The organism is Algoriphagus litoralis (assembly GCF_003259255.1).
GTDB classification, from domain to species: domain Bacteria; phylum Bacteroidota; class Bacteroidia; order Cytophagales; family Cyclobacteriaceae; genus Algoriphagus; species Algoriphagus litoralis.
On the sequence record NZ_QGOL01000011.1, the window covers coordinates 113253 to 228595 of the forward strand.

Below are 115343 nucleotides of genomic sequence, written 5' to 3' on the forward strand. Positions count from 1 at the left end.
GTCTGTGTCTGCACGCCGAGCGGGATGCATTTGGAGCCTGCATTAGCTGCCGCAAAAGCGGGAAAACACCTCATGATTGAAAAACCGATCGAAATCAATCTCAAACGTACTGACGAATTAATTGCTGCTTGCGCTGAGAACAAAGTAAAACTTGCCGTGATTTTCCAAAACCGATTTACTGAAGATTATCAAAAGCTGAAAAGAGCGGTATCGGAAGGAGTTTTTGGTCGACTCCTCATGGGCAATGCCTACGTGAATTGGTTCAGGGATTCTGCCTATTATTCTACCAGCAATTGGAAAGGGACTCTGGAAGCGGACGGTGGAGGTGCATTGATCAATCAGGGGATTCATACGGTTGATTTGCTCTTGGATTTGATGGGTGATGTCAAAAGCGTCTTTGGGCAAGTACAGACAACTTTATATCCCATCGAAGGGGAAGATTTGGGAGCGGCCATCGTGAATTTCAAAAATGGAGCTTTGGGAAATATCACTTCAGCCACAGCATTATATCCTGGATATCCGGAGCGGATCGAAATTTTCGGGACGGAGGGGAGTGCCATTCTGGAAGCCGGCAAGCTAACCCAATGGAATATCAAAGAAAGTTCAGAAATTGTCAAGCCAAGCCAAAATTCCGGAGGTTCTGGCGCTTCCGACCCAACAGCGATCGGGCATCAGTTACATTTGGCCCAGTGGAAACTTTTCCTCAGAGCAATTCAGGAAGATCAAACTCCAGTGGTCGATGGCGAAACTGCCAGAAAATCAGTGGAACTAATCCGGGCGATCTATTTTTCTTCTAAAAAAGGGAAAATAGTAGCGTTTCCTTTTGAGGATGAGGATTGAAAGAATAGGCTGAAATCTATTTTTGATTTAATCGCTTTTTGTCTCCTTTTAAATCGCATTTAAATCGATTTCGTAATTTCTGGGGATTCTAAGCTAAGAAAATCCAATATTGGTACTACTTAGTCAGTAAACCCAATCCCATGCAAAAGACCCTCACCGTATTTCTATTCTTGATTTTTGCGGGAGCTTTATCCTATTCCTGTAACAGTCCACTCGACGTCAAAATCATCAAACTGGGCCATGCCCAAGTCGTCAATCATCCAGTCCATGAAGCCATGCTATTTATGGCAGAGCAAGTCGAAAAGAAATCCAATGGCAAGATCATCATGAAAGTCTATCCCAATCAGCAATTGGGCTCTGAGCGGGAATTGATAGAGCTTTTGCAGATCGGGAGTTTGGGGATGACAAAAGTATCTGCAGCAGCTTTGGAAGGTTTTGCTCCGACGATGCAGGTTTTTGGCATGCCGTATCTTTTCAGGGATGATGCGCATCAGCGGAAAGTTTTGGAAGGAGAAATCGGGAAACAGCTTTTGCTCGATGGGGAAGAATTTTGGCTTCGTGGACTGACCTATTATGACGCGGGGAAACGGAGCTTTTACACCAAAGACAAACCCGTAGAAACTCCTGCCGATCTCGCCGGCCTCAAAGTGCGCGTGATGGAAAGTCCCACAGCCTCCAATATGGTCAAAAGCCTGGGAAGTTCGCCGACTCCGGTTTCCTACGGAGAACTTTATACAGCATTGCAGCAGGGAATTGTGGATGCTGCAGAAAATAATCCTCCAAGTTTGTACACTTCAAAGCACTATGAAGTCTGCAAGTTTTACAGTCTGGATGAGCATACTGCCATACCCGATGTAGTGATCATCAGCACAAAAGTATGGGAACGACTTACACCTGAGGAGCAAGCTTGGGTGCAGGAAGCTGCAGACGAATCGGCCAAGTATGAGTATGAGCTTTGGGCAAAGTCTACCGCAGAATCCATGCGAGAGCTAGAGGCTGCTGGAGTGACGATCACCTATCCAGATAAAGAGCCATTCCGAAAAGCTGTGGAGGGGGTCTACGAAGAGCTCAAGGTCCAACAGCCTGAGATTTATGAGATAGTGAGTGCGATCAGAAAAGTCAATTAACCCGAAATCCCTCAAAAAACATGTTTTCAAGTTCCTCCAAATCCAAATTGGACCATGTAATTGCCACGATGCTTGTCATCTTGATGGCATTGATGGTGCTGAATGTGACCTGGCAAGTCACTTCCAGATATGTATTTAAAGATCCGAGTTCCTTTACAGATGAACTCTCCCGCTACATGCTCATTTGGGTGGGAATGCTGGGAGCGGCCTATGTGGCAGGGAAAAATGAACACCTAGCCATTGATGTGATTCTGACCAGTCTTCGGGAGAAAACGCAAAAACGAATGTTGGTTTTGGTTAGTCTTTTGGTGTTGACTTTTGCAATGACAGTGATGGTCATCGGAGGATCAAATCTGGTGTACATCACTTTTATTCTTGGGCAGAAGTCAGCAACATTACAGATTCCACTTGCCTATGTCTATGGTATCATTCCTTTCAGTGGTTTGCTGGTCACCTATTACCAAGTGTATGCAATCACCCAATTGAATCATGACCTAAAATCCGCCAAATAATGGATATCCTAAGCATTTTAGTTCTCGTTTTATCATTCCTTTTTTTTCTTGGAATAGGAGTTCCGGTAGCATGGAGTCTTGGACTTTCCAGCATGTTGACCTTGATGGTGACAGTGGCTACCATGCCTGCAATTACTACAGTGGCCCAGCGGATGGGGACAGGATTGGATAGTTTTTCTTTGCTGGCAATTCCCTTTTTCATCCTTGCAGGCGAACTCATGAATCGTGGAGGAATCGCAAATCGCCTGATTGAGTTTGCCAAAGCGCTTACCGGTCGACTTCCAGGTGGCCTGCTTCATGTGAATATTGTGGCGGCAATGCTAATGGGGGCGATTGCAGGTTCTGCAGTGGCGGCTGCTTCTTCGATGGGAGGGATTTTGGGTAAAAGAATGGAAAAGGAGGGCTATCCCAAAGAACTTGGGGCCGCGGTGAATATCACTTCTTCTACCACGGGTTTGATTATTCCTCCTTCCAATGTCTTGATTGTGTATTCTTTAGCTTCGGGTGGCGTTTCTGTCGCAGCACTATTTGTGGCGGGGTATTTACCTGGATTTTTGGTTGGGCTGCTTTTGATGATTACAGCAGCCATCATGGTGAAAATCAAAAAACTTCCTGCAGGTGAGGCTTCTTCCATGGGTTTGGTTTTTTCTACCTTTTGGAGAGCAGTTCCGAGTTTATTTTTGTTAATCGTGGTGATCGGTGGAATTATTGGCGGAGTATTTACAGCAACAGAAGCATCGGCCATTGCGGTAGTTTACAGCTTGGTACTTACCCTGATCTATAGAGAAATTGGCTGGAAAGATCTTCCTTCTGTTTTATTGAAATCCGCTGAAACTACGGCAGTCGTTATGCTACTGATCGCCACATCTATGGCGATGTCTTGGGTAATGTCGAGCGAGGAAATTCCCCAGCGGATAAGCAATGCCATGCTTTCACTGAGTGACAATATCATTGTCATTCTGATATTGATCAATATCCTGCTGCTATTTGTGGGTGTGTTTATGGATATGACTCCGGCGGTTTTGATTTTCACCCCGATATTTCTGCCTGTAGTCACAGATTTAGGAGTGGATCCTGTTCACTTTGGGATCATGATGGTACTCAATCTGTGTATCGGACTTTGTACCCCACCGGTTGGATCGATTTTATTTATTGGAGTGGGAATTGCGCAGACGACTATTCAGAAAATTATCAAACCTCTTTTGCCCTTCTTTTTTGCAATGATTGTGGCTTTGATTCTGATCATGCTATTTCCGGAAATTACACTTTGGCTGCCGAGGCAATTTGGGTTGTAGAAAGACAATAGCACCAAGATGCCAAAAAAAAGATCTCCCTTTAGACTTTCAAGTTCCTTGAGGGGGGCTAGTATCTACGCAATTTTCCCGCAGATTTTCGCAGAAAAAGACACAGATTCTCACAGATATTTCATCCATTAATTTGCCCCACTGGTCCTCAATTAGGCGAACCAACTATTAACCCTTAACCAATATCTCTTTAACTCATACTGTTTACTGCGACTGAATTCTGATCACTGGCTTCGATATACGCTACTCTCGTAGCTCCAGTGCTCAGCCTGACACCGATGTCGGCCTGAGCAGAGTCGAAGGGTCACTTCCTTTCCACTTCCCTCAAATTCTCCATTTTCTTATTTCTCAAGAAGCCGTTGATGTCTTCGAAATGTTCTTTTACCCGCTTATTGCCAAATTCAAAAACTTTGGTCACCAAGCCATCCAAGAAATCCCGGTCGTGAGAAACGACTACCAAGGTACCGTCAAAAGCTTTCAAGGCATCTTTGATGATGTCTTTGGTTTTCATGTCCAAGTGGTTGGTCGGTTCATCGAGTATCAACAAGTTGACGGGTTCTAGCAATAGTTTGATCATAGCCAATCGGGTCTTTTCTCCACCAGAAAGCACTTTAACTTTCTTGTTGATATCGTCTCCCTTGAACATGAAGGCTCCCAACAGGTCTTTAATCTTGGTTCGGATTTCGCCTACTGCGATCTGATCGATTGTTTCGAATATGCTTAGGCTTTCATCCAATAGCGAAGCCTGATTTTGCGCAAAATACCCGATCATCGAGTTGTGTCCGAGTTCGCATTTGCCTTGGAATTCAATCTCTCCCATGATGGCTTTCATCATAGTAGACTTTCCTTCTCCGTTTTTACCTACGAAAGCTACTTTCTGCCCACGCTCGATGGTCATGGATGCGTTTTTGAAAACGACATGATCGCCATAGCTTTTGCTCATGTCATCCACGATCACGGGATAGTTCCCGGATCTTGGGGAAGGAGGGAAACGCAGTTTCAGTGCCGAGCTATCCACTTCATCCACTTCGATGAGTTCCATTTTCTCAAGCATTTTCACGCGAGACTGGACTTGAAGTGTCTTGGAATAGGTGCCTTTGAAGCGATCGATGAATTCCTGAATGTCAGCAATCGTCCGCTGCTGTTCTTCGTAGTGCTTCTGCTGCTGCTCTCTGCGTTCTTTGCGAAGCTCCAAGTAGTGACTGTATTTGGCTTTGTAGTCGTAGATTCTTCCCATCGTCACTTCGATGGTCCGCGTGGTGATATTGTCCACAAAAGCTCTATCGTGGGAAATCACTACGACAGCTTTGGCTTTGGTCATTAGGAATTCTTCCAGCCATTGAATAGACTCGATGTCCAGGTGGTTTGTCGGTTCATCGAGCAGGATCAAGTCGGGCTTTTGTAGAAGTATTTTTGCCAACTCAATCCGCATTCTCCAACCTCCCGAAAACTCAGAAGTAGACCTAGTGAAATCCGCTCGCTCGAAACCTAATCCAAGCAGCACTTTTTCAACTTCTGCTTCGTAGTTCACTTCCTCGATGGCGTAAAATTTCTCGCTGAGTTCGGAAACCCGCTCGATCAGTTTGTAGTAATTATCCGATTCGTAATCAGTCCGGACGGTAAGTTCTTCATTGATTTTTTCAATTTCTGCTTTCATCTCAAGGTAGCTGGCAAAAGCTTTCGCAGTCTCTTCCATTACAGTGCAATCATCTGCAGTCAATAAGTGCTGGGGAAGGTAGGCAACCACATAGCCTTTTGGGGCGGAGACCGCTCCGGAAGTCGGCTTACTCTGTCCTGCGATGATCTTGAGCAGGGTGGATTTACCGGCTCCGTTTTTACCCATCAAGGCGATTTTATCCGAATCATTGATAGCAAAAGAGATATTGCTAAAAAGCGGTGTGCCGCCATGCATGACGGTAACATTGTCAACTGAAATCATGAATTTTGAAATTGAAGATGCAAAGGTAAGGATTGGAAGATTGAAAAATTGGAAGATTGGAAAATTAGCTACGAGCCAATTGTCCATGGACCATAGTTTTTTGACTCAGATTTCTTCCAACTATGGTCTATGGCCTATGGACTATAGACCATAAAAACTTAACTTCGCCCCATGCTTGTAATTGTCACCGGTGTCTCGGGTACGGGTAAAACCACACTCGGTTCTCTTTTGGCCGAAAGGCTCCAACTTCCTTTTTTCGATGCAGATCATTTTCACCCCGCTGAAAACATTGCTAAAATGAGTGCGGGGCATCCCTTGACCGATGAAGACCGGGTTCCTTGGCTCAAGGCCTTGGCGAATCAGTTGAAAGAGTCTGAAGTAAAAGGGGGAGCAGTGTTGGCTTGTTCAGCGCTGAAGAATACCTATCGGGAAAAGCTCAAGGTTTCTGAAAATCTCCGTTGGATCCACTTGATCGGTGATCGGGATTTGATTTGGGAGCGCATGCTTGCTCGCAAAAACCACTACATGAAGGCAGGAATGCTGGATTCCCAATTTGCTACTTGGGAAAAACCACAAACAGGCTTTGAACTTGATATATCCGGGACTCCAGAAGAATTGCTTGCGGAGTCTCTTCATTACTTAAAAACTCAACCTATGAACATGAAAATGGGCGTGATCGGAATGGGTGTGATGGGCAAAAGCCTAGCACTGAACCTCGCAGAAAAGGGCGTTCCGGTATCTTTGTACAATCGATTTGTGGCAGGAAAAGAAGAAGGAATCGCGCAGAAAGTTCTTGTCGAGAATCCTGAGTTTTCCAATATGCTGGCGTTTGAGGATTTGGAAAAGTTTGTCGATTCGCTAGAGAAACCGCGTCGGATTCTGATGATGATTCCAGCAGGAGCGGCTATCGATGCACAATTGGACACCTTGATTCCACATTTGGAAAAGGATGATTTGGTGATCGATGGGGGGAACTCCTTTTACATGGATTCAGACCGAAGAGTCACCAGACTGAAGGAGCTCAACATGCATTTCTTGCCTATGGGTGTTTCAGGAGGAGAGGAAGGAGCCAGAAAAGGCCCGTCGATTATGCCTGGAGGAAATGCAGAAGGCTATGCGATGGTGGAGGATTTCTTGGGGAGAATCTCTGCAAAAGATAAAAACGGTAAACCCTGCGTAACCTATGTCGGTCCGGGAGGATCGGGACATTTTATTAAGATGGTTCACAATTCCATCGAATACGGTGAAATGCAAGTGCTAGCCGAACTGGTTCACCTGCTCCGATTTGGTTTTGGCTGTTCACCTGAGGAGGTTTCTGCTATTTTTTCAGATTGGGCAAAAGGCGAATTGAAATCTTACCTTTTGGAAATCACGGCCGATTTGCTTCTTTTCAAAGAAAACGGAGAGGTGCTCTTGGATAAAATTCTGGATCAGGCTGGGCAAAAAGGAACTGGAGCTTGGTCATTGATTACGGCTTTGGATTATGGAGTACCTTATAGTCCACTCGCCGAAGCGGTAAATGCCCGTGGTGTTTCCGGTGAAAAAGCAATGCGAGTCGCATTTTCCAAGACTTTTAAGCATGAGTTTGTGAAAGTAAATGGCTCCCTTGAGGAGTGGCTTCCAAAGATCAAATCGGCCTATGCGCTGGCTCGGATTATCAACCATGAAGTGGGTTTCAGACTGATGAAAACTGTATCTGACACCAAAGAGTGGAGCTTGAATTTTAATGAAATTGCCAGAATATGGACCAATGGATGCATCATCCGCTCTGGTATAATGGAGAATATCTCGGCTAATTATTCCGATCAGATTTCATTTTTTGAGATTCCGGGAGTGAAGGAGCAGGTCGTGTCAGGAAGAAAAGATCTGGCGGAAATGATTGGACTTGGATTGGTGAATGGATTTGCTCTTCCTGTGATGAGTGCAGGATTGAATTATTTATTGGGAAGAATGACGGCGGAGTCCAGCGCTTCGGTCATTCAAGCGCAGCGGGATTACTTTGGGGCTCATACCTATCAGCGAAAAGACGATCCAAGCGGGAAGTTTTACCATACAGAATGGACTAAGTAAGTACGAGGTAGGAAACTGGAAATATGCAGGGCTGGAGAAATTCTAGCCCTTTTTTATTTCTCACAGATGACACAGATCATCACAGATTCTCTACCCACCGCTCTCCTTTCACAAAAATCCTCCCGCGCTCTGCGGTGAAATTAAAATATTCCACCATCGGATAGGTTTGCAAAAGGGAAAGGGCGAAATTATGTCACCAACCCTAACCTTTGCCGATATGAAGCCTGCTAAAATTCTGTTTTGGCTCTTTTTTCTGAGCTTTTTTGCCCCTAGACTTCTTTTTTCCCAAGAACTTCTCATCAATCATGTCAATATTATTACCATGGAGGATGACCAAGTACTGGAAGATCACTCCATCTATGTGAAGGATGGAATCATCCTGGAGATCGCCCCTGAGGAAGAAATTAGCGTGGCCGGAATTCGTACGCTGGATGGTCGGGGAATGTATATTTTTCCGGGTTTGGCAGAGTTTCATGCACATTTGCCAAATCCAGATCAATATGGACCGGAATTTCAGCAGGAAGTCCTGTGGCTATACTTGGCCAATGGAGTGTTGCGAATCCGAAGTATGTTAGGACATGAGTCGCATTTGACTTTGAAAAAACGCGTGGAGAATGGGGAAATACCCGGTCCACGGATGTTTATCTCGGGACCTTCGCTCAATGGGAATTCAGTGGTAGATCCAGATGCAGGCAGGCAAATGGTACGCGACCAAAAAGCTGCAGGATACGATCACTTGAAGCTTCATCCCGGGTTGGATACGCCCAAGTTTTTGGCGATAGCCGATGAAGCGAAAAAAGTGGGAATCTACTATGGTGGACATGTTTCTATGGATGTGGGTTTGGTGACTTCATTGACTAATGGCTACCGATCCGTGGAGCATATCGATGGGTATCTGGAAGCAATGGTTACTGATAAATCCAAACTTGACCCTACAAAATCAGGACCTTTCAATATGCTCGCAGTAGGTGATGTTGACAGGGATTTACTATCGGGTTTGATTGATTTGACCTTGGAAGCAAAGGCTTATGTTGCGCCGACCATGACGCTTTTCGAGCGATATTTTGGCTTTCAGCCTGCCTACGAGTTGCGTCAACAGCCTGAAATGTTTTACCTCCCCGGACAGCTTGTTACGCAATGGTTCAATACCAAAACACAATTGGAAAGTAGTGGCGTACTGGCTGAGGCCAAGGTGAAACCGTATTTGGAATTTCGTCAGTGGCTTTTCCTCGAACTTCACAAAGCGGGAGTTCCCATGATCATGAGCTCGGATTCCCCTCAGGTCTTCAATGTGCCCGGTTTTTCCATCCACCGAGAAATCGAATCCATGTCAAAGGCAGGTATGTCTAATTATGAGATTTTGAAAACCGGTTCCATAAATTGTGCAGACTATTTCGAACAGGCTGGAGATTGGGGAGTATTGAAGCCCGGTGCCGCAGCGGAGTTTGTGATGGTTCAAAAGAACCCTCTGGAAGATCTCACCACCATGCAGAAGCCCCAGGCAATCATGATCGGTGGTAAATTTATCCAACGGGATGAACTCATGCTGGAGTTAAATCTGATTCGGCAGAAATACATCAGACAATAAATTTACGAGTTACGAAGTACGATTTACGAGGAAGTCTTGAACTTAAATCCCGTTAAACCAAAATTGGACTTTCTCTAATTTTCCAATTTTAAAATCTTTCAATTTTGCAATTAGCTACCCTATGAAATACACCTCAATCCTAACGGCCGCAGCGCTACTTTTGACAGCGATCGCCTGCGCTCAAAAACCAACCCAAGAACCTATTAAAGAAGAAATAAATCTTATGATCAAAGCAGAACAAGTGGCTGAACACCAAGGTCAAGCAGTTTTTCATTATGTCCTAGACAATGGCTCCATGCAAGTGGAACTATCGAATTATGGAGGACTGGTTTTCAAAATCAATGCTCCTGACAAAAATGGGGATCTCGAAAACATTACCCTTACCCTGGATAGCGTGCCTGAGTTTATTACCAAGCCTAACCCATTTTTCGGAGCAACAGCAGGCCGTGTGGCCAACAGGATCGCAGATGGTCAGTTTACTCTCGAGGGACAAACCTATCAGCTTGCCAAAACTAACGGTGACAATCACCTCCATGGGGGCGTAGAAGGCTTCAATAAGAAAGTATGGACTCCGGAAACCTACTCCAATGACTCGGTAGTTGGGGTGAAAATGACATACCTCAGTGTAGATGGGGAAGAGGGCTATCCTGGAAATCTGGCATCAACGCTATGGATGGAACTGACGACCGACAATGTGCTTCGAATCCGATTTGAAGCGACCACAGACAAAACGACAATTCTAAACCTGACCAACCATACCTACTTCAATCTTGGCGGAGTGAAGCGGGATGTGCAAGATCATGAGTTTCAGTTCTGGGCGGATGCCTACACGCCGGTGGATGATGAACTGATCCCTACTGGCGAGGTCAAAGATGTTACCGGAACTCCTTTTGATTTCCGTACGCCAAAGATTCTCGGTGATCAGATTGCAGCCAATGCAGGCGGATTTGATCACAACATGGTGATGAAAATGGAAGAGTCCGATGAAATGAAGCACTTTGTGAGAGTTCGTCATCCCGAGAGTGGCCGCGTGATGGACATGTACTCAGACAATATGGGGGTGCAGTTTTATACCGGCAACTTCATTTCCAATTTCGCAGGAGCCAATGGGAAAACCTACGATACCCACTGGGGCTTTTGCCTCGAATCTCAAAACTGGCCCGACGCCATCAATCACGAAAACTTCCCAAGTCCGATCTTAAAACCTGGAGAAAAGTACGAGCACAACATCGAGTATAGATTCTCGGTAGAGAAGTAATAAAGAAACCCTCCAAGTTTGAAGAGCTTGGAGGGTTTCTTTGTTTTTTGTTAGTAGTCAATTCGGGAAAATTCCGAATTAGGTGTGAAAAAATTGCAGGGCTTTAAGTTTCTATCATTTTTTTCGAAATGCTGTTTTTATATAGATCTTCAATAGGAAAGCATAAGTCAAAGTCGTTCCAGTCGAGATTGCCATCTTTGACTTTAAAGCTTTGGAATAACTCCTCGTTTAAATATTTCTGGATCGCAGAATGATTGGATTCTTCTAAAAATGGTTTGAAATCAACAAGAATTTTGTGGCCATCATTGAAAGTCAAGCGGATGGCAAAATCTCCGATGAAATTTGCTTCAGCAATTGCTAAATGATCTTGATCCTTTTCTGTATAATATCGCTCGGTGATTTTCATGGCCTAAAGTTTCCGGGTAATTTTTTCAAAGCTAATTTCCTTGTTGTAAACGAAATAGTCAACCCATTTGGACACTACTTTTTCAGAATAAATTTCCAGAAATTCCTTAAGGCTGTTAAGATCGCTCCCTTTTAGGGGTTTCTTTCCTTTCACATTTGTAAGTATAATTTCTTTAATCAACCCACCTTGGATGATTATCTCGGCCTTACTTTCAAATTCTCCTTTTCGGGCATGAACATGGATTGGTTCATGCTCATTGGAATAAAAGAACAAGATAATTCCGAGGTATTCATAAATTTTAGGCATGGTTCGGTATTTATTTAGTTCTTTTTCAGAGTCTTAAATATATATTCATTTCTCATAAAGTCCATTTGCCACCAACCCCTGCACCTCCTCAAATCCCTGATAGGCACAGTTCACCGCTTCAGAATCTTCGACTGGCGCATACCCTCCAAGGGACTTAAAGCCATTGGAGGGTTTTGTCATTTTTGGAAGTCAATTCAAAAAAATCCAGAATTAGGTATGAAAAAATTACAAGCTTGCTTTTAATTGGAAGTTTTCCCCGATTGCCCGAATCACTTTTAGAATGGTTTCAAACTGAGGTTTGGAATCTGGGGAGAGTGCTTTGTAAAGGCTTGGACGGCTGAGACCCGTTTGTTCAGCAATGCGTGACATTCCTATCGCTTTTGCCACATGGCCAAGCGCAACGATGATTTCTTGGGCATTTCCTTTTTCGAGTACCGTATTTAAGTATTCCTGAACCATCTCCTCATCATCGAGGTACTCGGCAATGTCAAATTTTGTAGATTTCATTTTAGTTAGAGCAATCTAAAAAGCCCTCATCTTTCGTTTTTTTAAGAGATAAAAGAGCATTGTCTTTTAAAACATATTTCGAATCCAATAAATCATCATCAATTTCTGGACTCAACTCAAGAAAATTCCCATTGATATTCCAAGTCCCTGAAATGTATCCTTTCGACTGACTACACCCATTGTAGCTAAAACGGAATGTGCTGTCTTTCAATAACACTAATGATTTGCCATAAAGCCCATGCTCTCCACAATAAGATCTGTAAACATTTAGATTTAGGGTTTCATTTGTATAAAAAAGTAGAAATCCAGATAGTATAGATGAAATAGAAATGATTCCAATAAGAGTTGTAGCTCTTTTCGGAGCATTTGACTGTCTCGCTTTAGAAAAAATCCGCTTCATAAATTTTTTCTTTGTGGGGGTTTTACCTAAGATATAATGTAATTTTTAATTATTCATTTTAAATGATTTGGTTTCAAGCAATAGACAAAAGTTTTTGCAACTGGATGAATGTAAATGGCATATTCCGAAAGAAAAAACTTGTAATTCTCTTCCTCTCGAAACAAGTTTTCAAGCCCATTTGCATAAGATCAAACATGGAAAAAAGTACCAGATTCAAATTGAGCTTTTGGTGTGGGCATTCTGAGAAATTTAATTCAATTTACTCTTCAATAATAATAAGTAAAAAATAAACTCTCCAATCCTCCAAGAGACTTAAAGCTCCTGGAGAGTTTTGGCCACCACCCCCTGCACCTCCTCAAACCCCTGATAGGCACACACCACCGCTTCAAAATCTTCCAGATTTCCTAGGTGCTTTAACGCCAAAGGATTCCCAAAGTGGATCAAAATACAAGGTTTGCTTTTAGCCAATTCATTGATTTCATCCAGTACGGTTTGATCCATCCCGAATTGATTCAGTGGCTTATGACTTGGGACAAAAACAGCCAAAATCACTTTTTCTGCCTGATCGAAAGATGAAATTGAAAGATTCAGCTGCTGGGAAAAAAGACTTGGGTTTTGGGTGAAAAATTCCCGGTAACCCAGTTTTTCGTCTTTTGCCAAAGTCTCAAGTTCGGCGGGATTTATCTCACCTGAAAGCACAGAAACATAATTTTCTGCCAGGTCTTTTTGGAGTTGGGAATAGCTTTCCCAGTCGAAGGATGGAACTTCAAGGTGCTTGCTTTCCATCACGCCCAAGCGTTTTTTCAAGGCCATGACTTTTTCAAAAACCGCCTCCACTTCAGAATCAGTGGCATGTTTAGCAATTTTTTCAATTCCATCCTTTACATGATCAGAAAAGCACAGGATGTCATTTCCTGCATAGAAAGCCTGCCATTCGAGTTCCCCAGGCTCGGGATGAAGATTGGCAACTGCTTTCATATTTAGCGCATCAGAGATCACTAAGCCATTGAAACCCATTTCGCCTTTCAGCAAGTCAGTAATCAACTCTCGGCTGATGCTTGCCGGGATGTCTTTTCCTCCGGTCAAAGCAGGCACAGCCAAGTGTCCAACCATGATCATCTCCACCCCTCGGTCGATGCCATATTGAAAGGGAAGCAATTCCTCCGCTGCGAGTTCAGCTTTGGTTTTATGCAAAATCGGCAAACCCAAATGCGAATCCGTGGCCGTGTCTCCATGTCCTGGGAAATGTTTCAAACAGGCTCCGATTCCAGCTTTTTTCATTCCTGTGTAGCCGGCAAATGCTAATTCGGCAACTTTCTCCGCTTGATCTCCAAAGGAGCGGTACCCGATCACGGGATTATTTGGATTGGTGTTCACATCGGCGCAGGGAGCGAGGTTCAGGTGAATACCGGATCGCTTCATATCCATTCCCATGAGATATCCGACTTCTTCCACCCAAGTAGAAGCATCTTTTTTTAAGGCTCCCAATGTAATGGCAAAAGGATATTGAGGCGTCTTTTCTACCCGCATTGCCAAGCCGTATTCTCCGTCAATACTGATCAATAAAGGAATTTTGGAAATGGCTTGGTAGCGATTGATCAGGCTAATCATCTTCTCAAAAGTGCCGGTGACATCCAAAACTTCTGCTCGTTTTTCGAAGTTGGCAGCAGCGGAATGACGGCTATGAAAAAAGGTCAAACCTCCAATTTCTTGCTCGCGAATCAAGCTTTCGATAGCTCGATAATTTTCTTCTGTATCGTGAATAAAAGCCGCAGGAGAGAAGCATTGGGCGATTTTTTGAAGTTTGTTCATCATGTTTTCGATTTTCTCTTCGACATTCAATATTCAGCGTTCGACATTCATTATTAAAAAAAGGATCGAATATCGAACATCGAATGATGAATACTGAAGTTTTAGAATTATGATTTTAGCTTTCCAGCTTTTTGCCAAATTCCCTCGGATACTTTACCACATAGGCCATCACAAATCCCGGAATCGTCGCGATCACCACCCATACAAAGAAGCCGGGATAGCCCAGCCACTGCTGCATGTAGCCACTCAGCATTCCCGGCAGCATCATTCCCATCGCCATAAAGCCCGTTGCTAAGGCATAATGGGCAGTTTTGAAAAGGCCTTCAGCCAAATAAATCAGAAAAACCATATACGCTGCAAATCCAAATCCATAGCCCAACTGCTCGATCAAGACCACGCCACCCGCAAAAAAGATATTCTCAGGCTGAAGCCAGGAAAGAAAGACATAACCGATATTGGGGACATTGATCGCAAAAACCATCGGCATCATCCATTTGCCCAGGCCATCTCTGGAAATCAATATTCCTCCCAAAATCCCTCCTGCCAAAAGTGCAATCACGCCAAGCGTTCCATAAAGAAAACCAACATCAGTCACACTGAGTCCAAGTCCTCCTTCTGCTCTTTCGTCCAAAAAGAAGGGCGAGGCCATCTTCACCAATTGCGATTCACCAAGTCGATAAAGCAATACAAAACCGAGTGATATACCGATGTTTTTCTTGGTGAAAAAGGTCGAAAAGACCTTTCCGAAACTCGGTTGATCCGCTCGTGCCACCCGCTCTTCAATGACATTTGGCGTGCTGAAATAATTGATCAGCGTCAGCGTCAGCATCAAGGCAGCAACAATGATCATCGTCCAGGACCAAGCTTTGGCAGGATCGCCAAAGTGAGTTTCCAAATTTCCAGCGATGATCACAATCAATCCTTGGCCAGTGATCATCCCGACTCGGTAGAACGTGCTTCGCATTCCCACGAAGAAGCTTTGTTGATCAGGCTTCAATGCGATCAGATACATGCCGTCCGAAGCGATATCATTGGTAGCTGAAGCAAAGGCCCCCATCCAGAAAAATGCCAGTGTAATCGTGAAAAAGTGGCTCGTACCTGTAGTCAATCCCACTCCTAGGAATGCCAAAGCCAAGATCAGCTGCATGCTGAGAAACCATTTCTTCTTGTTCCCAAAAAGCTCCAAAATCGGGCTCCAGATTGGTTTGATCACCCAGGGAAGGTAAAGAAAGGAGGTGTAAAGTCCGATGTCAGCGTTGGAAACTCCAAGGCTTTTGTACATGATTACCGAGACGGTAATGATGATGACGTAAGGAAGTGACTCCGTAAGGTAAAGTGAAGGAACCCAAAACCATGGGTTTTTTGAAGTGTTTTGGGTCATGCTTTTCGGAGTAAATTTTGGTAAATGCTGATTTCGGAGCCTTCAATCGTTTTGGCTCCGACTGCTTTTTCATAAAACTCAGCAGGTCCCACTCCCCCAATGATCGCGTAGGCGTACCCCATTTCCCGAAGGGATTCCAGAGATTTCACCAAAAGAACTTTGCCGATTCCCTTCCCTCGCTCTGACTCCAACGTACCTGTTGGTCCGAAGAAATTCCGTGCCGTGCTTTCATAGCAGGCAAATCCTAGAATCCGGTTTCCCCGCTGTGCAATCCAACAGGAAACGGGTTGCCGGGAAAAAGCAACTTCCACTTCAGATTGCCAATAGGCGCCAAACTGCTCCATGACCCATTCGCTGACCAGATGTTTTTCGGGTGCAATTGCCCTTCGAAAGACGATTTTTTCCTTTTCCAGCAGCTTCTTTTCTAATTCAGCGACTTCGGGAAGTTCTAGCAAGCGGACGAGCATGTCTTTCATGGGCGGGTGGATTTTGGGGTTTGGAAGACCTGAGTCTGGACGATTCTACCAAAATGATCGATCCAGCGGATGGCGAGATATTCGGTATTCAAGCTCGGCACTTCTAAATATCGCACTCTCGATCCACCTACCCAAGCCGTGTGGATAATTGCATCATGGAGTGTGTTGAGGTCATTTCCTCCTTGGACCATGGCATAGCGAATCGCGGGATCCAGCGGTTTTTCCAAGTTGATTTGGGTTTTCTCCGAGTTGGTTTTTACATCAAAAACGACCGGAATCTCAATTACCGAAGCGGATTTTGGGGAAAAGGCAGGAGGTAAAGTTGGCTTGTCGTAAACTTCCTTCTTCAGCAAATCAGCAATGTCCTGATTTTTGACATAGAGCGATTTGGCTGAGAAAAAGGCGTTTCCATTGATTTGGGGAAAAGTCCGGGTGTAGTTGACTTGCGTGTTCAGTTCGGAAGGAACTTTCCAAGCTTGATCGGAGTCTTCCCGGATTTTGTAAGGGCCGTTTCCAATGTAGACATTCGTTTTGTAGCTGTTGTTGGACCACCAATCTGACAGTTTTCGGTAGGAAGCCAGCGGATGCTCCATGCTCCAGTAGAGTTGCGGAATGAGGTAATCGATCCAGCCGTTTTTCATCCAGAGTAGGACATCAGCAAAGAGGTCATCGTAATTGGTTTGGCCAGCTCGGGTAGGAGAACCTTTAGGGTCTTTATCCTGATTTCTCCAGACACCAAAAGGCGAAATCCCAAACTGAACCCAAGGTTTTTGGCTTTTGATTTCCTGATTCAGTGCAAAAATCAACTCGTTCACATTTTGTCTTCTCCAATCATCCCGTGTTTGTCCAGGCTTTTTGTATTTGTCAAACGAAGTCTTGTCTGGAAACTCTAGTTTGGGCTCTCGATAGGGATAAAAATAGTCGTCAAAATGGATGGCATCCACATCATAATTGACCACAACTTCTCGGATTATTGCCAGCAGATGATTTTTCACCTCTGGCAATCCCGGGTCATAGTACCATTTGGTCCCATACTTCAGCATCCAGTTTCGATGTTTGTTGTAGTCGTGCTCGGAGCTGAGTTCTTCTGTTTTCAGATCCATTGTGGCCCGGTAGGGATTGAGCCAAGCATGAAATTCCAAGCCACGATCATGCGCTTCTTTGATCATCCAGGTTAGGGGATTTTCTTGGGTTTTTGGGGCTTGACCTTGTTTGCCAGTTAAATATTTGGACCAAGGAGCGAGATTACTCGGGTAAAATGCATCGCCTGAAGTGCGAATCTGTACGATCACTGCGTTGAAATTCAGGTTTTTATAATAGTCTAAAAGTTTGACAAACTCAAGCTTTTGGACTTCCCAAGGGGAATCCGGTGATACTGGCCAGTCGATATTGGCAACTGTAGCAATCCATACCCCACGGAATTCTCTAGGAATGTCAGGCATCCGGAAAGCGAGTGGACTCAAGGCAACCGAAGGCTGTGGAAATGTCTTGACAGGTAAAGTTTCGCTCGTCTTAGGTGGGGTAGTAGAAACGGAAGGATTAGGCTTTTGAGCTTGTGGTACAGGTTTTTTGGTTTTGCAGGATGCAAAAAGAACAATCGAAATTAAAAATAGGGAAAGATACTTTAGAAGGGATTGCATGGAAGGAATTAGAGCTTGGGAACTGGTTTGAGGTTAAGATCTGAAAGTTTTTTGCGCAGCTGATTCATGAATTTGTCGCCGGGGTCGGATTTGACGGTGCGGTAGTTGGGGTCAGCTTCTTTCCAGAGGTCTGTCGACTGGAAGTTCTGATACTCATGATGTCCGATGACGTAGTCGATGGGGTATTTTCGTTTGAGGTAGCGGATCAGCAATTCATTGGATTTAAGTTGTGCTTTGGTCAACGGCATGTTGTCGCTGCCGATGTTTTCGATTCCGATCGCGAGGTAGTTTAAGCCAATCACGTGCCGAGCAAATGTCGTATCGGGTAAAAATCTGAAAATAGTCCCATCCCGGTCAATTAAGAACTGACTGGAGACATTAAGATTGCTAGCTCCAGTCAGGTCCGCTCTCCCTCCCAAGGTCGTTGGATTGAAGACATCAAAAGTGACCTCAATATTATCGATCGCGGTCCAATGGACAACAACCATCTGCGGTTCAATGGATGCGGAGGTTTTGTCTAAGCCATGTCGTTCTTTTAGATATTGAAGGGAGAGTTGCTCCCGCTCTTCGTTCCAAGTGATCGGTTTGTCGATAATTCGAAAAGTGGCTTTGGGGCTGCAGGAAAAGGCTAAAAGCAACGCAAAAAAAGAGAGGATTCTGGCTTGGCGGGTTCGCATTTCTTCAGAGTTTGGGGGGTATGTAATCAGCAAGCTAAACTAGCTAGAATTTGGGAGGAAAGGGGCGTTTGGAATCCGGAATTTACTCCCCTGGATGGTAAATCCGCTTCGCAGTTCTCAAAACTTCTTTCTTATCCAAGGTCATCGGCTTTAGATTCCGACTTAAAAACCGGTCCATTTGGTCGGCATAATGCGGACTGTCGGGCCGGTTGCTTGCACCATAGACATTGATCGATTTGATGACTGGAAGTCCATCTCCAAACTTCACCATCAGAATATAGGATTCGCCCTGAGCAGCTTTTCGCATGCCATTTTCCCAAGGTGTAGAGCGAATCGTGGTCAGGACATCGTCAATCCCCCAAATCGGCAAAACCTTATCTCCACGCACAAGCTTTTGGTATTCACCTAATCTGACGAGCTCTTTACCAAAGTGCGTCTCAAAATGACTTTTGGCGGCACGCATTCCCTGCACAGCCTCTTCCTCTGTCAATTGAGTGTCAAAACTTTTTCCTGCTTTGGCAAACTCATCCCACCAATAGTAGTAGATAAATGCAAAAAGTGCTGCGCCTTCACTGTCGACTGAAGCTTCTTTATTCCAGTTTTTCAATGCGAAAATCTGCTTTTCAATGTCTGGGTATTTAGCCGAATCCAAGCTGAACAGCTTGCTCATATCTGTTCGGAAAGCAAGGGTTGTTGGTAGCGTTTGGTCATACTTGATCCGCTCAAAATCTTCCCAGCTGATCTTTCCTGAGTCCAGCATCAGCTCCCGAAATCGCATCGAGCGATTGTTGTCCCGGAGATCGAATCCCATTTCCGCAGGGTAATTTTCTGAATTCAAATTATCTGGATAAGCAGAAGCTTTGAACGGGGAATGGTTGGTGTTGTAGAGGTAGCCTGATGGGGGATTTGCCTGCTGCGGAAGTTCAGAAAAGGGGTGAAACGCTGTCCAAAGTGTCTTTTTGGTGTTTCCAGGTACCGTTCCGGAATAATCAAAGCCCGGCGCTCTTTTCGGTAAAAGTCCATTACTGACGTAGAATATTGTGTCGTATTTGTCTGCATAGACGGTGTTGAAATTGGACAGCTGCATGGAGTTCATGGCTGATTTCCACTCCGTGAAATTCCTGGCTTTGTTCATCCGCCACCATTGTTCTGGAGCTCCGACTTGATCTAAGGCTCCAAACCGAATCGAGAATGTTCCTTGTTCGGTGACCAGAGTGGGGCCATAGATACTTTTCCAGACTTTTTTGGGAACTGGAATCGTAATCAAATCCCAGAGCTTTACCTTCAGCCAAATGGTCTTTTCATCCAGTTCTAACCATTGCCCATCCACTCGATAGTTACCTGGGTTTTCCGGATCTATTTCCAATTGGAAAACATCCAAAAAGTCAGGGGAATTCACCGTATGTGCCCAGCCTAGGTGTTCATTTACCCCATGAAAAATCATCGATCCTCCTGGAAAAAGCCCACCCAAAGCATTCCAGCCTTCTTCCGAATTCAGATGGGCTTCATACCAAGCGACCGGTCCTTCAAGTGGTTGATGTGAATTGATCGCAAGAAATGCCTCTCCGGAATCCGTTCGAGAAGGATGAATTGCAATGGCATTCGAGCCTTTTGGTAATGAATCCTCAGGAATGCGATCCACTTTGCCACTGACAATGGCTTGAACAGCCCGATCTGCTCCTGACATTTGCGCTAGCGAAAGGATGTAAGCGGAGATTATTTCTTTTGGGGTAATCGGAAAAGCCCCTTGATACAGGACTTCTTCTGTGTGGGTAAAAGCATAATCGTTTATTCCTGCTGCATACCCTTCGAGCACTTTTTTGAATTCGGGTGAAAAACTCTCCTCATATTTTTCTTTCGCGATTTCTCGTGTTTCAAGCAGATTCACAAAAAAGTCAATGGCCGCTCCCTGCTCACCGAAAACGCGACCAGCCAAGCCTTTCCCAGCTAAAACAGTCATCTGGATTGTTTCAAAATCGTCTTCAGCATGTGCCCAGGCCAGGCCATAGGCTACATCTGCATCTGTTTTTCCGAAGATATGCGGCACACCAAATTCATCTCGCGCGATCTCCACTTGGGTTGTGTCCCACTTGGAGGGCTTGTGGACGAAATTGCAGCCCGTGCTAAGGATGAGAAAAAAGAATAAATAAGCCTGTAAAAAGCTTCCGGGCCTAAGTGGATGGTGCATGGAATAGGGAGATTTTATTTGTAACTCAAGATTAACAAAAAAGCCGACCATTTGGTCGGCTTTTGAGGGGTGTTTAAACACTTTTCTCTATCCTTCTTCGGATTACAGCATTTAATTATCTGAACTCATAATCCACTCCACTTACCTGAGACAGTAAGGTATCAGGCGCATCCAATGCTACCGCAGATCGAGGAGGAGTCGGGGAGACGGGAGAGTTTTCCGCTAGATAATTTTTCATGGCTTGGTGTAGGGTGAAAGGGGTGTTTTCAGTTTCCATCACTCCCTTGAATCTGCACAGCATGTCATCGGGATCACCATCCCGCTCACAGGCGCAAATGGTATAGATCTTTTCGTCATTCAGTGGTTTTCCATGAACCAAAGCTGATTGGACGCGCTTTCCCTCTTCACCAAAAGCATTAAACTTCACTTCCATGCCTTTGAATTTGATGACCCAACCGCCAAATCGCTTGGAAGCATCGGCCGCAAAGACATTGTTCAATTCTTTTTCCAACCATTCATGAATTTGTTTTCCAGTGACTTTGCCAGTTCTTATGGTACTGTCCACAGGAAGCATGTCGAAAATAAATCCGTTGGTGATTGGGATATTTCCAGTCTCATCCGGGGTTGAACGGGGAGGACAGAAGCGGAAACCATTGGAAAGGACAATATCCACCTCTGGTGTCTGCCAGCTGATGGCATCCAGAATCAGGGTGTCGATCGTGTTTTCGATGACAAAATATCGATACAGTGGTAGAGTGGAGTGCCCGACCACTTTTTGAATATCATCAAGATAGGGACCCTCATATTGGGAAATAATCTTCTTCATTTCCGGTGACTCAGGGTACTTCTTTGAATCTACTTCCATCAATTCGTAGGAATCGGACACGACCTTTCCATCTTCGATTTTCAGTTCCAATTTACCTACGAATGAACCGAAAGCGCCGGGTTCTACGACTTTGGCATAATTGGCTTGGATTGGTTTTCTCACGCGCTCATGCGTGTCTCCTCCAAGAATGTAATCCACACCTTCGCAAGCCGGAAGATTGGCCAAGTGAATCTGCTGAGATAAGCCAAGGTGAGCAATGATGGCTACAAAAGCACATTTTTCCTGATTTCTCAGGACGTCTACATAGTGAGCAAGATTTTCTTCAGGTCTGGTGTAAACGATTCCTTTGCTGTAGTTCGGAGACTGTCGGATTGGGACCAGGTGATCGGTATAGCCCAGAAAGCCGATTTTCACTCCATTTACCGTCCAAATATGATAGGGAGGAAAAATTAATTCACCTTTTTTACCCTCACCCAGATCATGGTACATATTCGCACAGACTTTGGGTGCGGTCAGCGAACCGAGAAGGTGCTGCATGGTCTTTTTATAGTAGATCACTTCCCAATTACCGGGAAGGTAAAGATCATAGTCCAGCGCATTCAGAATGGGTAGTATGGCTTCTCCAGTAGTTTTTACCGAAAGCTCAGAGCCCTGAAACATGTCGCCAGTATCGATCAGGAAGCTGTATTCCATTTTTTTTCGCACCTGATCCAGAAAAGTTTTCAGATGAGCATATCCTCCGGTTTTCCGGAAGACTAACTTTCCATTTTCCCAAAATAACTCGTCATGGGCATGAATCTGACAATGGACATCAGTAGTCTGGAGAATCGAAAGCGTAAAAGAGGTGAGGGTATTGTTTTTCTGAGGTTCCTGACTTGGTTTGGCACCAGCCAGTCCAGCCAGGCTGGTACTTGCTCCTATTGCTCCTAATTGCGCAATGAATTTTCTTCTAGAAGACTGCATTATTTTGGCTTTATGCTATAAAGTTCAATTCCTTAGCAAAAGGAAATACTTTCCCAAGCTGCTGGGAAAATAATCAAAGACAATCTCAACTGTTGGTGATCACAGTCACAAAAGAAAAAGGGTTCCAATTCAGGAACCCTCTTATCGTAGTAGTTTACTGGTTGCCACCCTTCTTTTTGGGTTCCATTCCGCCGTCCTTACAGCAAGGATCTAATTTTTCGTATGCTTCCGGATCTCGCGGTAGGTTATCCGCATTGTAGCCGACCTTGGTTACCCGCTTTCTGAGGGTTTCAGGATTGGTCTTTCCGTCGATGTAGGCAATGTTCAGCACCTTGGTTTCTAGGTCAAGATTGACTGATTTTACTCCTTTTTCAAAAGTAAGGTCTTTTTCCAGGCGATCTTTGCACATTTCGCAGACTGCCGAAGTTTTAATTCCTACTGATTTTACATTGGACTGGGCATTTACAGTAAAAGCAACTGTAAGTACAAAGAGTGTTAAAATGAGCTTTTTCATGAGTTGTTTAATTTTTGATTTTAAATCGAATCCCTGTGTAAATCATCCTGCCTGCGATCGGTCCCCAAGTCATGGACGCATCAAAGTTTTCTCCAAAGGGATTGGAAGGATCCACAATGGGATTTTCCTGACGGAAATTTAGGATGTTTTCTCCACCAAGGTAAATGCTTCCCCATCTGAATCCACGCGAAATCTGAGTGTTGACAAGGAAGAAGTCTGGTGAGGCTGTGGCTAACCTAAACTCTGACGGGCTGTCACTGGTATCTGGAAGTCGCTGGGCGCCGTTCCAGTTTACCGTTAGGTCTGCTTTCCATTTATCAAATCGCGTAGCGTAGGCCATGTTGAAGAAAAACCGATCCTGGCTTTGATAGGGAACCTGTTGCAGAATGCCATTGGTGGTCATCAGATTTTGGTAGTTTTTGTAGGCGGCTTTGGCCTCAAGGCGTTCCGAGATCTGGTAACTCGCTTCCAGTTGAAAGCTTTTGGCAAATGATTCCCCTTCCAGATTATCGATCACCAAAAGGTCCGAGCTAATGTCCTGGTCATAGACTAGTTGACTTTCGAACTGCGTATAGAAGTAATCCGCTACCACACTGAGTGGCTTCTCTCCGATCAACCAGCTGCCAGCCAGACTCAGTCCTGAGTTCCAGGAGATTTCCGGTTGGAGTTCTGCTTGATAGAGGATGTCTCTGGCGCTCACCCAAATCATGCTGTTTTCCATGAGTGCATTAGGAGTCCTGTATCCTTTGCCAACCGAACCTCTGAGTGTTAAACTAGGAGAAAATGCCCATCTGGCGTGGATTCTGGGTGTAAAGTAGGTGCCAAATAAGTTGTGGAGATCAGTCCTGCCACCAGCGACCAAGGTGAAGTTTTCATTCGGAATGTAATTGTATTCCAGAAAAGCTCCAGGTACCACCTCTCTTCTACGAAAAGTGGAGTCCAAGCTGCCGGTCTGATTGGAATTGAAGCTTTCGTCAAAATCATCATATAGAAAACTTACCCCAGTCTTGTATTGGTGGAAGCTGCTTCCCAAGACATTCTGATAGATAAAATTTCCATACAATGTCTTTTCACTTCCTTCATAGATTCTTCTGCCTGCACCACCGCTGAAGTCCTGATAAGACATCGAATACTGAAAGCCCCAACTTTGAGTGGGTTTGGACGGATAGATCATCCCAATCTTCCCAAAGAGCTCGGCCTTTCGGGTATCCATTTCATAGCCATACATCGGGCTTGAGTTTAAGTCATCATTAAAGCCGAAACCCAACTGTCCACCGGCTGATTCGGAGCTAAAAACATTCACCCCAATCTGCGCCATCAATTGATCTCCTTCGTATTTCCATCTGTTGAGAAAGTTAATTTGGCGTGTCTTGGGCATATCCATGAAGCCATCTCCATTGGTGTCCATCTCGAGAAACTGCTGACTTGTGTGAAACATGATGCCAGAGCTCCATTTTTCGGAAACCGGGATTTGTCTATTCGCATTGAGTTCGAGTCTGCCAAAAGAATTCATGTAGGCGTTCAGGTACCATTTGTCCATGGATTCCGGTTTGAACAGCTCCACGTTTATTTGCCCAGTCATAGACTCGTAGCCATTGATAACCGAGCCTGCTCCCTTGCCCACATCGATGGATTGGATCCAAGTGCCTGGCACAAATGTCAAACCTAGCCTTGAATTTAAGCCTCTGATGGTTGGGATTCCTTCCCGGCTGATCAGGACATAGCGTCCATCGAGTCCCATCATTTGGATCATTTTGGTGCCTGTGACTGCATCAGCGTAGGAGACATCTACGGAGGCATTGGTCTCAAAACTCTCGGAGAGATTGCAGCAGGCAGCTTTTTGAAGCTCAGCCTCGGTAATGAGAATATTGAGAAATGGAGCCTCATCCACTACTGATTCGGTTCGGCCACGGATTGTGACAGTCTCCAATGCTTCGTCAGTTTCGAATAGCGTGACCAGCATTTTCTCACTAAAGTTTGGGGGTAGGGTATCGGAAACATAGCCAATATAGCTGAAAATCAAGCGGTCATTGGCTTCGATTTGCGAAAGCTCAAACGATCCGTCGATTTGGGTAATTGCGCCAGTTGATTTTCCTATCACCTGGATGGTAGCTCCGATTAAAGGCTCCTTTGCGTTGTTTTTGACTTCTCCCGTAATTGTTCCTTGGGAAAAGGCTGATAAAGAAATTAGTATTCCTGTTATAAGAAAGTAGATGGTTTTCATTAAAATGACTTTTAAGTGAACAAAAATTTCACATCCCTCCAGAAAAGGGGAAAGTCATAATTAAATCAAAAAAGTCTGATGTAAAACCTGTAAATCCGGAATCGGAATATCAGGGAAGTAGGAGATAGGAGTAACAAAATCAGCCTCAAATGCATCAATTCCTATGTAAGAAATCACATAAGCCAAGACAAACTCAGCTGAGATCTGCGATTTGATTTCTGACTTTTTGAAAAAGTCATCCGAATCAGCCTGCGTGATTTCGTCTTCGCAGCAATCCATCGGTGCGGAGGATTCAGAACCGCAGCAGTCGTGTGCTTTGGGAGTTACTGTGAGCTCGCTGCTGACCAATTTGTCGCCACAAAAATGTTCTGCCCAAGCCAGATTTACCTGACCTGCGAAAAAGATGAACAACAATATGGTGGACAGAATTTTTTTCACTTCGGTACAAAAGTCTTCATTTTAACTTTAAAAAGAAAACCTACCCTGTTAACGGTTTGAATCAGGGTAAGTTCCCAATTTCTACTTCTACCGAGAGGAAGTGAATTTCACAACCTCATTTTTTATAGGCTTGATCGTTTTCAGATAGGCATAGATTGCTTTGAGATCTTCTTCTTTCATACCCGAGTACATCGTCCAAGGCATGATCGAGTTAAATTCACCTGGGGAAACTTGTGGATTCACATAGCCTGAGTCGGCATACTGGGTAAATCGGCGGACAAACATTTCCTCATTCCAGCTCCCGATGCCTGTCTCAGTATCCTGAGTCAAATTGGAGGAAGTCACTAGAGTTCCTCCTGGGAATGGAAAACTTCTACCTCCGGAAAATGCCAATTCTGGAATAATGATCCCTTGAGGACTGACTTGGGTATGACATTCCATGCAGGCTGATGCATTTACAAGATATGCTCCATAGGCCACTTGATCGCTTGGATCAGGTTTTTTGGATGGTGTCGAATTTACGGGCATGGTCCGAAGGATCAAATTGACAGGAAAATCAGCTTTGGACTCAGGTATCTCAGATGCAACCGAGGGTATCGACCTGATGTAAGCGATGATATCATAAATATCCTCTGGGTCCATTTTGCCATAGTAGGTGTAGGGCATCAAAGGGAACATAGGTCTGTTATCATTGGTGACACCGGTGGTGATCAGCCGATACAGCTCTCCGTCACTGTAATCTGCGATTCCTACCGGAGTGATGTTTTTAGCATAAAAGACACCCGGTAATCCAATGCTATGATCAAATCGGTCTCCACCCGCACCCAAAGTACCTGGAGTAGGAGGCCCGGAAAATTGGGAAAAATCCCGCTTGGAATGACAATCCATGCACACGGTCACGTGATTTGCAAGATAGGCACCTCTTTCGATTCGGTCTGGGGAATACTCAATGGTCAACTCCGGGGCGGGATCTACTTTGGGGAATCCAAATTGGAGATAGGCGAGTCCGCCAATGGCCAAAATGACTACAATGCCTAACAGATAGGCAACAACTTTTAATATTTTTTTCATCTGGGTAAAATTTGATTTAAAAAAGCCAGATGGAATCTCGAATGATGGAGAATCATTACTTGACGTGCGGATCTTTTACAGCTCGATTTCATAGTGCTTTCAGGTTGGAAGATAAAATGTAAGAATTTTTCAATCGCTTGAGAATGAGTGTTTTTCAGAATTTTTTCAATTATCAAAAAAGTTAAATTATTTCTTGGATTGATGTAAAAATATTATTTCCATTTCTTTGGATTCGCTATGATATTCCGCCAATCAATTGCTAACAATTAGTATTTTGCCGAACAAAACTGACCTTATATGAAAAAATATTTCCTGATTATTCTATTCAACCTTTCCTGTTTCTCAATTTTTGCGCAAGAGGATGTTCTCAAAAAATTGGATTCGAAAGCTGATTTCTATGGTGATCTTGCCAGGCAGATTTGGGCCAATCCTGAATTGGGATATCTGGAAACAAACAGCTCAGCACTGTTGCAAAAGACCCTCTCGGATGCCGGATTTAAAGTAACACCTGGTGTAGCCGATATTCCTACTGCCTTTGTTGCCGAATTTGGTTCGGGAAAGCCAGTAATCGGAATCATGGCCGAGTTTGACGCGCTTCCAGGTGTATCGCAGCAGGCGGTACCCTTTCGACAAGCCGTAGTAGAAGGCGGTCCCGGACACGCTTGTGGGCATCACCTTTTTGGAGCTGCCTCAGTTGCTTCCGGGATTGCTGTGATGGATTGGATGAAGGAAAATAAGATCCAAGGAACGTTGAGAGTATATGGAACTCCAGCGGAAGAGGGTGGTGGAGGAAAAGTCTACATCGCACGTGCCGGACTCATCGAAGATGTCGATGTCATGATGCATTGGCATCCTGGCTCTCAGAATGCTGCCGGAGCAACTTCCTCCTTGGCAAATATTTCTACGAAGTTCAGATTTTATGGAGAAGCATCCCATGCCGCCGCAGCTCCGGAGAGAGGTAAGTCAGCATTGGATGCCGTAGAAGCGATGAATTTCATGGTAAATCTGATGCGTGAGCACGTACCAATGGAAACCAGAATGCACTACGTGATCACGCGTGGTGGTGAAGCGCCAAATGTTGTTCCTGCTTTTGCCGAATCCTATCATTATGTCAGACATCCAGATGCCTTGGTTGTACAGCAGATTTTTGAGCGTATGGTAAAAGCAGCTGAGGGTGCTGCCTTGGGTACACAGACCCGCATGGAATATGAAGTGATCAATGGGGTATATAACCTTCTGCCCAATGAAACACTTGCCCGGATAATGCATGCAAACTTGGAGAAAATTGGTGGGGTAAGCTATTCCCCAGAAGAGCGGAAATTTGCAGAAGAGATCATCAAGACCTATCCTGCCGGAGTAAAATCAAGCCCTGAAGATGCTGAAAAAATTGCTCCGTTTATAGTGAACGAAAAAGGTGGTGGAGGTTCTACCGACGTGGGAGACATCAGTTGGCTTGTGCCTACAGTAGGTTTAGGTACCGCCACATGGGTTCCTGGAACCTCTGCACATACTTGGCAGGCAGTTGCGGCAGGTGGCATGAGCATAGGACAAAAAGGGATGATGGTCGCTGCCAAAACCCTGACATTGACTGCCATGGACCTATTCAAAGATCCCTCCGTCACTGTAAAAGCTCTGGAAGAGCTGAACAAACGCAGGGGAGCAGATTTTGAATACAAGGCTTTGGTAGGAGATCGAAAGGCCCCGCTAGATTACAGAAAGTAAATCCGTAATGATCTTGGGCCGATAGACTACATATGCGCTGCCTCCATTATTTGGTTTTCTGCCTCTTTGGACTTGTACTTCTGACTACAGGCAGGTCAAGTGCATTTCAGCTGGATCATGTTTCTGATGATCGACCCAAAATCGGCCTTGTATTGAGTGGAGGCGGAGCCAAAGGGATCGCACATGTCGGAGTAATCCGAGCAATGGAAAAAGCCGGAATCCGTCCGGACTATGTGGCGGGAACAAGCATGGGTTCTGTCGTAGGCGGCCTTTATGCCATGGGCTACAATGCAGACGAACTAGAGGAGATTATTCGGGCCATTGATTGGGATTTGATCATTTCCAATCGGGTGGGATTTGAGAAAATAGCCTTTGAAGAAAAGGAATACTATAATCGGTACCTTCTTGAATTACCTATCCGAAATGGAAAGATTTCTCTTCCTTCAGGACTTATCGAAGGACAAATGCTGTCTGAAGTCCTCCATTACTACACTTGGCCAGCTAGAAAATATAAAAACTTTGATGAATTCCCGATTCCCTTTCGATGCATCGCCACTGACATCAGTACTGGGAAAGCCGTGGTCTTCAAGGAAGGCTACCTTCATGACGCACTGAGGTCCAGTATCGCTATTCCCACAGCTTTTACAGCATTTCAGCTGGACAGTACCATGGTAGTAGATGGAGGTGTGGTTGATAATTTCCCCATAGATGTGGTCCGGGAGATGGGAGCTGACTTTGTCATCGGAGTCAATGTAAGTGATGAGGATTTTATTCAGGCGGCAGAGTTGGATGGTTTTGGAGCCATTTTGATGCAGTTGTCCATGGCTCAATCCCTAGGGAAAACTGCCGAAAACATTTCCCGAACTGATATTTATATCAAACCTGACCTCGGGCCATTTGGTACGGCAAGTTTTGGGGATTTTGATGCCATTTTGAAAATTGGAGATGAAACCGGCGAGAAATTTCTTCCTGAATTCCAGCTGGTTGCAGATAGCTTAGGCCTCCATGCAAAAATTCAAGGAATTGGTATGGAGGCACGCTCGATTCGATTTAAGGATATCAGTGTCGTAGGCAATTCACTTTTCCCGCCTTCTTTGATTTTGTCCAAGCTGGACATCAAAGCTGGAGAAGAAGTGACCCGGGATGAGTTGCAGGATGGAATTAATCGGGTTTTTGGAATGAATGGGTTTTACAAAGTCGATTATAGCTTGGTACCCGCAGATGAGACAGATTTTTCACTGCAGCTCAGGGTCAAAGAAAAAGCCGCCAGACTCCTCAATACCTCCATTCACTATGACAACCAGTTTTCTGCTGGGATTTTGCTGAATTATACTGCCAGAGATCTGCTAGGGAAATCCTCTCGGACGCTGGTAATCGCGGATATCTCTGAGAATCCAAAGTTTCGGATTGATCATTACAAATATGTCGGGCCGAGTAAAAAGTTTGCCTTCAATCTTCGCTTGAATTACCTCAATCAGCAGCTCCCTACCTATACCGCAGGTAAAGAGGATAACATAAATATTGTGAAGAATTCACGGGCAGAGGCACAAATGATTTCCACTTCTTCGTTGAAGCAGGCTTTTTCCTTTGGGGTGTTGATGGAAAACAGTAATTCAAAATTCCGGTTTGCGTCCATTTTTCCGGAAGGTCTCAAAAGTGCCTACCAACGGTATTTGGGTCTTAAATTTACTTACTATCGCAATTCTCAGAATGACAGAAATTTCCCCACCAAGGGAGCGGAAGGGCTGGTAGAGTCAGTGTTTAATGTAAAAGATTGGATAGGACTCAATTTGCAGGCTGGTGTAGATACCTTGACTTTTAACTCCAATGGTGAATCGATTTCAGTCCCCGTTTCGATATTGGAACGAGTAATTGATGTTTTTACCCCAAATCCTCACCTGTCTTTTTATAGCCGATATTCAAAATTTATCCAAATAAGTTCCAAGGTGCAATTCAAGCCTGAAGTGGCAGGAGGGCTGATCATTTCAACAGATGAACAGGGAAAGATTTTCCAGGATTTTCTAGTTGGCGGCTATCAAAATATTCGTTTTGGTGACACACCATTTTGGGGTCTAAATTATGGAGAGGTGAATACCCCTAATTTTATCAAAGCCGGTGCAGAAATTCAGTTTGTCCCGATCAAGAAAATCTACCTTCGAGCTGGGGCTAATTTTCTTGGGTTTAGTCAGCAATACCCCATTGACGCGGCTGATTTTCCTAAAAAGATATTCAGAGATGAAAGCTACTTTGGTTACGGAACAGATGTTTCCTACAATTCCATTCTTGGACCGATCACCTTTGGGGTAACCAGCAATACAGTAGACAAGAGACTGCGAACCTATTTCTCGATCGGGCTTTCATTCAATTACTCCGATCGCTGAGGTGATTTGAAGTAGATTTTCCATTTATGGAATTCTATCCAATTTTCCACATCCGTTTTTCAAAAAAATCTATCTTGTCATTCCCCATTTGCCCAAAATACCAAATACCATGGATAGACGTAAATCACTCAAAATCATAGGCGGATCTGTCGTAGGCATAGCCGGATTGGTGCTCGCCGATAGAAAGTGGCAAATTATTGATCATTTGACTCATTCAGGCTTTTTTAGCTTGGAGGAGGAGCAATTGATCGCTTCGATCGCTGATACTTTCATCCCAGCTGGTCTTCCTCCAAGATTGCTCAATTCAGATGCGCAGCCGATAGGTGCATTGAGTACAGGTACTGACCAGTTTTTGATCAAGTTATTCGAGAAGTGCTACGAAAAGGAAGAGCAGGATTTGATCAAAGGGCAATTGAAAGCCCTGAAAAAGGCTGGATTTGTAGACCTCACCCAAATGGAACGTGAGCAGGCCCTGCTCCGATTGAAGAACTCAGAAATCGAATCAGAATCCAAATTCTATGAACTGATGCGATCCAATACTGTGATGGGATTCACTACTGTCAAAGAAGTCATGGTCAACTACCGAGGGTATCAGGTAGCTCCGGGATTTTACCGAGGGTGTGTAGACGTTCCCCAATCCTAAACCCAAAACGACATGTTACAAGACTCAAAAGACAAGCGAACTTATGACGCCATTGTCATCGGTTCGGGTGCCTCAGGCGGCTGGGCTGCAAAAGAACTGACTGAAAAAGGACTAAAAACCCTGGTGCTCGAGCGAGGCCGGATGGTGCGACATATAGAAGATTATCCCACAGCTTCCAAAGCGCCTTGGGAATTTGAATTTCGTGGCGTAGTACCCATTGAGAAGCGATCCGGAATAGGGGCAGCCAACTGGCGAAGGGAGGAGACCATGCACTGGGCTCTTGCCGAGGATGAGCAACCCTACATCGAGGAGAAACCCTTTCGCTGGTTTCGCGGGTACCATGTAGGAGGCAAATCACTGCTCTGGGCACGAGGAACGCAACGCTGGTCGGACTTTGACTTTGAGGGTCCTGCCCGCGATGGTTATGCCGTAGATTGGCCCATTCGGTACAAGGATATGGAGCCTTGGTACAGCTATGTGGAGACTTTTGTTGGTTTTGCAGGTAGTCGGGATGGACTGGACGTGCTTCCGGATCAGATTGTCCAGCCTGGATTTGAATTGAGTTGCTTGGAAAAGTACTACAGCGAGCAGCTGAAAGAAATGTATGGGGATCGGTACTTGATCCAAGGTCGGTGTGCCCACTTGACCGATCCTCAGCAGATTCACAAAGATCAAGGCCGAAATAAATGCATGAATCAAAATATGTGTAATAGAGGCTGTGTCTACGGAGGCTATTTTTCGGCAAATGCATCGACTTTGCCTTGGGCGGAGAAGACCGGAAACTTGACGATTCGACCGGATTCTGTCGTAGAATCTGTGATCTATGACGAGCAAAAAGGAAAGGCGGTTGGGGTCCGAGTGATCGATCGATTGACTCAGGAGTCGATTGAGTTTTATGCAAAAATCATTTTCCTCAATGCCTCTACGATCAATTCCAATGCAATTTTGCTCAATTCCAAGTCCAGCCGTTTTCCCAACGGACTGGGGAATGACAACGGCATGATGGGTAAATTCATCACCTGTCACAATTATCGGGGCAAAGGCTACGCGACATTTGAGGGTTTCCAGGATAAATTTAATGACGGACGCAATCCCGGACATGCTTATGTACCTCGATTCCGAAATGTATACCGACAAGAGACTGATTTCCTCCGTGGCTATGCCATAGGAATGTCCGGTAGCCGTCAATTAGATGGAAATGGTGAATTGATTGGCGATGCCCTGCGTGACAGTCTCCTCAGTCCAAAATATGGCATCTGGGGAATGGCTGCTTGGATGCAAGGTGAGATGGTGCCTGAGGAATCAAACCATATCCGGCTTTCCGAAAGTGAAAAAGACAAATACGGCATTCCAAAGCTAATCATGTCTGTAGAATGGAAGGACAACGACAATAAGATGACAGCAGATTTTGTCCAGCAGCAAAGCGAAATGTACGAGCGAATGGGTTTCAAAAACATCAATGTAAGTGACTCAGGAGCGCCTCCGGGCTCAGATATCCATGAAATGGGAGGAGTGCGTATGGGAAAAGATCCGAAAACTTCCCTGCTGAACAGCCACAATCAGCTCCATGCCTGCAAAAATGTCTTTGTCACAGATGGAGCCTGCATGACTAGCGGCAGTACCCAAAATCCAACCTTGACCTTTATGACCCTGACTGCCCGAGCTGCAAATTTCGCGGTGGAGGAGTTGAACAAATTGAATTTGTAATTGGTCAACAGTCGACGGACCACTGTCGACTGCTGCTTGTTGTTAGATTCAAGCCTTTGATTTCTGAATTAGCACAAAACCCAAAATTTAGTTGGATCGGCTGTAGACTGCCGTCTGTGGACCGTTGACAAAACCCAAAAATCTATGAAAAAAACACTAATTCCTCTTCTCCTTGCCTTAGCTTGGATTTTCTCACCTTCGGAAATTAGCGCCCAGAAAAAAGGTGAGCCGATGTTTCAAGCACCACTCGGCATTGCGTCCTATACTTTCAGAAATCAGTGGAAAAATGGTATTCCGGAGACACTGGATATCATTCAACAAATGGGCTTTACCGAATTTGAAGGCGGAGCACCACAAGGTGTGGATCCGGCTGAATTCAAGAAAATGCTGGCAGATCGGGGAATATCCATTCCTTCTACCGGAACAGGCTTCGAGCAGCTGGAATCCGACCCTCAAGCTGTTGCAGACCGGGCTAAGGCATTGGGAGCAAAGTACGTGATGTGTGCTTGGATTCCGCACAAAAGAGGTGAGTTCAGTAAAGCGGATGCGGATCGAGCCATCAAGGCATTTAATGAGGGAGGAAAAGTACTGAAGGAAAATGGACTGACTTTCAAATATCATGTGCATGGATATGAATTTCAATCCTATCAGGATGGAACCCTGTTTGATTATTTGGTAGAAAACACCGATCCAAAATATGTTTCCTTGCAAATGGATGTGATGTGGACGCATTTTGGTGGAGGAGATCCGGCTGCTTTATTGAAAAAATATGGTAAAAGATGGGTTTCGCTACATTTAAAGGACTTCAAAAAAGGAGCACCAAAGGATATGACAGGCTTGACTGGTCCGGAGAATGACGTAGTCTTAGGTCAGGGTGAGTTGGACTTTCCAGCAATACTTCGCGAAGCAAACAAAATAGGGATCAAGCACATGTTCATTGAAGATGAAAGCGAGCATGAACTGGAGGCTTTGCCAAAAAGTATCGCTTACTTGAAGAGTTTGAAGTACTAGAAGTTTTCCGATTGGTGCAGAGGGGCGGGAAAGACTCTTCCTACTTTCCCGACTTCCTCTGGCTTTTAACTAAACTGAATAAACCACCTTACTGAATTAATACACTACCATACACGGTGATGGCTTAAGGTTTGGCTGAATTTTTCCATGAATTGATTTTATTTAACCTATAAGGAGGAATCAAAATGAAAAGATTGATCCTATCTGCCTTGATTTTACTCTCTTTTTCTGCTTTTTCTCAAGAAAAAGAGGTATTTAACATCCTGCTCATACACGTGGATGATTTGGGGGCAGCGGATTTGGGAGCTTTCGGGAGTGACTTTTATGAAACTCCAAATCTGGATCAATTGGCCTCGGAGGGAATGCTTTTTACCCAATCCTATGCTGCCGCTGCGATATGTTCTCCTTCTAGGGCCGCACTCCTGACAGGAAAATACCCGGCTCGGACTGGAATCACAGATTGGATTCGTGCCAAGTTTCAAGGAGGTTCCGGTCTCGCCCTGCCTACGGACTATGAGGAAAATGGCGATCAAAAACTCCGTACCCCTACCAATCAGGGCTTTCTGCCGCTAGAGGAAATAACTCTTGCTGAGCGCTTGACATTAGTGGGGTATACGACGCTCCATGTGGGCAAATGGCACCTTGGCGAAGCGGGAAATCATCCCGAAGATCAAGGTTTCGACATCAATATCGGCGGGAATGATCTTGGGCAGCCGCCCAGTTATTTTGATCCTTATTTAGCTCAAAATGCATTACCTGATTATGTGTTGAAGAATGTTCCGCCAAGGAGACAAGGCGAATTTCTAACCGACAGGGAAGCGGATGAAATCCTGAATTTTATCAAAAATCAAGACAGAAATTTTTTCATTCATTGGGCTCCCTATGCGGTTCACACACCGATCATGGGACCTGAGGATTTGGTAGAAAAGTACAAAAGTAAGGTTCCTGGGGTGCAAGGAAATCCCACCTATGCCGCATTGGTAGAGAATCTGGACCAAAACGTCGGCAAAGTTCTGGATGAGTTGGATAGACTGGGAATACGTGAAAATACACTGGTGATCTTCACCTCAGATAATGGAGGCCTGATCGGAAATCCCCAAAAACCGGTGACTGTCAATCTCCTCCTTAGGTCTTACAAAGGTTATCCCTACGAAGGAGGAATCCGGGTGCCTACGATTGTGAGCTGGCCTTCAAAAGTTGCTGCAGGCACGGTTTCAGCTATACCGATCATCACGATGGACTGGGTTCCGACGATTTTGGAATACTTAGGGGAATTCAAGCCTGAGATTTTGGATGGTCAAAGTCTCAAGGCTGTTTTTGAGAATCCTCAGAAAGAGAACAGCAGAGACCTTTTTTGGCATTTTCCACATTATAGAGCACCGGATGTAGTTCCTTACTCCATTGTCCGTTCTGGCGATTACAAACTGATCTACTACTTTGACGGATCAGAGGCTGAGCTCTATGACCTTTCGACTGATCCCATGGAAAAATCCAATCTGGTTCAGCAGCTTCCTTTTGTAGCTTCTCAGTTGAAGACTAAGCTGGAAAACTGGTGGAAAAAGACGGATGCGAGGCTGCCTAGGCTGAAGGAATATCCCCATTTTTATCGAAGGGGTAGTATAGAAATAAAAAGTTCAAAAGATGGAATCAGTTTGTAATCCGCAATTCTTACGATTTTCCAGCACTAAAAAGATTTAATTAGTAGGATTTTTTTAAATCATTTAGTAACTAGACAGTATTAAATACAAGGTAGTTATGAAAAAATCTTTCGCATTAAGCCTCCTATTTGTTTTTTCAGGATCACTGTTCTCATTCGCCCAAAAGGCCTCCAAGACGATTCAAATTGATGGGAAGTCCCAGCATTATCAATTAGAGGGGATTAAAAACCGCAAGCTAGGACAGCCATTGATCATTTTGGAGGGAGACTTGGGCGCTTATTTGGAGAATTGGAATCGCGTCATCCTTGAAATTGAGGAAAGCATACCGGTTTTAGCCTACGACCGAGCAGGTTTAGGAAATTCCGAAGCGAGGGAGGAGCTTCCTACACCTGCCAATCGCACCAAGCAGCTAAAGCGGCTCCTAGATGAATTGGAACTTGCACCTCCTTACATCTTGGTCAGTGATGGTTGGGGGGCGATTTTGATGAACCATTTTGCCCAGACCTATCCAGAGGATATTGAAGGCATGATATACATTGACCCGATGGATAAAACATTAAGCAAAGAATCGATGATTTCAATTGTTGATCGGGAAGGAATGGATGGAGAAAAAATTGCGACTGACTATTTTAACATGAGGAGGGGGGCTTTCAAAAATGCCCCCGCAGAAGTGAAGGGTGAAGGAGAGGTGATGCTGGATTTTTTTGAGGGAAAAACCCAAGATTTAAAGCTTTATGATTTTCCGGAAATTCCCTCAGTAATTTTAGTGGGAGGAAAGCACATGGGCTATATGGAAAATCCATTGAACCCTTCTTTGGGATTAAATTACCAAGAATTGTTAAACATGCTGCAGCTAAACCGAATTGCAGATTTTACAAAGTGGGTACTCAATAGTAAGGATTCTGAACTCGTGGTGATTTCAAATTACATGCATTATTTGCACCTTCAGGAACCAGAAAAAGTTGCTTCTGCAATTCTTTCAAAATACTACGGAAAACCTGCTGATCGAATAATTTCCGCGTCAGAAAAATACACAGTTGGAGACTTTGAAGAATTTTTAGACGGTTTGTTAGCTTATTACCCTGAAAATAAAATCCCAGAACCCCTTATAAACGGATTAGGCTATGATCAACTTCGGCGGGATCAACCGGAGCATGCCATCGCTTTATTTCAGTACAACTTAGACCGATTTCCTGATTCAGCCAATGTCTATGACAGCATGGGGGATGGCTTGGTAGCTTTGGGAAAAGCGAAGGAAGCGGTTCCTTATTTTGAAAAGGCTGTGGAAATGGGTGAAATCAGCCAGCACAGCGATCTGGAGCTTTTCAAAAAGAACTTGGCTAATTCCAAGGTTGAAAAGTGAGGTAACAAAATAACTTTTCTAAAATCGTCGGAATTCGAGATTGCCAATCTCGAATCTACGCCTGTGGGATTTAGATAAAATAGATCTGCAGACAAATTCTATTAAAAGTTTCCTTTTATTGCAACCTTTTCTATATTTAACAAGTATTAATCACTGTTCATTTGATGGAAAAAAAGTTTGAAATCAAGTTATTGGACGAAGCTTTCGAATTCATTAAAATCCAAGACGTAAAAGTTCAGGACAAAATATTCTACAATATTCGAAAAGCTCAAATCCTGAATGATCCCAAACTTTTCAAAAAGCTTAATCAAAACATTTGGGAGTTCCGAACCCAATTTGCAGGACTTCAATACCGGCTTCTCGCTTTTTGGGACAAAGAAAACAACGAAATGACTTTGGTGTGCGGAACTCATGGTTTTGTGAAAAAAACCGATAAGATAAGTCCAAGGGAGATCGAAAAAGCGGAACAGATAAGAATAGAATATTTTCACAAAAAAAATAAAGGAAAATGAAATCATATAGTCTTGATGAAGCCCAAGATTTGCTTATTGGTAAAGTTGGAACGCCAAGAAGGGATCAATTTGAATTTGAGCTGAAGCTTGAACTAATCGGTGAAATGATCAAGACCGCCCGAAAGGAACGTCAACTGACTCAGGAACAACTTGGAGAACTTATAGGGGTTCAGAAATCTCAAATCTCCAAACTTGAAAGCAACACAAAGAACGTAACCATCGAAACAATTTTGAAAGTATTTGAAGCGCTAAAAGCTAAAGTCAACTTCAAGGTTGAATTGATGGATACTGAAGTGAAGATCGCATAGAAGAAGAAAAGGTCTCACTATTCGAGATTTGCAGTCTTACAGCTATTTGAGATTTGCAATCTCGAATTCTTACAGGAGGATTTGTAATCCGAAAAACCTTCAACACACCAACTTAAACCCATATCCCCGAACATTCAGAATCTGGATATTTGGATCGTCCTGAAGTTTTTTGCGGAGCTTGGTGATAAAGACATCCATGCTACGGGCGTTGAAAAAGTCGTCTGAACCCCAGATTTGATTCAAGATCAGCGTGCGATCCGTGATGTCATTTGCATTTTCCAGCAGGATCTGTAGAAGTTGTGATTCTCTGGAAGTGAGCGGTTGCTCGGTTTCTCCAAACTTCAACAACTGCCGGGTGGGATGAAACTCATATTTCCCCAAAGTAATCCAGTCGCTTTGACTTTGGCGAACCCGGATTTTATCCAGATGAGCCTTAATTCTCACGATGAGTTCCTCCATGCTGAAAGGTTTCCGGATGTAGTCATTTGCCCTAAGTCCAAAACCCTTGACAACATCTTCGGTTTGACTTTTGGAAGTGAGGAAAATAATCGGAGTATGTGGGTCGATTTTTCTGATCTCAGCGGCTAGTGAAAAACCGTCTTTTTTCGGCATCATCACATCCAAGACCAGCACATCAGGTTTTTGCTGCAAATAACTTTCCCATGCCTTTTGTCCATCTCCGCAGAGCCGAACTTTGAAATCCCGGCTTTCCAGACTTTCCTGAATGATCGTCCCCAAGGCCAATTCATCTTCAGCGAGAATTACATTGATTTTGCTCATGGCCAGTAGGTGCTGAAGGTGGTGGACTGCTTTCCTATCTCCAGCTCGATTTTGCCTTCGTGCTTTTCCAGGATCTTTTTCACGTAATACAAGCCGATGCCAAAGCCTTTAACATCGTGAAGGTCACCTTTTGGAATTCGGTAAAACTGCTCAAAAACCCGCTCCTTTTGCTCAGAGCTTATATTTCCGCCATTGTCATAAATCCTGACTTTATTCATACCACTTTGATCGAGGCAGATTCGAATTTCGTTTCCGCCATATTTGATCGCATTGTCGATCAGATTGGAGAGGGCATTTTCGAAGTGAAATGAATCTGCGAAAATGGGCTTTGGATTGGCCGGCAAAATCAAATCTATAGCTTTATCCGGTGCCAAAGTTTGGAACTTCTGGACGAGCTGACGCAAAAGAATTTCTGGTTCTATCGCTTCCTTTTTCAAAACCAACTGATCTGAATCGAGCGTAGCAGTTTCCAAGAGTTTTTCAACCATTTGATTCAATTTGAACATCTGATTTTTAGAAATTCCTAGATATCGATCAGTTTTTGAAGGATCGTTTTCAGGATTGAACTGCTGGATTCCTTCGATAGCAGATAGCGTCGTGGCGATCGGCGTTTTGAATTCGTGGGTGATGTTTGCAATCAGGTCCTGCTTGATTTCAGCGATTTCCTTCTGGTTTTTGATCGTCTGGTAGAGGTAGTAGAAGGCATAAGCAATGATCCCGAGGAAAATCAGGGAAGTCAGGATTTCGAAGATTCCCCGCTTCAGGATTGTGCTGGCGGTATTTTCAAAATTGAGTTCCAAAGATTGATCTCTTGGTAGAAAAGTAGATCGAGACACTACACGAAACGGCATTTCTTCCCTTTGTATAACTGCTGAAGAATCTAGGATTGCCTTAGCATCATGATGCAGAAGGGTAAAATCCACTTCGATATGTCTCCGGTCCAACTCAGCTTTTAGATTTTCCCTGATTTTGTCTACTTCTATCGAATCTCGGGTGATGGAAATGATGATCCGGTTGGTCAAGTAAGTGATTTCAGAAAGGCTGTCAGCCGCATCTCTGCCGTAGAAAATCTTCACATTGTTGACCTGATCTACGGCCTTATGCCGCAGGGAATCGATTTTGGGAAAGACCTTGAGACTGTCTTTTAATTCACCCATCCAAAAAACTGAATCCGTAGTCCCTTCGAGTCCTTCAATGGCCTTGAGGATCATTTTGCTTTTTCCGATCCGTTCAAAAAATGGACTTTGATTTCCTTTGTCAAGCAAAGTGTCAGTTTTGAAGAAAAAATCTCCATCAAACCCATTCGGAAGAGAATCTACCGAGAACGTTAAATCTTCTGCTTTTTGTAATTCAAGATTATCCGTGAGTGTGATGACGTTGGTTTTGGCCAATTCGGCATAATAACTTTCGACTGCATTATCCAAGCTTTCCTGGATATCGCTGACGAGTTGGCTTTGGATGATTTCAAACTGGGAATACATTCTCCAGGCTTGGACCCCAATGCTGATCAGCAAAGTAGCTCCGATCAAAATGCCTATCCGCTTGAAATTCAGTTTTTCCACACCGCTAAATTAGAAGGATAAAAAAGCGGAAAAAATGGAGGTTAACACACGTTAACAGTGCTTAACACAGCATTAGTTTTGGCTTTTCTTCATTTGTGAAGTTAAAAATATAAACATATGAACCTCAGACTTACCCTTCTCTCGATTTTGATCCTTTTCATGGGGATTGGAGCTGCTTTCGCCCAAGGTCTGACAGGAAGAGCTTATTATAAATCTTCCTCTCAGATTAAAATTTCAATGGACAGCTCGCAAATGGCACCTGAACAAATGGCCGAAATCCAAGCTCAACTCAAAAAACAGATGGAGCGGGATTATATCCTGTCATTTACCCAAACTGAATCCAACTGGAAGCAGGCCGAAACTCTGGGAGGCGGTCCTGCTACTGCATCCTCCGGCGGAATGACCATGGTTATCAATACAGGGAGCGAAGATCGGGTCCTGTACAAAAACATTGCGGACCAGTCGTACATCCAAGAGCAGGAAGTGATGGGCAAAGAAGTTTTGGTCAAGGATGCCCTAGAGCCTGCTGAGTGGGAGTTGACCGGTGAATCCAAAAAGATCGGGGAATACACCGCCCAAAAAGCAACCTATTCACGAATAATTGATTCCCAGCGATTTTCTACAGGAATGACCGAAATGGAAAACGTCAAAGACACGATCAATATCACTGCGTGGTTTACTCCGGATATTCCTGTTTCCCATGGGCCGGAAAATTACTTTGGACTGCCTGGGCTGATCCTCGAAATCCATAATGGTGGCAGAACGCTGATTTGTGAGCGAATTGAACTCAATCCTGCCAAGGAACCCGTCGCCATCGAAGTGCCTAAGCGAGGCAAAGTAGTAAACCGGGAGGAATTCAGAGCTATGCAGGAAGAGGGAATGAAGCAAATGATGAATCAATATCAAGGCAAACCGGGAGAGGGGAGCCAGTTTACGATTCGGATTGGGAATTAGTAGCCTGTAGTAATGCAAATACCTATGAATAAGCTTTCTGGAATACTACTGATTGGACTTCTGCTGCTTGGTTGTAAAGAAAGAAAAGGGAGAACTGTGTCTGTACCTGAAAAAGTTGAGTTTGATCAAAAGGTAGCAGATGAGCTTAAAAGAATGGCAGAAATTGACCAAATCGCGGCCTATATTCCTCAAGGGAAATACAAAGAAATGTCAAGTGAACAATGGAATTCATTTAAAGATAGCGTATTCACCACCCACCAAATCCGACTCAAGGAGTTGTTTGACCAACACGGCTTTGTGGGCTTCGACTTAGCTGGTGAGGAAGGCTCTGGCAACTTTTGGTTGATGGTTCAGCATTCTGACCACGATCCTGATTTTCAAAAACAAGTTTTGGAAAAAATGAAAATCGAGGTGGATAAGAAAAATGCAAATCCAAGGAATTACGGATTGTTAGTCGATCGGGTAAACATAAACAATGGCCTGCCTCAAATCTATGGAACCCAGGTTGACTACAACATGGAAATTTGTCAAGCTTTCCCCAAAAATCTTGCGGATAGTATGAATGTAAATCAAAGAAGAATGGAAATTGGACTTCAGCCGCTAGAGGAATATTTGAATGAAATGACCCTGATGAACTTTGAAATGAACAAAGAATATTATGCCAAAAAAGGGGTAACCGAACCGAAATTATATCAAGTTCAATAAAGGACGGTTAGTAATTGATTGAAAAAGAAATAGATGACAGGTGCTGAGTCGTAAGGTCAGTGGCTTTGGTCCGAAGCGTGTCCATCTACAGCAACCTCATCTCTAAAACCGCTTAAAATTGAAATCTAAACCAACTATGCCTTTTTGGAAGCAAATTCTTCATCGCAGTGAATGTTCTCAAACGGATTTCCCCGGTGTGTGTCTTCACTCACCGAAAGTTTTAAAAACATCAATATTTGGATTGTATCGAGCTCTAATTTGTCTTGGCTTTTTCCTGATTTCCTTTCCCTCTTTTTCTCAAACCAAACCCTTGGTCGGGCAGGTTTTGGATAGCTTGGATAATCCGATCGCCTATGCCAATGTGGTCGCGATCAATCAAAGTACCCAAAAAATCGGAGGATTTGGAATTACCAATGCCGAGGGTCGATTTAAAATCACCCTGGCTCCCGGCGCTGAATACCTGCTCAGAGTTTCTTTTGTGGGTTACCAGCAGTTTGAAAGACTCATTTCAGCATGGGATCCGGAAGTTCAGATGCAGATCATTCTCAAACAAAGCGATACCGAATTAGGCTTGGTGGAGGTGGTTTCGGAGATGCCCGTGACCATGAAGGGAGACACGCTTACTTACAAGACAGATGCATTTACCACCGGCAATGAGCGGAAACTGGAAGATGTCCTGGAAAAGCTTCCGGGCTTCCAGATCGATGACAATGGGGATGTCAAAGTGCAGGGGAAAAAGGTCGACAAAGTCTTGGTCGATGGCAAAGAATTCTTTGACGGCAGCACCAAACTCGCGACCAAAAACCTACCTGCAAATGCGGTGGATCGTGTTCAGGTTCTTAAAAACTTCAATGAAGTTTCGCCTATGCGGGGCTTGGACACGGATGAAACGCTTGCCTTAAATATTCAGCTTAAAGAAGGGAAAAAGAACATGGTCTTTGGAGATGTCACGGCTGGAGGCGGACCGGAGGAGCGATACTTGGGACATGCCAATGTGTTTTACTACGCGCCGAAACTAAATCTCAATCTCATCGCGGGATCCAATAATGTAGGCGAACAGACCTTTTCACTGTCGGATTATTTTCGATTTTCTGGCGGAATGGGGGGATTGGGTAGTCGGTCGGGATCCAGGCTCTCGCTCGGAGGAGATGATCTGGGTATTCCACTTGCCAGTCGGGATAATGCAGCCTCTCTGGAGACAAGCTTGGGTGCGTTTAACTTCAATTTCAATCCAAGTAGTAAATGGAGACACGCTGGGTTTGTCATAGCGTCCACCTCCGAAAACGAACTGGGCAGCTCATCGCTACGAACCTATCTCAATTCTGGCGAAAGCAATCAGGAACTCCTGACCACTGCCAGTCGAGTGGAAAATAAATCCGGCCTGATGAAATATGCCTTGACCTACACCCCAAGCCAAGAGACGTATTTCAAGTACAGTGCCTTTGGCAAGCTTAGTGAAATTGCAAATTCAAACCTGCTCAATTCCAATTTTGGGCAAATCGACCAAAATCTGGCGACAATTCAGTCGCGCACTCCCTACAGTGTTCAACAAAAAGCAGAGTGGTACCATGCACCGAGTGAGAAGCGTGTATTTTCTTTCGAAGGAAACTGGGAAAAGAAATTTCAGGATCCACTTTTTGATCTGACCACCAACCAGAAACCTTTCATTGGTCTCTTGCCTATCCAAGACCAAGAGCGCTACCGCTTTCTTCTGCAGCAGGAGATCCACTCCCAGACATTAGAAGCAGCCTTTAACTATTACCATATATTGAATGCTACCAATCACCTGAATTGGTCTTTGGGTATCCAAAGCATCACTCAGACCTTGGTTGGGCGCCTCAATCAGGTGGATTCAGAGCAAAGCTTCGAAGCATTTGAAAACGATGCGGATTTCGGCTTTCAGGATGTTTACTTGGGGATGACCTTTAAGACCAAGTGGAAAAAGTTCATTGTCAGTCCATCGGTTTTTCTTCATCGTTTTGCTTGGCAGGATTTGCAATTCGGAAATGAGCTCAGTCAGGAGAAAGTCATGGTGTTGCCGGGATTTTATTCTAAATGGAACATTAAATCAAATAAATCCCTGACTTACAGATTCCAGACTGAAGCAAACTTTATGGACATCCAAAAGCTTGCTCAAGGATTTGTGCTTCAGGATTACAATTCGATTTTCCAAGGTAACCGATTGCTAGAAAATGGCCTGTATTATACTCATGCCCTGAATTATAGTCATTTTGATTTCTTTACAGGATTGAATCTCTACGGGAATCTAAACTGGCAGCGCAAGCGTGACGAACTCATTACTACCACGGATTTTGCGGGAATAAATCGGCTGCTTTCCGTCGTCAATGTGGAACCTGTCAATGAATCACTCACTGGGGATCTACGGATGGACAAGCGCTACAGCCGATTCAAATTGGAGGCAGGAGGACAGTGGAATGCCTATTCTGCCAATCTCATTTTGGATGAAAGGCCTTCCAGAAATGAGCAGGTTTCTCAGACTTACGACTTCAAGGTTACTTCTACTTTTTTCAAGATTTTAGAAGTGGATCTGAGTTATGCGTTCACTACCAACAACTATACTTCCGGGGCGATCAAAAACACCTTTTCCACCCACAGTCCCAAGGTGGAAATCGACCTGGATATCTATAAAGGGCTCAAGTTGAATGCGGATTACACCTACAATTCTTACCTCAATCAGGCCAGTGGAATCCGAAGTGACTTTGAGTTTTTGAACGCCTTTCTAGGCTATCAAGGCAAGAAAAGCCCTTGGGAATTTCGAATTTCGGTTTGGAACATTCTGGATACCCGATCGATTCGTCGAGACAGTTTCAGCGAAAATCTCATCAGCACGTATGCCTATCTAGTTCAGCCTAGATATGGATTGCTGACGGTGAAGTATGATTTGTAGTAAATTGTTGTAAGGGAAATTTAATTCAACTAATTTTCAATGAACATTTCTCTCCCCTATAATGAAGTCATTTATTTTATTTTCCTTCTTCGTCTCCATTTGTTTCACTGCCTTTTCTCAATCCAAGGACTTTGAAGGGTACATAATTTATAGATACTCATATTTTAGTCCAGATGGGGTGGATATAACAGAAAAAATGCTGGTTGAAAATGATTCAGTTCAGCACTACTACATCAATCGGGAGAATTATATATCCTATGGCCAAAGTCAAAATTTTCAGCAATTATATAATTCTAAAACTAACCGGTATTTCTATCCTAAGAATGGAAACATTATGTATCTCGATGCGGCTAATGCATTTGGAGAGAAAGTGAAATTCAAAGGTATTTCGGAGGAAAAAATCGTCTTGGGAAAATTATGTAAGGGTATTGAGATGACAAGCGGAGAAAACTCGACCATTTATTTTTTCTCAGAGGAAATAAAAGTTAATCCTGAACCCTTTAAAAATCATAATCTTGGAGGGTTTGGGCCATATTTAAAAGAAACCGGAGGGTGTTTGTCTTTGCAGATTATTTCAAAATATGAAGATTATACGTTGGTTATGACTGCGGAATTTATTCAAGAAATAGAGCTGACCAAAGATGGTTTTGACATCGATGCATTAATTGTGAAATAGAAAACAGTATTCGAAATTTAGACGTGATTGATATAAAAAGAGGCTGTCTCATGAATGAGACAGCCTCTTAATTTTCGATTTTGATCTAGTGAGACTATTAAATCCTATCAAATTGTCGCTACCAACTTCACATCCAAATTCACTTCATCGTAAATCATCTTGTCACCCAAGTCTTCGAAAAAGTTACCTGATCTGAATTTGATATCATAGTGAGTTCTGTCAAACTTAATTGTGCCAGTGGCGGTCATTTTGTTGCCGGCTACGGCTACTTTGGCAGGGAAGCTTACAGGTTTTGTAATTCCTTTGATCGTCAAATCGCCAGTGATGGTATAATCTGTAGCACTAGTCGACTTTACATTCGTGATTTTAAAAGTTGATTTATTGAACTTTTCCACCGAAAAGAAATCATCAGACTTCAGGTGATTGGTCAGATTTCCCTTTGATTTTGGATCTGTCAGATCTTCTACAGTCAGGTTTGTCATGTCCATTTCGAAGGATCCACCGGTAATTTTTCCATTTGAATAGTCAAGTTTCGCATCAGAAATGGGCACATAGCCCCAATGCTCTCCGGTTACTTTGCTGGCTTTCCAGGTAACTGTGCTTTCTGTTTTGTTCACTGTGGCAGGAGCCATTTTTTCATTCGTTGCCAATAATGCTCCGAATGCTAGGATTAGTGTTGTAATCATTTTCATAGGACTAACTGATTTGGGTTGAATTTTTTTGGTTTAAAGGTTTAGACTCTTGATGAATCAAAATGTTTAACGGAAGCCGAATTTTGAGTTCTTGAAAGTTGATGAAAGGTAAATAAAATAGATCCAGTGGTAAAATAAATTTTTTGTTTATGATTTTGCCAAAAGCCCAAACTCCACCTTCCCATGTCCATCAGGTGTGGTGTAGAAAGGCCGCTTTTCGATTTCGTAGTTTTTATCGGGAGGAATTCCCAAGGCATGATAAATGGTCTGATGGATCCCTTCGATTTTGATCGGATTTTCGATGGTCTTGCAGGGGCGCTCGTCGGCGGTTTTTCCAAAGACATGCTCTCTCTTGATTCCTCCTCCGAACATCAACACGGAACAACCATCTGTGAAGTGCCGGTGCATGCCGTAGTTTTTCATGTCCTCGATGATATCGGGTACTTCCACCTGGTCTTGGACCTTGAGGTCAGGTCGGCCTTCCATCAGCATGTCCCGACTAAATTCACTGGCTACGATCACCATCGTGCGGTCTAGCTTGCCACTTTGATCCAAGTCTTTGATGAGTTGGGCAATTGGGCCATCGATCAGTTTCTTCATGTCAGTGAGGCGGGTATGGCCGTTGTCATGGGTATCCCAACCGAAAAATGGCTCATATTCGGTAGTCACCGTGATGTATCGAGCACCCTGATCCACGAGTCTTTTTGCCAAAAGGCATCCCAATCCGAAGCGACCTGTGTTATACTTATCATAACTTTCCTTAGGTTCCTGACTGAGGTCAAAGGCCTTGGCTTCGGGAGAATTGAGCAACATGTATGCCTGTTCCATGGATCGTTTGAGGGATTCCTTTTGGTAATCCGAGCCAAATTCCCCCATAGGACTTGCAGCGACCAGGTCATTGTAAAGCTGATTTCTCCCTTCAAAACGTTTGTAGTCCATTCCCACGGGAGGTCTTACCGCTTCCAATCCGGCAGAAGGATCAGGAATGAGAAAAGGCCCGTACTCCGAACCTAAAAATCCGGCAGAGTGAAAGGCTTTCAGTTCTTCTCCTTCCCCGACGGTAAAGCGCTGCCCGATATTGATGAAGGGAGGGATAACCGGATTGAGTGGGCCTTTTTCCTTAGCGATCCAGCTTCCCAAATGAGGAACTACCACGGATTGCGGTGGTTCATAGCAAGTGTGAAAATGATACTGATGTCTTGTATGGAGAATGTGTCCCAAGTCAGCTGCCTGATAAGATCGAATCAAAGTGCCTTTGTCCAGTACCGAAGCGATGTTTTCTAATCCTTCGGAAAGGAAGATACCATCCAGTTTGGTTGGGATGGAAGGAAAAGTACTCAGCACTTCCTTGGCTTCCATTCCTTTGCGGAAAGGGGTGAATTTCTTCGGATCAAACGTCTCGGTATGGGCCATGCCACCAGCCATGAAAAGCAAAATCACCGAGTCGGCGGTTGTCGGTATTTTACTTTCGCAAGAGGAAAGCAATCCAGCGAATGGAGCCCCCATGCCCATCGTTGAAATGGCCGCAGCGCTGGTTTTCTTGAGAAAGTCCCGTCGGGTTTGGAGGTATTTCATGGCAATCAGTAGATCAATTGGAATTCGGGTAAGAGGAATACTGCCCAAAGTAAATCTTGGACAGCTGCAGTATTGGGTTTTAGGCCAAGAGCTTTTTGAGCCACTTCGAGTTCTTTGGGACTTGGTTTTCGGAGCAGAGCTTTGGCGTAGAGATTTTCCGTGAGGATCACCGGATCGGTGAATGCCGCCGCCCATTTTTCACCTCCTTTGACCAGTGATTTGTTCAGTTTTTCCCCATTGCTAAGCTCCAAAGCTTGTAGCAGACTTGCTTGGGAATCTCTGCTGGTGGAGACGATTTCCCGATTGGGACGACCAAGTGCTTTTAGAAATTCATTGTTTGCTACTAAAGATGCCCTTGCAAAGCTTAGATTGGTTTTCGCCTCGGGAATCAATTGGTAAGGACGGAATTTGACTTCGACTGAGTCAAAAAGCGGGGCAGAAATTTCCGCCACAGCATCTGCAAACTGCTCTGCTGTGATTCGGCGACGAATAACCCCTTGGAATTTGAAGTCTTGGGAAAGTAGTTTTTCAGGTGAGGCTACGGTGATCGAAGGGCTTTGGTAGATTTTAGAGGTGGTGATCTGATAGATCAGACGCTTGAGGTCATAGCCATTTTCCACAAAATCTACCGCCAACCAATCCAGCAAGTCCTGACTCCAGGGCGCATTGTCCATTTCATCTACCGGCTCTACCATGCCTCGCCCCATGAGCTGTTTCCAGATTCGGTTGACCACCGTGCGGTACATTCGGCCATTGGCAGGTTGCACGAGTTGGTCGGCGAGCTGCCGTAGCTTTTCGGCTTTGGTAGCCATAGAGTCAATTTCTCCAAGCTCCTCCCAGAGGATTTTGGTTTGGGCTAGTTTGCCGGTAGGCTGCTCGCAGCGGCTTACTTCCAGAGTGGAGTCTGCGAAAATATTGGCAAAAGCATAAGCCTGCTCCAGTTTCCAGTCGCTGATAAAGCTATCGTGGCAGGAGGCGCATTTCAGATTCAATCCCAAAAGAACCTGCCCGACATTTTGGGCTGCCTGCATTTCGGTACGCTGGGAGGCGTTGACGGTACCTCTCCAGCGGATGCCCTCGATGAAGCCTTTGGATTTTTCATTCGGGTTTATCAATTCTTTGACAAATTGATCATAGGGTTTATTCTCCCGGATGGATGTGTAGAGCCAGTCTGTGATAGCGAATCGTCCACCCGTGATGTAACCGGTACCGGTGTAGTCATTTCGGAGCGCGTCGTTCCAGAAGGTCAACCAATGCTGGCTGTAATCATCGCTGCGATTAAGCAGATTTTGAATCCAGATTTCCCGTTTGTTGGGATGTGTGTTCGACTGAAAAGTCTCCAATTCTTCTGGAGTAGGCAAAAGCCCAATAATATCAAGTGATGCTCTTCGCAGAAAAGTCCGGTCATCTACCGGGGTGTTCCAAGAAAGTTGGTTTTGCTCGAAGTACTGATCGACCCATCGATCAATTGGGTTTTCCAAACCGGGTTTCGCAGGAGGCAAATTTGGTTTTCTCGGTGCCAAAGCAGCCACCCGGTACACCGACTGCTGGGCGACTCCATCGGGCCAGGGTGCGCCTTTTTGCACCCAAAGCGTCAGTAGCTGAATCTCTTCCTTGCTAAGGAGTTTGCCCTTTTCGGGCATCACATCTTTATGGTTTTTAGGTAGGGAAATTCGGCGAATCAATTCACTTTGACTGGGATCTCCGGGAACGATGATGGGACCGCTTTCGCCTCCTGCAAAGACAAATTCCTGTTCATCCAATCGCAACTCTCCTTCGATTTTAGCACCAGAGTGGCATTTGTAGCAGTTGTGAGCTAGGACTGATCGGACATTGGTCACGAGTTGGATTTCTTTTTCCGGCGAAAGCTCGGAAGCAAAGGCAGCCAAGTCTACAGTCAGGGATTGGGGAGCGTCTTGTCCATTATTGCTCGGCAAAACTTCTGTGAGGTAATCTTCTCCATGGGTCAAAGCCGCGCCAAAATGTCCGGATACTCCAATGCCAATACCAGTCAAGAAAAGGAAAAATCGGTAAGTTTTGATCGATGTGGTCGATGGGTTGAGTTCACTTTTGCGCAGCAAAGCCAAAAGAAAGGCCGAAAGACCGGCACTGCTCAGACCGATGATGCGGTGGAGGTCAAGGGTACTGCCTGACATGCCTTCGTTCTCGGCAAGAAGCCAACCCAGCCCTGCTGATCCCAAAGCTGAAACTGCTCCTAAAATGACCAAAAAACGGATAGCTGGCCGGAAGCTGTGGCGGAAACTTCCCAAGGTAAAGAGCTCCATCACCACAGCTACCAAGAGCAGCGCAATGGGGAAATGGACCAGCATCGGGTGAAGTCGTCCTAAAAGCTGGAACGGCCATAAATCTGAAAGGAAGTTATTGCCGAGAATCAGTGTGGGAATGGGGAAAAATTCCGTCCAATGGTAAACAGTAAAAACATCAATTATAGAAGTCATTCGCTGATATTCAGTAGCCAAAAATATAAGCCTTTAAGCTTAGTAAACTGTCCTTGGCTTTGATTTTTTATCCTAATGAAAGAGAAAAATTTGCAAGTCTGTAGCGTAGGGAAAGATTATTTCGTTGTCAATTCAAAATTCAACAAATGATTTATGAGGCTATCCTACCTATTTTTTCCCTGTCTGATTTTCATAGCGAGTTGCGTTGATAAAAATGAATTCACATCTGTCCTTGAAATAGATCCCCTTACCCAAAATGGCGATGTTTTTATCTCTGAGGAAGGGGAGGAATATTGGATGGGATGTGAGAATTCCTATTGCTATGGATTCTCAGCGGGTGCCCCCGAAAGCGAAAAAACACTCCAAAACCTAGTCATTCCGAATAACCTTCCGGCATCTTTTGACCTTTCCAATTTTCTTCCAGAGGTAGGAAACCAAGGTCGTTTGGGATCCTGTACAGCTTGGGCTACCACGTATTACGGAAGAAGCTTGCTTTACAACTTCAGTGAAAATAACTCACGAACTCAAGGGGTCCAACTGAGTCCTTCTTTCGTTTACAATCAGATCACTAAAGGGCAATGCAAGGGAACCTCAATTTCGAAATCCCTGCAGCTTTTGGTAGATCAGGGAGCGAGCGAGTTGGAAGTTTTTCCTTATCAATCCACTGGATGCAATCTGCAGCCCAATGAAGAACAACGTGCAAATGCCAGCAACTTTAAAATGAATGATTTCAAATTCCTAAGTGGTCAAAATATGGTGGATGAAGTGAAAACGCTCATCACTCAGGGTAATCCTGTGGTGGTGGCAATGGGGTTGGATCCGGAGTTTGGCAAAAAAGATGAGATGGGGCTGAGCGCCTACCGTCCTCATCGGGTGAAAAAGGACAAAATCTTTGGAGCGCATGCGATGCTCGTGGTCGGCTATTCGGATCAATACAAAGCTTTTAAACTGGTGAACTCTTGGGGAGAAGGATGGGGAGATCAGGGTTTTGTCTGGGTGGATTATGAAGCATTTGAAAATGTATTTGAGGTAAATAATCCATTCCGTGTACTTTGTCAGGCATTGGTGGTCCTGAATTAGAAAAAGTAAAGTTTGGTATAAAAAAACGGCCCCGGAAAAACATTTTCCCGGGGCCGATTTCATTTTTTATTCTGATTTATCAATCTGAAGGGACATTTTTGAACTCAATCTCCAAGATACTCATCAGGACTTGATCACCCTTTGCATCGGCATTTTTAAAGATAAAATACAGATCCTGCATGCCACTGGTAGGTTTGATTTTCACGATTGCCCGGTTGGCATTTTGTCTTCTCCACTCAATCGGATTGACTCCCTGAGGAGGTCTGAATCCTCCGCCTTCTTTTCTTCCGATCTTTTCAGACTGACCTAGTAATTCGCCCGTAGGTGAACCGAGACGGATCTCAACAGCTCCTCCGATACCTCCATTTCGTTGGTTTATGGCTGATAAGACATCGATTTGCTGAATTCCCGTCAGGTCGATTTGCTTGAGCGCAAACTGGGAGTTGTCACCAGCCATGAAGAAATTCACACTAGGTGTGGTCAAAAGCTGTACGCCCTTACGCTCGACCGAAGCCTGAGGATTGATAAACGGGTTTTTCAAGGCCACATAGTCCAGTCCATTGAGTGAGCTGATATTTCCGGCCCCTTTATCCGCATAAGAAGCCCTGAGTAGGAAGCTGCCTTGGCCGTTTTCTCCTTCTGGCACGACTGCATTTACTTTTCCGCTTAATGGCAAGGAAGCAATATTGGCCTGAGTATCATCCATGGCAAGGATGTAATCCACCATTCTTCTGGCATCCGTTTCGCTCAATGAAGGGTGAGCACTCATGCCATGATCGCCCCAAACGCCTGATCCGCCATTGATGATTTTGCCAATGAGGTATTTAGTGTTCTCTTCTGAGTTAGGGTATTTGGTAGCCACTGCCGCATAGCTTGGACCGATAGATTTCTCCTCGTATTGATGGCAAGACTTACAGTCGCTGGCTTCGATGAGGTTTTTTCCTAGATTTAGGATAGCCGCGTTTTCGACCCCACTTTGCTTGGACGCAATCTCAATCGGATCAAATCCTGCTGGCACGTAATCGAAGGTGACGGCAACTTCTTCCCCTTTGATTTTGCCGTCAGTCGTGCTTCCGTCTTCTTGATCTGCTACGGAAATGGAATAATCTAATTCGTTTTCACCAAACCAGAAGCTACGATTCTTCCCGCCAAAATCAATGACAACTACTGGAGGCTCATTTCCCGCGATCACTTCCAAAGAAGCGGAGTTTTGCTCTCCTTTCGTATCGGTGACGGTCAAGTTTACCTGATAAGTACCTGCTTCGGTAAAGTTGAAACTTGGATTGGCCTCCGTCAAAGTCTGATCAAAACCAGATGCGTTGGTTATATTCCATTCATAGGCCAGTTTGCCTTGGTCATAGTCGTCATAATCATTGGTGCCTTCTGAAGAGAAATTGACAGTCAATGGGATTGCTCCTGAGGTTTTGTCTGCTTCCGCAGTGACGTTTGGTTTTCTATTGCCGGCGTTGTATTCGATTTTAATCAAGCGGGAGTTGGCGTTGCCACGGAACCATGCCGAGCCGTATTCCAAAATATAAAGTGAGCCGTCAGGGCCGAAATCCATGTCAATTGCTGAGCTGAAGGTTTCGTTTGGAAGAAATCGCTCCATGCTTTGGTAATCCCCGTTTTCATCCATCGTCACGGCAAAAATCCATCCCCTCATGAAATCTACAATCAACCATTTTCCTTCATAATAAGCGGGAAAAACGAAAGGCGCACCTTCTTTATAATCTGCTTTTCTGAAAACAGGTCCTCCGGTAGCACTCCGTCCCGAGCTTCCCAATTCAGGGAATTTCTCAGAGGTGCCGTAGGGATAGTAGATCATCGCAGGCACTACAGGTGTAGGAAGCTCCCGCAAACCGGTGTTGTTGACCGATTCATTGACAGGGGCATTGACATCGTAAGGCGCACCATAGGAGCTATCTGCGTGATTGTGTCTGTTGTAAGGAAAATTATCTCCGATAAAGTACGGCCAGCCAAAGAATCCCGGGCCTTTTGCCTGATTGAATTCATCGTAACCTTTGGGTCCCCAGATGGAATCTACGGAAGCATCCGGACCCACTTCTCCCCAATAGAGATAACCTGTTTTGCTATCCAATGTTGGTCTCCAAGGGTTTCTGTGGCCCATGGTATAAATTTCCGGTCGGGTTTTTTCTGTTCCCTGAGGGAAAAGGTTGCCTTCGGGAATGGTATAAGTGCCATCATCTTCCGGGTGAATTCTGAGGATTTTTCCTCGCAGATCGTTGGTGTTGCCCGGAGCACGCTGATCATCCGAATTTTCCATTCCAGGTCTTTCATCGAGATTCGAGGAGCCTTCACGTGGATTTACGGTGTTGTTTCCCACAGTCAGGAAAAGATTTCCTTCTGCATCAAAGACCATCCCGCCTCCGGTGTGACAACATTCCTGTCGCTGAGTCGGTACCTCGAGGACAATTTTCTTGGAGGATTCGATGAGTTCATTTCCTTTGAGTTCCCATCTAGCCAACACGTGCTTTGAATCAGTCGGATCGGCATAATACATGTAGATCCAATTGTTTTTTGCATAGTCCGGGTGAGCGATCACGCCCATCAGCCCTTCCTCGGCCTCACGCACTACCCCTTCTTTGTTGGTGTATTTCGTATTGACAGGAATGGTGGCGACTAGAGTCATTTCACCCGTTTTTTCATCCAAAATCTTCACCCCGCCTTTTCGCTCTACAATGAGGATCCGGCTATCAGGCAGGAATGTCATTTCCATCGGTTCGTCCATGCCTTCAGTGAGGACGACTTTGGTGAAGCGATTATCTTCGGGTTTAATGGTGGGATCGTCCTCAGTTTTGCAGGACAAAAATCCCAAGCTCAAAAAAAGTACTGGGAGTACTTTCCATAGGAATCTGGTTAACATAGGTTATTGGATTTGAGACGTTTTTTAAAAGGGTATTTTTTCTATTGTCTCAATTGTGAACAAAAGAATCTCAATTTCCAAAACTTATTTCTGATGCGGTCTGAAAATAGGATAAATGAAGCGTGGAAATGATTGATAGTTTGAGGAATACGAAGGTTTTTACATTCCTGATTTGCGAATAAGAATATTTCACTATTTCCATTGGTCAAAAAATCATTTAAGCTAATTCTGCTTTCCTTATATTTTGATTCAAGTCTGATATCTCATGAAAAAAATCCTATTTCTACTTCTGATTTTGCCAGGTTTATTACTAGCTCAAAATCACGAAACAAACATCAAACTGATTTTTGAGACCGAGCTTTCCCAAGGGCATACGTATCAAAATCTCCGGTATCTCACCAAGAAAATTGGACATCGATTGGCGGGTTCTCCGGGTGCTGCAGCTTCTGTAGAGTGGACGCGTCAATTGATGGAAAGTTACGGATTTGACACTGTGTATCTCCAACCTGTAATGGTGCCACACTGGGAGCGCGGAGGGAAGGATGTCGTCAAAATCGTCAATTCTTCAAAACATGGAACGGTGGAATTGAACGCCTTGGCTCTGGGAAATACTCAGGGTACCGGGCCCAAAGGTCTGGTGGGTGAGCTGATCGAAGTGAAAAGCATCGAGGAGCTTCGTGCCTTGGGAGAGAAAGTAAAGGGCAAAATTGTTTTTTTTAACGGCCCGATGGATCCTCGGAAAGTTGATGCTTTTCAAGCGTATGGTGGTGCAAATGCTCAGAGGAGTTCTGGGGCAGGGGAGGCTTCGAAATTAGGAGCGATCGGGACTTTGGTCCGTTCGCTCAGCCCGACAGTCAATGACATTCCCCATACCGGAAATCAACGCTACAATCCTGACTTTCCCAAAATCCCTGCAATCGCGATCAGCACCGCAGATGCTGAGCTGCTCAGCGATCTGCTGGAAGATCAGCCGGACCTGAGAGTGTACTTGGAATCGCACGGAGAGATGAAGCCAGACCAACTTTCCTACAATGTAATCGGGGAGCTTTGGGGATCAGAAAAGCCGGAAGAAATCATCGCAGTAGGAGGTCATCTTGACTCTTGGGATGTGGGAGAAGGTGCCCATGATGACGGAGCAGGCTGCATTCAGGCGATTGAAGTTTTAAGACTGTATAAGTCCATGGGCTGGAAACCGAAGCGGACCCTTAGAGCCGTGATGTGGATGAACGAGGAAAATGGCCTGCGGGGAGGTCAGGAATATGCAAAAGTAGCCAAAGCAAAAGGTGAAAAACACATCGCTGCGATCGAATCAGATTCAGGAGGATTTTTGCCGACGGGCTTTACCTCTACAGGAACAGAGGCGCAGCGGGCCAAGCTTCAGTCTTGGGGAGATTTGCTTTTGCCCTATCAGCTATGGAATCTGGACAAGCCGGGAGGAGGCGCCGATATAGGTCCGTTGCGGGATCAGGGGCCGATTTTGATTGGGCTGAAGCCGGATTCACAGCGGTACTTTTACCTCCATCACACCGAAGCGGATGTGTTTGAAGCCGTGGATCAGCGGGAGTTGGAACTTGGGGCTGCAGCCATGGCAGCGTTGGTTTACCTCATTGATCAGGAAGGGATTTGAAAGCTATAGTGATCCTTTGGATTTATGAATAGGCAGTTTCATTTTCTTGTCACTAAACTATTTATTAACAGGTTGTTTTTAATTTTTTAGCAGTAATGCTAAAAGAAAGGTAGTTATTGCAGCCGATTTTGAGCCTTTGAATGGCTCGCCCAATAAGAATAGAATGACCAAAGTGAAGGTGAGTGTGCTGATGGCGGTGTTTGATACCCCGTTTGAATTGGTGAAAAGAGCGCTTGATTCGGTACTGAATCAGGATTTTGAGGACTTTGAGTTGTTGGTCATCGATGATGGAAGCAAGGTGGAGTTGAGCCTTCAGATGATTCAGTTTTGCGCCAGCTACCAAGAGAAAACCAGCTACATCCGTTGCAGAAATCAGGGTCAATCCCTTGCCATCAATCGGGCAGTCCACTTTGCCAAAGGGGAGTATATCACGATCATCGACGCAGACGATGAATACAAGCCCAATCACCTCAGCTCCTGCATGCATGAAATGGAGCATGCGGATCTGATTTCATCCCTTACTGAGACGGTCGTGTCCAGTAATGAGGATTACTACGTGGCCGATAAGTATGATTTGCATAAAAATATCCACGTCGACGACTGTATACTATTTGCCACATTGTTTGGGAAAAAGGAGGTATTCAGATCCATCCACTTCGAAAATCAATATTCAGCCGATTCCCATTTTTACGAGCAAGCAGCTAAGCAATACCGGGTAAAAAAGTCCCAAAAACGAACCTATATCTACTATCGGAATATCGCCTCAAGCATCACTGCCATGCATAAACTCAACAGGTTGGCGCTTTCCTGATCAGGATGAAAATCTCGAAAAATTTAATCTGTGCCTCTCTTTTCACCGGAGTATTTGATGTCAACCGAAGCGAATTACTCCCAGAGGACAATTTCCTGCTTATCGAAAAGTGGTGTCTTTCCATCCAAAAACTTGACTTGAAAGGGGTCGTTTTTCACAATACTTTTTCCGAAAAGACAATTGCTGAAAATGAAAATAAAAACATCCAATTCATCAAAGTAGATTTCAACACCACGTTGAATGCGAACGTCTATCGGTATTTGGTGTATTTCGACTTTCTGAAAAAGCATCAATCTCAGATCGAGCAGGTATTTTTCACAGATATCTCTGATGTGGAGGTGGTGAACAATCCTTTTTCTGATCCTTTTTTCATTCGGAACCCAAGCAGCTTATTCTGTTGTGATGAGGCTGAAATTTTGGATAATCCCTGGATGAAGAATCATTGTAGACACCTTCGGGATTGGATCTCTGACTTTCACCTTTTTGAAGAAAAGTACAAAGGGAATAAACTTTTGAATTGTGGCGTGATCGGTGGCCGGACTGAAACGATGCTTTCGCTCCTTGAGGAACTCTGCTGGATCCACTCAACGATCACGATTCGTAACAAAACGTCCTTTACTTTGGATATGGGAGCATTCAATTATGTGGCCAGAACCCAATTTGCTGATCGGCTGAATCATGGCTTTCCGATCAACACGCAGTTCAAGGGCTATGAATCCGAGAGAATGGATTGTTGGTTTAGGCACAAGTAAGGTGGTCTTTATCCAATTCTAAGGATGACATTGCCGATTTTTTTTCCTGAAGCAACATAGGAGAAAGCAGCTTTCGCCTCATCCAGAGAAAATGTCCGATCGTCAATCAACGGCGTGAACTGGCCTGACAATACCAATTGCTGGACATAATTCATGCTTTCCAAAATGTTCAATGGAATCGGGAAAATGACTTTTTTATCGCCAAAAATCGGTGTGCTGAGTGCAAATGTCAGGTTCTCCCAGTTGGGTCCAAGTTCGGATGAAATGTAAATTCCCTTTGGTTTTAGTATGGGCTTGCACAAGGAAAACCGACTCTTTCCCACAGCGTCAAAGACGAAGTCGTATGCCATCTTCTCCTGTGTAAAATCTACTTTTTCCAAAGCAATGACTCGATCAGCGCCCAATGCTTTTACTTTGTCCACATCGATGGAATGACAAACCGCAGTTACGGTAATTCCTTTAGTTTTCAATAACTGAACGGCGGCTGAACCTATCGCGCCAGTTCCTCCATTGACTAAGACATGATTTCCCGGTTCTAATTTTACTTTGTTCAAAAAATTATAGGCATAGTGTGCTGCTTCGGCACAGGCCACGATTTTGTGAAAATCAATGCCATCGGGAATTTTCAGAATATTTCTTTCTGTAGAAAAGCAGACGTACTCAGCATGCGTTCCTATTCCATTGTCGCCAAATCCCCATACACGATCTCCAACTTTGAAATCTTTCACACCATCCCCAATTTTGTCTACAACTCCTGCGAAATCGGTTCCAGTCACTGGCACTTTTGGTTTTGGAAAACCGGCAAATGCACGCATCAGGTAGGGCTTTCCTGTCAGCACGCCGAGATCTGTTCGATTGACCGTAGTGGCCATTACATTAATTCTGATTTCATTGGGTTTTGGCTCCGGGATTGGAATATCAAGAACTTGGACGGATTCGACAGGGCCGTAATTGTATCGGACGGAGGCTTTCATAAGGATACTTTGAGATGGGGAAAAATTAAAAATCATTCCAGCATTCTAAAAACGTAATTTATCGATGCTGATCAATCAGAATGGTGTTTCCGTCAGGATCAAAAAAAAGTATACTCCCAGGTCCAGATGTTCCGGGGTTTACTTCCTGAGCGAGTTGGATTCCCTTATTCTTCAGCTGGGATTGAATGGTCCTCACGTCATCATATGAATCCAGTGTTTTGGCGCTTTGGTCCCAACCCGGATTGAATGTCAGGATGTTTTTGTCAAACATCTGGTGAAAAAGTCCGATCAGGGTATCTTCATTTTTCATAATCAAATAATTCATCTCCTCACTTCCACCGAATACGGTGAATCCCAAATGTTCGTAGAACTCTTTGGATACTTGCAGATTTTTAACTGAAAGACTGATGGAAAATGCACCTAATTTCATGTTGAGCCCGGATTTGATTCATTGAAAATAAGAATTCCATCTGTCTTTTTTGATGTTGGATCAAAAGAACTAAGGCTTATAAAAATGAAAAAGCCCCGATTTCTAAAAATCGGGGCTTCGTATTTTTTAGTCATTTCCTAAAAATGGATATCGGTAATCTGTCGGTGAGACAAAAGTTTCCTTGATCGTACGTGGTGAAACCCATCGCAGCAGGTTGATCATGGAACCGGCTTTGTCGTTGGTTCCGGAAGCTCTTGCACCGCCAAACGGCTGCTGTCCGACTACTGCTCCGGTTGGCTTGTCGTTGATGTAGAAATTGCCCGCGGCATTTCTCAGCTTTTGCGTAGCAAGTTCTACTGCGTATCGATCTTGGGAGAATACTGCTCCTGTCAAAGCATACGGAGAAGTCTGATCCACTAGCTCCAATACCGTCTCGAAATGCTCCTCGTGATAGACATAAATGGTCAAAACAGGTCCGAAAATCTCCTCGCACATCGTGGTGTACATCGGATCTTGGGTCAGAATGACGGTCGGCTGGATAAAATATCCTTTTGACTTGTCAAAGTTTCCACCAGCGATGATTTCCACACCTGGAGCTTTCTTCGCGTCTTCGATGTACTTGGCGATTTTGTCAAATGACTTCTCATCGATTACAGCATTGATGAAGTTGCTGAAATCTTCTGTACCGCCCATCTTCATGGAAGCGAGATCCTCGAGCATGTATTTTTTGACATCTTCCCAGAGATTGGAAGGGATATAGGCGCGGGAAGCGGCAGAACATTTTTGACCTTGATATTCAAATGCACCTCGAACCAATCCTACCGCCACAGCTTTAGCATCTGCAGATTTGTGGGCCAAGACGAAATCCTTGCCGCCTGTCTCACCGACTATTCGCGGATAGGATTTGAATTTGTTGATGTTTGCTCCTATAGTTTTCCAAATGTGTTGGAATACTCCAGTGGACCCTGTGAAGTGAATTCCGGCAAAGTCGGGATGCTTGAAAATAATGTCACCTGCAGTCGGCCCATCGACATAGATCAGGTTAATGACGCCATCAGGGACACCAGCTTCTTTGAATACTTCCATCAACACATTTGCGGAATAGATCTGCGTATAGGCAGGCTTCCAGACCACAGTATTTCCCATCATCGCTGCAGAAGTAGGGAGATTTCCAGCGATAGCCGTAAAGTTGAATGGAGTCAAGGCAAAAACAAAGCCTTCTAATGGACGCTGTTCCAATCTGTTCCACACGCCATTTCCTGATACAGGAGGCTGCTGAGCGTAGATTTCGCACATGTACTTCACATTGAACCGCAAGAAATCAATGAATTCACAAGCGGCATCGATTTCAGCCTGCATGGCATTTTTAGATTGCCCAAGCATGGTGGCTGCATTGATTTTTGCCCGGTAAGGGCCCGCTAACAGATCAGCTGCTTTTAGAAAAATCGCTGCTCGCTGCTCCCACGCTAAATTTTCCCAGGCCTCTTTTGCTCCCAAGGCAGCATTGATCGCTTGAGTCACATGTGAGGCGTCCCCTTCATGGAAGTATCCTAAAATATGCTGGTGATCATGAGGAGGGGACATGGGATGAGTGTTTCCAGTTCTCACTTCTTCACTTCCGATATACATCGGCACATCTACCTGTTTGGACCGTGCTTCTGCGAGCGCTTTTTGTAGTTCTTTTCGCTCTTGACTGCCCGGTGCATAGGCTTTTACCGGCTCGTTGACTGGAGTAGGAACATTGAAAAATCCTTTTAGCATAATATCTGGAGTTTATATGGTTTCTGAGCGGGCAAAGATAATGGATCGGTCCCGAATGGGAAGTGATTAGACTTACAAAAGCTCCTCCAATTCACGGAGGTGGGCAATTGTATAGGTTGGTTTCAGGTCAGTACTTTTTCCCTCAGGATTAAAATACACCTGATCAATTCCGGCGTTTTGTGCTCCAAGGATGTCTGAATTGGGATTATCTCCGATCATCAAACAAAGTTCCGGCACAGTGGCCAACAGTTCCATAGCATGTAGGAATATCCTAGGATCGGGTTTTTTATGGCCTGTCGTTTCTGAGGTTACGATCAGTTCAAAGAATATATTCAGGCCTGAAGAATTCAGTTTTTTAGCCTGAGATTCATTGAAACCATTCGTGATGACGTGGAGTCGGTATTTACCTTGGAGATAGGTCAGGATTTCTTTTGAGTAAGGAAACACATGCGGCTTGGAAGAAGTACGGTTCATGAAATCTTCCTCGAATTCAGCGGGAATAGCTAGGGCATTGCCACCTGCGTGGGTGAATATCCTAGGGAAGCGTTCCTTTCGCAGGTTAAGCTTGTCAATTTTCCCTACATTATACCAATCCCAAAGTTGGAAATTGACTGCGTGAAAAGCCTCGAAAAACTTTTCAAAGGTTGGGATGCCCATTTCTTGTAACTGATAAATCTGGTAAAGTTCAGAAAGGGATTCGGAAACATTTCGATCGTAATCCCAAAGCGTATGGTCGAGATCGAAGAATAAATGTTGGTAAGTTTTCAAGTAGGATTCAGCGTCTGTATTGATTGTATTGAATTTTGTTTATCGCCAGTTCACGATTGGATTTCAGGATTTCGAAGGTCTCCTGATCTCGGATGAGGCTAGGGTCTTTTTGGATAAACTTGAAGATCTGCTGAATGATTTCGATGTATTCTTCTAAAATGTAATAAAACATCCACTGATCCACCCGTCGACTTCCCAACAATCCGGCGTTTTTTAAGTATATCAAGTGTCGGCTTGTTTTTGTTTGGGTGAAATCAAGAATATGCTCTAGGTCAGAGATGCTCAATTCTTTGTTTAGCAAGAGTAAATGGATGATTCTGACACGAGATTCTTCGGAAAGTGCCTTAAAAATTCGCAATCCATAGGTTAAACTGATATTTTTGAGTCTCATTAGTAAGTTTTAACTTATAAATCGGATCGAAAATAAAATTTCAACCGAAATTAGATTAAAATCGCAAAAGCTTTTCGGGCTATCAACAGATTCAATATTCGTGAAAATTACTCAGCTTCTTCCTTTCGTTCTGATTTTTGGTTTGGGAATTATTTTCAATCCCTCCGGAGCTTTTGCCCAAGATGAGCAAGAGCGGAAAGTAATCCAGCTTTCCGGTATCATCTTGAATGCTGACAGTACAGATGCTGTGCCTGGGGTGAATATATATGTTCCGAAAAAAGGGCGTGGTACATCCAGTGGGCGATTTGGTTACTTTTCGATGCCTGTATTGGAAGGGGACAGTGTCGTGTTTACGTTTATCGGTTTGAAAAAACAATCCTTCAAAGTCCCTGAAAAAGTAGATAATGACCGAATCAGCTTGATTCTGACCATGCAAGTGGATGAAATTGCCTTGGCAGAAATCGAAGTCATGCCTTATCCTACGGAGGAAGAATTCAAAAAAGCCGTGATAGCCATGAATGTGGTCGACCCGATGGCTATCAGCCGATCCAACATGAGTCCGGAAATGCTGCTCCGCTGGGCTGAATCCATGCCTGCTTCGGGAGGGGAAAATTTCCGCTATTTCCAGCAGGGTCAGATGCTCCAAAATCAAGATCTCTACGGTCCTAGGCCACTCCGCATACTTGATCCCTTTGCTTGGTCTCAATTTATCAGATCCATCAAACGGGGTGATTTGAAAAGCAAAAACTAGAATCAGTCCTTCTTTAAGGATGTGCTTTCCAGATTGGTATTGCCTTGGGCTAAAATTACTTGCTGATTCGAGAAAGAATCCTTGGTAAACATTTGGTCAAATTTATTTAAAAGGATATCTTTGCGACTCATTTCTGAAAAGCAATAGAAAACTAGCTAAATCATGAAATCGAGCCTAAGGTGAATATCCGGTTTGGATAGGCATTTTTCAAGCGAGGTTCCATGTGACAGGTAAAAACAATAATAATCACATGAAAAAAGATATTCATCCAAATTACAGAGACGTCGTGTTTTACGATACGTCAAGCGAGTTCAAGTTTTTGACTAAGTCTACTATCGAGACTAGCGAAACTATGGAATGGACTGATGGCAAGACTTATCCAGTTTACAAAATCGAAGTAAGCTCTGAGTCTCATCCTTTCTACACTGGCAAGAAAATGCTACTTGACACTGCAGGTAGAGTTGAAAAATTCAACAAAAGATACGCGAAGAAGTAATTTGCTTCGGCTGTCGCCGAAAAAGTCTCCCGGAGCATGGATTCCGGGAGACTTTTTTATTTTTGCCCTATGAACCAGATTCTATTGTTTGACGATCCTGCGATTCGGGGGTCGCTTCTCCCATTCACTTTTACCCGTCCTGTCGCGGATATTCGGGTTGGGATTCTTAAGATTTCCGAGAAATGGCACAAGTACGCCAATATGGAAGTTTCTTATTTGACTCAGGAGTACCTCCAAGCTAAATTCCCCAGAAATTCGGCACCAGCTATGGCGGTAAATGGGGCTTGGCTTCCCGATCCTGAATCCATTGGTCGGCTAAAAAAATTAAAGCCAAATCAGGCTTTGTTTTGGGGGAAGATATTACTGGCGACTTACATCGGTGAAACTGAGAAAAATCTAAGCTTTGTCTCAGACCGAGAGGCCATTCATCTGGATACTGATCCTGCTCTGATCCAAAAAACCTGGAATATTTTTCAGCTTAATGCTTCAGAGCTGAAGAAGGACTATGCCCTTTTGACTAGGGGTAGGGAATCGCAACCGCTGAGCGATCCACACACCGTATGCTACGCGCCGGAGAATATTTTTATTGAAGTGGGAGCGAAAATAAAGGCAGCAGTGCTCAACGCTGAAGCGGGACCGATATACATTGGCAAAAACGCTGAAATCCAGGAAGGGGCTCTGATCCGTGGACCTTTTGCGCTATGTGAAGGATCTACGGTCAATATGGGAGCAAAACTTAGAGGTGACACGACCGTGGGGCCTTATTCCAAAGTCGGCGGAGAAATCTCCAATGCGGTATTCTTTGGGTATTCCAACAAAGGGCATGACGGATTTCTGGGGAATTCGGTGATTGGCGAGTGGTGTAACTTAGGCGCTGATACCAATACCTCAAATCTGAAAAACAACTATGCTCAGGTAAAACTTTGGGATTATACCAAAGGAGGATTTTCCAATACGGGACTGCAGTTTTGCGGACTGATGATGGGAGATCACTCCAAATGTGGAATAAACACCATGTTCAATACCGGTACAGTGGTGGGAGTCGGTTCGAATATCTTTGGGGACGGATTTCCCAGAAATTTTATCCCCTCCTTTTCGTGGGGCGGAGCTGCGGGTTTTTCTACCTTTTCCATGCCTAAATTTGAAGAGACCGTAAAGGCGGTATACGGTCGAAGAGGAAAAGACTGGACCCAAGAAGACAAGGAAATTATCGAACGGGTTTTTGATTTGACCAAAAGCTATAGAATTTGGGATAAAACAACCTGATCGACTTATTATGCAATTTTCAGAAATTCCAGGACTGCCCGAGACCAAAGAAAAGCTAATCAATGCGGTCAAGTTCAATCATTTGGCTCACGCACTGCTTTTCCATGGCCCCGAAGGCTCTGCTAATCTGACTCTAGCCTTAGCCTTGGCGACTTTTATGTATTGTGAGAATCCCTCCGAAAGTGATTCCTGTGGGACATGCCCCTCTTGCCAGCGTATGAGTCGATTGGTGATGCCTGATTTGAATTTTGCCTTTCCGGTGATCGCTAAGGAAAAAGAAGAAGATGACGATGAAAAAACTGATGTACTGACCAGTTGGAGGAAATTTGCAACGACTTTGCCCTACGGGAATGTACATGATTTCATCTATTTCAATGGGTTTGAGAAGAAGCAACTGAATATTTCCAAAGCATCAGCCCGCAAGATCATTCAGGCACTTTCGCTGATGTCATTTGAGGGCGGGTATAAAATCATGCTGATCTGGGCTCCGGAGTTTCTACACCCTTCAGCAGCAAATGCTTTGCTGAAAATCATCGAGGAGCCACCCGCAAAAACCATTTTTATGCTCGTCACCTCTCAAGCTGATCAGCTTTTGACGACGATCTTGTCGCGGACGCAGAAGATTTCGGTGCGCGCATTTTCTGATGAGGAAATCACTTCCCACTTAGTCGGGACAGGGCTTTGCGATAGTAAGTCTGCTGAGCAGATCGCCATGTTGGCCGATGGTAACATGCGGGAAGCCTACCGAATGGTGGATCAGGTCGAAGATAAGCAGGTGTCACAGATCCGCGATTGGTTCCGTCTCTGTGTGTCCAAAGACCTCAAGGAGATCTTTGACCTGGCGGACAAGTTTCATAAGGAGCCAAAAGAATCTCAAAAATCACTGATGCTGACCGGCCTGAATGTGACTCGGGAAATATTATTGAAAAATTTTGATTTAGACTCCCTGCTTAGGACCACAGAGGAAGACCGAAAATTCATCAATGCGATCAGTAAGCGCGTACTTACTGAAGACCATGCCATGAAACTTTACGACTCCTTCAATCAGGCACATTATCATCTGGAAAGAAATGGGAATGCAAAGATGATTTTTACCGATCTTTCGATGGAGATTCTGGTCATGATGGCCCAGAAAAAGTAAATTGATGGAAAAAAAAATAATCGGACGGAAGGAAAAAATCGCCCTTCCTGACTTGGGTCTCAAGCTAGTTTGGGCTAAAATTGACACCGGAGCCTATACCAGCAGCCTTCATGCCGAACATATCCGTGAAGAAATTGTAGACGGAGTAAACGTGTTGAAATTTGAGGTATTAATGGAAGGGCACAAGGATTTTACCGGCAAGACGGTTTCTTTTAAAGAGTACCGACAGAAGAAGGTGAAAAATTCCTTTGGTCAGGCAGAGACTCGGTACCTGATCACTACTAGAATCAGAATTGCGGGAGAATCTTTCTCTGCTGAATTCACGCTCTCGGATCGCTCCAGTATGAAAAATTCCATTCTCCTGGGGAGAAAAATCCTTCGTGACAGGTTTCTGGTCGATGTGAACTGCATCAACCTTTCCAAGGCCTTTCGCAAAAAGTAATTAAATCAAGTCTATGGCTCACTGAGGGGTTCCGGACCTTGAATGCACCACTTGGACACAAGTAAAGGGGTGGACATTGAGCATAAAAATACTATCTGATGAAAATCGCAGTCCTTTCGAGGAATTCAAATTTATACTCCACCAGCCGACTGGTCGAAGAGATCAAAAAAGCAGGTTATGAAGCGCTCATCGTGGATCATAGTCTCTGCGATTTGATCATTGAGCAGGAGGGCCCCTCCATTATATATCGTGGACAAAAGCTCGAGGGAGTAGATGCCATCATACCCCGCATCGGTGCGTCAGTGACCTTCTATGGCACTGCGGTAGTCCGTCAATTTGAATTGATGGGGGCGTTTTCTGCAGTTAATTCTCAGGCGATTGTGCGGAGTAGGGATAAGTTGAGAAGCTTGCAGATTCTTTCCAAAGCAGGGCTTGGCATGCCAAAAACTGCCTTTACAAATTTTTCCAAAGGAGGAGAAAAGCAACTGATCGAGCAGGTAGGCGGGGCTCCTTTGATCATCAAACTTCTGGAAGGTACGCAGGGTTTGGGGGTGGTATTGGCTGAAACCAAAAAAGCTGCCCAATCGGTGGTTGAAGCTTTTCATGGGCTCAAAGCTAGGATTATCGTTCAGGAATTCATCAAAGAAGCAAAGGGAGCAGATATCCGAGCATTCATAGTCAATGGCAAAGTGGTCGGAGCCATGAAGCGTCAAGGTGCAGAGGGAGAATTTCGGTCCAACCTCCATCGTGGAGGGGCCGCCTCAGTGATCAAACTTACCCGTGCAGAAAAGCAGGCAGCCTTGAACGCTGCCAAAGCCCTTGGGCTGGATATCGCGGGAGTGGATATGCTTCAGTCAGACAGAGGGCCATTGATTTTGGAAGTGAACAGTTCTCCAGGGCTGGAAGGCATCGAAAAGGCCACTGGGATCAATATCGCAGAGGAAATAATTAAATACGTGGCAGAAGGTGTGCGAAAAAAATCCTTCAAACGTGACCAAGCACAATGAATAGAAAAGTAAAAATCGGCACACGAGGTAGTAAACTGGCGCTCTGGCAGGCCTATCATGTAGAGGAGCTACTTCGAAAGGCTGAAATTGAATCAGAAATCGTCATCATCGATACCAAAGGCGATCAAATCCTGGATGTTTCCATTTCAAAGATCGGTAGCAAAGGAGTTTTTACACAAGAGCTCGAGGATCAACTTTTGGATGGCCGAATTGATATTGCAGTTCATTCGGCAAAAGATATGCAGTCGAGTCTACCAGCAGAATTTGAGATTATCGCCTTTACGGAGCGGGAAAAGGAAAATGATATTTTGCTTTCTACAAAAAGTGGAATAGCTATTCATGATCCGGAGAAAACCCTGGTTTTGGGTACCTCTTCTACACGTCGGGTGGCCACCCTGAAGCATTTCTATCCACATGTGAAAACGGTAGATGTGCGGGGAAATCTCCAAACAAGAATTCGAAAGATGGAAGAGGGACTTTGTGATGCACTTTTGCTCGCTTATGCCGGTGTACACCGCATGGGATACGATTCCATGATTGTGAAAGAATTGGATTTAGGGGAATTTACTCCGGCGGTGGGTCAGGGGTCTGTCGCGATTGAAGCAGCCAAGAGTTTGGATTCAGCTTTGCGGGAGCAAATAATCCAAGCCTGTAATCACCCCGAAACTGCCTCGAGGCTAAAGGCCGAACGGGAATATCTAAGAGTGCTGGAAGGCGGATGCAGTATACCGGTTTTTGCGCTGGCGAGTTTGGAAAACCATGCCTTGGTACTTAGGGGAGGGATTATTAGTTTAGATGGATTAAACCGAATTTCGTTTGAGGTTTCGGGTCAAGCCAATCAGGCTGAAGAACTGGGAAGGCAACTGGCGGACTTGGTTTTTGCCGCAGGCGGAAAAGAAATTCTCGATCAAATCAAACATCATAATCATGGCAATCAATAAAGTGGTGAGTTATTTTTTTGTCAGTTTATTGCTGGTCAGCAGTTTAGCTTGCGGGCAAAATAAGGACTATCTCGTCACCATCACGACTCGTCACGGAGAGATCCAGGCGGTGCTGTTTGATGATACACCGCAACACAAGAATAATTTCATCGCGCTGGCAGAGGCCGGACGTTTTGATTCGACGCAATTTCACCGGGTGATCAAGAATTTCATGGTTCAGGGTGGAGATGTCTTTGGCAAAGAGGGCTTACCTCCTCAAGAGTGGCCCACAATTCCTGCAGAAATCCTCCCACATCATTACCATCGGAAAGGAATGATCGCTGCCGCCCGTCAAAATGACAACATCAATCCCACCCGGGCGAGCAATGGATCCCAGTTTTATATCGTTCAGGGAAGAACCTATGAGGAGCTGGAGTTGACGACTGATTTTACCGCATTGCAAAAGGCTATACTTCAATACGTGCAGCTAGAGAGCCAACGGCCTTTGAAGGAGGAGTACAATAGGCTATATGCCGAGCAGAAATTTGACAGTCTGACTAATTTGATCCTTTCCAAGCGAGATGAAATAGCCCAGGCGCTGAAGCTCACCCTGACCAAAACATATACTCCCGAGCAAATAAAAGCTTATGCGACGATCGGGGGAACACCCCACTTGGATCGGGAATATACTGTCTTTGGGGAAGTGATATCGGGGATGGATGTGGTGGAGAAAATCGCACAGGAACCGACTACTCGGGAGGTACCTGATACTCCGGTATGGATGCAGGTGAAAGTAGAAAAAATGTCCAAAAAGAAAATCACTGAAGAATATGGCTATACCTACCCAGCAATCAAGTAAACCCAAAATCCTTATCACCGGAGCAAATGGCCTACTAGGACAAAAGCTCGTGGAGCAATTGGTCACCGGAGGGAAATTTGAGGTAATTGCCACAGGTAAAGGCCCATGTCGGCTCACAAGTGGAGGATTCAGCTACCAAGAGCTTGATATTACTGATCCTACCCAAGTCGATGAAGTAGTCAGTAGAATCGCGCCTGAGACGATAATTCACAGCGCCGCGATGACTAATGTAGACCAATGCGAATTGAATCAGGAGGAGTGTGTGAAGGTCAACGTGAATGCCACCCAATACTTGGTCCATGCAGCAGAGAAGATACAGTCCCATTTCATTTTCGTCTCGACGGACTTTATTTTCTCCGGTGAAAATGGCCCCTATGATGAGGAAGCAGAAGCTGCTCCGGTCAATTTCTATGGCGAGACTAAATTGATCGGCGAGTCTATGGTCAAAAATTCTACCACAACCTGGGCTATCGCCCGGACAGTGCTGGTTTATGGAATAGCCAATGACCTCAGCCGGACCAATATTATACTTTGGGTAAAGAGTTCACTGGAGGCGGGCAAAGAAATTCAGGTGGTAGACGACCAAGTCAGGACTCCCACCCTCGCGGAAGATTTGGCAGCAGGGTGTATATTGATAGCTGAGCAAAAGGCCAAGGGAGTCTTCAATATTTCTGGCTCAGATGTACTGACGCCCTATGATATGGCCATCATGACAGCTGATTTTTTTAAACTTAACAAGGACTTAATCAAGAAGTCGGATTCCACGCGATTTACTCAGCCAGCCAAGCGTCCCATGAAAACAGGCTTTATTATCGATAAAGCGAGAAATCAGCTGGGATTTGAACCCAAAACTTTCCGAACGGGAATAGGTATTTTAGCAAAACAAATTATCTTAGCCCGCTCTTAAAACGCAGTTTATACCCAATAATTAACTTTAAATTTATTTATGGCAAATATTTCTAATACGGAAGAGCGGGGACAATTTGGCTCCAGTCTCGGTTTTATCATGGCCGCAGCAGGGTCAGCAGTAGGCCTTGGCAATATCTGGAGATTCCCTTATCTGACAGGTGAAAATGGAGGAGGAGCTTTCGTTTTCGTGTATATCCTGTGTGTACTTCTGATCGGGTTACCTTTGCTCTTCAATGAAATTGCTTTAGGAAGACGATCGGGTAAAAACCCCATCGGTGCGATCCGTGATACAGGAGGAAACAAATTTTGGCAGCTGGCGGGTGTCCTATGCGTGTTGGTTTGCTTTTTTGTTTTTAGTTATTATTCTGTGATTGCCGGCTGGACTGTTGGGTATATTTTTACTGAAATAATCAATATTCCTGTTGATTTTGAGGAGTTTGTACAGACTCCGATGTATGTCATTCCTTTGACATTTGTCTTTATTTTGGCTACTATTCTGATCGTCTTGGGCGGTGTATCAGGTGGTATCGAAAAGGCGGCTAAATTCCTGATGCCGATTTTATTTATCATCATTATTTTCATCGCGGGCCGTTCAGTTACCTTAGAAGGCGCCCAGGCTGGTATTGAATATTACTTGTATCCTGATTTTTCAAAAATCAATGCTACGGTTGTTTTACAGGCTTTAGGTCAGGCGTTTTTCTCGATGTCTGTAGGCTGGGGATTGATGATCACTTTCGGTTCCTATCTGCAAAAGGGATCAAACATCCCGCAAGCTGGTGGTTGGATCGCAGGTATGGATACGGCGGTAGCCCTTTTGGGTGGTTTGATGGTGTTTCCTGCCTTGTTTGCATTATTACCTGGCAAAGATCCTGCTGCAGGTCCGGCGCTCGTTTTTGATGTGCTTCCCCGGGTTTTTGATGCCATGCCAGGTGGGAATTTGATCGGAGGTTTGTTCTTTATTCTTTTGATGGTAGCTGCGTTGACTTCTACTATCTCCATGCTTGAAGTACCTGTAGCCTATTTGATAGACGATAGAAAATGGAATCGTAAGAAGGCAACTTGGACTGTGGGAATTGCTGCCATGGTGCTATCTATTCCTTCTGCTCTTTCTTCCATAGAGGGAAATTTCTTCGCTGAAATTCAATTTACTTTCCTCAGCAATGAATTGACGGGCTTTTTTGGAGCAATGGATTTCATCTTTGGAACATTTGCTGTGATTGTGATTTGTTTGATGCTTGCATTATATACCGGCTGGGCTCAAAAAATCACCGATTATGCAGATGAGTTAGCTCAAGGAGCTCCAGGTTTCAAAGGTCCCTATCGGGCTGCTTGGATGTTTTTCATCAGGTGGGTGTGTCCTATTGTGATTATTCTCCTGATCTTAAATACCATCGGCTTGTTCGGAGCGCCTCAGGCAGCATAAGAATTTTCTCTCTAAAATTTGGAAAAGGGCCGTTTGGCCCTTTTTTGTTTTGTGGGAGTTTTCGAGAATTAATTTTTATTGTTGAATGCTTTTCATATACTTGAAAAAGTATTTCGTTAGAAAAGTGAAAATTCTCCTGGTAGACGATGATTCAGTGCACCTTTTGATTCTCAGAAAGATATTTGAGAAGTCAAACGAGGAAGTCGTGGTCGCCCATAACGGATTGGAAGCCTTGGAATACTTAGAGACTGATCCTTTTTTTAATGTCATTCTTACCGACATTATGATGCCAGTCATGGATGGAGTTGAATTTTTAAACCATCTCAAAGAAAGCCCCCAAACCTCTCAGATACCCACAATAGGATTCACGGCAGGGGATGTGGAATATTTTCGGGAAAAAAGCAAAAATCGATTTGATTCTTTAGTCTCCAAGCCTATGGACTTTTATGATTTGTATAGCCTGGCAAAATCTAAAGCTAGCCTAAATTATATTTAATCATATTTGGCAAGGGAATTGTAAAAATGCGTTTAGTAGAAAACTAAACCTCAAAATCCCATTCCCATGAAAAAGCTAATTTTTGCTTTTCTTCTGCTTTTTTTGGCAGTAGAAGGCTATTCTCAAAATTCAGGTTTCGGTATCAAGGCTGGTCTTAGCAGTACCAAAGTTGATTTTAAAAATGAACAAATTGTCCCAAATGATGCCCAGACTGGATACCACGTTGGGATATTTGGACGATTTGGTAATAGTTTATACATCCAGCCCGAGTTGCTTTTTACCCAAACTAGTGGAGGATTTACGATCAATTCGCCAGGAGAAGGAGGAAGTGAAAAGTTCAAAGCTAACTTTAACCGATTGGATATCCCGGTGATGGTTGGGTTCAGAATGTTTAAAATCATCCGGTTGATGGCTGGTCCCATCGCCAGCATCAATATCAACTCTGAAATCAAAGATGCTGTGGATACAGTTCAGGATGTAGATTTCAATAGTTCGACTTTAGGTTACCAGGCTGGTTTGGGAGTGGATATTGGAAACTTATCTGTGGACGCCAAATACGAAGGTGGCCTTAGCAGTGTCACTGAAAATATAGGAAGTTTCACCACTGATAATCGAATAAATCAATGGGTTCTTTCTGTAGGTTTTAAGCTTTTCTAAAGAACATACTAAAAACTAAAGAAAAAGCCCTCTGAATGAACTTCAGAGGGCTTTTTTAATCCCAAAGTTTCAATTTATACTCTTGAATTTATTTTTCCATCACCTTTGGGCCGGGTTGTGCCAAGTCATGAATCTGCTTCAAATCCACCACGTAAACACTTCGACCGTGTGAACCTACAATCAGGTGATTTTCACGCTCCTGAATCACCATGTCATAAATGGCAACATTTGGTATTTCACCTTGGAAAAGGTTCCAATTGTTCCCTTCATCCATACTTACATAAAGCCCATGATCGGTACCCAAATACAGGATATTTGGCATTTTAGGATCTTCGATGATGATATTGGCGGCCTCTTCGGGCAAATTCGATTTGATCGAGCTCCAGGTTTTGCCGTAGTCCTCGCTTTTGTACACGTAGGTATTGAACTCATCGTATCGGTAGCCATTCAGCGTGATGTAGACTCTGCCTTCTTTGTATTTGGAAGGAGAAATGCTACTTACCCATCTGTCCTGAGGAAGTCCGGCATTGAGGCTGGCCCAATTGCCACCATTATTTCGGGTGATCCAGACATTGCCATCGTCTGAGCCTGCATACAAAGTCCCAAACTCCAACGGTGACTCTTCTACCACTGAAAGTGTCGCATAGGGTACATTTCCACTTTTTTGATTTTTGGTCAAATCCGGTGAAATAGTCGTCCATGTGTTTCCCTGATCTAGCGATTGGTAGACATACTGTGAACCCATGTAGACAATGTCTTGATTGTGGTAGCTGAGTTCAGCTGGAGTTCTCCAATTCCATCTATTGGGAGCGTTTCCGATGTCGTGACCTGGAGTAATTCTGCGTCGCTCACCGGTTTTTTTGTTGATTCGGGCATAGTTTCCAAACTGGGATCCGGTGTAGACGATATCGTTGTCACGAGTGTCAACCGCCACGACCATGCCATCTCCTCCGAAAAGTGGTTCCCATGGATCTTCTGGTTTGTTGGTCGATTTACCATACCAAACACCGTTGTCCTGCATACCACCATAGATGGTGTAAGGAGTGGCCTGATCTACCATCACAGAGTAGAACTGTGAGATTGGCATCTGGGTATTCATGTGATCCCAACGAGCTCCTCCGCCATAGCTACGGTATAGTCCGCCGTCGTTTCCGAGAAGAATGTGCTTGCTGTCTTTTGGGTCGATCCACATGGCCTGATGATCTGAGTGAGGATCGCCAATAGAATCTGTGCGGCTGAAGTTCTTTCCTCCATCTCTGGAAACCAAAAGTGGTACGCCGAGGACAAAAATTTCATTTTCATCGGAAGTACTCACCCGGATCTCTCCGAAATAATAGCCATAGGTATTGTAAAGCTGTCGGATATCAGATTCTGAAACCAATTTCCAGCTTTTGCCCGCATCTTCAGATCGATAGACTTCTGCACCTTTGATCGGCTGACCAAACATCGCCGCATTGGCATCTACCGCACCACCGTTGTAGTTGGCAATTTGGGTAGTTGTGATTTTACCAGTCTTGAGGAGACGCTTGATCTCGGAAGGAGTGTATTTGGTAGAAAACTGACTTCTTCTGGCCAATGATTCCAGCTTTTTATCCTCTAGGGCTAATGCTTGGTCCAGCGTCATATCTTTGAAATCTTCCAAGCTCAATGGGTTTTCTTCCTGCTGTTGGTTCCCCCTTCGTCGAGGTTCCGGTGCAGGTTTATCAGATTTTCCCTGATTATCCAGGAGTGCATATACCACGTTAGGGTTAGAAAGACTAAAATCGAAGCCGATTCGTCCTACAAACTCATCCTGTGGAAAACCATCCACTGCTTTTTTCCAGGTATTTCCTCCATCTTCTGATCTCCAGATCGCAGAACCTTTGCCGTTTCCGATGAAATCATGCGCCTGACGGAATCTTTCCCAGCTGGCAGCCAGCAATACGTCCGGATTTGAAGGATGAATCTGAATATCGATGATGCCGGTATTGTCGTCGATGTAGAGGGTTTTCTTCCAAGTCTTCCCTCCATCGGTAGTTTTGTAAAGACCTCTTTCTTTGTTTTTGGAATAAAGTCCTCCCATCGAACCCACCCATACGATATCCGGATTGGTCGGGTGAATGATAATCTGTCCGATGTGCTGCGAATGGACTAAGCCGATATGTTCCCAAGTTTTGCCTCCGTCCGTGGTCTTGTGGATTCCGTTGCCTGCGTAGGTAGACCGGCTGGAGTTGTCCTCGCCAGTACCTACCCAAAGGATGTTGTTATCAGAGGGGGCTAGTGCCATTGCACCTATGCCTAAAGCTCCCTGATGGTCAAAAATCGGGGTGAAGGATTGTCCGTTATCTTCTGTTTTCCAGATTCCCCCAGAAGCTGCCGCGACGTAAAAAGTGTTTCTGTTGGCAGCCACTTCGATGTCCACGATTCGGCCTGACATATTGGTTGGGCCTACGTTTCGGGCTTTGAAGTCTTTGAGCGGGGTGGAGGCAAGCATTGCTTTGTGCTTGTCCAATGATTCCTGAAGTGCTTTTTCCGTGGTGGGTTTGATGTCCTGCGCTTGTAGCGAACCGAAAGACAGCATTCCTGCAGCCAGCAAGGTAAGGGAAGTAGATTTTTGCATGTGGTTTTCTTTGATCAGGAGGGAATATAAGCAAAGGAGATCAAAGTCTTGACACAGCGCTTTTGGACGGGAAAAGGTCTTTTTGAGTGGTGATTATTTGGAGACTAAGCGGGTTTTATAGATGACCGAATAATCGTTTTCAATCAATTCAAAATTCGGTGAAAACCAGATTTCGTCTTTGGAAACTACATGGTTAATATTGCCTAAATATCCCGGTTTGGAGATAATCTGACTGAGTTCTTTTCCATCAAATAAGACTAGTCCCCCTTGGTTGATTGCTTCTGCATTTTTAAACATTAAATCAAAATCACCCTTAGCCTCATCAATGACTTTTTTGGCTTCCTCATCGGTCAGGCCGGATAAATAGTTTATCAATAGGGCATTTTCTTCAATTGCGGTAACCCGATTTATACTTCCGAGAAAAAAATCCCGAGCGTTGATCACTTCATTATCAGCTTCGGTATCCATATTTCTTTCTTCGAAATGAGGAAATGCCAACGAATTGATTTTTGCAGGGGAGTCGAGATTTGATACATGATAGACATAAAGCTTGGGTTCATTTCTGTAAGCCAAATAAAGGCTGTCTCCTGAGATGGTGAAGTTTACGTAATAATCGAAAACGACATGGGCTTCGGTTTCGCTGCTGTATTTGGATTCCCTTGGAAATGGGATGACCGATTCATAATTCCCGGAGACCAAATCAAGCATTTCCAATCGCTTTGAGTTTTTTTGAAATTCTATCCCTGGTTCTTTGAAGTCCGCATACCTTCCGGGCATCTGGACATACACCTTTCCCTGATGTAGGGCATGGGCTGTATTACTTGGAGATACTAGTCTGGATATTCCTTTAAACTCCGGCAGGTAAGATTTTTTCAGCTCACCATCCAACGAATAAATGTATATCCCGCGACTGGATGGGATAAGGAAGCTTTCATTATCAAGGAATTCACCCACGCCGGTTCGGTTTCCCTGAATCATTTCCGGTCCTTCTCCTGTGCGCTTGTATTGAAATTTAATATCTCCTGAAGGGTCGGTTATAAAAATCGAATCGGTATTTTGATCAATAAGCAGAAAATGATTTCCATCAGGACTGATATCCATCAAGATCAAATTCCCGAGATAATCCACCACTAGAGAATCATAGATTTCGAATTCGAGGTTCTGCTTGGATAGCGGTTTTTCGATAGGGACTTCCTCTTTGGAATTGCAGGCAAAAGCCAGAATGAAGACAAGAATTGAAAGTAAGTTAGGAGTCTTCATTTTTGTACAAGTCTAAGTTTATAAAAAGTCAAATATTCTTGCTCTTCTCCTATAAAGTCATCGTTTCGGAGGGCATAGAAGGGTTTGTCCGTAGATTCGATATTTAAAATAAAATCAATTTTTGATGGGATTACCATTTCATTTGACCATTTACCTTGAGCAAAAGAATAAACTTTAAGATAGTTTTTATTGAATTCAGGGTATCTGTAAAAGTTTTCACGCTCCTTTAATTCGTTTCGGATAAAAGTCTCACTGTCAATTCCGCCTTTATAAGTCAAGATGAGGTTTTTTGGATCTGAATAAATTCCCATAATTGTTGCCTCAGACATAGTCATCATCTGTTCATAAGTAACCGGTGATTTCTGCCCGGGATAGAGTTTAAAATCAGTGGGATTAAAACTGAAGCTTCTGACCCAGTTCCCATCAGGAAGGGTATAAACGTGAACAAGTTCCTCATTCGAAAAAGTGAGGTAAAGTGAATCAGATTCGATAGTAAACTGAATATAGGGCCGATTGAAAAACTCATCCGTGCTAAACTTTGAAGTGGATGGGGTATTTACCAATGGAATGGAAGTTTGAGTGCTGAGATCAAATAGTTCAAGCAGGGGATATTCCTGATAAAAGTTATCAATGTAAGGACTAATGCCATCTCGCCCCGGGTACCAGAGCAGGAGTTTGTTATTCCATTTACTCAAGTTTCGGGCATTCCTCAATCCTCCTCTTGCCTCTCCGGCAAATGGCATTTTCAACGTTTCTATCAGATTGAGATTTGGATCAAAATGGTAGATATTATTGAATGAAGTAGAGGCAAATATTTCTCCATTCTCTTCTATTACAATTCCTTCGAACCAATCCACTTTTCCGGGTCCATCCTTTGGAAAAACCTTATTGACCAATAATTTCCCAGTCGAGTCAAATTGTAAAACCGCCTGAGTGGTAATATCTTTGACAATGCCTTTTCCATTTTCGAAGGTTCCCATCCAAATCTCTCCCATAAAATCCACCTGTATCGAATCCTCGATCACCAGTTCCCATTCGTTGGAATCATCGGAACTTGTCTCATTACTCGATCCACATCCCCAAACAAAAAATGCGGCAATCAAAACCGCACCTGTTAAAAGTTTTCCCATGGCTTGATTTTTACCTTAAGAAAGTAAATCAGGCCTTTAGATTCAAGAAATTGACTAAGAATTATTTCATCTCGGAATTTTGCTGCATCTGCTGCTCGAGTAGAAATTGCTGCTGAAGGAGTCCGTTAAGCGTAGTGACGTAATTTTTCCCTTTGTTTAGGCCAAACTCAGTATAAGCTCTTCCAGCCCACTCTTTTGCCAAGTCAAGCGAGCCCAATACCTCATATCCTACCGCAATATTGTAGGCTAGCATTCCTCCGCTTTTGTCATCTACTCCCGGTAGTGCTGCTTGCCAAGTGGCAATGGCTTGCTCCCATTGATCCACCTCGGCCAGTCTTGCTCCTGTAACTACTGCGGGATCAGTTTTGGATTTGGGGAAGAAGCCCCGATTGATCTCTGCATACATCGGAGCAATTTTGGTGGCATAGCCTGCGCCTGCCATTTCACCTACTGCCCTAGCTGCATCAGCTTTGGGAATTAAGAGCAGCATAGCCTGAGCTTTGGTTTCGGCTTCTGCTGTCCAGATGTTCCGCTTCTCAAACCGCTGCTGATCGATGATATTGCGGTCTTTGGGGTCATAGAGTCTAAATCCCGCGCTCACTGTAGCCAATCCTTCTAGGTAATAGCCTTGAACTTCAATCTGACGGGTATTTTTCCCTTCAGTAATGGTCTTTTTGATCAATCGTTTCTGATCGGTGATGATGAAGTCCGAACTGAAATTCTCCAGAGTCAGTACAGCATCCGCTTGGTAGCGATTAGCAAGTTGCTCCACGGTATACCAATCCATTGGATTAGGGAACATCTGGCCAAATATCCCACCGGGAAGCCGTTCGGTGGACCGGACGATTTGAAATCGAGGAGAGCTGTTGAGGGTCATTTGAAGGGAGGAGAGTGTGGCTTGTACCGCATTTCGCACTTCAAAGGGGAGTTCCCCTGTGATGATGCCACCAATCACCGCAAGACCCTCACTTTGTGGCTTGGTCCGATCTACCAATACAATCCGCTGGACATGTGCTGGCACGGTGACCGGGGCGGGTACCAGTCTAGTCATGGAGACATTTTTGGAGCAGGATCCAAAGACTAATGCAAGTGCAAATAAAATTGGAAGAGATGCTTTTCGGCATGAAAAATAAGCCTTCATATGCTGGATAGAATTAATGGCCGAAGATACTAGAAATGAAAAAATCCACGGCGTTTTGGCTGTGGATTTCAATCTTTCTTTTTTTAGTTGTTATCCGATTAAGTTTCCTTCTTCATCCCATACTGCTACTGTGCCCCGATCCTCAGGTTTGAGGTACAAAGCCTGATACTTTTCTGGATTAGAAAGGCCATGCTTGTCCAGCACATTTTGGGGCACACCGTCCCAAACATTGGGTTGGTTGCCTTTGTAGCCCATGTATTTCCAACCTGCTTCAGTGGAAAAATATCCTGAACAAGTGAGGTTTCTAAGCATGTTGAACCAACGTACCCCGCCTTCGTATTCTGGTTTCGCCTTCTGTGGCCAAGCTACTTCTTCTACGATTTCGATGACTTGATCTTTGGAGAGCTCATTGAAGTTCTTGCCAAATCGCTCATCCGCTTCAAAGTCCAGCCACATCAACCCACCGCGCATTGGGGTTTGGTAATTAGGCTGATCCCGCATCATGAAGTCAATAAAGTCAGTCACTTTAAGTTCGGTGGCAGAAGGGGACTCAGAATCTGCCGGCATGATAATATCGGTCAGTGTGTCGAGTTTTTTTCGCTCCTCTGCAGTGAAAAAAGTCCCTTCCATTAATTTCGCATCCCGGAGTTTTTCCTCTTCAGTTCTGCCTCCCGGAGTTCCTCCAGTGAATACTTGACCTTGGACAGCTACTTCTTCAGGTTCGCAACCTGTCAACAACAAGCCTGCACCTACAGAGCCTGTAAAGAGTAGTTTTAGATTTTCTCTTCTATTCATGGCTTAGATGTTTTTTTGTTTCAATTGGTCAACGATGTATTCAGAAGTTCTCCAAGAAAGGGCCAAAATGGTCCAGGTTGGGTTTTTATCTGCCTGCGAAACAAATGGTCCTGCATCCACTACGAAAAGGTTGTCGCAATCGTGAGCCTGGCAGTTGGAATTGACCACGGAAGATTTCGGATCGTTGCCCATTCGGGTAGTTCCCACTTCGTGGATGATTCGGCCAGGCGCAGCCAATCCATACAGCGTATCTGCTCCCGGCTTTGTTCCTAAGAGCGTAGCGCCGGCGTTGGTCAGGATCTCTTCAAATGTGTCCTGCATGTGTTTGGCCTGTTTGATTTCCTGATCGGTCCACTGGTAGTGGAATTTCAGGACCGGAATTCCATACTTGTCGACCACATTCGGATCGATTTCGCAGTAGTTTTCGTAGCGGGGGATGCTTTCTCCACGACCAGACATCCCCAGCGTGGATCCATAGATTTTTCGGATGTCTTTTTTAAGTCCTTCGCCGTATCCACCGTTTGGACTCGGATTTCCAAATTCATCCTTGATGTATTGGCGCATGCTGTCCATGCTGTTACCAGTTCCATAGGCAGGCTGTCCCATGCCACCCCAGTATTCGATGTGGTAACCTCGGGCAAAATCCAGTTTCTTATTGTCTAGCCACCACGGGGTATACATGTGCATACCTCCGACACCGTCTTCATTGTATCGCTCCCGGTCAATCATGTCTGGCATGATCCCCATTCGATCCGCTCCTGTGGAATCGTGAAGGTATCTTCCCAACACGCCAGAATCTCCACCGATCCCGTTAGGATGGGATTTAGATTTGGAATTCATCATGATGCGGGAGGACTCACAGGCTGATGCCCCCAGTACTACAACTCTTGACTTGAGTTTGTACTCTTTCATATCCACTTTGCTGACAAAGGAAACACCAGTGGCTTTGCCGCTGTCATCAGTAGTCACTTTTCGTACCATTGAGTGCGTGTAGAGGTCCACTTTGCCTTTTTTCATAGCGGGATGAACCAAGCATGTACCTGCTGAAAAATCGGCATAAACTTGACATGCTCTATTACACTGCGCACAGAAAAAGCATACGCCTCGCTCGTTATTGATCGGGCGAGTCAACATGGACAATCGTGATGGAATCATTGGGATTGCCGCTTTGTCGGCTCCTTTTTTCAGGAAAAGTTCGTGGAGTCTGGGTTTGGGAGGCGGAAGGAAAAATCCGTCAGGCTCATTGTAGATGCCCTCTTTTGTCCCGAAAACCCCGATGAGTTTGTCGACTTTATCATAATACGGCTTCAGCTCATCATAGCCGATCGGCCAGTCATGGCCCATACCGTCTATACTAGCCCGCTTGAAGTCATTTGGTCCGAATCTTAGGGAAATTCTACCCCAGTGATTTGTCCGACCACCGACCATTCTTGATCTAAACCAATCAAACTTGGTCCCCTCCCCACGAGTGTAGGGTTCGCCTTCGATATCCCAGCCACCTATGGCCTGATCGAAGTCTCCAAATGGCCTGATTCGCGTACCAGCGCCTCTTCTAATGGATTCCCAGGGCGGTCTGAGTTGGGTTCGATCTTCATCCTTAGCCGGATCAAAATCCCCACCTGCCTCTACCACTGCTACCGAAAGTCCAGCTTCGGAAAGAATCTTGGAGGCCATTCCTCCTCCTGCTCCTGAGCCTACAATAATGACGTCGTAGGCCTCACCGGATTGTTTGATTTGAAAACTCATTTTCAAAAATTTTTAATGAAGTCGAAAATATAGCGCAAAAATTTTAAGGATGGAAATGGTTTTTTTTCAAGTGAATCAACTTAGAAAAACCTTGTTAAACTAAAATGATATTGCTTTTGGACCAATTAGATGTAAATCGGTTACAGTGATTTTTCTAGGTATGGCCAAATTGTTTCAAATACAATCTGATGTCCTTCTTCTGTAGGGTGAATTCCATCAGGAAGATTGAGTTCTGGTATCCCACCAACATTTTCCAGCAGAAATGGAATCAAAGTGACATCCTTTTCTGCAGCTACTTCAGGATAGATCGATTTGAATTCCTCCGTGTATTCTTGCCCCATATTTGGTGGGATTTGCATGCCGGCGAGGATAATTTTGGTCTCGGGATATTTTGAGCGAACCTTGTCGATGATACCAATTAGATTTTTCTTGCTTTCGGATGGAAGGATTCCCCTGAGTCCATCATTTCCTCCAAGTTCCAAAACAAAAATAGCTGGCTCATCTTCTAGAAACCAATCCAATCGACTCAACCCTCCAGCAGTGGTCTCTCCACTTAAGCCACCATTGATTACCCGATAATCCAATCCTAAGCTATCAATTCTCGCTTGGGTAAGTCCTGCAAAACCATCCTCAGGATCAATTCCGTAAGCTGCGGTAAGGCTGTTCCCAAAGAATAGGATCGTTTTTTTCTTGGTGCTTTCAGCAGCTGTTTCTGCTTCAGTGACTTCGGATTGCGTTTGTTCTGTGGGATTTCCACAAGCAACCAGTAATAAAATGGGGAAAGAGAAAAGAAGAGAAAAAGGTGAAAATCGCATTGCCTTCATTGTTAATGTTTTTTGATACTAATGGATTTGTTGCAAAAAGGTTCGGTTCAAATCCGGAATCCTTCCGCCAATCACAAAAATAGCTTTTTCTGCGTTGGTCGGTCAAATATGCCCGTTTGTCGAGAGTACTCTAAATTGTCGAACGTTTTTTATTTTATTTACCTTACTATCCTGTGTCAAATTTTGATTGTCAACCAAGTACAGTCCAGGCCGTTTGACCTTTCAACTCTAACCCAACGCTTTTTCATGAGCATATTATCAATTAAAAATCTAAGTAAAACCTATCAAAGCGGCAGTAGAAAGCTGACCGTGTTGGATGAAGTCAATTTTGATATTCAGGCAGGTGAAACTCTCGCCATCGTAGGACCTTCCGGGAGTGGAAAAACCACCCTTCTGGGTCTTTGTGCCGGGCTTGATTCCGGATCTACAGGAAGTGTTGTCCTCAATGGTCAGGCTTTGGAGAAAATGAATGAAGACCAACGTGCAGCTGTGCGGAATAAAGATGTTGGCTTTATCTTTCAAAACTTTCAATTACTTCCCACTTTGACTGCTTTGGAAAATGTGATGGTGCCTTTGGAATTGAAAAAGCGTAAAGACGCCCGACAGAAAGCACAGGAACTTTTGGTAAAAGTAGGACTTGGCGATCGCTCGACACACTATCCGACACAGCTATCCGGAGGTGAACAACAGCGGGTTTCCATCGCAAGGGCTTTTGCCAACGAACCCAAAATTCTTTTCGCTGACGAACCAACTGGCAATCTCGATACCGAAACAGGGGAAATGATTGAAAAACTCATTTTTGACTTGAACAAAGAACAGGGAACTACGCTGGTACTCGTCACGCACGATTTGGAATTGGCGGCCAAAACTCAGCGCATCATTCATATCAAGGGCGGTAAAATACAGGAGGACGTTCATGCCTGATTTCAGTTGGATTATTAAAATGGCGCTCCGGGATGTCCGGAAGAATCTTTCCCGTTTGCTGCTTTTCGTTTCCTCCATAGTGGTGGGGATTGCGGCATTGGTGGCTATAAGCAGTTTTGGAGAAAATCTCACCAAAGACATCGACAACCAAGCTCAAGAGCTTTTGGGAGCTGATTTGGTTTTGGAAAACAGTAAGCCTATCGGTGATCAGGAAGTTGATTCGCTTGCGATAGAAATGGCCTCAGAGATCAATTTTGCTTCTATGGTGGCTTTTCCTAGTACTGGAGCCAGCAGGTTGACCCAAGTCAGAGCTCTCGAGGGGAATTTTCCATTCTACGGAAAATTGGAGACCGTCCCAGTGGATGGTGAATCGGTTTTCCGGAATGGAGGAAAAAAAGCTCTTGTCGAAAAAACTTTGATGGCGCAATTCAATGCTCAGGTAGGGGATTCCATTAAAGTGGGTGCTGTCACCTTTCAGATAGTAGGCGAATTGCAAAAGGTCCCCGGGCAAACGGGAATCACTGCAACAGTGGCCCCAGCCGTATATATTCCGATGGGATATCTGGAAGAGACTGGTCTAGTTCAATACGGCAGTCGAGTGGAATATAATAAATACCTGCAATTCACGGCAGGCACGGATGTCGAAGAACTGATCAAACCCTACGAGGAGGCTTGGGAACTGGATCGGGTAGATGCCGATACAGTAGAGGATCGAAAGCGATCCACAGGTCGTTCTTTTGCCAACTTGTCCAACTTTCTCAGTTTGGTGGCATTTATTGCGCTACTGTTGGGTTGTGTAGGCGTAGCCTCTGCAGTGAATGTATTTGTTAAAGAAAAACTTGCCTCAGTTGCCGTATTGAGATGTCTAGGGGTTTCTTCTGCTACCGTATTGTTGATTTATCTTACCGAGATCGTAGTGATGGGATTAGCGGGAGCAATTATCGGAGCGGGTCTTGGGACCTTGCTTCAATATGTCTTGCCAGCGGTGTTCTCCGATTTTCTACCTGTGGAGGTAAATGTTGGCGTTTCCTGGATTTCGGTAGGTTTTGGGGTGATTACTGGCTTGTTTGTTTCGGTTTTGTTTGCCCTTTTGCCTCTCTTGAAGGTGCGTAATGTGTCGCCGATGGCCACCCTACGCCCAGAAACAGCAGATTCTGCCATGATTAAGGACCCACTTCGATGGTTAGTCATCCTTGGGATTTTGCTGTTTATCTGGGGATTCAGTTTGTACCTGCTCAGTGACTGGAAACTTGCTCTAGGTTTTACTGTTTTTGTGCTCGCTTCTTTTGGAGTCTTATGGGGAGTAGGTCAGCTCATCATGTGGTCAGTACGTAAGTTTTTACCGATTTCCCTGGAGTACACGCTGAGACAATCGTTGGCCAATCTCTATCGGCCAAACAATCAGACGATATCCTTGATCGCCACTATCGGATTAGGTACAGCGATGATTGCTACACTCTTTTTTCTTCAAAATCAACTTCTCGCTGAAGCCAAATTTGCTGACAAGGAGGATCAGCCAAACATGCTGATGTTTGATATTCAGACTGCTCAACTTGACGAAGTGAAAGGCAAAGTTGCTGGTCGCAATCTGCCTATAATGCAGGAAGTAGCGATAGTAACTATGCAACTCAACGAAATCAATGGTATTGATAAAAAAGAAAATGATGAGCTGTCTGAGGAGGAAAATTATTCACGCTGGCTCTATAATCGGGAATTCCGTGTGACCTATAGAGATACCCTGATTTCTTCAGAGACGATCACATCAGGGGAATTGATTCCGCTGGGTGCGAGGGGTGACAGTATTTTTGTTTCCTTGGAAAAAGGCTTTGGTGAAGGAAATGGGCTGAAAATCGGGGATGAAATTGAGTTCAATGTCCAAGGCAGACCGATCAAGACCTACATTGGAAGTTTTCGGGATGTAAAATTCAATCAGGTCTCCACCAATTTCCTGGTGCTTTTTCCTGCCGGAGTTCTGGAGCAAGCGCCAAAATTCCATGTGTTAATCACCAAAACGAAGAATGACCGGGAAGCTGCCGATGTGCAGGCCGAGATCGTTCGGGCTTTTCCCAATATATCGATAATCAATCTCGGAACGATCGTCGAAACTTTGGAAGAAATCTTGGGTAAAATCAGCTTTGTGATTCAGTTTATGGCCTTTTTCTCCATTGCAACTGGGATTTTGGTCTTGATCAGTTCATTGATCATCAGCAAATATCAGCGGATGCGTGAGAGCATTTTGCTGCGAACGCTTGGTGCGAGTTCTGCGATTGTGACCAAAATCAATACCCTGGAATACTTCTTCCTTGGCAGTTTGGCTTCTCTATCGGGAATCCTACTCTCATTTATGGCGACATTTTTATTGGGGAAATTTGTCTTTGAGATGAATTTTAGCGTAGCCTGGAAGGAAGGTTTGGTGCTGTATCTTGGCATTACCGGCTTGACCATTGTCTTGGGCTGGCTAAATGGGCGAAAAATCATTAATCAACCTCCAATGGAGATTTTGAGAGGAACTTGAGAAGGTTGAAGTATGAAGGATAAAATAAAAATGGGCTCTCGAGGGAGTCCATTTTTTTTCTATTGATACCAATTTCTATGAATAGTCAGGACGCTAACTTTTTTAGATTTTGTCTTTATATTTCATTTTCAAAGTCTAAATCTATGAACATCAAGCCCTCTGCCTCAGAATTTGCTCCGCTCCCTTCCATCGAAGATTGGGAGGATGATTTATTGACTCGGTATCCTGAACCCAAAGAAAAACAAGCCAAGGCCAAGGATGACTATCGAAATTATCACGATTCGGAGCGTGTGGATACTGTTCGGGAGTTTTACAAGCTCAACCATACCTATCAGACTTACGATTTTGTGGTAGAAAAAGAGCGGGAGTTTTTGAAGTTCGAAAAAAAGGAAATGCCCTTTTGGGATGCTGTCAATTACCTTAATACCCTGATCGATGACTCTGATCCTGATACAAACCTTGACCAGTTGCAGCACTTACTTCAGACCTCTGAAGCCATCCGGGCAGACGGCCATCCGGATTGGTTTGTGTTGACAGGATTCATACATGATTTGGGAAAAGTGCTCTGTCTGTTTGGTGAACCCCAATGGGCTGTGGTGGGAGATACCTTTCCGGTAGGTTGTCAGCATTCGGACAGGATCGTTTATCCGGAATATTTTGATTTGAACCCTGATTCCAAAGATGAGCGATATAATACAAAATACGGAGTATATACTCACAAGTGCGGCTTGGATCAGGTGAAAATGTCCTGGGGCCATGACGAGTATTTGTATCAAATGGTGAAAGATTATATGCCAGAGCCCGCGCTTTACATGATTCGCTATCATTCTTTTTATGCGCAGCACCGTGAAAATGCCTACGATCATTTGCTTAATGATCACGATCGGGAGATGTTCAAATGGGTGGATAAATTCAATCCCTACGATCTCTATTCCAAGGTTCCCGTGCCACCTGATTCAAAAGCTTTGAGGCCGTATTACGAGGACTTGGTCGCTAAGTATCTTCCGGCGACGCTTAAATTTTAAAAGTAGAATGCTTGAGAGGGGATGAAAAGTCCCCTTCTTTTTTGATCCCGTCAACCCAAAATAAACTTCATGCTAACTGTCATTTCCTTCGTTGGATTCACGTTGTTTGTCGCTTTTTTTTCTTGGTATAAGTTGAGAAAAGAAAACCTCCGCTCAAAGGATGGGTATTTTTTGGGAGGAAGGAGCCTGACTGGGGGTGTGATTGCTGGGTCGATGATTTTGACCAATATTTCTACCGAGCACCTGATCGGTATGAACGGTTCGGCTTACAAAAACGGCATGATCATCATTGCTTGGGAGGTGACTTCGGCGATTGCCTTGGTCATCGCTGCACTTTACTTTTTACCGATTTATCTGCGAATGGGCTTGGCCACCATTCCACAATATCTGGCCGTGCGCTACGATGATACGACCAAAACCGTCGTGTCTTTGCTGTTGATGCTTTCCTTCGTTTTTACGCTTTTGCCAATTGTATTATACACCGGAGCGATTAATCTGGAAAGTATCTTCAATGTGTCTGAAGTTCTTCAGATCAGCAAGTCTGAAGGTATTTGGCTTTCAGTACTCACTATTGGTGTGATTGGGTCCATTTATGCAATTTTGGGAGGTCTGAAAGCTGTAGCTTATTCTGACACCATCAATGCTGTGGGATTGGTGATAGGAGGTTTGATGGTTCCAATTTTTGCACTTTGGGATATCGGAGGAGGAAATGTGGCTGCGGGATTGTCTAAAGTCTATGAGGCAGTTCCAGAAAAGTTCAATGTCATTGGTTCGGCTGATTCTGTTTTGCCATTTAGCACATTGTTTACCGGTTTGATGATCAATCAGCTGTATTTCTGGGGGATGAATCAGACCATTATTCAGCGAGCTTTGGGAGCTAAGAATATGGCTGAGGCGCAGAAAGGCTTGCTGTTTACTGGGATTTTCAAGATTCTGATTCCATTGATTATAGTGCTGCCTGGGGTTATTGCTTTCTATTATTATGGAGAGCAATATTTCGGAGATCAGGATGTGATCTATCCGGTGTTAGTAAAAAAAGTGCTCCCACTTGGCCTAATTGGCTTTTTTGCTGCGGTGGTCTTGGGAGCTGTGTTGAGTACTTTTAATTCAGTTTTGAACTCAGCTGCAACTATTTTTAGCCTGGATATTTACAAAAAAATCATCCAGCCTACTGCCTCTGATTCCCAATTAGTCAATGTCGGAAAGGTTTCTTCTTTGATACTTGCAGTATTATCAATTCTAATAGCACCAATGGTGGCCAATGCACCAGATGGGCTTTATCAATTGATGCAGCAGTTGAATGGGATATTTTTTATACCGATCGCATCGGTCTTGATTGCTGGGTTTTTTATGCCAAAAATCTCAGCAGCAGGAGCGAAAGCCGGATTGTTTTTTGGATTTTCATTTTATATTCTGACCACATTTCTACTGGAGGTGAACCTTCACTTTATTCATATTTGGGGTATTGAGTTTCTGCTCAATCTGGTTGTGATGTATCTGGTGAGTTTGAAATTTCCTCCCAAGGCTGTACTTGAAATTCCTTCTGGTCCACTGAATCTCCAACAATGGAAATATGCCAGGCCGCTGTCGATTGTGCTTTGTGTGGTGACGGTAATGATTTATTGGTTTTTGGGAAGGTAGAAGAATCAAGATTCCTCAATTCTAGACAAAACAGTGATTTATTCTGAAAGTCAAAAAAGGTTTTTTAAAAAAGATAAAAGCATTTATCGTAAGAAAAATCAATCGCCTTAAAACAAAAAAGCCCCTTCTTTATGAGAAGGAGCTTCTGTACCCAGAGCCGGACCTGCTTGCCGGCAGGCAGGGTCGAACCGGCACGAGTGTAACCTCATTGGTGTTTGAGACCAACGCGCCTGCCTGCCGGCAAAGGCAGGTCTACCAATTCCGCCATCTGGGAATTCAAATATTACAATTGAAGAAATGAAAAATAAATAACCTCCGGATTAATCGATTCAAAGCAGATATTGGCATGTAATTAATCGGTCGCCTAGATTATTTGATGTTCTTCAAGAATTCTTTTCCTGATCCACTTTTCAGATATTTTTCTCTAATTCTTGCATCTTCCCGGCTTCCGACTTTTTCAGAATAAATTAATCTAAATGGCGCAGAAGGTTTTGTTGCCCTACCTTTTCCAAGGTTATGTTGTTGAATTCGCCTTTCAATATTATCGGTTAGACCCACATAGATGTAATTTCTATGAAGACTTCTTATGGTCTAAACGAAAAATTCTTTCATGAATAAAAATATAAAAAAAAAGGCCCACATTTCTGTGAGCCTCTGTACCCAGAGCCGGAGTCGAACCGGCACGAGTGTAACCTCATTGGTGTTTGAGACCAACGCGTCTACCAATTCCGCCATCTGGGCATTTTAATATTTCAAATTTCAGGCTTTTGGTGTTTAAGACCAACGCGCCTGCCTGCCGGCAAAGGCAGGTCTACCAATTCCGCCATCTGGGCATTTCAATTATTACCGATCCTTGCTGAACGGGCTGCAAATATGAAAACAAAATTGTTTTCCCACAAACTCATTTCTTCACTTCCTGCAATTTTTTTGAACTGAAAGCTTGCGGCTTTTCTGAAAAAAGGGCCTTGGTAAAGCTCCAGACGGTTTTAAATAGCTCAGAATCACGATACTGGTTCAGAGCTTCCTCACTTTCCCAGTGGCTGTAGGTCATGAAAATATTTTCAAAATTATGGTCTTTCCAGAGCTCCAGATGCTGGCAGCCGGGAAAATTCCGGATCAAATTTTTGTTGGATTCAAAATTTTCAAGGAAAGACACGACCGATTCTGGTCTAAATGTCATGCGAACTACCCGTATCAACATCAGGCTCCGAAGTTGATGTACACGACACTATCCTGCTTCAAACCCAGCAAATTCCCACCATGACCATGGTTGATCCCGATCTCAAGGTAGTCGAGACTATTGAAAAACGCATACGGATCACCAGCCTCAACCTGATCGTAACCGGATTGAAGTTTATTGATGGACTCACGGCCAAACTGAATGGTGAATTTTCCGGGATTTAACTTTTCAAAGACATCTCTACGGATATTGGTCAGCAGGTTTCCATAGCAGTCGATTCGGATCACGTGGCCAATAATATGCTCGCGGGTAGCTTTGGCCTGTCGAGACATCAATTTGCGGAAATTTGCCAAAGGGCCTCCAAAATCATGAATCGCAGCTCCACTGGCCACTTTTGCAGCTATCGGTGCCAGAATATCTCTGGTAGGAAATGTAGAATCTTTAAGGTGAATGTCTGCAAATTGGACAAGAATTCCTGGGTCCTGGTCTGCCAATAGGCTCAAGATTCCGTTGTTTGGGCCGATAAAAATATGTTCCTCGAGCTTCACTCCTATGTAGCCATGCGTCATCACACCAGTGGTATTGATGCCTACCAAGTGGACAGTACCTTTGGGAAATTCCCGAAAAGTGGATCGAAGAACAAACGCAGCGTGCTCAATATCGTAAGGAACTATACTGTGTGAAATATCAATGATGTTCAACTGCGGGTTGATAGAAAGCATTCTGGCTTTCACAGCCGGAACGTAGTAGTCTTTATCCCCAAAGTCAGAGAGGAATGTCACCAATGCCATACAAGCAAGTCTATTAAAATTGTGTAATTTTGTTTGAGGGGGAGCGAACAAAAATAGAAATTTTATTCTTTAGCCTTCAAGGTAAACCTTAATCAATAAATAAGTTTGGTAGAAAAAGTAATCACTTTAGAAAATGTACCATTGGCTGAGTTTCTGGGCACAGCCAATGAGAATATTCGGCAAATTTCGCAAGCTTTTCCCCAGAGCAAAATCGTATCAAGAGGAAATGAAATCCGGATTCAGGGCGGCGCACCGGAGATTTTGAGGATCAATGATCTGATTAATCTGCTTTTGGAACACTTTGATCGATTTGGGCATATCACTCCGGAGAATGTGAAAGATTACCTAGATATCGAGGGGATTCCATTTGAAGAGGCAAACAGGGATCAAGTGATTGTCTTTGGGAATAAAGGCCTGGTCATCAAACCCAAATCCCCAAATCAACGCAAACTCGTCGAGGCAGCCATGAAAAACGATTTGGTTTTTGCACTAGGTCCTGCTGGTACCGGTAAAACCTATATTGCTGTGGCTTTGGCAGTACGTGCCTTGAAAAATCGTGAAGTAAAGCGGATCATCATCACAAGGCCTGCTGTAGAGGCAGGGGAGAATCTCGGCTTTCTGCCCGGAGATCTTCAGGAAAAACTTGATCCATATTTGAGACCGATCTATGATGCGCTTCAGGATATGGTTCCGCCGGAGAAGCTGAAATACTATCAAGAAACCCGTGTGATCGAAATCGCCCCCTTGGCCTATATGCGGGGAAGAACTCTTCACGATGCCTTTGTATTATTGGATGAAGCACAAAATACCACCTCAGAGCAGATCAAAATGTTTTTGACACGGATGGGACCCAATTCCAAGGTGATTATCACAGGTGACCAAACACAGGTTGATTTGCCGGTGAGGCAAAAATCGGGCTTGGCTGAAGCACTGAGGATACTCAAAGATGTGAAAGGCATTGGTGTTGTAAGCCTGAGTGGCAAAGATGTCATCCGTCATAAACTCGTCAAGGCAATCATCGAAGCTTATGAGGTAAACCAGGAATTAGAAGATCAAAAGCGATACGATGCTAACAGTCGAAAAAATAACGGATAAAAAGGCCTTAGACGAGGCATTTAAGATTCGAGAACTTGTATTTGTAATCGAGCAGGAAGTAGATGCCTCAAAGGAATACGATGAGTTTGAATCAAGCTCTACCCACTTTTTGGCAAAACTAAATGAAATGCCCGTAGGAACTGCCAGATGGAGATTCACTGATAAAGGTGTAAAAATGGAACGGTTTGCCGTCTTGTCTGAGGCCCGGGGAAAGGGCGTAGGGCAGGCACTGGTAGCCGCAGTTCTTAGTGATATCAACGGAAATCCCATGGCAGAAGGCAGAACCAAATATCTTCATGCTCAACTGACAGCAATGCCCCTTTATGCTAAATTTGGATTTGAAAAAGTCGGAGAGATGTTTGAGGAGTGCAACATCCAGCATTTCAAAATGCAATTGGCCTAATCCTTGTATTTTAATTTTGTCCCCACTAAAAACCAATGAAAAAAATCATCTTAGTTCTCGTCCTTGTCTCAAGCCTAGGTTTATCTGCCAATGCCCAGCAAGTCATCTCTTCTTCTACCAATTCCAATCCCAATCTGGGAACATTTGAGAATGAAGTGAAGCTTAATTTTCTCAACCTGATTCTTTTGGGATCATTTGAACTTGGGTATGAGCGTTTTCTCAGTGATAACCATTCTTTAGATCTTCAGCTCCATATCAATGACCGATTTGGATATAATTCTGAAAAGAATGGGAAAAAATATAAAACCAATGCTGTTCAAGCAGCGATGAACTTCTATTTCGGCAATAATCCTAATGGAAGAATTCATGTGTTTCCGCTATTGAAATTAAGATTTGGTGATTTTGAGGAGCCAGCCTCCGGTGCAATCAGCACAACGGATATGACAGCCTTCATTTTGGGAGTAGGTGCAGGGTACAAATGGGAAGTGTCTGAGCATTTCGCATTTGGTCCTTATGGCTCTGTCGGAAGAAACTTCAGTGAGTCTGTGACAGATAAATTTTCAGCGGTAGAAGTGAATGCCGGTTTTAGCCTCGGATATAGATTTTAGGATTTTGCAAATAGCGTAGTAGAGAGCCTTTCAAGGCTCTTTTTTTTGCCGTTTTTTTTCTAACTTAATTCTTTAATTTTTAGATATATGAGGTTTTCAGATTTTCCTTTTTTGAGATATCTCCCTTTTTTGGTTGCCGGAGTAGTATGCGCACAGGGCGCTGTACCAATTCCTCAATCTGTGATTTTCCTTTTCATCGGAATTGCATGGTTGGCTTATTTAATTTTGATTTGGCGATCTAATGATTTTACTAGATTGAGTTTGCCGATTTTGGCCTATGTTTCTCTTTTTTCGCTGGGCTATTTTCTCGCAAAAAACCAATCCGGACTGAATGACAGATCATGGGATATGCGACTAGATGAGGCTGATTCTTACTTAGCAAGGGTAAGTAAGCACGATATCGAAAAGCCAAATTCCTTCGAAAACCAACTTGAGATCATTGCATTTAGGGATAGTCGTGGCTGGAAGAAATCAAAAGGCGAGGTTTTGGTTTACCATAAAGGAAAAAAACCACTTCTGCCCGGCCAGGTTCTTTGGGTTGCGAATTCGCCCGAAGAAATTCCGTCCCCAATTTTTCCCGATGAATTTGATTACCGGGGTTTTTTGGCTGGGAAAAATATTCATTTCCGACAATTTATTGGTGAGAAGTTTAAGGTTATTGATTCAGCTGAAGTGGATTTGCCTAAGTATTGGATTACAAATTTCCGGAAGAAACTAGGATCCCTGATCGAGTTAAAAGTACCTCAACCTGAGTCTCAGCAGATTGCTGCTGCATTGCTTTTGGGGCAAAAGGAAAATCTCGATAAAGACATCAAAAATGCCTATGCAGAGACTGGAACCATGCATATTTTGGCTGTTTCTGGGTTACATGTTGGGATCATTTATGCGATTTTGCTATTCCCACTGAAAGGAATCAGACTAAAGCCAAATCAGCGTAAAATGTATCTGACAGGGGTGATTTTATTGATTTGGACCTATGCCGTTCTCACTGGATTTTCTCCTTCAGTGATCCGCGCAGCCACAATGTTTTCCCTGTTTACAGCTGGTCAAATGCGAAAGCGAAAACCCTCCTCATTCAATATTTTGGCTTTTTCGGCAATACTCATGATCACGCTGAACCCGGCAGTGATCTTTGAAGTAGGATTTCAACTTTCCTATGCGGCAGTAGCAGGAATTTTGCTGATTCAGCCGCTGATTTTGAGGTATTGGCTACCGCCCAACCGGGTGATGGAGTATTGCTGGCAGCTGACTACAGTGAGTATCGCTGCACAATTGGCGACCTTTCCGCTGTCGGTGTATTACTTTCATATTTTCCCGAGCTACTTTCTGTTAGCCAACCTAGTTGTTATTCCGCTGTCATTTATCGTGATGTCGGTCGGTATAGCATTTCTTTCTTTGAGCTGGGTGCCTGGTTTAGTAGACCTTTTGGGTTGGGCCGTGGGAGGGTTGATTTGGCTTCAAAACTGGCTTACACGAGCGATTCAGTTTTTCCCGGGAGGAAATCTCGATCGGTTGACCATTACCATTTCGGGGATGATATTGGTTTGGGGGATTTGTATTGTTTGGGCGAATTGGGAATTTGGCAATCGGAGAAAGATGGTTTATTTGACGCTCTTTCTTTTTTCAGTTTGGTCGGGAGAGCGGCTGTATCGGGAAATAAATCGAGCTGATCAGGAGTTGTTGATTTTTTCCGGAGAAAAGGGAATCTTATTGGATTTCACACTCGGCAACAGGCATTTTTCATGGAATGAAAGCTTTCCTCCAGAACAAATCAGCTATGCTATCGATCCAAATCGGATTGCAGAACAGCGGCCTCAGGTGATTGAGCCAAGTTTGGCTTCGGAAAATGATTCACTAGTCCAATTTCCGGTTTGGGATTTGGCCATGAATCCTACGTCTAAAACCTTCTTTTGGAATAAACAGAAACCTAAACGGATCCAGGAAATCACTCAATCAACAATTCGGGAGAGGGAGGTGATAGATTCCCTACGGGTAAGTATTGGGGCTTTTCGGGTAGTTTTCTGAGCACCTGCTTGGTCGTGGCGATTTATGCCTGTAATTTATCCCTTCTAAACCCAATTCAACTTATGGAGCATCCTATTCTGACAGAAAAAGCAAACCAAATCGGCTACATCACCCTGAATCGCCCAGCGAAGCGGAATGCACTCAGCCCGGAATTAATTCTTGAATTGGGAAAGGCTTTTGCTGCTTTTGAAAATGACGCTCAGGTGAAAGTTGTCATCCTTAAATCAGAAGGAAAAGCTTTCTGTGCAGGTGCTGACCTGGATTACATTCAGCGAATGCAGCATTTTTCCTATGAGGAAAATCTGGAAGACAGCAATCGGCTCAAGTCACTTTTTTCCATGATTTATGAATATCCCAAAGTTGTCATTGCACAAGTTCAGGGGCATGCTTTGGCGGGAGGATGTGGTTTGGTGACGGTGTGTGATTTTGCTTTTTCAGCTCCTGAGGCTCTTTTTGGATACACTGAAGTGAAAATCGGCTTTGTTCCAGCCTTGGTTTCAGTTTTTCTTTCGGAGCAAATAGGCCAGGCTAAAACGGCCGAATTACTGCTCTCGGGGGAATTGATCTCTTCGTCCAAATCGGTGTCTTTGGGCTTGATCACCGAAGTGGTGGAGCGGGAATTTTTAGCGAAAAGAACAAAGGAATTTGCATCTAAGCTTGTGGAGGATAATTCAGCATTTTCCATGCAGGAGACCAAGCGATTACTTCGGAGTTTGGGCCAGGCGGAGCGTCATCGTGCATTGGATTTGGCTGCAGAAGCGAATGCAAAAGCACGTGCAAACGGAGATTGTGTGAAAGGGATTTCCGCGTTTTTAAGTAAAACCAAACCCAGCTGGTAAGTGGAATCCAACCTCCTTCAGATTCTTCGGCAGGTATTTGGGCTGGAAGACTTTCGCCCGGTGCAGAAGCAGGTCATCGACTCGGTGATGGAGGGGAAAGACACGCTGGCACTTTTGCCGACAGGCGGGGGAAAAAGTCTCTGCTACCAGGTGCCAGGATTAGCCAGAGAAGGGATTTGTCTGGTAATTTCGCCGCTGATTGCCTTGATGAAAGATCAGGTGGACAACCTGAAGGCAAAAGGAATCAAAGCCGCGGCGATCTACTCCGGGATGAGCTATCGGGAGATCGATACGACCTTGGATAATTGCATTTATGGTGATTTTAAGTTTCTCTATGTTTCCCCAGAACGATTGAAACAAGAGCTGTTTATCGAGCGCTTTCGGCAGATGAATATCAATCTGATTGCGGTGGATGAGGCACATTGTATTTCTCAGTGGGGCTATGATTTTCGTCCGCCTTATCTTGAAATTGCCGCTATACGGGTTTTTCATCCCAAGGTGAATGTCATCGCGTTGACCGCTTCAGCGACTCCGCAAGTCTGTGCCGACATCGTAGAAAAACTCGAAATGAAGTCACATCGTGAATTTTACCAGAGCTTTTCACGGAGGAATCTCAGCTACAGTGTCAGGCTGGTCGAAAACAAACTGGAAAAAGGAATCGAAATCCTGAAGCGAATCCCCGGTACAGCCATCTGGTACGTGCGAAATCGGCAGGGGACACATCAAATAGCCAAAGTTTTGACTCAGCTTGGGATCTCAGCCGCAGCCTATCATGCGGGCATGTCCAATGCAGATCGAGCAGATCGGCAAGAGGCTTGGAAAGCAAACCAAGTTCGGGTGATAGTCAGTACAAATGCCTTTGGGATGGGGATCGACAAGCCGGATGTGCGAGTGGTCATCCATAGTGATTTGCCCGAAAATCTCGAAAATTACTATCAGGAAGCCGGGCGGGCAGGGCGTGATGGCAAAAAGGCTTTTGCGGTGCTGTTGTCTAATGAACAGGATTTTGAGCTGCTGTCCAATCGTTCAGCACTGGTCTATCCGGCAATTGATTTTCTCAAGCGGGTGTATCAATGTCTTGCCAATTATTTTCAGCTTGCAGTAGGCAGCAACATGCTCAGTAGCTTTGATTTTGATCTTTCTGATTTTTGCAACACCTATGAGTTGGCAGTTTTGGATGCTTTTTATGCACTCAAAGTATTGGCCGAGGAAGGTTTTGTGGAAGTGAATGAAAGTTTTTTTACTCCTTCTCGAGTCCATTTTCGGGTAGATCCCAGCAGGCTATATGAAGTTCAGATTGCTTACGCAAAGCTCGATCCCGTCATCAAAATGCTCCTCAGGACCTATGGAGGGAATCTCTTTTCAGAATACATCAAGATTCAGGAAAGTAAACTCGCCAAATCGCTCGACATGCGGGAAGCTGATGTCGTCAAGTTGCTTCAGGATCTTGAAAAATTGGAAGTGATGGACTATGATCAACGGAAAGACAAGCCTCAACTCACTTTTCTGACGCCGAGGTATGACGCAGGAAAGCTTCCTCTCAATCATCAGCGGATTAAAGCGCGCAAAGAGTTGACCCTGGAAAAGGCAAAGCGTATGGTCGACTTTGCGCAGCAAAACAGGATCTGCCGAACGCAGTTTATTCAGGAATATTTCGGAGAAAAGACTGATAACGTCTGCGGAATCTGCGATATCTGCATAGAAATGAAGAAAAATAAGGCCCCTGAATCTCAGGAGGAGCGAATGAAAGCTAAGGTATTCGAAACTTTAGCGGAATTTGGGGAGTTATCGGAGCGTGAGCTTTTCGAAAAAATCAAAAAGCCTGCCTCGGCATACCATCTCAAACTGATCCGACAGTGGGTGGATCAGGGTCAAATCAGTCGATCTTCGGATGACCTCCTTTCTTTACAATCCCATGAGTAAATTTCTAGACGATCTGTTCAAAAAAGTATTTAAATCCGCCGAGAAGGTGCCTTTGAAAGTAAAGGAGAATTTCACTGTGAAGGAGATCGATCAGGCAGATTTGGATTCGTGGATAGATTCTGAGGAGTTCAGGGAGCTTTTTTCGCTGATTTACAAAAATTACCATTACAAAAGAGCCGGGATCAATGATCATCCGCAAGTCCATGTATTTGATTCGCCCTATGCCAATGGCTTTGCGTTGAGTTATGAAAACCCCTTGAATCCGAAATCATTTTCGAGGCTTTTCTTGGCTTTTAGTCAAAGGCTTTTAGCTTTGGGCTATGAGCAAGTATCGCTTGATCGAAAAATGGAAGAAATCAACGATCAGGTGAAAGTGACGGAGAAGTTTTATTTCAAACCTCCCTTGCAGCTTCCCGTGGAGGGAGAATTGATTTCTCAACTTTACGGAAATGTCGCTTTGGAAAAAGTGACAGTAGACAATAAACCCAGCTACATCAAATTACTGGCGACGGTCTATTCCGACCGGCTCTATCAGGATGCTATGCCCTTCGACCAATTGATGGATGGGATATTTGAAAAACATTGAAAATGAATAGAAATACTTTTAGAAACCAACTGGAAATCTACCGGACTCCTTACGAAGAGGAGTCTGCATTCATTGCAGATTTTATCGACCTGACCCTCGATGAAGATGCCTACAGAAGGGAGCGGTTGGATGGCCACTTCACTGCTTCTGCCTGGATTGTCAACAAAAAAAGAACGCATACGCTCCTAACCTTGCATCGAAAATTGGGGCGTTGGCTTCAGTTGGGCGGGCATGCTGATGGCAATGAAAACCTGATTGAAGTTGCACTGAAAGAAGCGGAAGAAGAAAGTGGATTGACTTCGCTGAAGTTAGTTGACTCGACGATTTTTGACTTGGATAAGCACATTATTCCAGAGCGACCCCATGTCAAAGAGCATTTTCACTACGACGTTCGTTACATTTTCGAAGCGGACATCAACGAAAAGCTCATCATGAGTGACGAAAGCATTTCTTTGGCTTGGATTACTTTTGACTCTGTAGTGGATATGATTGGGTATAATCCGTCTATTCTTCGAATGCTTGAAAAAACCAGTAAATCAGAAATTCTCCTTTGATGGAACTCCTAGATCCGGCAAATCTAAAATCCCAATTTTCTTTTTCTACCCCAATCCAGATTCGATTTTCGGATATCGATGGATATCTGCATGTGAACAACGGTATTTATTTTAGCTATTTCGAGCATGCGAGGGCTGTTTTTCTGTACCAAGTCTGTGACTGGAATGTCATGACGATAGGTACGGTCGTGGGCAGGATAGAGATCGATTACCTTCGCCCGATTCATCTGGAAGATCAAGTGGAGGCTATGGTCAAATGCTCACGGATAGGTAATTCTTCTTTTGACCTAGAGCAATACCTAATTGGGACTGATAGTAAAGGGGAATCCCATGTTTTTGCAAAATGCAAATGCATCATGGTATCCGTGGATATGAAAACGATGCGTCCTGTCCCTGTGCCTGAGGAATACCGGTTAAAGCTGGCAAGCTCCTAGTTCATTTTTCCTATCTTTGCCGAAAATTTACGCCGTGATACGACTTTGGATTTTGGGTTTGCTTTGCGCGAGCCTAGTTGCCTGCAGCCCCAGTGAGGAAGAATTGCTAAAATCTGGTATTGAGAAAATGGACGCTCAAGCCTGGCCAGAAGCGATTAATTACTTTGATCAGTTGCTGGAGAAAAACCCTGCTAATGCCACTGCTTTGAATGCCAAAGGAGTCGCACTGTTTCAGCAGGGAAGAATCCAGGAAGCAATTCCGGTATTTGATCAGGCCATTCAGGCAGATTCGACCAGCTATAAAGCCTGGTTTAACCGGGGAAATGCCAAAATGGAATTAGAAAACTTCAAAGCGGCATTAGCCGACTTCAACATCGCCAGTGCGCTGGATCCCTCGCAAACGGACATATTCTTTAATCGTGGAACTGCGCTCCTGAACATGGAGGAATATGAAGATGCGCTTTTGGACTTTCAGGCAGTACTTCAATCCAACCCCAATCAAGCTGAGGCCCAATTCAGAAAAGCAAAGGCAGAGCTAGGAATGAATGATCCAATTCACGGGCTGGAGTCGCTCACCAATACAGTCAATCTGGATCCTAAGAACGGAGAAGCGTACTACCTTTTGGGAATCACTAGAATGAGTGCTTTGGGACAGAAAAATGAAGGGTGTGCAGATCTTCGAATGGCACTTTCGCTGGGCTATTCAGAGGCGCAAACTTGGATTACCGACTTTTGTGAGTAAATGGCGGAGATCGGGAAAGATATCGTTCAAGCAAAGGACTTGCTGCAATCGGGCCAATTGGTTGCCATTCCCACCGAGACCGTGTACGGTTTGGCAGGGAATGCTCTAGACTCGGAAGCGGTTGCCTTGATCTTTGAGACGAAAAATAGACCGGCTTTCGATCCTTTGATTTTGCATACTGCTTCGATTGAAAGAGTCGGGGATTTTGTTTCATTTTTTCCTGAAAAGCTAAAAATCCTCGCGGAGAACTTTTGGCCTGGGCCCTTGACTCTGCTTTTGCCTCGCAAATCTAATGTCCCCGATTTGGTGACTTCAGGCTTGGAGCGAGTAGCTGTGCGAGTCCCTAAGCATCCGCTTACCTTGGCTTTGCTGGAATCGCTTGACTTTCCGCTGGCAGCTCCCAGTGCCAATCCCTTTGGCTACATCAGCCCGACCAACCCCCAGCATGTCGATGCGCAACTGGGATCAAAAATCAGCTATATTCTCGATGGAGGTGCTTGCGAAGTGGGCTTGGAAAGTACGATTGTAGGTTTGGAAGAAGATGAAGTGGTAATTTACCGCTTGGGAGGATTGGAGATTTCGGCTATAGAAAAGCTCATTGGCCCTGTCAAAATCAAAGATCATAGCTCCAGCAATCCAGCGGCACCAGGTCAATTGGACAGTCATTATGCTCCCCGAAAACCTTTTGTATTGGGTGATCTGAATGTATTGGTGATCGAAAATTTGGCTAATAACATTAATTTTTCTGTTTTGAGTTTTGCAGATTTTTTTCCTGAGCTTTCACCCGAAAATCAGATTGTTCTCAGTCCAGAGCAAAATCTCCACGAAGCTGCAAAAAATCTTTTTTCCGCTATGCGAAAGCTTGATGAAGGCAATTCAAGTGTTATTTTGGCAGAATTACTTCCTGATGAAGGGCTAGGAAGGGCCATCAATGACCGGCTCAGAAGAGCGGCTGCTAAGTGATCAGTAAGCAGTCGCAGTGTACAGTCTTTAGGTTATTGTTTTCAGACGGAGTGGAGTCGAAGCACGGTGTCTCTTAGCAGCGGGTATTTTTCCAATTTTCCAATCTTCAATTTTTGAATCTCTAAATTCATTCAATCGATTTCGAAATGTCAATTGAAAGAATTCGCAAATTGATCACAGCGAAAGGCCAAGATTTGCATGAAATTGGCTTAAATTCAAACTCTTTTTGAAAGAGAAATTTGAAAACCCATTAAACTAATCCTATGAGTTCAACCGTAAAAAATGTCGATAGCCTGAACTTTGCAGGCAAAAAAGCACTCATCCGAGTGGATTTTAATGTCCCTTTGAATGAAGATTTTTCTGTTTCGGACGATACCCGAATTCAAGCTGCTGTTCCCAGCATTAAAAAAGTTCTCAGCGATGGAGGTTCGGCGATCTTGATGTCGCACTTAGGCCGACCAAAAGGTGGACCTGAGGATAAATATTCACTCAAGCATATTGTTTCAGCAGTCGAAGCAGCTTTGGGGACCAAAGTTCAATTTGCATCAGATTGCATCGGCGAAGAGGCCGAGAGCAAAGCCGCAGGTCTGAAAGCAGGAGAAGTGCTGTTGCTGGAGAATCTAAGATTTTACAAAGAAGAAGAGAAAGGCGATAAAGACTTTGCCGGAAAGCTCGCAAAATTGGGTGATGTCTATGTGAATGATGCCTTTGGTACTGCTCACAGGGCTCATGCTTCTACAGCCGTTATCGCTGAATTTTTCAAAGATAAAGTTGCAGGTTACCTAATGGAATCCGAATTGACCAATGCAGATAAGGTTCTTGGGAATCCAGAGCGACCCTACACGGCCATCATGGGTGGAGCAAAAATTGCCGACAAAATCCTGATCATCGAGCGATTGTTGGAGAAAGTAGACAACCTGATCATCGGAGGTGGGATGTCTTACACCTTTGCTAAAGCGCAAGGTGGGTCAATCGGTAATTCACTTCTGGAAGCCGATAAGATGGATTTCGTACTCGAACTGATGGAGACCGCCAAGGCAAAAGGAGTAAACTTAATCCTTCCTGTGGATACAGTTATTGCAGATGATTTCTCCAATACAGCCAACCAAGGAATGGCAAACAAAGGTGAGATTCCTGATGGTTGGATGGGCTTGGATATCGGACCAAAAACCCGTGAGCTCTTTGGTAAGACAATTTTGGAATCTAAAACTATCCTTTGGAATGGTCCAATGGGGGTTTTTGAGATGGAGTCTTTTGACAAAGGAACCAAAGCAATCGCCGAGTATGTGGCTGAAGCAACCAGAAATGGGGCTTTCTCGCTAATCGGCGGTGGTGATTCTGCTGCAGCTGTGAATAAGTTTGGCTACACTGACCAAGTTTCTTATGTCTCCACTGGAGGTGGCGCATTGCTGGAGCACATGGAAGGCAAAGTGCTTCCGGGAGTAGCAGCTCTTGCAGAATAATTTGAAAAACTAAATACCTGCCCTAATTCCAAACCTTGGTAGGAGTAAAAAAAAAGTAAGGCCAGCTTTCGAGCTGGCCTTACTTTTTTGGATAAGCTTAAAACTCAATCTCAACCAGCACAGGAAAGTGGTCGGAAGGGTATTTTTTTCCATAATTATCTGTCAGGATCCCATGGCGAATGACCTGGATTTTGCCTTGAACAAAGACATGATCAATAATTCCATCGGGCATTCTATCCCAATCAAAGGCACTAAAGGTGCCTTTTGGACCGTAGGCCGGAATTATTGAAACCAATCGTGCATCCTTCCAAGAGGAATCAGCAGTGATGGTGGTGTAGGCCGGATTGTCTGGTGTCACATTGAAATCACCCATCAGGATGACCGGTAGATTTTTGGTGTTGATTTCTTTGATTTTGGCGACCACGAGCTTACTGCTTTCCTCGCGGGCTAGCTGACCGATATGGTCGTAGTGCACATTGAAGACGTAGAATTCCTTGCCTTTTTGATCTTTGAACTTTCCCCAAGAGCAAATCCGGTTGAGCGCTGCATCCCAGCCTTTGCTTGGAGTTTCAGGAGTTGGGGAAAGCCAAAATGTGCCGGAGTCTTCAAGTTTATACAGTTTTGGGTCGAAAAGAATGGCGGTGTATTCACCTTTTTCAGCTCCATCATCTCTGCCTACGCCAAGGAATTCATAGCCTAAACCTTCACTCATCTGATTGACTTGGTGCGAAAGTCCCTCCTGCGTTCCAAAAAGGCCGATTTTGTGAAACTGAATCAAGCTGATTACGTGGGGAAGTCGATCCTCCCAGAGATTTCCTGTGTCATTGGGATTGGCGTATCTGACATTGAAGGTGGCAAATTGGTGGGTTTGTGCACTTAGATTTTCTGAAGAAATAAAAATCAGTGAGAAAGCTAAAAAGAGAATTGAAATTGTTTTTTGGAACATAATTCAGGAACTATTTCGTGGAAAATGACTTGAACTGTTTAAAGTTGCACCCTAATTTGATGAAATGAAATTGGGAAGGGCTAAATAATCCATTTGGATTAATTATTTAACATTACATCATCCGGTTCACTTGCCGGAATCAAAATTCATGGAAATGAAAACCTTTTACCCTAAAGATCTCCAACCCGCTGAAGTTCAAAACCTACTCCAAGGGGCAGTGACTCCCCGGCCGATCGCATTTGCCAGTACGGTAGATAAGGCTGGAAATGTGAATTTGAGCCCCTTCAGTTTTTTTAATATGTTCAGCGCTAATCCACCTATTTTGGTTTTTTCACCTTCACGACGAGTTCGCGATAATACAACCAAGCATACCTTGGACAATGTCCTGGAAGTTCCCGAGGTGGTAATCCATATTGTAGGCTATGACCAGGTGGAGCAGATGTCGCTGGCCAGTACGGAATATCCCAAGGGTGTAAATGAGTTTGAAAAGGCAGGCTTAACCCCTGTGAAATCTGATCTAATCGCTCCACCAAGAGTAAAGGAAGCTGCAGTGGCCCTAGAGTGTAAGGTGAATGAAGTGAAAGCCTTGGGGACAGGAGGAGGAGCCGGTAATCTGGTCATCTGTGAAGTCATCGCCATCCACATCAATGAATCTATTTTGGATGAAAAAGGAGTCATTGATCCCTTTAAATTGAGTCCAGTGGCGCGGCTGGGAGGAAGTTGGTATTCGAGGATTACTCCTGATTCGTTGTTTCAAATCCCTAAGCCGCTTACCAATTTGGGAATCGGAGTGGATCAAATTCCGGAAGTGATTCGAACAAGTTCGATTTTGACAGGAAACAACTTGGGGAGATTGGGTAATGTGATGGAATTGCCGACCGAAGAGGAGATTCAGGCATTTTCTACATCTGAGGAAATCGCTGAAATGCGGATTCGCTTTAAAAATGATCCGGACTCTTGGCTGGATCACCTGCACCTACGTGCAAAGGAAGAACTGGAAGCTGGAAATGTAGGGTTGGCTTGGAAGTTTTTACTTCAAAGGCAATAGAAAAAAGAACGCCCCGGAAATCAATTTCGGAGCGTTCTTTTTTCTTCAGGAGTGGGGAGAATTATTTAATAACAATGTCCTGAGGCATTCTCACCTGAATTCCTTGGTAATTTTGAAGGTTTTTGATCTTCTCTACCAGGTAATAGTTTTCGCCGAGTTGGGCTTTGAGTACCTGTACTTTTACTTTGTCTCCGAAGCTGCTGAAGAATTCTTCGAACCATTGTTTTTGAGCTGGGTAATAGACTACTCGGTAATCTTCGCCAGCATCGATTTTTGCCGCAGCGATTTCAATTGCTGTGTCCAGTCCACCTAGTACATCGACCAATCCTCTTTCTTTTGCCTGAGTTCCGGTCCAGACTCTGCCGGAAGCTATTTTTTTCACTGAATCCACATGCATTCCCCTACCTTCCGCTACGCGGGATATAAATGTCTCGTATCCTTCCTCGATGTTTGTTTGAATGATGGTTCGTTCCACTTCGGTCAAATCTCTACTTGGATTCATGAAATCAGAAAGTTCTCCCGTAGAAACCACATCTGTGGTGACGCCAAGTTTGTCATTGATTAGTTCTTTGACATTAAACCATAGTCCGAATATCCCGATTGAACCAGTAATCGTGTTGGGCTGAGCAACGATTGTATCGGCTGGTGCTGAAATGTAATATCCCCCAGAGGCAGCTACTTCGCCCATGGAAACGATCACAGGTTTGACTTTTTTGGCTTGAGTCATCTCTCTCCAGATCACCTCAGAAGCCACTATGGACCCGCCTGGTGAATTCACTCGCAGGACGATGGCTTTGATGTTTTCATCTTTTCTGGCCTTCCGGATTTCTTTCGCAAATTTCTCGGAGCTGATTACTCCTTCTGCACTTCCGCCAACAATTTGACCCTCTGCGATGATCACAGCAATGCGATTCTTAGAAGTCACATTTTTTGATTTTGCCACGGAACCTAGATCTGTGGCGTTGATGGTCGGGATGTCATCATCTTCTCCTAATCCCAGTTTTTCGCGCAGTTTGGCATGTATTTCATCTTCGTAGGCTAACGCAGTGGCAAGCTTGTAGGTGACGGCATCCTCAGCTTTTCTGACCAGCATTAGGTTATTGATTTTTTTCAAGCTGTCTAGAGCAATCCCCCTTGAATCTGCAATCTGAGCAATTGCAAGATTATTGATGTCATCGAGGAAGAATTGGGTTTGAAGTCGGTTTTCTTCGCTCATTTTGTCCAGGATGAAGGGCTCAACAGCACTTTTAAATTCTCCTACACGGAAAACCTCCGGTTTGATTCCCACTTTTTCAAAAAAGCCTTTGATGAAAACTGTCTCGGAAGAAAATCCATTGAAGTCAATTGCGCCAAGCGGATTGAGGTAGATTTCGTCAGCCACAGAAGCTAAGAAATAACCTCCTTCACTGTATGCTTCGTCGTAGGTGAGGATGAATTTTCCGGATTCTTTGAAATCGATGAGGGCCTCTCTCAATTCAAGCAATCCTGCCTGACCTGCCATGATCAGGCCAGTATTTAGGTAAATACCCTTGATTTTGTCATTGGTTTTGGCTTCGGTGATGGCTTTTTTCAGATTGACCAGACCTGCGTTCATGTCACCTCCAAATGGATTTCCAAAAGCACCCAAGCCCAAGTCATCCTCTGAAGTTCTTTCTGTAAGGATTCTCCCGTTCAGATCCAGGTGGAGGATGGAATTTTCTTTAACAGTAACTTCAGTGTCTGATGAAGCTGCAATCATCCCGATGATGCCAAAAAACACCAGTGTGCTGAGGATGGTAAAAATGAAGAGGCCGACAATTACAGCCAATACATTGCCTAGGAATTTCATGTGTGTATAATTTGATTACTTTAAGTCAACTTGATCTACCTTGAGTCGATTTGTCCTTTCAATTGGGACAAATCTTCTCTCAGGAATCGATTTGATTTGGTTTTGAACTCGAAATTTGCCCTTTTTAGCTGACCTTTACAATGGAAAAGTGACAAGCGATGCAAACTGAGGTTGTACTAAGTCTAGGTGGAAACAAAGGTGATCGGGAAAAGTTGCTTTTCAGAGCCATCGAATTGCTCAACGATCATTTTCAGCTGATCAAGGTCTCCAAAATCTATCAGACTGCCGCCTGGGGCGGAAAAGCCAAAGGTGATTTTTTAAACCAATTGGCCCTAATTTCTACGGGACTTGATCCAGAAGAAGTACTGGATATCATCCAGGAGATTGAGCGGGATCTCGGGAGAACACGTGAAGAGCACTGGGGTGACCGGACGATGGATATTGATATCTTATACTTCGGGTCATTGGAAATCAACTCAGATCGACTCAAAATCCCACATCCGTATATTGCCGACCGGAAATTTATCCTCGTCCCTCTATCGGAATTTTTACCGGATAAAATTCATCCCACTACTGGAAGACTTCCCCTTGAAATGCTGGAAGCGTGCAAAGATCCAAGCGAGGTAAAGATTTGGATAAAATAGCAACAGTGAATAAGATAGTAAACTCAAATCCCGCTTGAAGGCGGGATTTGAAAATTTTAGATACTGGAAACTTCAGCCTCAGAATGGATTTTTTTAACCAATCCTTGGAGTACCTTACCCGGCCCACATTCGATAAATTGAGTTGCGCCATCTTTGACCATGTTTTGGACGGATTGGGTCCACTTCACTGGCGCAGTCAGTTGCATGATCAGGTTGTTTTTGATGACTTCTACATTAGATACAGCGGTTGTGCTTACATTTTGGTAGACCGGGCAGATCGGAGAAGAGAACTGGGTTTCTTCGATGGCTTTTTGAAGTTTTTCTCGGGCAGGCTCCATCAAAGGGGAGTGAAAGGCTCCTCCCACAGGCAAGGGTAAAGCCCGTTTGGCCCCTGCGTCTTTCATTTTGATACAGGCAATTTCAATTCCTTTGTTTGAACCTGAGATTACCAATTGGCCCGGACAATTGTAATTGGCAGGGACAACGATTTCGTCGGTGATTTCCGCACAGATTTCTTCGACTTTTTCATCTGCCAGGCCCAGAATTGCAGCCATAGTTGATGGATTGATTTCACAGGCTTCCTGCATCGCAAGCGCACGCTGGTAGACAAGCTTTAGCCCGTCTTCAAATGCCAGGGCCCCATTAGCAACCAATGCAGAAAATTCACCGAGCGAATGACCTGCCACCATATCTGGAGCGAAATCAGGTGTGGTTTTGGCCAGAATCACCGAATGGAGGAAAATTGCCGGTTGAGTGACTTTGGTTTGTTTCAGTTCTTCTTCCGTCCCATCAAACATGATGTCGGTGATTCTGAATCCCAGGATATCGTTCGCTTTTTCAAAAAGGGCTTTGGCTTCTGGGTTTTCTTCATAAAGTGACTTTCCCATTCCTGGGAACTGGGCTCCTTGGCCCGGAAAAACAAATGCTTTCATTATTTCTTGGTTGGAATTGCAAATATAGGGCTTTTTGCCACGGGTGGGTTTGTCATAAACCTAAGCTTTCCAGAGTAGGAAAATGCCCTTTGAAGATTTCATCCTTGTTTTCTCCCAACCATCTGATAAAGGCCTTTACTGCGGGCGGATGCTTTTTTTGCTTCAGCCAGATCAATCTCCAATCAGCTTTGAGTGGCAATCCGGGATAGGGGATTACCGCAAGTCTTTGGTCAATAAGTTCTTGTGTCATGGAGAAATTGGATAAAACGGAAACTCCAAGTCCAGCCATTACTGCTTGCTTGACCGCCTCATTGGTAGCCAATTCCATTTTGCTTTCGATGAGGATATCCCGTTCGGTAAAAAATTTCTCCATGGTCGTACGCGTTCCGGAGCCTTTCTCGCGTAGGATCATCGGTACGTTTTTCCAGTTTTCTTTCGCTATTTCTTTTTTGAAAAAATCTAGTTTATCAAAAGCACAGGTAAGATACCAGTTGTTTTCGGCAATGCTGATGCTTTCCAAATCTAAATCATCCGGTAAGATGGAGACTAATGCCAAGTCTGTGGTGTTTTCCTGAAGATGAGCCAGGACATTGTAGCGGTTGGACACTTCCAGACTGATGTCTACATGGGGATGGATTTGCATAAAATCCGACATGAGGTATGGGATGATGTATTTCCCGGTGGAGACGGAAGATATCCTGATTTTCCCGCCTAATAGGCCCTTTAATTCCAGCATTTTGGTCTCAATAGAGTCCATCTCTGCAAATATCCGTTCAGCGGTATCTACCAGTTCTTGACCGAATTCGGTGATGTGGATTTTCTTACCGATGATCTCGGTCAAAGGAACAGAAAACTGTTCCTGAAGATTTTTTAATTGAATTGAAACAGCTGGCTGGGTCATATTCATTGCATCGGCAGCTTTGGTGATGCTTTGGTACTTGGCTACAGCCTGAAATGCGCGAAGTTGATGAAGGGTTATGTTCATAAATAAAATTAATGTAAAAAGTATACGTGATAAAAATAATATATGTTTTTATTTTCTTTTTGAAAAATCAAAAAGATATTTGCGGCATGGATTTTCAAATACTGATCAGTAATCTCACCAATCCCAGTTTACTTTTTTTCATCCTTGGGATTTTGGCAGTAAAGCTTAAAAGTGACCTAGAGATACCCGGAACCAGCGCTAAATTTATTGCCCTTTATCTCATGCTCTCGATAGGGTTCAAAGGGGGACAGGAACTCTCTCACAGCCAGTTGGACTATGGGATTATTTATGCGCTGGCATTTGGTGTTTTGCTTTCGGCCCTAGTACCTTTTTATACTTTTTTCATTTTGAAAAAGAGGCTAGGGGTAGCCAATGCTTCTGCAATTTCTGCGGCGTACGGTTCGATCTCGGCAGTTACGTTTGTAGCAGCAGTGGCATTTTTGGAAATGCAGGGTGTGACTTTCGGTGGGCATATGGTGGCCGTCATGGCTTTGATGGAGGCTCCAGCAATTATCTCAGGGGTGATTTTGCTCCAAAAATATTCGGATCAGAAACCAGAAGGTGGATTGAAAAGCATCATTTTCCATGCATTTACCAATGGCTCAGTTCTTTTGATTTTGGGAAGTTTGGTGATTGGCCTGATCGCCGATGAAAAACAGGCAGAAGGGATTAAGCCTTTTGTCACAGATATATTCAAGGGGTTTTTGGCAGTATTCCTATTGGATATGGGAATCAACAGTGGGAAAAAACTGAAGGCATTCTTCAAATATGGGTATTTCACCACGGCCTTTGCGATCCTTGTTCCTTTCATCAATGGTTGTGTTGTGGCCGTATTGAGTCATTGGATAGCTCCAGATGCCGGAGATCGTTTGATTTTTTCGATTTTGGCGGCTTCTGCATCCTATATCGCCGTACCTGCTGCCATGAAGCTCGCAAATCCTGAGGCGGATGAGGGACTGTACGTACCTATGGCCCTGGCAGTCACTTTTCCATTCAACCTGACTTTGGGCATGCCTATTTATTGGATGATTATTCAGGTGATTTAGTATGTGAAGTCAAAGGAATTTTGCTCGTTCCTCTGGGGTAGGAAGACGACAGGTATTTTTCTTGCCAAACCAGCGGTAGCGATTTTTCCCAATCCAATCGTAAATGAGGTCTCTGATTCCTGAGGGTAAAATTATAAAGCCATATAAAAGTGGCCAAAGACCGGATAGATTTCTGGCTATCCTCAGTGCTGCGGTACTTCTGAAGTAAACTTGATCCTCTTCTACCAAAACGAGAGAATCAAGATATTCTGGATTTACCTGAAATTTGGAAAGTAGTTTTTTGCCTGCTTCCTCTTGCAATGCTCCCACACGAAACTTGTCTTTTTTGTCCCGCTTTATGATGAAATCAATGGAAGCATTGCAGAGGTTGCAAACCCCGTCAAAGAGGATGACAGATTTGTTTTCGATCATCTAATAATCTGAATTGTGCCTTTCAGTTCCCGTTCTCTTTGGCTTGGATCCAAAACATCGAAAGTGACCTTGCCGGAATAGAAGTAAGTACTGGCAGGTAGCTCATTGCCATTTTTGTCCCGGCCATCCCATCGAATGAAAACATCATTTTCGTTGGATTCGAGGCTATTGTAACTGAATACCTCAACTCCCCAGCGGTTGACGATGAAGATCTCCACTCCAGTGACAAACCTTGGACATTGTGAAAACGGATTGTCAAAAGCGATGAAGGTATCGTTATTGCCATCCCCATTTGGAGTAAAGGCATTAGGCAGATTATATACTGGACAATTATCCACACAGACTACATTGCTCGGTTCGCTTTCGTTTCCAGAGCGGTCAATTGCGGTGATATAATAGCACCCACGGTAGTTTGGTAGATTGGTGATGGTGGTTTGTAAATCTATGGAAGAGAATTCACCTACCAAGTTGAATGTGCCATCCTCACCATCTGGAGTAAAGTATAACTTATACCCACTTAGCTCATCGTCACAATCTCCTGAGAAGTCTGGCACCCAACTCAATTCATGTTCATAAATATTGCTGTTGCAGGGTTGTTCGGCCACATAGGCAGAGCATTCTGGCCCTTCAAAGGTCAGAACAGGAGGACATGGTAATCTGTTATCGTCTGGCTTGGCACAGGTAATCTGTGACTTGTTTTCCAGTGGATAGACAAGGCCTTGTACATTGTATGCTCCTTTGGTAATCACGTAATAGCAGTATTCTAATTCTTTGACCAGTGGCACTCCGTTGAAGCTGCCGTCGTCTAGATACGTGAAGCCATTTTGAGTGACATCCACGTCTGCAATTTTCACAAAAGTGTCTACATCGGCTGCCGCTGCATCTGTTCTGTTTCGGTAGACTTCATGCTGGTATTGCCCGATTTGATTGTTCCAAGGTACATTAAAGGTCCAATTGAGCTCAATCGCCTCATTGATAATGGTAGGTTCAAGCCTTACCGAAGAAGCCGCAGAGGAAGTGTCGATTTTTGTGGCATTATCCAGCAGGACGACTTTGTAATTGTACACCAGATTTTCGGTATTCAATCCCGTATCAGTGAAAAGGGTGTCAGTAGTGATTCCAAGCGATATGCGATTGGTATTGCCAGTGAAGCCTTCGCTTCGGAGTAGCTCATAGGAATAAGGTCCTGGGAATTGAATTTTGTCAATATCATAGGGAGGGGTCCATTTGACAAAAATCTCCCCTGTTGCCGGATCTGTCTCTTCAATACTCACATTGGTGATGATCGGTACATCTACATCAATTGTGATGCAGATTTCTTCCGAAACAATACTTTCACCAGCTCTAGGCTCAGGAAATCCGGCGACCAATCGGTAGCAATAGGTGTTGCCTGGAGCTAATCCTTCTCCACCATTCAAGTCGGTGAAGGAGAAGGTATCCATAGTGGTAGTTCCGATTAATTCATACCCAGGGCGTATACCTGTCTCGCAACTGTCGGGCTGGTAGGGATCCGAATTGATTCTTCTCCAGATTTGCATTTCACTGGCAGAATTGGCACAGACATAAGGATCCCAGTTTAATTCAGCACTTCGTCCGGGCATTTGCTCGATATCATCCCACACGGGAGGAGGACCAACTACTTTGATTCGCCAGGTCTTGATATCCACGAGTTTAGGTCCTGATCTGGGCTGATCGGTAATTCTTACCCTAACATCATATTCTCTTGCTCTGATGTGATTGCAGACGGTCTGCCAAGAGAAGTTTACAATTCCTGGTTGCGGTTGGAACTCACTTTCGGGAGAATAAGTAGCTGGAGATGTGGTGATTTCAATGGGTTCACCGAAGACCTCGATCTTTATCGGATCACCGTCTGGATCAGAACCTTGGATGATTTCTTCGATCAACGTCCCCGCTTCCACACAAAGATCTGGAGGCAAAATAAGTTCAGGACGGCGATTGTTGGAGTTTTCGATAATAATCTGCATGTCTCGGACTACGTACCCGATTTCCACAAATTTCCCGTCGATTTTTCGCCATTCAATGATTCTAAATGCGACATTGAATTGTCCCGCAGTACCTGGGGCATCCCAGATCAAGTCTCCAAATATTGGGTCGATATCCAAAAAAGCAGGAGTAGTTCCGTCTTGCTGGCTTTGGCTGAATTCAGCATTTGCCGGGCTTCTGTAGTTGTTCACCGGTCTTTCAAACGCCTGCTTTGGAACATCCATTCGGTATGAAAGACTGTCACCATCTGGGTCAAAAGCGCCGGGATTATGTATGTAACGTACATTTACTGCACCGTTGTCGACTGGTGGGATAGTCAGAACCGGTGAATTATTCACACCGATAAAGGGATCAATATTAATCTCAGTTTCTACATAAAAAGGGGTATCCACCGAATTGTCCATATTGAGGGTCAGATCATTTCGGTTGAATTCCTGAAATCGGATTTTGTATTTACCAGGGCCCTGGAAGGTGTGGGTGATCACGAACGTGTTTTTCTCGATTTCGTCCCCCAAATCTTCTACCAAAGAAATGTCACTTTCCGTGTTGAGTTGTACTTCTCTACCGTCACCAAAATTAATAACACCTGGGCCAAATACGACGCTAGACCGGGTATCGGTGTAGCCGACCACGGTGATTCTGTAAGTCAGGGTTTGAACCGAGATTCGCTCAGCGATAATTTCCCCAGCTCGGATGTGCGTGGCAAAGGCTGAAGTCACACCCAAGAGCATGTAGATGAAAAATATTCCAAGGGAAAGTTTGAGCTTCATATTTGGTCGACGTTGGTAATACTTTTTTCTAAAAACGAACAGAATTCTGAAATGTTAATTCCTAAGATTTCGAATTTCGTTTTAACCTATACGAAATAAAAGGAAGTAAGGAGAAATTCACCTAAAATTCAAACAATAAAAATAAACGTGCTGTTTGATTCATGAATTTGTTGGAGAAAAAATCCACGTTTAAAAACTATTTAGAACCTTTTAAAATAAGAGAATGGAATTCGATTGCATTGTTTGCTACCTGTTGCGCATGTAAATTTGGCAGCAATAATTATTAAAAAGACTTTCGTTCAAAACTAATCACAAATTTGTATGAGTTGGGTTACCAAAACCTTAAGCAGCACCCTGGGCAAAAAATTATTGATGGCCCTCACCGGATTGTTTCTGATATTATTTCTGGTTGTTCACCTGATCGGAAACCTTCAGCTATTGCTTCCTGACAATGGGGAGTCTTTCAACCTTTATGCGGAAAGCATGGCAACCAATCCACTCATTAAAGTAGTTTCAATAGGCAACTTTGCTTTCATTATCCTCCATGTGATCTATTCTATTTTGCTGACAAGGCACAATAAAAAATCAAGACCTATTGGGTATGCTGAAACTGCCGCTTCCACGAATAGTGCCTGGTCTTCCCGAAATATGGGAATCCTTGGGACTTTGATTCTGATATTTTTATTGGTTCACTTGAAGGGATTCTATTATGAAATCAAATTTGGAGAAGTGCCAATGGTGGATTATGCCGGAATAATGTATAAAAATGTGTTCGCGATAGTCGCCGCCGCTTATTCAAATGTATTTTACGTAGTGTTTTACGTGATTTCCATGGGTTTTCTGGGTTTTCACTTGTCTCATGGATTTGCAAGTGCTTTCCAAACCCTTGGGCTTAATCATGTCAAGTATTCCCCATTGATCCAAAAAGTTGGTATTGGCTTTTCAATTCTGATCCCAGCGCTGTTTGCACTTATTCCGATTGTGATGTATATCCAGTCAGTTTGATTGGTGTTAAAAATGAATGTTGCTAATTTAATCTTACATAGATGATACTAGATTCCAAAATACCTGCTGGTCCTTTGGCAGAAAAATGGACTAAGCACAAGTTTAACAGCAAGCTGGTCAATCCGGCAAATAAGAGAAAGTACGAGGTCATCGTAGTGGGTACAGGATTGGCAGGAGCATCGGCTGCTGCCTCTCTAGCGGAGTTGGGTTACAATGTCAAGGCGTTTACTTTCCATGACAGCCCCCGTCGAGCGCATTCTATTGCAGCTCAGGGAGGAATCAACGCTGCTAAAAACTACCAAAACGACGGCGACTCAGTATTTAGACTCTTTTACGACACCATCAAAGGGGGTGACTACCGTGCACGTGAAGCCAATGTCTACCGACTGGCTGAAGTTTCAGTGAAGATCATCGATCAATGCGTAGCTCAGGGAGTTCCTTTTGCCCGAGAATATGGAGGACTTTTGGCCAACCGTTCCTTCGGTGGAGCACAAGTTTCCCGAACCTTCTATGCGCGGGGACAGACTGGACAGCAGCTGCTTTTGGGCGCTTACTCAGCGCTGAGCAGACAGGTAGCCAACGGGAAAGTAAAACTGTATCCGAGATCTGAAATGATGGATGTGGTCATGATAGATGGCCATGCCCGAGGAATTGTGACCCGAAACCTGATCACAGGAGCTGTAGAGTCGCATTCGGCACATGCAGTCTTATTGTGTACAGGTGGCTATGGTAACGTATTCTACCTCTCTACAAATGCAATGGGTTCCAATGTGACAGCAGCTTGGAGAGCTCACAAGCGTGGTGCTTACTTTGCGAACCCTTGCTTTACTCAGATTCACCCGACTTGTATCCCTGTATCTGGTGATCACCAGTCCAAACTGACCCTGATGTCAGAGTCCCTCAGAAATGATGGTCGTGTATGGGTGCCTGCTACGAAAGAGACAGCTGAAAAGCTGAGAAAAGGGCAGATCAATGTCAATGACATCAAAGAGGAAGACAGAGACTATTTCTTGGAGCGAAAATATCCTTCGTTTGGTAACCTGGTGCCTCGAGACGTTGCCTCTCGAAACGCAAAATATGTCTGTGACGAAGGCCGTGGTGTCAATGAGACTGGAGAAGCTGTATTCTTGGATTTCAGAGATGCCATCAAGCGTGACGGCAAATCGACAATCGAATCGAAATATGGAAACCTGTTTGACATGTACAAGCAGATCACAGGAGAAGATCCGTATCAAGTTCCAATGATGATATATCCTGCCGTTCACTACACCATGGGCGGATTGTGGGTCGATTACAATTTGATGACGACCATTCCAGGATTGTATGCGCTAGGAGAAGCGAATTTTTCAGACCATGGTGCCAACAGACTTGGAGCATCCGCATTGATGCAGGGCTTAGCAGATGGGTATTTCGTGATTCCTTATACCATCGGTGATTATTTGGCTTCTACACCACCAAAGCCTGTCGACACGACGCATCCTGAGTTTCAAAAGGCAGCCACTGAAGTGAAAAACCGTGTGGACCAATTGCTGAAAATCAACGGAAAAAAATCAGTCGATTATTTCCACAAGAAGTTGGGAAAAATCATGTGGAATGAGTGTGGAATGGCTCGAACAGCCGAAGGGCTGAAAAAAGCCAAAGCAGAGATCAAGCAATTGAAAAAAGATTTCTGGTCAGATGTGAAAGTTCTGGGGACAAACGAGGAACTGAACCTTTCTCTGGAGAAAGCGCATCGGGTGGCAGACTTCATTGAATTGGGTGAACTCATGATCGACGACGCGCTGAATAGAGACGAATCATGCGGAGGTCACTTCCGTGAGGAATTTCAGACTCCGGAAGGGGAGGCGCTACGCGACGATGAGAACTTCGCCTACGTAGCTGCATGGAAATACATGGGTGAAAATCAGGAAGAGGAACTTTACAAAGAGCCTTTGGTTTTCGAAAACGTGAAGCTTACCCAGCGTTCATACAAATAATCTTAAGACAAAAATTCATAGCGATATGCAATTGACTTTAAAAATCTGGAGACAAAAAAACGCATCGGACAAAGGTGGATTTGTAACCTATCCGGTCAGTGACGTTTCCAAAGACATGTCCTTTTTGGAGATGTTGGATGTGCTAAATGAAAACTTGACCGAAAAGGGAGAAGATCCGGTTCACTTTGATCACGATTGCCGAGAAGGGATCTGTGGCACCTGCTCGCTGTATATCAATGGAAAGCCACACGGCCCATTGCAGACGACGACTTGCCAACTTCACATGCGCTCTTTCTCAGATGGACAGACTATCACGATTGAGCCATGGAGAGCCAAAGCTTTCCCTATTGTAAAAGACCTTGTAGTGAACAGATCGGCCTTTGACCGGATCATTCAAGCAGGTGGATATGTATCAGTAGGAACAGGCGGAGTACCGGATGCCAATGAGATTCCGATTCCAAAAACCATTGCTGACCTAGCGATGGATGCAGCTCAGTGTATTGGCTGCGGAGCTTGTGTGGCAGCTTGTAAAAATGCTTCTGCGATGCTCTTCACCTCAGCAAAAGTTTCTCAGTTGGCATTGCTTCCGCAAGGCCAGGTAGAGCGAAAAACCA

General features: G+C 44.3%; 102 protein-coding genes and 2 tRNA genes (2 of these 104 cut by a window edge). 58 read left to right on the plus strand and 46 right to left on the minus strand.

Going from position 1 to position 115343, the window contains the following annotated elements; genetic code table 11:
• The 4 genes from DK188_RS13615 to DK188_RS13630 form a co-directional block, all read left to right on the plus strand.
• Positions 1 to 840, plus strand: partial view of a Gfo/Idh/MocA family protein gene (locus tag DK188_RS13615; RefSeq protein ID WP_111671371.1) — the 3' portion only. It extends 192 nt beyond the left edge of the window; 840 of the gene's 1032 nt are visible here — the last part of the coding sequence; its start codon lies beyond the left edge, outside the window; it ends in the stop codon at positions 838 to 840.
• 140 nt (positions 841 to 980) lie between these two features.
• Positions 981 to 1967 carry a TRAP transporter substrate-binding protein gene (locus DK188_RS13620; protein ID WP_111671372.1) on the plus strand — a complete coding sequence of 329 codons (987 nt, stop codon included), beginning with the start codon at positions 981 to 983 and terminating at the stop codon, positions 1965 to 1967.
• 20 nt (positions 1968 to 1987) lie between these two features.
• Positions 1988 to 2479, plus strand: coding sequence for a TRAP transporter small permease (locus DK188_RS13625; RefSeq protein WP_111671373.1), 492 nt, complete (start codon positions 1988 to 1990; stop codon positions 2477 to 2479).
• Complete coding sequence (locus DK188_RS13630; RefSeq protein WP_111671374.1) at positions 2479 to 3774, plus strand: TRAP transporter large permease; 1296 nt, start codon at positions 2479 to 2481, stop codon at positions 3772 to 3774. Before DK188_RS13625 ends, DK188_RS13630 begins: the two co-directional genes overlap by 1 nt.
• A 313-nt stretch (positions 3775 to 4087) precedes the next feature.
• On the opposite strand, the gene DK188_RS13635 is transcribed toward DK188_RS13630, so the two are convergent.
• Entirely contained in the window at positions 4088 to 5722 is a 1635-nt protein-coding gene (locus DK188_RS13635) for an ABC-F family ATP-binding cassette domain-containing protein (protein ID WP_111671523.1), read from the minus strand.
• Positions 5723 to 5893: 171 nt separating this feature from the next.
• Between DK188_RS13635 and gndA the strand changes: the two genes are divergently transcribed.
• The 3 genes from gndA to DK188_RS13650 all read left to right on the plus strand — a co-directional run bounded on the left by gndA (position 5894) and on the right by DK188_RS13650 (position 10638).
• Positions 5894 to 7792, plus strand: coding sequence for an NADP-dependent phosphogluconate dehydrogenase (gene gndA / locus DK188_RS13640; protein ID WP_111671375.1), 1899 nt, complete (start codon positions 5894 to 5896; stop codon positions 7790 to 7792).
• 217 nt (positions 7793 to 8009) lie between these two features.
• Positions 8010 to 9380: an amidohydrolase family protein gene (locus DK188_RS13645; protein ID WP_111671376.1), complete on the plus strand. Its 1371-nt coding sequence runs from the start codon at positions 8010 to 8012 to the stop codon at positions 9378 to 9380.
• 121 nt (positions 9381 to 9501) lie between these two features.
• The gene (locus tag DK188_RS13650) at positions 9502 to 10638 is read left to right on the plus strand and encodes an aldose epimerase family protein (RefSeq protein WP_111671377.1); all 1137 of its coding nucleotides are present in this window, start codon (positions 9502 to 9504) and stop codon (positions 10636 to 10638) included.
• Positions 10639 to 10741: 103 nt separating this feature from the next.
• Here the strand turns inward: DK188_RS13650 and DK188_RS13655 are convergent, their stop codons facing one another.
• The 16 genes from DK188_RS13655 to DK188_RS13725 form a co-directional block, all read right to left on the minus strand.
• A complete protein-coding gene (locus DK188_RS13655; RefSeq protein ID WP_111671378.1) occupies positions 10742 to 11044 on the minus strand; it encodes a DUF2442 domain-containing protein in 303 nt (100 codons plus the stop codon).
• A 3-nt stretch (positions 11045 to 11047) separates the two neighbouring features.
• Positions 11048 to 11350 carry a DUF4160 domain-containing protein gene (locus tag DK188_RS13660; RefSeq protein WP_111671379.1) on the minus strand — a complete coding sequence of 101 codons (303 nt, stop codon included), beginning with the start codon at positions 11348 to 11350 and terminating at the stop codon, positions 11048 to 11050.
• A 45-nt stretch (positions 11351 to 11395) separates the two neighbouring features.
• The gene (locus DK188_RS21775; protein WP_262512137.1) at positions 11396 to 11530 is read right to left on the minus strand and encodes a hypothetical protein; all 135 of its coding nucleotides are present in this window, start codon (positions 11528 to 11530) and stop codon (positions 11396 to 11398) included.
• A gap of 45 nt (positions 11531 to 11575) precedes the next feature.
• Entirely contained in the window at positions 11576 to 11857 is a 282-nt protein-coding gene (locus DK188_RS13665) for an addiction module antidote protein (RefSeq protein ID WP_111671380.1), read from the minus strand.
• A gap of 1 nt (position 11858) precedes the next feature.
• Positions 11859 to 12257 carry a hypothetical protein gene (locus DK188_RS13670; protein WP_111671381.1) on the minus strand — a complete coding sequence of 133 codons (399 nt, stop codon included), beginning with the start codon at positions 12255 to 12257 and terminating at the stop codon, positions 11859 to 11861.
• A 312-nt stretch (positions 12258 to 12569) separates the two neighbouring features.
• Positions 12570 to 14069, minus strand: coding sequence for a glycoside hydrolase family 3 protein (locus DK188_RS13675; protein ID WP_111671524.1), 1500 nt, complete (start codon positions 14067 to 14069; stop codon positions 12570 to 12572).
• A 115-nt stretch (positions 14070 to 14184) separates the two neighbouring features.
• Positions 14185 to 15450 (minus strand): MFS transporter, encoded by a 1266-nt coding sequence (locus DK188_RS13680; protein WP_111671382.1) that lies wholly within the window; start codon positions 15448 to 15450, stop codon positions 14185 to 14187.
• Positions 15447 to 15926, minus strand: coding sequence for a GNAT family N-acetyltransferase (locus DK188_RS13685; RefSeq protein ID WP_111671383.1), 480 nt, complete (start codon positions 15924 to 15926; stop codon positions 15447 to 15449). The genes DK188_RS13680 and DK188_RS13685 overlap by 4 nt, the downstream gene beginning before the upstream one ends.
• Entirely contained in the window at positions 15923 to 17566 is a 1644-nt protein-coding gene (locus DK188_RS13690; protein WP_232825737.1) for a glycoside hydrolase family 10 protein, read from the minus strand. Before DK188_RS13690 ends, DK188_RS13685 begins: the two co-directional genes overlap by 4 nt.
• Before the next feature lie 8 nt (positions 17567 to 17574).
• The gene (locus DK188_RS13695) at positions 17575 to 18243 is read right to left on the minus strand and encodes an N-acetylmuramoyl-L-alanine amidase (RefSeq protein WP_111671384.1); all 669 of its coding nucleotides are present in this window, start codon (positions 18241 to 18243) and stop codon (positions 17575 to 17577) included.
• Between the two features lie 82 nt (positions 18244 to 18325).
• On the minus strand, positions 18326 to 20431 hold the full coding sequence (locus tag DK188_RS13700) for an acylase (protein ID WP_111671385.1): 2106 nt from the start codon (positions 20429 to 20431) through the stop codon (positions 18326 to 18328).
• 115 nt (positions 20432 to 20546) lie between these two features.
• Positions 20547 to 22220 carry a bifunctional metallophosphatase/5'-nucleotidase gene (locus DK188_RS13705; RefSeq protein WP_111671386.1) on the minus strand — a complete coding sequence of 558 codons (1674 nt, stop codon included), beginning with the start codon at positions 22218 to 22220 and terminating at the stop codon, positions 20547 to 20549.
• Positions 22221 to 22374: 154 nt separating this feature from the next.
• Complete coding sequence (locus tag DK188_RS13710) at positions 22375 to 22734, minus strand: heavy-metal-associated domain-containing protein (protein WP_111671387.1); 360 nt, start codon at positions 22732 to 22734, stop codon at positions 22375 to 22377.
• A 7-nt stretch (positions 22735 to 22741) separates the two neighbouring features.
• Entirely contained in the window at positions 22742 to 24958 is a 2217-nt protein-coding gene (locus tag DK188_RS13715; protein WP_111671388.1) for a TonB-dependent receptor plug domain-containing protein, read from the minus strand.
• Between the two features lie 60 nt (positions 24959 to 25018).
• Positions 25019 to 25396 carry an HYC_CC_PP family protein gene (locus tag DK188_RS13720; RefSeq protein ID WP_111671389.1) on the minus strand — a complete coding sequence of 126 codons (378 nt, stop codon included), beginning with the start codon at positions 25394 to 25396 and terminating at the stop codon, positions 25019 to 25021.
• Positions 25397 to 25483: 87 nt separating this feature from the next.
• A complete protein-coding gene (locus DK188_RS13725; RefSeq protein WP_111671390.1) occupies positions 25484 to 26467 on the minus strand; it encodes a c-type cytochrome in 984 nt (327 codons plus the stop codon).
• A 297-nt stretch (positions 26468 to 26764) separates the two neighbouring features.
• Between DK188_RS13725 and DK188_RS13730 the strand changes: the two genes are divergently transcribed.
• From DK188_RS13730 to DK188_RS13770, 9 genes are all read left to right on the plus strand, one after another.
• On the plus strand, positions 26765 to 28189 hold the full coding sequence (locus tag DK188_RS13730) for an amidohydrolase (RefSeq protein WP_111671391.1): 1425 nt from the start codon (positions 26765 to 26767) through the stop codon (positions 28187 to 28189).
• A gap of 32 nt (positions 28190 to 28221) precedes the next feature.
• Positions 28222 to 30570, plus strand: coding sequence for a patatin-like phospholipase family protein (locus DK188_RS13735; protein WP_111671392.1), 2349 nt, complete (start codon positions 28222 to 28224; stop codon positions 30568 to 30570).
• 109 nt (positions 30571 to 30679) lie between these two features.
• On the plus strand, positions 30680 to 31213 hold the full coding sequence (locus DK188_RS13740) for a gluconate 2-dehydrogenase subunit 3 family protein (protein ID WP_111671393.1): 534 nt from the start codon (positions 30680 to 30682) through the stop codon (positions 31211 to 31213).
• Between the two features lie 12 nt (positions 31214 to 31225).
• Entirely contained in the window at positions 31226 to 32920 is a 1695-nt protein-coding gene (locus tag DK188_RS13745) for a GMC oxidoreductase (RefSeq protein WP_111671394.1), read from the plus strand.
• A 144-nt stretch (positions 32921 to 33064) separates the two neighbouring features.
• Positions 33065 to 33931 (plus strand): sugar phosphate isomerase/epimerase family protein, encoded by an 867-nt coding sequence (locus tag DK188_RS13750; protein WP_111671395.1) that lies wholly within the window; start codon positions 33065 to 33067, stop codon positions 33929 to 33931.
• 185 nt (positions 33932 to 34116) lie between these two features.
• Positions 34117 to 35589, plus strand: coding sequence for a sulfatase (locus DK188_RS13755; RefSeq protein ID WP_111671396.1), 1473 nt, complete (start codon positions 34117 to 34119; stop codon positions 35587 to 35589).
• 97 nt (positions 35590 to 35686) lie between these two features.
• Positions 35687 to 36952, plus strand: a complete 1266-nt coding sequence (locus tag DK188_RS13760; RefSeq protein WP_111671397.1) for an alpha/beta fold hydrolase — start codon at positions 35687 to 35689, stop codon at positions 36950 to 36952.
• A gap of 164 nt (positions 36953 to 37116) precedes the next feature.
• Positions 37117 to 37464, plus strand: a complete 348-nt coding sequence (locus DK188_RS13765) for a type II toxin-antitoxin system RelE/ParE family toxin (RefSeq protein WP_111671398.1) — start codon at positions 37117 to 37119, stop codon at positions 37462 to 37464.
• Positions 37461 to 37772, plus strand: coding sequence for a helix-turn-helix domain-containing protein (locus DK188_RS13770; protein ID WP_111671399.1), 312 nt, complete (start codon positions 37461 to 37463; stop codon positions 37770 to 37772). The genes DK188_RS13765 and DK188_RS13770 overlap by 4 nt, the downstream gene beginning before the upstream one ends.
• Positions 37773 to 37871: 99 nt before the next feature.
• Here DK188_RS13770 and DK188_RS13775 read toward each other — a convergent pair whose 3' ends face one another.
• Together DK188_RS13775 and DK188_RS13780 are read right to left on the minus strand one after the other, a co-directional pair.
• Positions 37872 to 38552 (minus strand): response regulator transcription factor, encoded by a 681-nt coding sequence (locus tag DK188_RS13775; RefSeq protein ID WP_111671400.1) that lies wholly within the window; start codon positions 38550 to 38552, stop codon positions 37872 to 37874.
• Positions 38549 to 40114: a sensor histidine kinase gene (locus DK188_RS13780; protein ID WP_111671401.1), complete on the minus strand. Its 1566-nt coding sequence runs from the start codon at positions 40112 to 40114 to the stop codon at positions 38549 to 38551. Before DK188_RS13780 ends, DK188_RS13775 begins: the two co-directional genes overlap by 4 nt.
• 117 nt (positions 40115 to 40231) lie before the next feature.
• On the opposite strand from DK188_RS13780, the gene DK188_RS13785 reads away from it, so the two are divergent.
• The 4 genes from DK188_RS13785 (at position 40232) to DK188_RS13800 (ending at position 45357) form a co-directional block, all read left to right on the plus strand.
• Positions 40232 to 41068, plus strand: coding sequence for a GLPGLI family protein (locus DK188_RS13785; protein WP_111671402.1), 837 nt, complete (start codon positions 40232 to 40234; stop codon positions 41066 to 41068).
• Positions 41069 to 41092: 24 nt separating this feature from the next.
• Positions 41093 to 41773 (plus strand): DUF6624 domain-containing protein, encoded by a 681-nt coding sequence (locus DK188_RS13790; RefSeq protein ID WP_111671403.1) that lies wholly within the window; start codon positions 41093 to 41095, stop codon positions 41771 to 41773.
• Positions 41774 to 42014: 241 nt separating this feature from the next.
• On the plus strand, positions 42015 to 44681 hold the full coding sequence (locus tag DK188_RS13795; protein WP_157963240.1) for a TonB-dependent receptor: 2667 nt from the start codon (positions 42015 to 42017) through the stop codon (positions 44679 to 44681).
• A gap of 178 nt (positions 44682 to 44859) precedes the next feature.
• The gene (locus DK188_RS13800) at positions 44860 to 45357 is read left to right on the plus strand and encodes a hypothetical protein (RefSeq protein WP_198673021.1); all 498 of its coding nucleotides are present in this window, start codon (positions 44860 to 44862) and stop codon (positions 45355 to 45357) included.
• Positions 45358 to 45464: 107 nt separating this feature from the next.
• On the opposite strand, the gene DK188_RS13805 is transcribed toward DK188_RS13800, so the two are convergent.
• From DK188_RS13805 to DK188_RS13815, 3 genes are all read right to left on the minus strand, one after another.
• Positions 45465 to 46049, minus strand: a complete 585-nt coding sequence (locus DK188_RS13805; RefSeq protein WP_111671406.1) for a YceI family protein — start codon at positions 46047 to 46049, stop codon at positions 45465 to 45467.
• Positions 46050 to 46196: 147 nt separating this feature from the next.
• A complete protein-coding gene (locus DK188_RS13810) occupies positions 46197 to 47624 on the minus strand; it encodes a DUF1501 domain-containing protein (protein ID WP_111671407.1) in 1428 nt (475 codons plus the stop codon).
• Positions 47625 to 47629: 5 nt separating this feature from the next.
• The gene (locus tag DK188_RS13815) at positions 47630 to 49954 is read right to left on the minus strand and encodes a DUF1549 domain-containing protein (protein WP_232825742.1); all 2325 of its coding nucleotides are present in this window, start codon (positions 49952 to 49954) and stop codon (positions 47630 to 47632) included.
• A 282-nt stretch (positions 49955 to 50236) separates the two neighbouring features.
• Here DK188_RS13815 and DK188_RS13820 point away from each other — a divergent pair, with 282 nt between their 5' ends.
• The gene (locus DK188_RS13820; protein ID WP_111671409.1) at positions 50237 to 51163 is read left to right on the plus strand and encodes a C1 family peptidase; all 927 of its coding nucleotides are present in this window, start codon (positions 50237 to 50239) and stop codon (positions 51161 to 51163) included.
• A 79-nt stretch (positions 51164 to 51242) separates the two neighbouring features.
• On the opposite strand, the gene DK188_RS13825 is transcribed toward DK188_RS13820, so the two are convergent.
• Positions 51243 to 54047: a PQQ-dependent sugar dehydrogenase gene (locus tag DK188_RS13825; protein ID WP_111671410.1), complete on the minus strand. Its 2805-nt coding sequence runs from the start codon at positions 54045 to 54047 to the stop codon at positions 51243 to 51245.
• 265 nt (positions 54048 to 54312) lie between these two features.
• On the opposite strand from DK188_RS13825, the gene DK188_RS13830 reads away from it, so the two are divergent.
• The 3 genes from DK188_RS13830 (at position 54313) to DK188_RS13840 (ending at position 57237) form a co-directional block, all read left to right on the plus strand.
• Positions 54313 to 55674: a M28 family peptidase gene (locus DK188_RS13830; protein WP_111671411.1), complete on the plus strand. Its 1362-nt coding sequence runs from the start codon at positions 54313 to 54315 to the stop codon at positions 55672 to 55674.
• A 163-nt stretch (positions 55675 to 55837) separates the two neighbouring features.
• Entirely contained in the window at positions 55838 to 56485 is a 648-nt protein-coding gene (locus DK188_RS13835) for a glycosyltransferase family 2 protein (RefSeq protein ID WP_111671412.1), read from the plus strand.
• 5 nt (positions 56486 to 56490) lie between these two features.
• On the plus strand, positions 56491 to 57237 hold the full coding sequence (locus DK188_RS13840) for a hypothetical protein (RefSeq protein ID WP_111671413.1): 747 nt from the start codon (positions 56491 to 56493) through the stop codon (positions 57235 to 57237).
• A gap of 8 nt (positions 57238 to 57245) precedes the next feature.
• Here the strand turns inward: DK188_RS13840 and DK188_RS13845 are convergent, their stop codons facing one another.
• The 5 genes from DK188_RS13845 to DK188_RS13865 all read right to left on the minus strand — a co-directional run bounded on the left by DK188_RS13845 (position 57246) and on the right by DK188_RS13865 (position 61561).
• Positions 57246 to 58211, minus strand: coding sequence for an NAD(P)-dependent alcohol dehydrogenase (locus DK188_RS13845; RefSeq protein WP_111671414.1), 966 nt, complete (start codon positions 58209 to 58211; stop codon positions 57246 to 57248).
• Between the two features lie 58 nt (positions 58212 to 58269).
• Positions 58270 to 58641, minus strand: coding sequence for a VOC family protein (locus tag DK188_RS13850; protein WP_111671415.1), 372 nt, complete (start codon positions 58639 to 58641; stop codon positions 58270 to 58272).
• Between the two features lie 126 nt (positions 58642 to 58767).
• Positions 58768 to 60402: an L-glutamate gamma-semialdehyde dehydrogenase gene (gene pruA, locus DK188_RS13855; RefSeq protein ID WP_111671416.1), complete on the minus strand. Its 1635-nt coding sequence runs from the start codon at positions 60400 to 60402 to the stop codon at positions 58768 to 58770.
• A 72-nt stretch (positions 60403 to 60474) separates the two neighbouring features.
• Positions 60475 to 61170, minus strand: coding sequence for a YjjG family noncanonical pyrimidine nucleotidase (locus tag DK188_RS13860; protein ID WP_111671417.1), 696 nt, complete (start codon positions 61168 to 61170; stop codon positions 60475 to 60477).
• 7 nt (positions 61171 to 61177) lie between these two features.
• Positions 61178 to 61561, minus strand: a complete 384-nt coding sequence (locus DK188_RS13865; RefSeq protein WP_111671418.1) for an ArsR/SmtB family transcription factor — start codon at positions 61559 to 61561, stop codon at positions 61178 to 61180.
• A 130-nt stretch (positions 61562 to 61691) separates the two neighbouring features.
• Here DK188_RS13865 and DK188_RS13870 point away from each other — a divergent pair, with 130 nt between their 5' ends.
• From DK188_RS13870 to DK188_RS13925, 12 genes are all read left to right on the plus strand, one after another.
• Positions 61692 to 62312, plus strand: coding sequence for a carboxypeptidase-like regulatory domain-containing protein (locus DK188_RS13870; protein ID WP_232825743.1), 621 nt, complete (start codon positions 61692 to 61694; stop codon positions 62310 to 62312).
• Between the two features lie 250 nt (positions 62313 to 62562).
• Positions 62563 to 62808 carry a type B 50S ribosomal protein L31 gene (locus DK188_RS13875; protein ID WP_111671526.1) on the plus strand — a complete coding sequence of 82 codons (246 nt, stop codon included), beginning with the start codon at positions 62563 to 62565 and terminating at the stop codon, positions 62806 to 62808.
• A 69-nt stretch (positions 62809 to 62877) separates the two neighbouring features.
• Positions 62878 to 64074 (plus strand): GlmU family protein, encoded by a 1197-nt coding sequence (locus tag DK188_RS13880; RefSeq protein ID WP_111671527.1) that lies wholly within the window; start codon positions 62878 to 62880, stop codon positions 64072 to 64074.
• Positions 64075 to 64084: 10 nt separating this feature from the next.
• Complete coding sequence (locus tag DK188_RS13885) at positions 64085 to 65215, plus strand: DNA polymerase III subunit (protein ID WP_111671420.1); 1131 nt, start codon at positions 64085 to 64087, stop codon at positions 65213 to 65215.
• A 4-nt stretch (positions 65216 to 65219) separates the two neighbouring features.
• Positions 65220 to 65657, plus strand: a complete 438-nt coding sequence (locus DK188_RS13890; protein ID WP_111671421.1) for an ATP-dependent zinc protease family protein — start codon at positions 65220 to 65222, stop codon at positions 65655 to 65657.
• 98 nt (positions 65658 to 65755) lie between these two features.
• The gene (gene rimK, locus DK188_RS13895) at positions 65756 to 66664 is read left to right on the plus strand and encodes a 30S ribosomal protein S6--L-glutamate ligase (RefSeq protein ID WP_111671422.1); all 909 of its coding nucleotides are present in this window, start codon (positions 65756 to 65758) and stop codon (positions 66662 to 66664) included.
• Positions 66661 to 67605 carry a hydroxymethylbilane synthase gene (gene hemC, locus DK188_RS13900; RefSeq protein ID WP_111671423.1) on the plus strand — a complete coding sequence of 315 codons (945 nt, stop codon included), beginning with the start codon at positions 66661 to 66663 and terminating at the stop codon, positions 67603 to 67605. Before rimK ends, hemC begins: the two co-directional genes overlap by 4 nt.
• Entirely contained in the window at positions 67592 to 68443 is an 852-nt protein-coding gene (locus tag DK188_RS13905) for a peptidylprolyl isomerase (protein WP_111671424.1), read from the plus strand. Before hemC ends, DK188_RS13905 begins: the two co-directional genes overlap by 14 nt.
• A complete protein-coding gene (locus DK188_RS13910; protein ID WP_111671425.1) occupies positions 68415 to 69350 on the plus strand; it encodes an SDR family oxidoreductase in 936 nt (311 codons plus the stop codon). The genes DK188_RS13905 and DK188_RS13910 overlap by 29 nt, the downstream gene beginning before the upstream one ends.
• A gap of 39 nt (positions 69351 to 69389) precedes the next feature.
• Complete coding sequence (locus DK188_RS13915) at positions 69390 to 70775, plus strand: sodium-dependent transporter (protein ID WP_111671426.1); 1386 nt, start codon at positions 69390 to 69392, stop codon at positions 70773 to 70775.
• A 124-nt stretch (positions 70776 to 70899) separates the two neighbouring features.
• Positions 70900 to 71271, plus strand: coding sequence for a response regulator (locus tag DK188_RS13920; RefSeq protein WP_111671528.1), 372 nt, complete (start codon positions 70900 to 70902; stop codon positions 71269 to 71271).
• A 66-nt stretch (positions 71272 to 71337) separates the two neighbouring features.
• Positions 71338 to 71928, plus strand: a complete 591-nt coding sequence (locus DK188_RS13925; RefSeq protein ID WP_111671427.1) for a porin family protein — start codon at positions 71338 to 71340, stop codon at positions 71926 to 71928.
• Between the two features lie 88 nt (positions 71929 to 72016).
• Here DK188_RS13925 and DK188_RS13930 read toward each other — a convergent pair whose 3' ends face one another.
• The 7 genes from DK188_RS13930 to DK188_RS13960 form a co-directional block, all read right to left on the minus strand.
• Entirely contained in the window at positions 72017 to 74527 is a 2511-nt protein-coding gene (locus DK188_RS13930; RefSeq protein ID WP_111671428.1) for a WD40/YVTN/BNR-like repeat-containing protein, read from the minus strand.
• A 93-nt stretch (positions 74528 to 74620) separates the two neighbouring features.
• On the minus strand, positions 74621 to 75787 hold the full coding sequence (locus tag DK188_RS13935) for a hypothetical protein (RefSeq protein WP_111671429.1): 1167 nt from the start codon (positions 75785 to 75787) through the stop codon (positions 74621 to 74623).
• Complete coding sequence (locus tag DK188_RS13940; RefSeq protein WP_111671430.1) at positions 75784 to 76917, minus strand: NHL repeat-containing protein; 1134 nt, start codon at positions 76915 to 76917, stop codon at positions 75784 to 75786. The genes DK188_RS13935 and DK188_RS13940 overlap by 4 nt, the downstream gene beginning before the upstream one ends.
• Positions 76918 to 76978: 61 nt before the next feature.
• Positions 76979 to 77968: a DUF6340 family protein gene (locus DK188_RS13945; RefSeq protein WP_232825738.1), complete on the minus strand. Its 990-nt coding sequence runs from the start codon at positions 77966 to 77968 to the stop codon at positions 76979 to 76981.
• Between the two features lie 180 nt (positions 77969 to 78148).
• Positions 78149 to 78853: a gluconate 2-dehydrogenase subunit 3 family protein gene (locus tag DK188_RS13950; RefSeq protein ID WP_111671431.1), complete on the minus strand. Its 705-nt coding sequence runs from the start codon at positions 78851 to 78853 to the stop codon at positions 78149 to 78151.
• Positions 78854 to 78856: 3 nt separating this feature from the next.
• Positions 78857 to 80599 carry a GMC oxidoreductase gene (locus tag DK188_RS13955; RefSeq protein ID WP_111671432.1) on the minus strand — a complete coding sequence of 581 codons (1743 nt, stop codon included), beginning with the start codon at positions 80597 to 80599 and terminating at the stop codon, positions 78857 to 78859.
• Between the two features lie 140 nt (positions 80600 to 80739).
• Complete coding sequence (locus tag DK188_RS13960; protein WP_111671530.1) at positions 80740 to 81414, minus strand: arylesterase; 675 nt, start codon at positions 81412 to 81414, stop codon at positions 80740 to 80742.
• A gap of 255 nt (positions 81415 to 81669) precedes the next feature.
• Between DK188_RS13960 and DK188_RS13965 the strand changes: the two genes are divergently transcribed.
• From DK188_RS13965 to DK188_RS13980, 4 genes are all read left to right on the plus strand, one after another.
• Positions 81670 to 82347 carry an ABC transporter ATP-binding protein gene (locus DK188_RS13965; RefSeq protein WP_111671433.1) on the plus strand — a complete coding sequence of 226 codons (678 nt, stop codon included), beginning with the start codon at positions 81670 to 81672 and terminating at the stop codon, positions 82345 to 82347.
• Positions 82340 to 84862: an ABC transporter permease gene (locus DK188_RS13970; protein ID WP_111671434.1), complete on the plus strand. Its 2523-nt coding sequence runs from the start codon at positions 82340 to 82342 to the stop codon at positions 84860 to 84862. The genes DK188_RS13965 and DK188_RS13970 overlap by 8 nt, the downstream gene beginning before the upstream one ends.
• A 143-nt stretch (positions 84863 to 85005) precedes the next feature.
• Positions 85006 to 85887 carry an inositol oxygenase family protein gene (locus DK188_RS13975; RefSeq protein WP_111671435.1) on the plus strand — a complete coding sequence of 294 codons (882 nt, stop codon included), beginning with the start codon at positions 85006 to 85008 and terminating at the stop codon, positions 85885 to 85887.
• A gap of 69 nt (positions 85888 to 85956) precedes the next feature.
• Positions 85957 to 87528: a solute:sodium symporter family transporter gene (locus DK188_RS13980; protein WP_111671436.1), complete on the plus strand. Its 1572-nt coding sequence runs from the start codon at positions 85957 to 85959 to the stop codon at positions 87526 to 87528.
• A 161-nt stretch (positions 87529 to 87689) separates the two neighbouring features.
• Here DK188_RS13980 and DK188_RS21490 read toward each other — a convergent pair.
• The 5 genes from DK188_RS21490 to DK188_RS14000 all read right to left on the minus strand — a co-directional run bounded on the left by DK188_RS21490 (position 87690) and on the right by DK188_RS14000 (position 89499).
• A tRNA-Leu gene (locus DK188_RS21490) sits at positions 87690 to 87779 on the minus strand.
• 118 nt (positions 87780 to 87897) lie between these two features.
• Positions 87898 to 88116 (minus strand): GIY-YIG nuclease family protein, encoded by a 219-nt coding sequence (locus DK188_RS13985; protein WP_198673024.1) that lies wholly within the window; start codon positions 88114 to 88116, stop codon positions 87898 to 87900.
• 69 nt (positions 88117 to 88185) lie between these two features.
• A tRNA-Leu gene (locus tag DK188_RS13990) sits at positions 88186 to 88269 on the minus strand.
• 160 nt (positions 88270 to 88429) lie between these two features.
• The gene (locus DK188_RS13995) at positions 88430 to 88729 is read right to left on the minus strand and encodes a putative quinol monooxygenase (protein ID WP_111671437.1); all 300 of its coding nucleotides are present in this window, start codon (positions 88727 to 88729) and stop codon (positions 88430 to 88432) included.
• Positions 88729 to 89499, minus strand: coding sequence for an SAM hydrolase/SAM-dependent halogenase family protein (locus DK188_RS14000; RefSeq protein WP_111671438.1), 771 nt, complete (start codon positions 89497 to 89499; stop codon positions 88729 to 88731). Before DK188_RS14000 ends, DK188_RS13995 begins: the two co-directional genes overlap by 1 nt.
• A 105-nt stretch (positions 89500 to 89604) precedes the next feature.
• Here DK188_RS14000 and DK188_RS14005 point away from each other — a divergent pair, with 105 nt between their 5' ends.
• The 12 genes from DK188_RS14005 to DK188_RS14060 all read left to right on the plus strand — a co-directional run bounded on the left by DK188_RS14005 (position 89605) and on the right by DK188_RS14060 (position 101134).
• Positions 89605 to 90594 carry a PhoH family protein gene (locus tag DK188_RS14005; protein ID WP_111671439.1) on the plus strand — a complete coding sequence of 330 codons (990 nt, stop codon included), beginning with the start codon at positions 89605 to 89607 and terminating at the stop codon, positions 90592 to 90594.
• Positions 90566 to 90997, plus strand: coding sequence for a GNAT family N-acetyltransferase (locus DK188_RS14010; protein WP_111671440.1), 432 nt, complete (start codon positions 90566 to 90568; stop codon positions 90995 to 90997). Before DK188_RS14005 ends, DK188_RS14010 begins: the two co-directional genes overlap by 29 nt.
• 35 nt (positions 90998 to 91032) lie before the next feature.
• Complete coding sequence (locus DK188_RS14015; protein ID WP_111671441.1) at positions 91033 to 91605, plus strand: DUF3575 domain-containing protein; 573 nt, start codon at positions 91033 to 91035, stop codon at positions 91603 to 91605.
• Between the two features lie 87 nt (positions 91606 to 91692).
• Entirely contained in the window at positions 91693 to 93630 is a 1938-nt protein-coding gene (locus DK188_RS14020) for a ComEC/Rec2 family competence protein (RefSeq protein ID WP_111671442.1), read from the plus strand.
• A 62-nt stretch (positions 93631 to 93692) separates the two neighbouring features.
• Positions 93693 to 94469: an enoyl-CoA hydratase/isomerase family protein gene (locus tag DK188_RS14025; protein WP_111671443.1), complete on the plus strand. Its 777-nt coding sequence runs from the start codon at positions 93693 to 93695 to the stop codon at positions 94467 to 94469.
• A complete protein-coding gene (locus DK188_RS14030) occupies positions 94470 to 96392 on the plus strand; it encodes a RecQ family ATP-dependent DNA helicase (RefSeq protein WP_111671444.1) in 1923 nt (640 codons plus the stop codon). It abuts the gene before it with no gap.
• Complete coding sequence (locus DK188_RS14035; protein WP_111671445.1) at positions 96385 to 96978, plus strand: hypothetical protein; 594 nt, start codon at positions 96385 to 96387, stop codon at positions 96976 to 96978. Before DK188_RS14030 ends, DK188_RS14035 begins: the two co-directional genes overlap by 8 nt.
• Positions 96979 to 96980: 2 nt before the next feature.
• Positions 96981 to 97532 carry an NUDIX hydrolase gene (locus DK188_RS14040; protein WP_111671446.1) on the plus strand — a complete coding sequence of 184 codons (552 nt, stop codon included), beginning with the start codon at positions 96981 to 96983 and terminating at the stop codon, positions 97530 to 97532.
• On the plus strand, positions 97532 to 97966 hold the full coding sequence (locus DK188_RS14045; RefSeq protein ID WP_111671447.1) for an acyl-CoA thioesterase: 435 nt from the start codon (positions 97532 to 97534) through the stop codon (positions 97964 to 97966). Before DK188_RS14040 ends, DK188_RS14045 begins: the two co-directional genes overlap by 1 nt.
• Positions 97967 to 97982: 16 nt before the next feature.
• Positions 97983 to 98708: a tetratricopeptide repeat protein gene (locus tag DK188_RS14050; RefSeq protein WP_232825740.1), complete on the plus strand. Its 726-nt coding sequence runs from the start codon at positions 97983 to 97985 to the stop codon at positions 98706 to 98708.
• Positions 98709 to 99671, plus strand: a complete 963-nt coding sequence (locus DK188_RS14055; RefSeq protein ID WP_111671448.1) for an L-threonylcarbamoyladenylate synthase — start codon at positions 98709 to 98711, stop codon at positions 99669 to 99671.
• Between the two features lie 263 nt (positions 99672 to 99934).
• Positions 99935 to 101134, plus strand: a complete 1200-nt coding sequence (locus DK188_RS14060) for a phosphoglycerate kinase (protein ID WP_111671449.1) — start codon at positions 99935 to 99937, stop codon at positions 101132 to 101134.
• 97 nt (positions 101135 to 101231) lie between these two features.
• On the opposite strand, the gene DK188_RS14065 is transcribed toward DK188_RS14060, so the two are convergent.
• A complete protein-coding gene (locus tag DK188_RS14065; RefSeq protein ID WP_111671450.1) occupies positions 101232 to 102080 on the minus strand; it encodes an endonuclease/exonuclease/phosphatase family protein in 849 nt (282 codons plus the stop codon).
• A gap of 154 nt (positions 102081 to 102234) precedes the next feature.
• Between DK188_RS14065 and DK188_RS14070 the strand changes: the two genes are divergently transcribed.
• Entirely contained in the window at positions 102235 to 103128 is an 894-nt protein-coding gene (locus tag DK188_RS14070) for a flavin reductase family protein (RefSeq protein ID WP_111671532.1), read from the plus strand.
• A gap of 61 nt (positions 103129 to 103189) precedes the next feature.
• Here DK188_RS14070 and sppA read toward each other — a convergent pair whose 3' ends face one another.
• On the minus strand, positions 103190 to 104956 hold the full coding sequence (gene sppA / locus DK188_RS14075) for a signal peptide peptidase SppA (RefSeq protein WP_111671451.1): 1767 nt from the start codon (positions 104954 to 104956) through the stop codon (positions 103190 to 103192).
• A gap of 158 nt (positions 104957 to 105114) precedes the next feature.
• Between sppA and folK the strand changes: the two genes are divergently transcribed.
• Positions 105115 to 105600 (plus strand): 2-amino-4-hydroxy-6-hydroxymethyldihydropteridine diphosphokinase, encoded by a 486-nt coding sequence (gene folK, locus DK188_RS14080; RefSeq protein WP_111671452.1) that lies wholly within the window; start codon positions 105115 to 105117, stop codon positions 105598 to 105600.
• A gap of 56 nt (positions 105601 to 105656) precedes the next feature.
• On the opposite strand, the gene fabD is transcribed toward folK, so the two are convergent.
• Together fabD and DK188_RS14090 are read right to left on the minus strand one after the other, a co-directional pair.
• Positions 105657 to 106532 carry an ACP S-malonyltransferase gene (fabD, locus tag DK188_RS14085; protein WP_111671453.1) on the minus strand — a complete coding sequence of 292 codons (876 nt, stop codon included), beginning with the start codon at positions 106530 to 106532 and terminating at the stop codon, positions 105657 to 105659.
• A 52-nt stretch (positions 106533 to 106584) separates the two neighbouring features.
• Positions 106585 to 107517, minus strand: a complete 933-nt coding sequence (locus DK188_RS14090; RefSeq protein ID WP_111671454.1) for a LysR family transcriptional regulator — start codon at positions 107515 to 107517, stop codon at positions 106585 to 106587.
• A gap of 86 nt (positions 107518 to 107603) precedes the next feature.
• On the opposite strand from DK188_RS14090, the gene DK188_RS14095 reads away from it, so the two are divergent.
• Positions 107604 to 108563 (plus strand): sodium-dependent bicarbonate transport family permease, encoded by a 960-nt coding sequence (locus DK188_RS14095; RefSeq protein ID WP_111671455.1) that lies wholly within the window; start codon positions 107604 to 107606, stop codon positions 108561 to 108563.
• 9 nt (positions 108564 to 108572) lie between these two features.
• On the opposite strand, the gene DK188_RS14100 is transcribed toward DK188_RS14095, so the two are convergent.
• Both DK188_RS14100 and DK188_RS14105 read right to left on the minus strand, forming a co-directional pair.
• On the minus strand, positions 108573 to 108974 hold the full coding sequence (locus DK188_RS14100; protein WP_111671456.1) for a thiol-disulfide oxidoreductase DCC family protein: 402 nt from the start codon (positions 108972 to 108974) through the stop codon (positions 108573 to 108575).
• Entirely contained in the window at positions 108971 to 111748 is a 2778-nt protein-coding gene (locus DK188_RS14105; RefSeq protein ID WP_111671457.1) for a T9SS type B sorting domain-containing protein, read from the minus strand. The genes DK188_RS14100 and DK188_RS14105 overlap by 4 nt, the downstream gene beginning before the upstream one ends.
• A gap of 321 nt (positions 111749 to 112069) precedes the next feature.
• On the opposite strand from DK188_RS14105, the gene DK188_RS14110 reads away from it, so the two are divergent.
• The 3 genes in view from DK188_RS14110 to DK188_RS14120 are tightly spaced (at most 41 nt apart) and all read left to right on the plus strand, a layout consistent with a single transcriptional unit that may run on beyond the window.
• Entirely contained in the window at positions 112070 to 112753 is a 684-nt protein-coding gene (locus DK188_RS14110; protein ID WP_111671458.1) for a succinate dehydrogenase cytochrome b subunit, read from the plus strand.
• A 41-nt stretch (positions 112754 to 112794) separates the two neighbouring features.
• Positions 112795 to 114729, plus strand: a complete 1935-nt coding sequence (locus DK188_RS14115; protein WP_111671459.1) for a fumarate reductase/succinate dehydrogenase flavoprotein subunit — start codon at positions 112795 to 112797, stop codon at positions 114727 to 114729.
• 25 nt (positions 114730 to 114754) lie between these two features.
• Positions 114755 to 115343 carry the 5' portion of a succinate dehydrogenase/fumarate reductase iron-sulfur subunit gene (locus DK188_RS14120; RefSeq protein ID WP_111671460.1) on the plus strand. Its footprint extends 161 nt past the window's final position, so only the first 589 of its 750 coding nucleotides appear in the window; it begins with the start codon at positions 114755 to 114757; the stop codon falls past the right edge of the window.

Coding starts and splice junctions, on each gene's coding strand:
- DK188_RS13705 (WP_111671386.1), bottom strand. CDS start 22,220: ATGCAGTCTTCTAGAAGAAAATTCATTGCGCAATTAGGAGCAATAGGA.
- DK188_RS13685 (WP_111671383.1), bottom strand. CDS start 15,926: ATGAAAGACATGCTCGTCCGCTTGCTAGAACTTCCCGAAGTCGCTGAA.
- DK188_RS13725 (WP_111671390.1), bottom strand. CDS start 26,467: ATGAAAAAAATATTAAAAGTTGTTGCCTATCTGTTAGGCATTGTAGTC.
- DK188_RS13965 (WP_111671433.1), top strand. CDS start 81,670: ATGAGCATATTATCAATTAAAAATCTAAGTAAAACCTATCAAAGCGGC.
- DK188_RS13715 (WP_111671388.1), bottom strand. CDS start 24,958: ATGAAAACCATCTACTTTCTTATAACAGGAATACTAATTTCTTTATCA.
- DK188_RS13975 (WP_111671435.1), top strand. CDS start 85,006: ATGAACATCAAGCCCTCTGCCTCAGAATTTGCTCCGCTCCCTTCCATC.
- DK188_RS13690 (WP_232825737.1), bottom strand. CDS start 17,566: ATGCAATCCCTTCTAAAGTATCTTTCCCTATTTTTAATTTCGATTGTT.
- DK188_RS14040 (WP_111671446.1), top strand. CDS start 96,981: ATGAATAGAAATACTTTTAGAAACCAACTGGAAATCTACCGGACTCCT.
- DK188_RS13955 (WP_111671432.1), bottom strand. CDS start 80,599: ATGAGTTTTCAAATCAAACAATCCGGTGAGGCCTACGACGTCATTATT.
- pruA (WP_111671416.1), bottom strand. CDS start 60,402: ATGCTAAAAGGATTTTTCAATGTTCCTACTCCAGTCAACGAGCCGGTA.
- DK188_RS13700 (WP_111671385.1), bottom strand. CDS start 20,431: ATGCACCATCCACTTAGGCCCGGAAGCTTTTTACAGGCTTATTTATTC.
- DK188_RS13995 (WP_111671437.1), bottom strand. CDS start 88,729: ATGTTGATACGGGTAGTTCGCATGACATTTAGACCAGAATCGGTCGTG.
- DK188_RS13810 (WP_111671407.1), bottom strand. CDS start 47,624: ATGAAATACCTCCAAACCCGACGGGACTTTCTCAAGAAAACCAGCGCT.
- DK188_RS13740 (WP_111671393.1), top strand. CDS start 30,680: ATGGATAGACGTAAATCACTCAAAATCATAGGCGGATCTGTCGTAGGC.
- DK188_RS13785 (WP_111671402.1), top strand. CDS start 40,232: ATGAACCTCAGACTTACCCTTCTCTCGATTTTGATCCTTTTCATGGGG.
- DK188_RS14025 (WP_111671443.1), top strand. CDS start 93,693: ATGGAGCATCCTATTCTGACAGAAAAAGCAAACCAAATCGGCTACATC.
- DK188_RS13950 (WP_111671431.1), bottom strand. CDS start 78,853: ATGAATAGAAGAGAAAATCTAAAACTACTCTTTACAGGCTCTGTAGGT.
- DK188_RS13805 (WP_111671406.1), bottom strand. CDS start 46,049: ATGAAAATGATTACAACACTAATCCTAGCATTCGGAGCATTATTGGCA.
- DK188_RS13840 (WP_111671413.1), top strand. CDS start 56,491: ATGAAAATCTCGAAAAATTTAATCTGTGCCTCTCTTTTCACCGGAGTA.
- DK188_RS13905 (WP_111671424.1), top strand. CDS start 67,592: ATGGCAATCAATAAAGTGGTGAGTTATTTTTTTGTCAGTTTATTGCTG.
- DK188_RS13655 (WP_111671378.1), bottom strand. CDS start 11,044: ATGAAAATCACCGAGCGATATTATACAGAAAAGGATCAAGATCATTTA.
- DK188_RS13830 (WP_111671411.1), top strand. CDS start 54,313: ATGAAAAAAATCCTATTTCTACTTCTGATTTTGCCAGGTTTATTACTA.
- DK188_RS13835 (WP_111671412.1), top strand. CDS start 55,838: ATGACCAAAGTGAAGGTGAGTGTGCTGATGGCGGTGTTTGATACCCCG.
- DK188_RS13935 (WP_111671429.1), bottom strand. CDS start 75,787: ATGAAGACTCCTAACTTACTTTCAATTCTTGTCTTCATTCTGGCTTTT.
- DK188_RS13850 (WP_111671415.1), bottom strand. CDS start 58,641: ATGAAATTAGGTGCATTTTCCATCAGTCTTTCAGTTAAAAATCTGCAA.
- DK188_RS13945 (WP_232825738.1), bottom strand. CDS start 77,968: ATGACTAGACTGGTACCCGCCCCGGTCACCGTGCCAGCACATGTCCAG.
- DK188_RS14115 (WP_111671459.1), top strand. CDS start 112,795: ATGATACTAGATTCCAAAATACCTGCTGGTCCTTTGGCAGAAAAATGG.
- DK188_RS13845 (WP_111671414.1), bottom strand. CDS start 58,211: ATGAAAGCCTCCGTCCGATACAATTACGGCCCTGTCGAATCCGTCCAA.
- DK188_RS13660 (WP_111671379.1), bottom strand. CDS start 11,350: ATGCCTAAAATTTATGAATACCTCGGAATTATCTTGTTCTTTTATTCC.
- DK188_RS13635 (WP_111671523.1), bottom strand. CDS start 5,722: ATGATTTCAGTTGACAATGTTACCGTCATGCATGGCGGCACACCGCTT.
- DK188_RS13670 (WP_111671381.1), bottom strand. CDS start 12,257: ATGAAGCGGATTTTTTCTAAAGCGAGACAGTCAAATGCTCCGAAAAGA.
- DK188_RS13915 (WP_111671426.1), top strand. CDS start 69,390: ATGGCAAATATTTCTAATACGGAAGAGCGGGGACAATTTGGCTCCAGT.
- sppA (WP_111671451.1), bottom strand. CDS start 104,956: ATGAAATTCCTAGGCAATGTATTGGCTGTAATTGTCGGCCTCTTCATT.
- DK188_RS14000 (WP_111671438.1), bottom strand. CDS start 89,499: ATGGCATTGGTGACATTCCTCTCTGACTTTGGGGATAAAGACTACTAC.
- DK188_RS14095 (WP_111671455.1), top strand. CDS start 107,604: ATGGATTTTCAAATACTGATCAGTAATCTCACCAATCCCAGTTTACTT.
- DK188_RS13865 (WP_111671418.1), bottom strand. CDS start 61,561: ATGAGACTCAAAAATATCAGTTTAACCTATGGATTGCGAATTTTTAAG.
- folK (WP_111671452.1), top strand. CDS start 105,115: ATGCAAACTGAGGTTGTACTAAGTCTAGGTGGAAACAAAGGTGATCGG.
- DK188_RS13970 (WP_111671434.1), top strand. CDS start 82,340: ATGCCTGATTTCAGTTGGATTATTAAAATGGCGCTCCGGGATGTCCGG.
- fabD (WP_111671453.1), bottom strand. CDS start 106,532: ATGAAAGCATTTGTTTTTCCGGGCCAAGGAGCCCAGTTCCCAGGAATG.
- DK188_RS13790 (WP_111671403.1), top strand. CDS start 41,093: ATGAATAAGCTTTCTGGAATACTACTGATTGGACTTCTGCTGCTTGGT.
- DK188_RS14020 (WP_111671442.1), top strand. CDS start 91,693: ATGAGGTTTTCAGATTTTCCTTTTTTGAGATATCTCCCTTTTTTGGTT.
- DK188_RS14015 (WP_111671441.1), top strand. CDS start 91,033: ATGAAAAAAATCATCTTAGTTCTCGTCCTTGTCTCAAGCCTAGGTTTA.
- rimK (WP_111671422.1), top strand. CDS start 65,756: ATGAAAATCGCAGTCCTTTCGAGGAATTCAAATTTATACTCCACCAGC.
- DK188_RS14110 (WP_111671458.1), top strand. CDS start 112,070: ATGAGTTGGGTTACCAAAACCTTAAGCAGCACCCTGGGCAAAAAATTA.
- DK188_RS13925 (WP_111671427.1), top strand. CDS start 71,338: ATGAAAAAGCTAATTTTTGCTTTTCTTCTGCTTTTTTTGGCAGTAGAA.
- DK188_RS14105 (WP_111671457.1), bottom strand. CDS start 111,748: ATGAAGCTCAAACTTTCCCTTGGAATATTTTTCATCTACATGCTCTTG.
- DK188_RS13765 (WP_111671398.1), top strand. CDS start 37,117: ATGGAAAAAAAGTTTGAAATCAAGTTATTGGACGAAGCTTTCGAATTC.
- DK188_RS13645 (WP_111671376.1), top strand. CDS start 8,010: ATGAAGCCTGCTAAAATTCTGTTTTGGCTCTTTTTTCTGAGCTTTTTT.
- DK188_RS13735 (WP_111671392.1), top strand. CDS start 28,222: ATGCGCTGCCTCCATTATTTGGTTTTCTGCCTCTTTGGACTTGTACTT.
- DK188_RS13680 (WP_111671382.1), bottom strand. CDS start 15,450: ATGACCCAAAACACTTCAAAAAACCCATGGTTTTGGGTTCCTTCACTT.
- DK188_RS14055 (WP_111671448.1), top strand. CDS start 98,709: ATGGCGGAGATCGGGAAAGATATCGTTCAAGCAAAGGACTTGCTGCAA.
- DK188_RS14100 (WP_111671456.1), bottom strand. CDS start 108,974: ATGATCGAAAACAAATCTGTCATCCTCTTTGACGGGGTTTGCAACCTC.
- DK188_RS13910 (WP_111671425.1), top strand. CDS start 68,415: ATGGCTATACCTACCCAGCAATCAAGTAAACCCAAAATCCTTATCACC.
- hemC (WP_111671423.1), top strand. CDS start 66,661: ATGAATAGAAAAGTAAAAATCGGCACACGAGGTAGTAAACTGGCGCTC.
- DK188_RS13695 (WP_111671384.1), bottom strand. CDS start 18,243: ATGCGAACCCGCCAAGCCAGAATCCTCTCTTTTTTTGCGTTGCTTTTA.
- DK188_RS13875 (WP_111671526.1), top strand. CDS start 62,563: ATGAAAAAAGATATTCATCCAAATTACAGAGACGTCGTGTTTTACGAT.
- DK188_RS13770 (WP_111671399.1), top strand. CDS start 37,461: ATGAAATCATATAGTCTTGATGAAGCCCAAGATTTGCTTATTGGTAAA.
- DK188_RS13650 (WP_111671377.1), top strand. CDS start 9,502: ATGAAATACACCTCAATCCTAACGGCCGCAGCGCTACTTTTGACAGCG.
- DK188_RS14065 (WP_111671450.1), bottom strand. CDS start 102,080: ATGTTCCAAAAAACAATTTCAATTCTCTTTTTAGCTTTCTCACTGATT.
- DK188_RS14045 (WP_111671447.1), top strand. CDS start 97,532: ATGGAACTCCTAGATCCGGCAAATCTAAAATCCCAATTTTCTTTTTCT.
- DK188_RS14035 (WP_111671445.1), top strand. CDS start 96,385: ATGAGTAAATTTCTAGACGATCTGTTCAAAAAAGTATTTAAATCCGCC.
- DK188_RS13890 (WP_111671421.1), top strand. CDS start 65,220: ATGGAAAAAAAAATAATCGGACGGAAGGAAAAAATCGCCCTTCCTGAC.
- DK188_RS13625 (WP_111671373.1), top strand. CDS start 1,988: ATGTTTTCAAGTTCCTCCAAATCCAAATTGGACCATGTAATTGCCACG.
- DK188_RS13930 (WP_111671428.1), bottom strand. CDS start 74,527: ATGCAAAAATCTACTTCCCTTACCTTGCTGGCTGCAGGAATGCTGTCT.
- gndA (WP_111671375.1), top strand. CDS start 5,894: ATGCTTGTAATTGTCACCGGTGTCTCGGGTACGGGTAAAACCACACTC.
- DK188_RS14070 (WP_111671532.1), top strand. CDS start 102,235: ATGAAAACCTTTTACCCTAAAGATCTCCAACCCGCTGAAGTTCAAAAC.
- DK188_RS13820 (WP_111671409.1), top strand. CDS start 50,237: ATGAGGCTATCCTACCTATTTTTTCCCTGTCTGATTTTCATAGCGAGT.
- DK188_RS13775 (WP_111671400.1), bottom strand. CDS start 38,552: ATGAGCAAAATCAATGTAATTCTCGCTGAAGATGAATTGGCCTTGGGG.
- DK188_RS13750 (WP_111671395.1), top strand. CDS start 33,065: ATGAAAAAAACACTAATTCCTCTTCTCCTTGCCTTAGCTTGGATTTTC.
- DK188_RS13620 (WP_111671372.1), top strand. CDS start 981: ATGCAAAAGACCCTCACCGTATTTCTATTCTTGATTTTTGCGGGAGCT.
- DK188_RS13675 (WP_111671524.1), bottom strand. CDS start 14,069: ATGAACAAACTTCAAAAAATCGCCCAATGCTTCTCTCCTGCGGCTTTT.
- DK188_RS13960 (WP_111671530.1), bottom strand. CDS start 81,414: ATGCGATTTTCACCTTTTTCTCTTCTTTTCTCTTTCCCCATTTTATTA.
- DK188_RS13730 (WP_111671391.1), top strand. CDS start 26,765: ATGAAAAAATATTTCCTGATTATTCTATTCAACCTTTCCTGTTTCTCA.
- DK188_RS14060 (WP_111671449.1), top strand. CDS start 99,935: ATGAGTTCAACCGTAAAAAATGTCGATAGCCTGAACTTTGCAGGCAAA.
- DK188_RS13980 (WP_111671436.1), top strand. CDS start 85,957: ATGCTAACTGTCATTTCCTTCGTTGGATTCACGTTGTTTGTCGCTTTT.
- DK188_RS14010 (WP_111671440.1), top strand. CDS start 90,566: ATGCTAACAGTCGAAAAAATAACGGATAAAAAGGCCTTAGACGAGGCA.
- DK188_RS14090 (WP_111671454.1), bottom strand. CDS start 107,517: ATGAACATAACCCTTCATCAACTTCGCGCATTTCAGGCTGTAGCCAAG.
- DK188_RS13825 (WP_111671410.1), bottom strand. CDS start 54,047: ATGTTAACCAGATTCCTATGGAAAGTACTCCCAGTACTTTTTTTGAGC.
- DK188_RS13880 (WP_111671527.1), top strand. CDS start 62,878: ATGAACCAGATTCTATTGTTTGACGATCCTGCGATTCGGGGGTCGCTT.
- DK188_RS13665 (WP_111671380.1), bottom strand. CDS start 11,857: ATGAAATCTACAAAATTTGACATTGCCGAGTACCTCGATGATGAGGAG.
- DK188_RS13745 (WP_111671394.1), top strand. CDS start 31,226: ATGTTACAAGACTCAAAAGACAAGCGAACTTATGACGCCATTGTCATC.
- DK188_RS13710 (WP_111671387.1), bottom strand. CDS start 22,734: ATGAAAAAGCTCATTTTAACACTCTTTGTACTTACAGTTGCTTTTACT.
- DK188_RS13755 (WP_111671396.1), top strand. CDS start 34,117: ATGAAAAGATTGATCCTATCTGCCTTGATTTTACTCTCTTTTTCTGCT.
- DK188_RS13885 (WP_111671420.1), top strand. CDS start 64,085: ATGCAATTTTCAGAAATTCCAGGACTGCCCGAGACCAAAGAAAAGCTA.
- DK188_RS13760 (WP_111671397.1), top strand. CDS start 35,687: ATGAAAAAATCTTTCGCATTAAGCCTCCTATTTGTTTTTTCAGGATCA.
- DK188_RS13630 (WP_111671374.1), top strand. CDS start 2,479: ATGGATATCCTAAGCATTTTAGTTCTCGTTTTATCATTCCTTTTTTTT.
- DK188_RS13815 (WP_232825742.1), bottom strand. CDS start 49,954: ATGCTGGTCCATTTCCCCATTGCGCTGCTCTTGGTAGCTGTGGTGATG.
- DK188_RS13940 (WP_111671430.1), bottom strand. CDS start 76,917: ATGGGAAAACTTTTAACAGGTGCGGTTTTGATTGCCGCATTTTTTGTT.
- DK188_RS21775 (WP_262512137.1), bottom strand. CDS start 11,530: ATGACAAAACCCTCCAATGGCTTTAAGTCCCTTGGAGGGTATGCGCCA.